The sequence below is a fragment of the Echinimonas agarilytica genome (assembly GCF_023703465.1).
Taxonomy (GTDB): Bacteria; Pseudomonadota; Gammaproteobacteria; order Enterobacterales; family Neiellaceae; genus Echinimonas; species Echinimonas agarilytica.
Window position 1 is genome coordinate 1 of record NZ_JAMQGP010000003.1, and the last position, 115,343, is coordinate 115,343.

Annotated in this window: 89 protein-coding genes, 4 tRNA genes and 1 rRNA gene (1 of these 94 running past the window's edge); 64 read left to right on the forward strand and 30 right to left on the reverse strand. The window is 45.7% G+C overall.

Translation table 11 applies throughout. The annotated features are described in order from the left end of the window. Nucleotides 1-78 (forward strand): 5S ribosomal RNA (gene rrf / locus NAF29_RS18485); the annotation flags it as partial. Between the two features lie 109 nt (nt 79-187). Here rrf and rfbB read toward each other — a convergent pair. Then, on the reverse strand, nt 188-1,252 hold the full coding sequence (rfbB, locus tag NAF29_RS07420; RefSeq protein ID WP_251260936.1) for a dTDP-glucose 4,6-dehydratase: 1,065 nt from the start codon (nt 1,250-1,252) through the stop codon (nt 188-190). A gap of 139 nt (nt 1,253-1,391) precedes the next feature. Next, nucleotides 1,392-2,813, reverse strand: coding sequence for a peptide MFS transporter (locus NAF29_RS07425; protein WP_251260938.1), 1,422 nt, complete (start codon nt 2,811-2,813; stop codon nt 1,392-1,394). 585 nt (nt 2,814-3,398) lie between these two features. On the opposite strand from NAF29_RS07425, the gene NAF29_RS07430 reads away from it, so the two are divergent. From NAF29_RS07430 to wecA, 3 genes are all read left to right on the forward strand, one after another. Further along, the gene (locus NAF29_RS07430) at nt 3,399-6,167 is read left to right on the forward strand and encodes an SLBB domain-containing protein (protein ID WP_251260939.1); all 2,769 of its coding nucleotides are present in this window, start codon (nt 3,399-3,401) and stop codon (nt 6,165-6,167) included. Nucleotides 6,168-6,172: 5 nt separating this feature from the next. Then, entirely contained in the window at nt 6,173-7,159 is a 987-nt protein-coding gene (locus tag NAF29_RS07435; protein WP_251260941.1) for a Wzz/FepE/Etk N-terminal domain-containing protein, read from the forward strand. Nucleotides 7,160-7,260: 101 nt separating this feature from the next. Beyond that, nucleotides 7,261-8,319, forward strand: coding sequence for a UDP-N-acetylglucosamine--undecaprenyl-phosphate N-acetylglucosaminephosphotransferase (gene wecA, locus NAF29_RS07440; RefSeq protein ID WP_251260943.1), 1,059 nt, complete (start codon nt 7,261-7,263; stop codon nt 8,317-8,319). A 392-nt stretch (nt 8,320-8,711) separates the two neighbouring features. Here wecA and NAF29_RS07445 read toward each other — a convergent pair whose 3' ends face one another. From NAF29_RS07445 to NAF29_RS07460, 4 genes are all read right to left on the reverse strand, one after another. Further along, nucleotides 8,712-10,148, reverse strand: a complete 1,437-nt coding sequence (locus NAF29_RS07445) for a sulfatase (RefSeq protein ID WP_251260945.1) — start codon at nt 10,146-10,148, stop codon at nt 8,712-8,714. 24 nt (nt 10,149-10,172) lie between these two features. Further along, nucleotides 10,173-11,714 carry a sulfatase gene (locus NAF29_RS07450; RefSeq protein ID WP_251260947.1) on the reverse strand — a complete coding sequence of 514 codons (1,542 nt, stop codon included), beginning with the start codon at nt 11,712-11,714 and terminating at the stop codon, nt 10,173-10,175. Nucleotides 11,715-12,034: 320 nt separating this feature from the next. After that, nucleotides 12,035-12,841, reverse strand: coding sequence for an alpha/beta hydrolase (locus NAF29_RS07455; RefSeq protein WP_251260949.1), 807 nt, complete (start codon nt 12,839-12,841; stop codon nt 12,035-12,037). A gap of 14 nt (nt 12,842-12,855) precedes the next feature. Beyond that, the gene (locus NAF29_RS07460; protein ID WP_251260951.1) at nt 12,856-13,965 is read right to left on the reverse strand and encodes a Zn-dependent alcohol dehydrogenase; all 1,110 of its coding nucleotides are present in this window, start codon (nt 13,963-13,965) and stop codon (nt 12,856-12,858) included. 199 nt (nt 13,966-14,164) lie between these two features. Between NAF29_RS07460 and NAF29_RS07465 the strand changes: the two genes are divergently transcribed. Then, entirely contained in the window at nt 14,165-15,028 is an 864-nt protein-coding gene (locus NAF29_RS07465; RefSeq protein ID WP_251260953.1) for a helix-turn-helix transcriptional regulator, read from the forward strand. A gap of 5 nt (nt 15,029-15,033) precedes the next feature. Here NAF29_RS07465 and NAF29_RS07470 read toward each other — a convergent pair whose 3' ends face one another. Then, a complete protein-coding gene (locus NAF29_RS07470) occupies nt 15,034-15,927 on the reverse strand; it encodes a LysR family transcriptional regulator (RefSeq protein WP_251260955.1) in 894 nt (297 codons plus the stop codon). 137 nt (nt 15,928-16,064) lie between these two features. Between NAF29_RS07470 and NAF29_RS07475 the strand changes: the two genes are divergently transcribed. Next, nucleotides 16,065-17,048, forward strand: coding sequence for an aldo/keto reductase (locus tag NAF29_RS07475; protein WP_251260957.1), 984 nt, complete (start codon nt 16,065-16,067; stop codon nt 17,046-17,048). Between the two features lie 120 nt (nt 17,049-17,168). Continuing rightward, on the forward strand, nt 17,169-17,765 hold the full coding sequence (locus tag NAF29_RS07480) for a DUF938 domain-containing protein (RefSeq protein ID WP_251260959.1): 597 nt from the start codon (nt 17,169-17,171) through the stop codon (nt 17,763-17,765). 11 nt (nt 17,766-17,776) lie between these two features. Here NAF29_RS07480 and NAF29_RS07485 read toward each other — a convergent pair whose 3' ends face one another. The 7 genes from NAF29_RS07485 to gloB all read right to left on the reverse strand — a co-directional run bounded on the left by NAF29_RS07485 (nt 17,777) and on the right by gloB (nt 28,289). Continuing rightward, nucleotides 17,777-19,126, reverse strand: coding sequence for a DUF4397 domain-containing protein (locus NAF29_RS07485; RefSeq protein ID WP_251260961.1), 1,350 nt, complete (start codon nt 19,124-19,126; stop codon nt 17,777-17,779). Nucleotides 19,127-19,491: 365 nt separating this feature from the next. Continuing rightward, nucleotides 19,492-20,841 carry a hypothetical protein gene (locus tag NAF29_RS07490; RefSeq protein WP_251260963.1) on the reverse strand — a complete coding sequence of 450 codons (1,350 nt, stop codon included), beginning with the start codon at nt 20,839-20,841 and terminating at the stop codon, nt 19,492-19,494. A 126-nt stretch (nt 20,842-20,967) separates the two neighbouring features. Beyond that, entirely contained in the window at nt 20,968-22,335 is a 1,368-nt protein-coding gene (locus tag NAF29_RS07495) for a YjiH family protein (protein ID WP_251260964.1), read from the reverse strand. Nucleotides 22,336-22,516: 181 nt separating this feature from the next. After that, nucleotides 22,517-23,659: a GNAT family N-acetyltransferase gene (locus NAF29_RS07500; protein WP_251260965.1), complete on the reverse strand. Its 1,143-nt coding sequence runs from the start codon at nt 23,657-23,659 to the stop codon at nt 22,517-22,519. Between the two features lie 123 nt (nt 23,660-23,782). After that, nucleotides 23,783-25,711, reverse strand: a complete 1,929-nt coding sequence (locus NAF29_RS07505) for a transglycosylase SLT domain-containing protein (protein ID WP_251261421.1) — start codon at nt 25,709-25,711, stop codon at nt 23,783-23,785. 204 nt (nt 25,712-25,915) lie between these two features. Further along, entirely contained in the window at nt 25,916-27,403 is a 1,488-nt protein-coding gene (locus tag NAF29_RS07510; RefSeq protein ID WP_251260966.1) for a lytic transglycosylase, read from the reverse strand. Between the two features lie 121 nt (nt 27,404-27,524). Then, the gene (gene gloB / locus NAF29_RS07515; RefSeq protein ID WP_251260967.1) at nt 27,525-28,289 is read right to left on the reverse strand and encodes a hydroxyacylglutathione hydrolase; all 765 of its coding nucleotides are present in this window, start codon (nt 28,287-28,289) and stop codon (nt 27,525-27,527) included. 45 nt (nt 28,290-28,334) lie between these two features. Between gloB and NAF29_RS07520 the strand changes: the two genes are divergently transcribed. Continuing rightward, nucleotides 28,335-29,087: a methyltransferase domain-containing protein gene (locus tag NAF29_RS07520; protein WP_251260968.1), complete on the forward strand. Its 753-nt coding sequence runs from the start codon at nt 28,335-28,337 to the stop codon at nt 29,085-29,087. A gap of 217 nt (nt 29,088-29,304) precedes the next feature. Continuing rightward, nucleotides 29,305-30,960, forward strand: a complete 1,656-nt coding sequence (locus NAF29_RS07525; protein ID WP_251260969.1) for a sulfatase — start codon at nt 29,305-29,307, stop codon at nt 30,958-30,960. 37 nt (nt 30,961-30,997) lie between these two features. Here the strand turns inward: NAF29_RS07525 and rnhA are convergent, their stop codons facing one another. Further along, nucleotides 30,998-31,459: a ribonuclease HI gene (gene rnhA, locus NAF29_RS07530; protein WP_251260970.1), complete on the reverse strand. Its 462-nt coding sequence runs from the start codon at nt 31,457-31,459 to the stop codon at nt 30,998-31,000. An 84-nt stretch (nt 31,460-31,543) separates the two neighbouring features. Here rnhA and dnaQ point away from each other — a divergent pair, with 84 nt between their 5' ends. The 12 genes from dnaQ (at nt 31,544) to NAF29_RS07590 (ending at nt 41,695) form a co-directional block, all read left to right on the forward strand. Next, nucleotides 31,544-32,302, forward strand: a complete 759-nt coding sequence (dnaQ, locus tag NAF29_RS07535) for a DNA polymerase III subunit epsilon (RefSeq protein WP_251260971.1) — start codon at nt 31,544-31,546, stop codon at nt 32,300-32,302. Next, nucleotides 32,295-33,629 carry a TIGR03503 family protein gene (locus tag NAF29_RS07540; RefSeq protein WP_251260972.1) on the forward strand — a complete coding sequence of 445 codons (1,335 nt, stop codon included), beginning with the start codon at nt 32,295-32,297 and terminating at the stop codon, nt 33,627-33,629. Before dnaQ ends, NAF29_RS07540 begins: the two co-directional genes overlap by 8 nt. A 97-nt stretch (nt 33,630-33,726) precedes the next feature. Beyond that, nucleotides 33,727-33,803: transfer RNA gene (locus NAF29_RS07545), tRNA-Asp, on the forward strand. Between the two features lie 97 nt (nt 33,804-33,900). Next, nucleotides 33,901-33,977, forward strand: a tRNA-Asp gene (locus tag NAF29_RS07550). Between the two features lie 32 nt (nt 33,978-34,009). Further along, a tRNA-Asp gene (locus tag NAF29_RS07555) sits at nt 34,010-34,086 on the forward strand. 47 nt (nt 34,087-34,133) lie between these two features. After that, nucleotides 34,134-34,210 (forward strand) — tRNA-Asp (locus NAF29_RS07560). Between the two features lie 227 nt (nt 34,211-34,437). Further along, a complete protein-coding gene (locus NAF29_RS07565) occupies nt 34,438-35,340 on the forward strand; it encodes a hypothetical protein (protein WP_251260973.1) in 903 nt (300 codons plus the stop codon). Nucleotides 35,341-35,774: 434 nt separating this feature from the next. Next, nucleotides 35,775-36,287, forward strand: coding sequence for a DUF192 domain-containing protein (locus tag NAF29_RS07570; protein ID WP_251260974.1), 513 nt, complete (start codon nt 35,775-35,777; stop codon nt 36,285-36,287). An 88-nt stretch (nt 36,288-36,375) separates the two neighbouring features. Further along, the gene (locus NAF29_RS07575) at nt 36,376-37,647 is read left to right on the forward strand and encodes an O-acetylhomoserine aminocarboxypropyltransferase/cysteine synthase family protein (RefSeq protein ID WP_251260975.1); all 1,272 of its coding nucleotides are present in this window, start codon (nt 36,376-36,378) and stop codon (nt 37,645-37,647) included. 219 nt (nt 37,648-37,866) lie between these two features. Next, a complete protein-coding gene (locus NAF29_RS07580; protein WP_251260976.1) occupies nt 37,867-40,017 on the forward strand; it encodes an LruC domain-containing protein in 2,151 nt (716 codons plus the stop codon). Between the two features lie 2 nt (nt 40,018-40,019). After that, nucleotides 40,020-40,661: a hypothetical protein gene (locus tag NAF29_RS07585; RefSeq protein WP_251260977.1), complete on the forward strand. Its 642-nt coding sequence runs from the start codon at nt 40,020-40,022 to the stop codon at nt 40,659-40,661. 11 nt (nt 40,662-40,672) lie between these two features. Further along, nucleotides 40,673-41,695, forward strand: a complete 1,023-nt coding sequence (locus tag NAF29_RS07590) for a glycosyltransferase family 4 protein (RefSeq protein WP_251260978.1) — start codon at nt 40,673-40,675, stop codon at nt 41,693-41,695. A gap of 50 nt (nt 41,696-41,745) precedes the next feature. Here NAF29_RS07590 and NAF29_RS07595 read toward each other — a convergent pair whose 3' ends face one another. Both NAF29_RS07595 and NAF29_RS07600 read right to left on the reverse strand, forming a co-directional pair. Beyond that, nucleotides 41,746-44,805, reverse strand: coding sequence for an efflux RND transporter permease subunit (locus tag NAF29_RS07595; RefSeq protein WP_251260979.1), 3,060 nt, complete (start codon nt 44,803-44,805; stop codon nt 41,746-41,748). Nucleotides 44,806-44,813: 8 nt separating this feature from the next. Continuing rightward, nucleotides 44,814-45,875, reverse strand: a complete 1,062-nt coding sequence (locus NAF29_RS07600; protein ID WP_251260980.1) for an efflux RND transporter periplasmic adaptor subunit — start codon at nt 45,873-45,875, stop codon at nt 44,814-44,816. 144 nt (nt 45,876-46,019) lie between these two features. On the opposite strand from NAF29_RS07600, the gene NAF29_RS07605 reads away from it, so the two are divergent. Further along, complete coding sequence (locus NAF29_RS07605) at nt 46,020-46,589, forward strand: TetR/AcrR family transcriptional regulator (protein ID WP_251260981.1); 570 nt, start codon at nt 46,020-46,022, stop codon at nt 46,587-46,589. Here the strand turns inward: NAF29_RS07605 and NAF29_RS07610 are convergent. Next, the gene (locus tag NAF29_RS07610; protein ID WP_251260982.1) at nt 46,586-47,539 is read right to left on the reverse strand and encodes a glycosyltransferase family 2 protein; all 954 of its coding nucleotides are present in this window, start codon (nt 47,537-47,539) and stop codon (nt 46,586-46,588) included. The two genes, NAF29_RS07605 and NAF29_RS07610, sit on opposite strands and share 4 nt — an antisense overlap. A gap of 75 nt (nt 47,540-47,614) precedes the next feature. Between NAF29_RS07610 and NAF29_RS07615 the strand changes: the two genes are divergently transcribed. From NAF29_RS07615 to NAF29_RS07690, 15 genes are all read left to right on the forward strand, one after another. Further along, nucleotides 47,615-49,027, forward strand: a complete 1,413-nt coding sequence (locus tag NAF29_RS07615; RefSeq protein WP_251260983.1) for an O-antigen ligase family protein — start codon at nt 47,615-47,617, stop codon at nt 49,025-49,027. Between the two features lie 97 nt (nt 49,028-49,124). After that, nucleotides 49,125-50,150: a glycosyltransferase family 2 protein gene (locus NAF29_RS07620; RefSeq protein ID WP_490393364.1), complete on the forward strand. Its 1,026-nt coding sequence runs from the start codon at nt 49,125-49,127 to the stop codon at nt 50,148-50,150. Then, nucleotides 50,147-51,118: a glycosyltransferase gene (locus NAF29_RS07625; protein WP_251260985.1), complete on the forward strand. Its 972-nt coding sequence runs from the start codon at nt 50,147-50,149 to the stop codon at nt 51,116-51,118. The genes NAF29_RS07620 and NAF29_RS07625 overlap by 4 nt, the downstream gene beginning before the upstream one ends. Continuing rightward, a complete protein-coding gene (locus NAF29_RS07630; protein ID WP_251260986.1) occupies nt 51,115-52,578 on the forward strand; it encodes an oligosaccharide flippase family protein in 1,464 nt (487 codons plus the stop codon). The genes NAF29_RS07625 and NAF29_RS07630 overlap by 4 nt, the downstream gene beginning before the upstream one ends. Before the next feature lie 206 nt (nt 52,579-52,784). Next, the gene (locus NAF29_RS07635; protein WP_251260987.1) at nt 52,785-53,516 is read left to right on the forward strand and encodes an acyltransferase; all 732 of its coding nucleotides are present in this window, start codon (nt 52,785-52,787) and stop codon (nt 53,514-53,516) included. Next, on the forward strand, nt 53,506-54,672 hold the full coding sequence (locus NAF29_RS07640) for a glycosyltransferase (RefSeq protein ID WP_251260988.1): 1,167 nt from the start codon (nt 53,506-53,508) through the stop codon (nt 54,670-54,672). Before NAF29_RS07635 ends, NAF29_RS07640 begins: the two co-directional genes overlap by 11 nt. Before the next feature lie 386 nt (nt 54,673-55,058). Then, nucleotides 55,059-56,477 (forward strand): GumC family protein, encoded by a 1,419-nt coding sequence (locus NAF29_RS07645; protein ID WP_251260989.1) that lies wholly within the window; start codon nt 55,059-55,061, stop codon nt 56,475-56,477. A 10-nt stretch (nt 56,478-56,487) separates the two neighbouring features. Beyond that, nucleotides 56,488-57,570: a glycosyltransferase gene (locus NAF29_RS07650; RefSeq protein ID WP_251260990.1), complete on the forward strand. Its 1,083-nt coding sequence runs from the start codon at nt 56,488-56,490 to the stop codon at nt 57,568-57,570. 9 nt (nt 57,571-57,579) lie between these two features. Then, the gene (locus tag NAF29_RS18235; protein WP_285817672.1) at nt 57,580-59,394 is read left to right on the forward strand and encodes a sugar transferase; all 1,815 of its coding nucleotides are present in this window, start codon (nt 57,580-57,582) and stop codon (nt 59,392-59,394) included. Between the two features lie 246 nt (nt 59,395-59,640). Then, nucleotides 59,641-60,000 (forward strand): STAS domain-containing protein, encoded by a 360-nt coding sequence (locus tag NAF29_RS07665; RefSeq protein WP_251260991.1) that lies wholly within the window; start codon nt 59,641-59,643, stop codon nt 59,998-60,000. Nucleotides 60,001-60,028: 28 nt separating this feature from the next. Beyond that, nucleotides 60,029-60,826: an OmpA family protein gene (locus tag NAF29_RS07670; protein ID WP_251260992.1), complete on the forward strand. Its 798-nt coding sequence runs from the start codon at nt 60,029-60,031 to the stop codon at nt 60,824-60,826. Continuing rightward, complete coding sequence (locus NAF29_RS07675) at nt 60,823-62,943, forward strand: SLBB domain-containing protein (protein WP_251260993.1); 2,121 nt, start codon at nt 60,823-60,825, stop codon at nt 62,941-62,943. Before NAF29_RS07670 ends, NAF29_RS07675 begins: the two co-directional genes overlap by 4 nt. Next, a complete protein-coding gene (locus NAF29_RS07680) occupies nt 62,943-63,707 on the forward strand; it encodes a tyrosine-protein kinase family protein (RefSeq protein WP_251260994.1) in 765 nt (254 codons plus the stop codon). Before NAF29_RS07675 ends, NAF29_RS07680 begins: the two co-directional genes overlap by 1 nt. Before the next feature lie 40 nt (nt 63,708-63,747). Next, on the forward strand, nt 63,748-66,819 hold the full coding sequence (locus tag NAF29_RS07685) for a PAS domain S-box protein (protein WP_251260995.1): 3,072 nt from the start codon (nt 63,748-63,750) through the stop codon (nt 66,817-66,819). A 12-nt stretch (nt 66,820-66,831) separates the two neighbouring features. Next, a complete protein-coding gene (locus tag NAF29_RS07690; RefSeq protein WP_251260996.1) occupies nt 66,832-68,286 on the forward strand; it encodes a sigma-54-dependent transcriptional regulator in 1,455 nt (484 codons plus the stop codon). A gap of 36 nt (nt 68,287-68,322) precedes the next feature. Here NAF29_RS07690 and NAF29_RS07695 read toward each other — a convergent pair whose 3' ends face one another. After that, nucleotides 68,323-68,874, reverse strand: a complete 552-nt coding sequence (locus tag NAF29_RS07695; protein ID WP_251260997.1) for a MarR family winged helix-turn-helix transcriptional regulator — start codon at nt 68,872-68,874, stop codon at nt 68,323-68,325. 103 nt (nt 68,875-68,977) lie between these two features. Between NAF29_RS07695 and NAF29_RS07700 the strand changes: the two genes are divergently transcribed. Both NAF29_RS07700 and NAF29_RS07705 read left to right on the forward strand, forming a co-directional pair. Next, nucleotides 68,978-69,211, forward strand: coding sequence for a thioredoxin family protein (locus tag NAF29_RS07700; protein ID WP_251260998.1), 234 nt, complete (start codon nt 68,978-68,980; stop codon nt 69,209-69,211). Nucleotides 69,212-69,263: 52 nt separating this feature from the next. Beyond that, complete coding sequence (locus NAF29_RS07705; RefSeq protein WP_251260999.1) at nt 69,264-69,521, forward strand: DUF2024 family protein; 258 nt, start codon at nt 69,264-69,266, stop codon at nt 69,519-69,521. An 8-nt stretch (nt 69,522-69,529) separates the two neighbouring features. Here the strand turns inward: NAF29_RS07705 and NAF29_RS07710 are convergent, their stop codons facing one another. After that, entirely contained in the window at nt 69,530-70,159 is a 630-nt protein-coding gene (locus tag NAF29_RS07710; protein ID WP_251261000.1) for a hypothetical protein, read from the reverse strand. 96 nt (nt 70,160-70,255) lie between these two features. Between NAF29_RS07710 and NAF29_RS07715 the strand changes: the two genes are divergently transcribed. The 7 genes from NAF29_RS07715 to gltS all read left to right on the forward strand — a co-directional run bounded on the left by NAF29_RS07715 (nt 70,256) and on the right by gltS (nt 77,786). Beyond that, nucleotides 70,256-70,654 carry a cytidine deaminase gene (locus NAF29_RS07715; protein ID WP_251261001.1) on the forward strand — a complete coding sequence of 133 codons (399 nt, stop codon included), beginning with the start codon at nt 70,256-70,258 and terminating at the stop codon, nt 70,652-70,654. A 115-nt stretch (nt 70,655-70,769) separates the two neighbouring features. Then, nucleotides 70,770-72,011: a NupC/NupG family nucleoside CNT transporter gene (locus NAF29_RS07720; RefSeq protein WP_251261002.1), complete on the forward strand. Its 1,242-nt coding sequence runs from the start codon at nt 70,770-70,772 to the stop codon at nt 72,009-72,011. 236 nt (nt 72,012-72,247) lie between these two features. Continuing rightward, nucleotides 72,248-73,024 carry a deoxyribose-phosphate aldolase gene (gene deoC / locus NAF29_RS07725; RefSeq protein ID WP_251261003.1) on the forward strand — a complete coding sequence of 259 codons (777 nt, stop codon included), beginning with the start codon at nt 72,248-72,250 and terminating at the stop codon, nt 73,022-73,024. A 2-nt stretch (nt 73,025-73,026) separates the two neighbouring features. Then, nucleotides 73,027-74,364, forward strand: a complete 1,338-nt coding sequence (gene deoA / locus NAF29_RS07730) for a thymidine phosphorylase (protein ID WP_251261004.1) — start codon at nt 73,027-73,029, stop codon at nt 74,362-74,364. Continuing rightward, nucleotides 74,361-75,587 (forward strand): phosphopentomutase, encoded by a 1,227-nt coding sequence (locus NAF29_RS07735; protein WP_251261005.1) that lies wholly within the window; start codon nt 74,361-74,363, stop codon nt 75,585-75,587. Before deoA ends, NAF29_RS07735 begins: the two co-directional genes overlap by 4 nt. A gap of 71 nt (nt 75,588-75,658) precedes the next feature. Next, a complete protein-coding gene (deoD, locus tag NAF29_RS07740; protein WP_251261006.1) occupies nt 75,659-76,366 on the forward strand; it encodes a purine-nucleoside phosphorylase in 708 nt (235 codons plus the stop codon). Nucleotides 76,367-76,550: 184 nt separating this feature from the next. Continuing rightward, complete coding sequence (gltS, locus tag NAF29_RS07745; RefSeq protein WP_251261007.1) at nt 76,551-77,786, forward strand: sodium/glutamate symporter; 1,236 nt, start codon at nt 76,551-76,553, stop codon at nt 77,784-77,786. A gap of 73 nt (nt 77,787-77,859) precedes the next feature. Here the strand turns inward: gltS and NAF29_RS07750 are convergent, their stop codons facing one another. Next, nucleotides 77,860-79,740 (reverse strand): diguanylate cyclase domain-containing protein, encoded by a 1,881-nt coding sequence (locus tag NAF29_RS07750; RefSeq protein WP_251261008.1) that lies wholly within the window; start codon nt 79,738-79,740, stop codon nt 77,860-77,862. Between the two features lie 322 nt (nt 79,741-80,062). Between NAF29_RS07750 and NAF29_RS07755 the strand changes: the two genes are divergently transcribed. Beyond that, on the forward strand, nt 80,063-82,369 hold the full coding sequence (locus NAF29_RS07755; protein WP_251261009.1) for a YgiQ family radical SAM protein: 2,307 nt from the start codon (nt 80,063-80,065) through the stop codon (nt 82,367-82,369). 84 nt (nt 82,370-82,453) lie between these two features. Here the strand turns inward: NAF29_RS07755 and crr are convergent, their stop codons facing one another. Then, nucleotides 82,454-82,963 (reverse strand): PTS glucose transporter subunit IIA, encoded by a 510-nt coding sequence (gene crr, locus NAF29_RS07760; RefSeq protein ID WP_251261010.1) that lies wholly within the window; start codon nt 82,961-82,963, stop codon nt 82,454-82,456. Nucleotides 82,964-83,101: 138 nt separating this feature from the next. After that, nucleotides 83,102-84,727, reverse strand: coding sequence for a cation:proton antiporter family protein (locus NAF29_RS07765; RefSeq protein ID WP_251261011.1), 1,626 nt, complete (start codon nt 84,725-84,727; stop codon nt 83,102-83,104). Between the two features lie 155 nt (nt 84,728-84,882). On the opposite strand from NAF29_RS07765, the gene NAF29_RS07770 reads away from it, so the two are divergent. The 7 genes from NAF29_RS07770 (at nt 84,883) to adk (ending at nt 93,158) form a co-directional block, all read left to right on the forward strand. After that, nucleotides 84,883-85,635, forward strand: coding sequence for a 23S rRNA (adenine(2030)-N(6))-methyltransferase RlmJ (locus NAF29_RS07770; RefSeq protein WP_251261012.1), 753 nt, complete (start codon nt 84,883-84,885; stop codon nt 85,633-85,635). 8 nt (nt 85,636-85,643) lie between these two features. Then, nucleotides 85,644-86,468 (forward strand): DUF3025 domain-containing protein, encoded by an 825-nt coding sequence (locus tag NAF29_RS07775; protein ID WP_251261013.1) that lies wholly within the window; start codon nt 85,644-85,646, stop codon nt 86,466-86,468. A gap of 185 nt (nt 86,469-86,653) precedes the next feature. After that, nucleotides 86,654-87,799, forward strand: a complete 1,146-nt coding sequence (locus NAF29_RS07780) for an enoyl-CoA hydratase/isomerase family protein (protein WP_251261014.1) — start codon at nt 86,654-86,656, stop codon at nt 87,797-87,799. Nucleotides 87,800-87,846: 47 nt separating this feature from the next. Continuing rightward, nucleotides 87,847-88,449, forward strand: coding sequence for a recombination mediator RecR (gene recR / locus NAF29_RS07785; RefSeq protein WP_251261015.1), 603 nt, complete (start codon nt 87,847-87,849; stop codon nt 88,447-88,449). A 19-nt stretch (nt 88,450-88,468) separates the two neighbouring features. Continuing rightward, a complete protein-coding gene (locus tag NAF29_RS07790; protein WP_251261016.1) occupies nt 88,469-90,328 on the forward strand; it encodes a GGDEF domain-containing protein in 1,860 nt (619 codons plus the stop codon). Between the two features lie 139 nt (nt 90,329-90,467). Continuing rightward, nucleotides 90,468-92,396: a molecular chaperone HtpG gene (gene htpG / locus NAF29_RS07795; protein ID WP_251261017.1), complete on the forward strand. Its 1,929-nt coding sequence runs from the start codon at nt 90,468-90,470 to the stop codon at nt 92,394-92,396. Nucleotides 92,397-92,513: 117 nt separating this feature from the next. Continuing rightward, entirely contained in the window at nt 92,514-93,158 is a 645-nt protein-coding gene (gene adk / locus NAF29_RS07800; RefSeq protein ID WP_251261018.1) for an adenylate kinase, read from the forward strand. A gap of 323 nt (nt 93,159-93,481) precedes the next feature. Here adk and NAF29_RS07805 read toward each other — a convergent pair whose 3' ends face one another. The 4 genes from NAF29_RS07805 to NAF29_RS07820 form a co-directional block, all read right to left on the reverse strand. Next, nucleotides 93,482-95,080, reverse strand: coding sequence for a sugar porter family MFS transporter (locus tag NAF29_RS07805; protein WP_251261019.1), 1,599 nt, complete (start codon nt 95,078-95,080; stop codon nt 93,482-93,484). A 288-nt stretch (nt 95,081-95,368) separates the two neighbouring features. After that, the gene (locus NAF29_RS07810) at nt 95,369-96,457 is read right to left on the reverse strand and encodes a 3,6-anhydro-alpha-L-galactonate cycloisomerase (RefSeq protein ID WP_251261020.1); all 1,089 of its coding nucleotides are present in this window, start codon (nt 96,455-96,457) and stop codon (nt 95,369-95,371) included. A gap of 19 nt (nt 96,458-96,476) precedes the next feature. Next, the gene (locus tag NAF29_RS07815) at nt 96,477-97,106 is read right to left on the reverse strand and encodes a bifunctional 4-hydroxy-2-oxoglutarate aldolase/2-dehydro-3-deoxy-phosphogluconate aldolase (protein WP_251261021.1); all 630 of its coding nucleotides are present in this window, start codon (nt 97,104-97,106) and stop codon (nt 96,477-96,479) included. 43 nt (nt 97,107-97,149) lie between these two features. Next, nucleotides 97,150-98,082, reverse strand: coding sequence for a sugar kinase (locus tag NAF29_RS07820; RefSeq protein ID WP_349665561.1), 933 nt, complete (start codon nt 98,080-98,082; stop codon nt 97,150-97,152). Nucleotides 98,083-98,454: 372 nt separating this feature from the next. On the opposite strand from NAF29_RS07820, the gene NAF29_RS07825 reads away from it, so the two are divergent. Genes NAF29_RS07825 through NAF29_RS07835 form a run of 3 tightly spaced genes read left to right on the forward strand, consistent with a single transcriptional unit; the run spans nt 98,455 to nt 101,974 of the window. After that, a complete protein-coding gene (locus tag NAF29_RS07825; RefSeq protein ID WP_251261023.1) occupies nt 98,455-99,936 on the forward strand; it encodes a mannitol dehydrogenase family protein in 1,482 nt (493 codons plus the stop codon). Then, nucleotides 99,936-100,955, forward strand: a complete 1,020-nt coding sequence (locus NAF29_RS07830; protein WP_251261024.1) for a zinc-binding alcohol dehydrogenase family protein — start codon at nt 99,936-99,938, stop codon at nt 100,953-100,955. The genes NAF29_RS07825 and NAF29_RS07830 overlap by 1 nt, the downstream gene beginning before the upstream one ends. An 11-nt stretch (nt 100,956-100,966) precedes the next feature. Further along, nucleotides 100,967-101,974 (forward strand): Ldh family oxidoreductase, encoded by a 1,008-nt coding sequence (locus tag NAF29_RS07835; RefSeq protein WP_251261025.1) that lies wholly within the window; start codon nt 100,967-100,969, stop codon nt 101,972-101,974. 136 nt (nt 101,975-102,110) lie between these two features. On the opposite strand, the gene NAF29_RS07840 is transcribed toward NAF29_RS07835, so the two are convergent. Continuing rightward, a complete protein-coding gene (locus NAF29_RS07840) occupies nt 102,111-102,890 on the reverse strand; it encodes an FCD domain-containing protein (protein ID WP_251261026.1) in 780 nt (259 codons plus the stop codon). A gap of 319 nt (nt 102,891-103,209) precedes the next feature. On the opposite strand from NAF29_RS07840, the gene NAF29_RS07845 reads away from it, so the two are divergent. Beyond that, entirely contained in the window at nt 103,210-104,655 is a 1,446-nt protein-coding gene (locus tag NAF29_RS07845) for an aldehyde dehydrogenase family protein (RefSeq protein WP_251261027.1), read from the forward strand. Nucleotides 104,656-104,898: 243 nt separating this feature from the next. Here the strand turns inward: NAF29_RS07845 and NAF29_RS07850 are convergent, their stop codons facing one another. Further along, nucleotides 104,899-105,984, reverse strand: coding sequence for a glycoside hydrolase family 117 protein (locus tag NAF29_RS07850; RefSeq protein ID WP_285817675.1), 1,086 nt, complete (start codon nt 105,982-105,984; stop codon nt 104,899-104,901). 783 nt (nt 105,985-106,767) lie between these two features. Here NAF29_RS07850 and NAF29_RS07855 point away from each other — a divergent pair. The 4 genes from NAF29_RS07855 to galK all read left to right on the forward strand — a co-directional run bounded on the left by NAF29_RS07855 (nt 106,768) and on the right by galK (nt 111,102). Next, on the forward strand, nt 106,768-107,616 hold the full coding sequence (locus NAF29_RS07855) for a type 2 periplasmic-binding domain-containing protein (RefSeq protein WP_251261029.1): 849 nt from the start codon (nt 106,768-106,770) through the stop codon (nt 107,614-107,616). A 227-nt stretch (nt 107,617-107,843) separates the two neighbouring features. Beyond that, a complete protein-coding gene (gene galE, locus NAF29_RS07860; protein WP_251261030.1) occupies nt 107,844-108,863 on the forward strand; it encodes a UDP-glucose 4-epimerase GalE in 1,020 nt (339 codons plus the stop codon). Between the two features lie 15 nt (nt 108,864-108,878). Continuing rightward, a complete protein-coding gene (locus tag NAF29_RS07865) occupies nt 108,879-109,946 on the forward strand; it encodes a UDP-glucose--hexose-1-phosphate uridylyltransferase (RefSeq protein WP_432763233.1) in 1,068 nt (355 codons plus the stop codon). After that, nucleotides 109,939-111,102, forward strand: coding sequence for a galactokinase (galK, locus tag NAF29_RS07870; RefSeq protein WP_251261031.1), 1,164 nt, complete (start codon nt 109,939-109,941; stop codon nt 111,100-111,102). The genes NAF29_RS07865 and galK overlap by 8 nt, the downstream gene beginning before the upstream one ends. 218 nt (nt 111,103-111,320) lie before the next feature. On the opposite strand, the gene NAF29_RS07875 is transcribed toward galK, so the two are convergent. After that, on the reverse strand, nt 111,321-111,725 hold the full coding sequence (locus NAF29_RS07875) for a VOC family protein (protein WP_251261032.1): 405 nt from the start codon (nt 111,723-111,725) through the stop codon (nt 111,321-111,323). 155 nt (nt 111,726-111,880) lie between these two features. Between NAF29_RS07875 and NAF29_RS07880 the strand changes: the two genes are divergently transcribed. Together NAF29_RS07880 and NAF29_RS07885 are read left to right on the forward strand one after the other, a co-directional pair. Beyond that, complete coding sequence (locus NAF29_RS07880) at nt 111,881-112,435, forward strand: TetR/AcrR family transcriptional regulator (RefSeq protein ID WP_251261033.1); 555 nt, start codon at nt 111,881-111,883, stop codon at nt 112,433-112,435. 180 nt (nt 112,436-112,615) lie between these two features. Continuing rightward, nucleotides 112,616-115,343 carry the 5' portion of an ATP-binding protein gene (locus NAF29_RS07885; RefSeq protein ID WP_251261034.1) on the forward strand. It continues 965 nt past the right edge of the window, so 2,728 of the gene's 3,693 nt are visible here — the first part of the coding sequence; it begins with the start codon at nt 112,616-112,618; its stop codon lies beyond the right edge, outside the window.

Genomic DNA, 115,343 nt, shown 5'->3' on the forward strand with positions numbered 1-115,343 from the left:
TCCGAACTCAGTAGTGAAACGCAATCGCGCCGATGGTAGTGTGGGGTTTCCCCATGCGAGAGTAGGTCACCGCCAGGCACCTTTTCAGAGAAAGCCCGATTCGTAAGAGTCGGGCTTTTTTGCGTTTCAGGCTATTGTGGTTGAGGGACTCGCGCATGGGTATAGGAGTTGCGCGTCGAAGGCGCGGCTACAAGGGCTTGCTCCACCAATGGGGATTGTTGATGTACCAATCTACCGTTTCTTTAAGGCCTTCATCAAACGCAATTTTGGGTGCGTAGCCCAATTCTATTTGGGCTTTGGTGTTGTCTATTGCATAGCGTTTATCATGACCCAAACGGTCTACAACGTGAGCGATAAGATCTGCACTGGAGCCGCTTATCGCACTTCGTGCTTTCGGATATTGTTGACTTAACATGGGATTTTGTTGAAAGGCTTGGTCGACCAACTTACAAATCGTTTCAACGATGTAAATATTCGTTTTTTCCGAGTTGCCGCCTATGGTGTAAGTTTCGCCAATAGAACCTTTATTTAATATTAAGTCGGTCGCGTATACATGATCGGCAACATGAAGCCAGTCTCGTGTTTGCTGGCCATCACCGTAGATCGGTAACGACTGATTATTGAGTAATTTAGTGATCACCGAGGGGATTAGCTTTTCCGGAAACTGGTAAGGTCCAAAATTGTTGGAAGTATTGCTGGTTGTGACCTTCATACCGTAAGTTTGATGAAATGCACGTATGAGGTGATCTGAGGCCGCCTTGCTGGCTGAATAAATCGAATTGGGCGCATAGCGAGATTGCTCATTGAAGGGGCGACTAGTGTCGGCTAACGAGCCAAAGACTTCGTCAGTGGATATATGATGGAAATGATGCGGCAAGCAATGGTTACCATCAAGCCATACCGCTTTCGCTGCTTTCAATAACGAGTAGGTCCCGACAATATTTGTTTCAATAAATGGGTCTGGTGAGGATATGGAGCGATCAACGTGTGATTCTGCGGCGAAATGAACAATGGTGTTGACGCTGTGCTGCTCAATCAGAGATTTGACTAATACCGTATTATTAATACTTCCTTGAATAAAAGAAAAATTAGGAGAGCTTTTCGCGAACTCTAAGTTTTTGATATTTGAGGCGTAACTTATAGAGTCAAGGACGATTAACTTATCTTTTGGGTATGTATGTAACCAGTATCGAATAAAGTTAGTCCCGATAAAACCAGCGCCCCCCGTAATCAGTAATATGCGGGTATTCATTCAGTGGGTTGACCTAACTATGCATGTGTTAGGTGTACTTTATTTCATTGGCAAGGTGTTTGGCTACATTGAGGTGGTAAAGGTTTAAAGAAGGCCGCGGGTATATTAGCGGCCTTAAATTATTTATGAAATGAAGTGGTTATTGGTGCTCTGCCGCACCCTCAAGTTCTTCTTCCAATTTGTCGTGTTGCTGGCCTTCTGCGCCGTGCATCCAATACACGAGCTTATCGGCCATCAAGAACAAGATGATCGCAGACACGACCGAGGTAATCGCAATACCTGCGAAAATTGACATTGCGTTATCAACCATATTGGATTCATCACCATGCCCAATAAATGAGCCGACAAAGCCTGCCACATAATTTGCAAGGCCCGTAAAGAAGAACCAAGTTCCCATCAATACCGACGCCAAACGAAGCGGTGCCAATTTGGTGACCATTGACAAACCGATTGGCGATAAACACAACTCACCTAATGTATGGAAAAAATATGCTGCGATGAGCCACATCATGCTGGTTTTAACCGATGTATCACCACCTTGTTGAATGGTTGCACCGATCATGAATACAAAACCAATTGCAAGCAAGATTAGGGCAAGTGCAAACTTAACGGGAGATGTCGGTTCTTTGTCGCCCATTCTTGTCCAAATCACAGCAATGATAGGTGCGCATAAAACAATAAAAAACGCGTTGACTGATTGGAACCAAGCGGTTGGAACTTCAAAGCTGCCGACCATGCGCTCTGTATATCGATCTGCGTATATGTTCATCAGACCGCCGGCTTGTTCAAATCCAGCCCAGAAAATGATGGTAAACACACCCAAAATGAAGATGACTTTAATACGATCAAATTCTTCTGAGGTTAATGGCGATTTACGTTCTTCCGTTTGCTGTTGCTTGGACAGTTTAGCTGACGGGACCTTACCGATGTCGCCCAGCAACCTTTGAGCAAATGTCATTTGGATGAGGAGCGACAACACCATGCCAACACCTGCACAGGCAAAGCCTGCTTGCCAGCTACCGCCTGCAGCAGCAACAACAGTACCGACGATAATACCCGACAGGAATGCGCCCACATTGATACCCATATAGAAAATGGTGAATGCCCCGTCGCGGCGATGATCACCCTCTTCATATAAGTCGCCAACCATGGTTGAGATATTAGGCTTGAATAAGCCGTTACCCATGACCAAAAGGCCTAAGCCAATATAAAAAACAGTTACTTCAGCGCCGGGTATCCAAGCATGTGGTGCGGCGAGCGTAAATTGCCCCGCGGCCATTAAGGTACCACCGATTAAAATAGCTTTTCGTTGTCCAATGATGTTGTCTGCTAACCAGCCACCAATGAGTGGCGTAAGGTAAACCAACATGGTGAACGTGCCGTAGAGGCTCAAAGCGTCAGCTTCAGACCAGCCGAGACCATGAGCTTTATCGACAAGATAAAGGACTAAAATGGCGCGCATTGCATAGTAACTAAATCGTTCCCACAATTCTGTGCCAAACAATAAGAACAAGCCTGCCGGATGCCCGAACATTGTCTTATTGGTAGGTAGTTGATTCATTTGTATAATTCCCGGTTTTCTTGTGTCGGTAGTTTATGATTATAGTTTTTATAGTGCTTTAGCTATTCATGAAAGTATGAGCAGCAAGAGCTCGGTTATACCTAAAGCACTGCAATAATTCAACGCGCCCGCCTCATGACCGCTGGCATCCTTGGTTTACATCAAGTTTACTGACAAGAGCTGACGACAAGTTTTTTGTTGAATTGTTTAACGATTCGGGATTCGTCACAGTTGTTATGAGAAAGTTTATGTTGCTAGACAAGTTTATCCCAACCCCGTAGGATACGCGCCAAGAATGGGGAGTTCGGAGCCTATCTAAATAGCTTAATTTCGGGATGAATTGTTGATGTAATTATGCCGATGCTCCCCTTTATTTTATAACTCAGTCGCTCAAATTATTGATTTTGAGCTACTTTAAATGCATGGAATGCAAATGCCGCTCTCACATGTTGCGGTTGTTAAAGCACGATGGCTCGTGACAGTGGTAACTTACTGTTTCTGGGTACGGTAAATACTAAAATTGCTTGTGGTAGGGATGATCCTGCTTGGCGTTTAATGAAAGCAATATAAAGACTTGTAGCTATTATGGATTTGTTGAAGAAGTATTGCCGCGGTGCGGCCTTGTTAGTGTCTCTCTCAGGTATAGTTGTGTCTTCAGCTGTGCTTGCCGCCAATCCGACTCCCGCTCAGATGGAGCAATTTAAACGACTTCCACCTGCGCAGCAGCAACAGCTGGCTAAATCCTACGGCATAGACGTATCCCAGCTTACTGGCGCTCAAAGTACTCGTATTGAAGAGCCAGAATTACCTCCTGTGCAAGCACGCGAAATTCCCCAGCCGTCCAGATCAGACATTACATCTGAGCAAGCCATAGAACCTGAACTCCAGCGTTTTGGCTATAGCTTGTTTGCGGGCACTCCTAGCACATTTGCTCAGGTGGCTAACGTACCCGTTCCTACCAATTATTTGTTAGGCCCTGGTGACATTATTAAGGTGCAGTTATTTGGCAAAACAAACGAGCAGTTGGAACTTCAGGTCGACCGAGACGGGAATATCGATTTTCCAGAATTAGGCCCTGTGTCCATTGCGGGTAGCTCCTTTAGTGAGGCGCGTCAGACCATTGCTAAACGCGTTGAAGAGCAGATGATCGGCGTGCGAAGCAGTATCACCATGGGCGAGCTTCGCTCTATCCAAGTGTTTGTGCTCGGCGATGCATATACTCCGGGGCTCTACACCGTGAGTGCCTTATCCAATATTTCACATGCGCTTTATTTGTCTGGTGGCATTGCTGAAACTGGCTCATTGCGCCGAATTCAACTCAAGCGTAATGGTCAATTGGTCAGTGAGCTGGACCTCTATGATCTGTTGCTTAAGGGCGATACAACTGATGACGCGCGCTTATTGCCTGGCGATGTGGTGTTTATTCCGCCATCAAGTGGTTCTGTGACGATTGATGGTGAAATTCGGCGCCCAGCTATTTACGAACTTAAAAACGGTGAAACCGTGGCAGATGCTGTTCGCATGGCCGGAGGGTTATTGCCAAACGCTTATCCTCGCAAAAGTGTACTCACAGGGTATGACAGCCGTAAGGTTCAGCAGGTCGTAAGCTTGGATTTGACAAAGCCGTCTGCGCTGTCGCATCAGCTCTCAGGTGGCGACTATATTGAAGTTCGCTCAGCGAAAAAAGGCCTAGAGAACGGTATTTTGCTGATGGGAGCCGCTGCCCACCCGGGCTACCATGCTTGGTCTCAAGGGATGAGAGTGTCGAACCTTTTGCCCTCATTTGAATCGAGCGTATTGCCATCCACTGACTTGGATTATGCGCTGGTTATTTCAGAGGCGGCTGACGGTGGGAAGGTGACGGTTCAAAACGTGAATCTGGCAAAAGCCATGTCGCGTCCTAATAGCGCTGATGACATCAGACTCAGCAACAAAGACCGCGTGATTTTGTTCAATCGCTTTAACCTCGGAGCATCCGATGACAGTTTTGAAGGCGTCATTCTTGCGGATGATGCTCGATTCTTACAAGCACTCCAAGCACAAGAAAAAAGTGAACGCGAGAGCTCTACACAGCATACTACACAGCATACTATGCAGGACAAAACTAGTAGTGAAGTCATCGGAGAGGCCTCGGCGGGTAAAGGAGACCGAGGCTATCGAATCGTTGAAAACGTTGTGGTTTCGGCCCGATCTTATGAGCTTTTGCAGCTTCATAACGCCAGCCCTGCAGAGCGGAGGAAGCTATTAAACGCGGCCAAGACATTTAGTCGCGGGGAGTTGCTTAGCTTAGTCATCGTGCGTTTAAAACAACAGGCTACCGCGGGTGAATTAGCCAAGTTAGTGCAGGTAGGCGGAGCGGTGAAAGCTCCAGGAATATACCCGCTTTCCGAAGGCGCCCGTTTGGTTGATATGATTGCTGCAGCGGGCGGCATGGTTGAATCTGCTGATGTGAATAAAGCAGAAATTACTCGCCTCCATTTAATCAATGGTAACGAAGTGGAGTCACTTCACTTCTCGGTCAATATTGCTGATGCCTACTTGGGGCCCAAGCAAAGTAATCCGCTAATTCAGCCTAAAGATGTGGTCAATGTCATGACCGTACCGGGTTGGCAGAGTAATCCTGTGGTGACCATCAGAGGTGAAGTGAAGTATCCAGGTACTTATACCATCAAGCGTGGTGAGACTTTAATGGATGTGATCGCGCGAGTTGGAGGGTTTACTCAGTTTGCATCCGTTGAAGGGGCTGTGTTCACCCGAGAGACGATTAAAGAACGCGAGAAACAACAGCTCGAGCAAATGGGAGAGCAGCTTCGTAAACAATTAGCGGGGATTGCACTTCGGACCCATAAAGGGTCGAATGTATCGCTTTTGAGTGACTACGAAACCATGCAACAACTCATTGCTGATATTTCAGCTACTGATCCTGTTGGACGCCTCGTACTTGATATGTCTGCTATGATTTCGGGTGACCAATCGCATAATGTCGCATTAGAGAATGGTGATGTGCTGGTTGTCCCACCAAAGCGTAATTCGGTCAGTGTGATTGGCGAAGTTCAAGTTGAAACCACTCATTTCTATAGTGCTGGCATGAGCATGAATGATTATATTCTTAGAAGTGGTGGGCTTAGAGAGCAAGCTGACGACGAACGTATTTATGTTATTAAAGCAAACGGTGAGGTATTGCTTCCTCAAAGCGGTCATTGGTTTGCGTCAACAGATGCTGATATTTCTCCGGGCGATACCGTGGTTGTGCCGTTAAATGTTGAATACATGGATAACCTAACATTGTGGAGCACTGTGACTGGCATCGTATATAATACAGCGGTTGCGATTGCTGCTATTTCGGGGATTTAATGTAGATGACCGAAAATCAAAACATGCAGAGTCAACAGCCACTGCCTCAGCAAACACTACAAGGCCAATATGCTTGGCAGGACTCGCGCGCAGAAGATGAAATTGATTTGCGTGAGCTGTGGAGTGCAATCTGGCAAGGCAAATGGTTAATTATCGCAGTTACCTTTGTCTTTGCTGCGGCTGGAGTACTTTATGCTTTAGCCCAACCTAATGAATATAAAGCTGAAGCATTGCTGGCGCCAGTGAGCGAATCTGGCGGCGGAATGGGTGGAATGGGACAATTGGGTGGCCTTGCGAGTTTAGCGGGCATTAGTTTGGGCGGTGGCGGTGGCGATAACAAAGCTCTTCTCGCTCAACAGGTGTTAAAGTCCCGTAAGTTTGTTGCAAGCTTTATTGAACGAAGAAACATTCTAGTTCCACTGATGGCCGCGAAAGGCTGGAATTTGGAAACAGACTCGTTAGTGTTAGATCCTAGTGTATATGACGAGCAATCTAAGGTTTGGCTGAGGGAAGTTCAATTACCAAAAACACCAGAACCATCAGCATGGCAAGCACATAAAGCGTTTACTTCACGATTGCAAATTTCTGAAGACAAAGCTTCTGGCTATGTGACCCTTGGTTTTGAATTTTATTCACCCACATTGGCCAAACAATGGGTTGATTGGCTTGTGGTGGATATTAACAATCATATTCGCGCGCTCGATACAGAAGAAGCAAAACGCTCTATCGATTTCTTAGCCGAAAAACTCAAAGAAACGTCTTATGCTGAAATGCAAAAAATATTCTTTCAGTTGGTTGAAGAGCAAACAAAAACGATTATGCTGGCCGAGGTTCGGGATGAATACGTGTTTAAAACGGTAGACCCAGCAGTCATTGCAGAAGAAAAGTCGAAGCCAAAACGGGCTTTAATCTGCATTTTGGCTACACTTCTAGGCGGCATGTTAGCGGTTGGTATTGTTTTAATTCGTTACGCATTTAGCGACAAAAAATGACCGCGAAAACCTGACCAATGAGCAAATGGTTTTGATGTTTTGCTTATGTTTTACTTTTGAGAACTGTCTAAAGGATTAGACAGTATAAGCTTTGGAGCTTTATGAACACTGTTTTTGTTGTGTTGATGATTGCAATTGCTGCATCGTTTGTCTGTATTCAGGCATTACGGCCTTTTGCTGTTCGTGTAGGTTTGGTTGATGTTCCTAATCAGCGTAAGCGTCATCAAGGAACCGTCCCCCTTATCGGCGGGCTTGCGCTCTATGCTTCGGTGGCAATTTGCAGTGTAATGTTACCCGCGGAAGTACAGCGTATTAAGCTATGGTTAGTGTGCTCAGGCATTTTAGTTGTCATTGGCGCATTGGATGACAAGTTTGATGTACCCGCGACGGCTCGATTATCGATTCAAACTTTGGTTTCTCTCGCGATGATGATTGGTACAGGCCTGAGCTTGAGTTACTTTGGCGATATTGTCGGCCTTGGGAACATAGAGCTCGGATTTTTAGCGGTGCCTGTGACAGTGTTAGCCATTGTGACGGCAATCAATGCGTTCAATATGGTGGATGGAATTGATGGGTTACTGGGCGTGCATTCACTGGTCGCGGTTGGCGGCATTGTAAGTTTAATGCTCTTTTCTGGCGGGCATCCATTTTTACCCGTTGCGGTGGCAATTGTTGGTGCACTGATCCCTTATCTTACCTTCAACCTGTGCTTTACAAGTGCTAGCGGTAAAAAGATATTTATGGGTGACGCGGGAAGCATGTTGATAGGTTTTGCGGTTGTGTGGTTATTGATTGAATCCACACATGGCGACAATATTAGCTTCCGGCCCATTACAGCGGTGTGGCTTATTGCATTACCATTGATGGACTCAGTTTCAACCATTATGCGTCGCATCCGAAAGAAGCAGAGCCCGTTTAAGCCAGACCGCACACATTTGCATCATTTGTTTCAACGAATGGGCTTCACCGGTCGCCAAGCGCTTGTGATTATAGGATTCATGGCACTCGCTATTGGTACTGTGGGGGTTGTTGGCGAATTGCTTGCTGTGCCTGAGTGGATCATGTTCTGTTCGTTCATTGCTTTATTTCTAGCTTATGACTACACATTTGGGCGTCATGCGTGGAAGTTAGTGCGTTACGTCAAACGTCGTCTTCATTAAATTAATTTCACGCGCTTGTTCTTATTCAAGAGCCTTGCAGTGGTACGCACTGCAAGGCTCGAATGTTCTCGTCATTTCTCATCTCTCATTTCTGTATTTATTGTATTGATGCTGTCAATCCAGAACCATTGCGCTAGCGCAATGGTCATCTAACTGTTGTTGGAAAGATTCAAGGCTTATGTGTGATGTTAGTTACCCAGTGCGGAGATGGGCAGCCCGGTTTGTTTGGAAGCTCTTGAATATTCCTCGTATAAAGGGGGGAATCTATATTTGTGCTCCAAGTGAAGGAACATATTTAAAGGTCATGCAAACGGAAAGAATTGTGCTCATACAAAAATGCCGTTCATGGTCAGAACGGCATTTAATTCGAGTTGAAATTCTAGCTGAGGTATTTAGGCTTTAGGTATCCAAGCTCTTAACTTCATGATGATATCTGTGTGCTGTTTTGCGTTACTCGTTGCAAGGTTGGTACGCTCGCCTGGATCGTTTGAAGTGTCGTACAGCTCGATACCACCTGTTTTGTATTGAATGAAATTCCACTGTTTATAACGAACTGAATTGTTGCCCTTGTTATAAGTAATAATCGCAGGCTTTTCCCATTGAGCGTTCGGGTTTTTCATGAGCTTAACAAGGCTATTGCCCTCTAGCTTTTCTGACGTTGAAAGATCCATGAGCTCCATTAACGTAGGCCACACATCAAGTAACGATACATGATCTTCCACGATCACAGGGGCGAGGCCAGGGGCCTTGATTATGAACGGTGTGTTAGTGCCTTTGCTCCAAAGAGAAAACTTCTCCCATCGGAGTTTTTGACCCCATTGCCAACCATGATCACCCCAGAGAACAACAATGGTGTTGTCATTGTGTGGGCTCGCTTCAAGCGCATCGAGCATGACGCCAATGGCAGCATCAGCAAAGCTGGTTGATGCTAAATATGCTTGTATCGCGCGTTTCCATTCCTCGGGCTGACTGATAATTTTCTCAGCCATAGGGGAAGAAAAATTGCGCTTAGCATAATTGGACAAATCTTGAATATCTTCGTGTGGATCCAATGGCAACTCAATGTCTTCAATCGGATACAAGTCAAAAAATTCACGAGGCGCTAGTTGAGGAGAGTGAGGACGAAAGATCCCGCATGATAGAAAAAATGGTTTCTCATGAGATGCGGGAGAGTTCATAAAGTTGGCACAGTACTGAGCGGTTTCAAAATCGCCAGTTTTTTCTTTGGGAGTATCAATCGGCCCCCAAACGGCAAATTGATTGAGGTAGCGGCCAAACTCTTTGCCATTGTATTGCGTTTCGCCATTTAACCATTTTGCGTTGCCTTTGGCGTCTTTATAGTCGCCGTGACCTGAAGTGCCTGTTCTTACTTTCGCTTGATGTGTCCACGAACGATCATCGGAGTATTTATTCGGTTCATCATGCTTCCCTCGAGGGTGATGAAACACTTTTCCTGCTGCAATGCTGTTGTAACCTTGTTGCTGCAAGTACGCTGGCAGTGTCACCATATCTTCGTTGCCTGCAATATTTCTAAAGTTTCCAGCATTGGTGTACTGCTTGGTCGTTTCTGGACGCTTTCCCGTTAGTATTGCCACTCGTGAAGGATTACAAGCAGGGACGACTGCGTGTCCGTTTTGAAATTGAGTGCCTTGAGCTGCCAATTTGTCGATGTTAGGCGTAATGGCTTTGCCGCCCCAAGCGCCGACTTCATTGTTTAAGTCGTCCACCGCAATCATTAATACATTGTAGGGCTTCTCGGCCGACATAGCCGAGAAGGGAGCAGTGATCAAGGCCGTTGCAACTGTTACTGCGCCGAGACTTTTTTTCATAAGGTGTTTCATACTTCTAGGCCTTTAGTCGTTAGTGTCAACCATCTTGGTTTTCTTAAATTTTGCATAAGCAGGATCGCCGCCGTATAGTTTTGATGCCTCGTTCCACTCGCGATTGTGAGTGGGTAAATAATTGCGCATCTTCGCGATATCTGCGGCGTAAGGAGCGAGCTTGGCAGGTTGGCCCGCTAAGTTTTCCCATTCGTACGGATCCACGCTATGGTCATAAAACTCTTCTGTGCCATTGGCATATTGAATGAGGCGTAACTGCTTGTATCGAACTGCGTGGTTCTTGTAACCTTGCGTCGTCAATGCTGGTGTATGCCAAGATGCATTCGCATTCTCGAGCAATGGAATTAGGTTTTCACCTTCTACGTAATTAGGTGCATCCAACCCACTAATATTCGCCATGGTTTGCCATATGCTTTGCAGATCTACAGGGGTTTCTGTGGCGCTGTTCGGAGTCGTCACTCCTGGAACAACCCATATGTAAGGCGTACGAGTCGCTTCTTCCCATAGCGCAAATTTGCGCCAGCGGTGTTTTTCTCCCAAGTGCCAGCCATGATCTCCCCACAACACAATCATGGTGTTGTCTTTATTCGGGCCATTTTCCAACGCTTCGAGTACACGCCCAACCTGAGCATCAGCATATGTCACCGACGCTAAGTAAGCTCGAATTGCACGTTTCCAGCCTCCTTCTTTTAAAATCATGGTGTGTTCGACAGCAGGCTTATTTTTTCCTTTCGGAAGGTCAGCTAAGTCATCTTCTTTGTAGGGAGGAAGCTCAATGCTTTGTTCCGGGTACATTTCGAAATACTTTTTAGGGACAGCCCATGGCAGATGCGGTCTAAAGATTCCCACAGACATGAAAAACGGTTGTTCATGTGTTTTCGACAGCTCTGCTGATGCCCAGCGAGCAACGTGGTAGTCATTGAGCACGTCATCTCCGCCAGCAAGTTCTGAAATTGGTAATTTGCCGATTTTATAGCGATTATTTTTCTCGGGGCCTCTAGCATCGACTTCCGCTTGCTCTTCAGTCGAGAGCGAAAATGTTTCTGGGTGCTTGTTTTGAAAGTAGTAGTAGTCCCATTCTTCCAGTCGAGCAACGGAATCTTTATGGAATATCTTGCCACCACCTAGCGTTTTGTAACCGTTTGCTTTGAAAAATGCTGGCAACGAGCGATGAGGCCCAACTACTGAGCGCCAATCACGTCCATTTGAGTAAACGCCAGATGTACTCGGGCGTAACCCCGTCATCATAGCTGAACGCGTAGCGTTGCAAATTGCCGCCGGCGCGTAGGCGCGTTGAAAGCTCATACCTTTCGACGCTAAGGCATCGATATTTGGCGTTTTTACTTGCTGATTGCGGTTAAGATTACCCACCCAATGGTTTAAGTCGTCCACAGCAATCATCAAGATATTCATAGGTTTCTGAGAACTTGATTGAGCTTCAGTAGCGGCATGAACTGGTGAAGAAAGCCAAGTCGAAACCAAAGTAACGCACGTGAGTGCAAGTGCTCGGTGCTTGTTCTGATGATTGAAAAGCCAGCGTTCAGTTCTTTTCATTCTTAAATTGCTCTGTCGTGTCGAAGCCCAAAAGATGGCTTAGTAGAACTCACAATACGAGATAGCTAAATGGAATAATTGGTTAGTCGATTGCGGTACTCGGCTAAGTCATCACAACTGTGCGCTGCGCCACCTGAGCTCGCAAGGTTCTTATTTGTTAAGTAACTCTATTAGAACGACAGACTCTCGTAAATAGGGGGTAAACCGTCGTTTCTTTGCTTCAGGCACTGTTGTAACGGTCATTGGCGGGACGTATAGGGGGTGGAATACTAAGTTGTTATCAAGCGAGCCGATGGACGACTCGCCAGATGCCTTGAAGGTTATCGGCGATGAGTTTGAATGTCACTAAAAAACTCAAAGGTTTGAACGATATGGGTGTGCCAATACTCCCAGCTATGTTCTCCTTCGAATGTCTCATAGATATGTGGAATACCATTTGATTTTAGCTCTTCAACGAAACGTATATTGCCTGAGTAAAGAATATCCTCTCGACCGCAATCAAAGCGTATGGGCGGAAGTTTGTTTTTGTTTTTGTTCATCCAATACACAATATTACTTTCATGGAGATTGCGGCAATCGTAAGCATCAAGTGAATGATCGACAAACTCGGTCAGTTCAAGCAAGTCTGTGATAGACGAGTGAGCTGATATGCCGCTCACTTGCTCAGCATATTTGGCGCCTAACCTTAATGCGCCGTAGCCGCCCATGGAGAGCCCACTTAGGTAAAGAGGGCTGTTTATTGTGACATTCTCAACGGTTTTTTGTACCGCTGTGATAACGTCATCCATAATCCACTGTTCATAATTGCCGTGTCCTTTGGTGGGTAAGTATGCGGAACCATCGCGCAAACCTCCGTCCGAAGGCATGACCAATACAAACTCAGAAATTTTATGTTCGGAACGCAAGCGCTCGTAGACGTGATGAATGCCACCGAGCCCCATCCAAACCCAATGATTTCCATAAACGCCGTGCATTAAAACAATGATGGGCACATTCTCTGTTTGTGCATTGACGTTGTAGATAGATACATCGTGTCTACGGTTTAAATGAGATGAATGCACGGTCACAAACTGAGTATTGTCAGGCGTGAATGCTGGATTCGAAACTTCAAGTCGGCAAATAGTCATGTCTTTTCCTGCTTCTAATCTGTAAAGAGCACGACGCCTTTCGCGATGCGGCCGTTCAGCAAGTCGTCGAAACCTTGTTCCATGGTCTCGAGAGTGTAGGTTTTAGTGACGAGCTCATCTAGTTTTAAACTACCGTTCTTATAAAGGCTCAAGATACGAGGAAAATCTCGCTCTGGATTACACATTCCATAGAGCGGATTAATGTATTTTTTATCCCACTCAAACAGCTCGCAATTAAAATCAATGCGTTGTTCGATGCCACTGACTTGAACTGCTGTTCCTGCGCTACGAATAAGTGCGAGAGGAGCAGAGCCAAGCGCAGGAATAGCGGTGCATTCAAATGCATAATCAGCACCTCTCTTACCTGTGAGAGCTTTGACTTTGGCAGCCACGCGTTGAAAATCCACATCATCCGTTTCAGCAATAATGCCATGCGTCGCACCAAATTTCATCGCTTGGTCTAGCCGCTCTTGGCTAATATCAATGGCAATGATCATGGCTGCGCCTGAGAGCTTAGCTCCTTGAATAACATTGAGTCCTACACCGCCACAACCGATGACGCAGGCAGATGTTCCCGCTTGTAGCTTGGCGGCATTCACAACCGATCCCCAACCCGTCATCACACCACAGCCTACAATCGATGCGGAGGCGAAGGGCACATCATGATCCATTTTCACCACGGCTTCTTGTTTCACCACGGTATACTCACTCATGGTGCCTAAATGAAACGAACGCTCCATCGGCGATCGCTCTTCGTGGCAAGCATCTGGATGGGCATGGCCCTCTAGATCGCATCCGCATACAGGGCTGTTGTTCTCACAGATATGCAGGTTACCTTCGTGACATTGAAAACAATTTCCGCATGGAATAGCCCAATTCAAAATGACATGATCACCCACAGCAACGTTGGTGACCTGATCACCAACGGCGGTGACAATGCCTGCACCTTCGTGACCCACTACAAACTCTTTGTTCCACGTTTGAATTGAGTCCCAATCAGTATGGCAAATACCAGAGGCTTTAATTTTGACCTGAACTTCACCAGCATTTGGTTGGCCAATGTCCAAGGTTGTTAGGCGATATTGGCCTTGTCCGTTGGACACAATTGCGCGAGATTTCAACATGAGTCTTTTCCAAATAGGGCGTTGGGGGTTATGAACGAGTTACATTGGAACACGGAATAAAAAGGAGATCTGACAGGAAAGAGTAAAAATGTGTTAGATATTTGACATTTATAAGGGGTTTTTGTGCAAATTTGAGCTAGTTCTCCGTATGTAATGTTAATATCATGCGGTACAGTTGTTTTGAGCTAGAGCAATTTTCATGAACAAATTTGAAGTTTATTGTGAGCCTTTTTGTATTCGTGAAGGGGTTCAGTTTGAAATACACCAAGTCAGTTACGATGAAAATGCAGATTACTCATGCTTTATGCATTTTCATGAAGTGCATGAAATTATTGTTTTTGACCACATAGAAGGTTCTTACTTTTATGGTCAGGGCACATCGGCTTTAGAGGATGATGATGTGGTGTTTACGCCCAGTCTTGAAACGCATGATTTTGAGCTTTCAGACAAAGCCAAGTCTTGGTCTATCATTCAGTTTTTGCCCGAATTTTTAACACAACCCGGCTTAGAAAAAGAAGCTGCCTTCCTACGCCAAGGAATGCACTTACGATTAAAAGGTGAACATCTCACTTTTTTAAAACAACAAGTGTCTTGGCTGCAATACAGCTATTTACAAAATCCGTTGAGTAATCAGAGTTTAACGCTATTGAAATTATTGATAATTTGGCTCGTGGAACATGCCATTCCCGTCACGCCACCTCATACTCAGCCTATCCATTTATCAAAGAGTTACGTCAAGTTAGAGGCTGTTATTAATCTTTTTCGGCACAGTGCTCATGTGGATATGTCGCTGGTTGAAGCCGCAGAGCTTTGTCATATTTCTACATCATATTTTTCGCGCTTATTTAAAAGCGTATTCCGGTGTAACTTTTCGGAATATACCATTCGTCACAAGCTATACAGTGCAGCACGCATGTTGAGCCAAGAGAAAGCCTCAATTACTGAAATAAGTTACGAGCTTAACTTCTCCAACCCGTCACATTTTATCGCGTTATTTAAGAAGCAATTTGGAATTACGCCGAAGAAATATCGTACTCAAATGCAGCAGAGAATTGATTCATAATAGAATTATATACCTAACCTATGTTGCTGCTGAATTAAAAATTCAATGAGTCGTTGGACTTTCAGCTGCCTAAATTTGGGCTTAGGATAGACAATGTTAATGGGGAGCTTGGCGCTATGCCAATGCTCTAATACATTCACTAATCTGCCTTTGCGAATGTCGGTTTCTACGTAGTAACCTGGAAGCCGAGCAACCCCTTTTCCACTGAGCGCAGCGGCACGTTGCACATGTCCGTTGGGGCAAATAAACTTTCCTTTGACCGTGATTTCTGCGCGCTGTTGATTTGGCCCATTAAATGCCCATCGTACAACAGAGCCATGAATGACTTGGTGTTGATTCAGTTGTTTTGGGTGGTCGATTGTACCGTGCTGCTCAATATAACTGGGTGATGCACATAAGTAGCTATTCACATGCGCTAGTGGCCGAGCGACAAGAGAGGAATCGCCTAACATGCCCATGCGAATGGCTAGATCATACTGCTCTGCAATAATGTCAACGTGATGGCTGGCAAAATCTAGGTGTACGTCAATGTGTGGGTGAAGCTCGGAGAATTGAAGTATTAACGGTGCCAGCAATTCCTCTCCAAATTTTCCTCCGACTGAGTTAATACGCAAACGCCCAGACAAGTGCTGGCTGCTTTCTACGGCTAAAAGCTGCGCCTGATGTAGCATTTCAATTGCTCTACTTGCGTGTTGGTAAAAGCGCTCACCGGCATCGGTGAGTTGCATTGAACGTGTTGTGCGCTCAATTAAACGAACCCCCATTGTTTGTTCAAGGCGGGCGATGATTTGAGAGACTCGGGGGCGTGATATGGATAAGCGTTCAGCAGCTTCGGTAAAACTTTTAACCTCTGCCACCACAATAAACTCTGAGATTCCGTTGATATTAAATTGATTCATTTAGCTTACCAATGATGTAAATTAATGGCTAATTATAACCAATGTCAGCTGCCCTATACTATGCGTGCATCATAACTTTAGGTCACCTCGGGCGTTGCTTTATCGCCTTGTTAACTAACAACCAGTGAAGGGCAGGTATGAACTATCGAATTTTGGGTAAGACGGGCTTTAAAGTTTCGGAAATAGGACTGGGTTGCTGGCAATTGGGGGGTGATTTTGGACCTGTCGCCGAGCATACAGCTTCAGATATTTTGGCTGCAGCTTCAGACGCTGGCATTAATTTTTGGGATACTGCAGATGTATATGGCGGTGGATTAAGTGAACAACGTATTGGCGATTGGACTCAGAAACAGCTTGAACAAGAGCGAGTGGTTGTCACCAAGGTCGGGCGCGATGGAGCGCTATATCCGAATCAATACAGCAAAGCGGCAGTGAAGGCGAATTTGGAGGCCTCGGCTAAACGGCTACAAGTGGAAGCGATTGACTTGGCACAATTGCATTGTGTTCCCAAAGATGTACTGATGGGCGGTGACTTGCTGGCGTGGATGGAAGACTTTCAGCAGCAAGGTCTGATACGTCATTTTGGAGCGAGCATCGAGACGATTGAAGAAGGCTTGTTTGCTATTCAGCATCCAAAGTTGGCGAGTTTGCAATTGATTTTCAATGTCTTCCGCCAAGATGCAGCGGAAAGACTGTTGCCCGAAGCGCTCAAGAATAATGTTGGGATCATTGTTCGTTTGCCTTTAGCGAGTGGTTTATTGTCGGGCAAGATGACGGCACAACAGACGTTTGATGAAGGTGATCATCGCCGTTACAACAAAGACGGGGCTTTTTTCCACGTGGGTGAAACCTTTAATGGCATTCCGTTTAATACGGGAGTTGTGCTGGCCGAACAGCTTAAATCATTGATACCTAGCAATATGACACTCCATCAGGTCGCTTTGAGATGGTTACTTGATCAACCTGCAGTGAGCAGTGTGATCGCCGGGGCAAGCAAAGTTGAACAAGTAAAGAGTAATGCTGCGGTTTCACAACTTGCGCCTCTGAGCTCTGATATGCACTTGTTGCTGACTCGTTTTTATCAACAATCAGTGCGCCAGCACATTCGGGGTGGGATTTAACTGATACTCAAAGCCACGTCTGGTGGGGATGGTTTTTTAGGCGTTGAAACGCTAGCATCAATCGCTTGTCATAGAACGACATCATATGGGCTTGAGACAAGCGATTGAGTGAGAGATATTGTGCAACTGAAACCTTATAGCCAAGCGGCCGAAAATAATAAAAATTATATTTTAGAACAGCTTAAAGTTTATCTGCCCGATCCCGTTACCGTGCTAGAAATAGGGTCTGGAACGGGTCAGCATGCTGTGTATTTTTCAGCTCAATTGCCACATTTGCAATGGCAGACTTCAGATTTAGAGTGCAATCATTCTGGCATTGCACAATGGATCGAAGAATCTAGGGCTAATAATGTTGCTCATCCGATCAACCTCAATGTGCAAGATGGTCATTGGCATGAGTTTAAGGCGGAAGCCGTGTACTCAGCCAATACCGCACACATTATGTCTTGGGATCGGGTTCAAGACATGATCAAAGGCATCAGTGCCATGCTTCCTCGAGGAGGACATTGGTTTCAATACGGACCTTTTAATGTTGCGGGTCAATATACGAGCCAGAGCAATGCTGACTTTGATGCGTGGTTAAAAGAAGATGATGCACGAAGAGGTATTCGAGACATTGAAGCGATGACAGAGTTTGCGTATCAGTATCGGATAAAATTGTTGGCAGACATGAGCATGCCTGCCAACAATCGACTACTGATCTTTAAACGATTCTAAATACTTTTAACCTATTCAGCAGCGACTACTAGGCTGTAACCGTAGGTTGCACTTGCATCTTTATAGAGTGCATATGTGTAGTTTTTATCATCATCAAGTTCAAAGATAGGTGACTGATAAACCATGATTTGAGTATTGTCATCACGATTTTCAATAATCGTGATTTGATAATCATTGGTTGGCAGCATTGAGTTTTTCACTTGTTCAAAATCTGAATTTTTGAAGTGATATGGAGTCGTGTCAATTGTGCCGCCATCAGCCACAAAGTAAACATCTACCGTCTCTAAGTCTTCAGCGAGATTGATGAAATTAATGTCGCTTTGATAAGTTAATTCACGAACCGATTCGTTAAAGGCTATTCCCTTCGCGTTGCCGTCTGAATCGCGGTAAATGGCCACAGCTTTGGTGCTGTTTTGTGGCAAGCTCAAAAGCACGTTATTCAGTAGTTGATCGCCATTGGAGTCGTCTACAGTCACACCGTAATCGCTGTATGGAACCGTTTCATAAGAAGTGAAGTCACCGGCAGCAATATTACTGTGTTTAATATTGGTTTCGCTGTTTTTAATTTCTGTAGAAATAGTTTCAGGGTATGCGTTGAGCATTCTGAATTGAGCATCACCATAATTATCTTCGTACGACACAACTAATGTAGAGCTGGTGACACGGTCAAGCGCAAATTTAGCTTGTCCTGGGCCGAAGGTATCACGCAACATCAAAAAGTAAGAGGTTCCGCTCGTCATCGACACTCTTTCAGCTGTGAAAACAATGTCGGATGTGCCAGTATCTGTAATATAAACATCGTAGGTCTCGGTACTGAAATCTCCCACTAAACCGACTTGGCCATATTGAGTCGTTGTGACTTTTTCTGCATTTGAAAAACCTTCTCCACTCGACACTAAATACATGTCGTAACCAGTGCTACCGGTTGAATAATCACCTACATACAAGCGTAAGTGGTCGTCTTCAAGATCATCTAAATCAAAGTTAATGCTGTTGAATTGAATGTCGTTGTAGTCACCTGAGACGATAAATAAATTGCGGTCATCTTTTGCAACTGAGCCGCTGGTTGAGAGCACCTCTTCATATTCATTACTTGCATCAATCCCAGAAACAACAATTTCATAATCACCATGATCAACCGTCGACGTTGATGTGGCATCTGCATACACAAGATTTGAAAACGTAATGTCTTCACCCACCTCAATTTTTAAAGCGGTGCTATTGGGAGAAACATTGTAAACCTGCAATGAGGTTTGATTTTTAGAGGAGTCGCTACCACCTCCGCCACCGCCACCGCAGGCAGATATCATCAAAGCGGTTAGCGTGACAGCTGTAAAGCCGAAAACAGATTTGTTAACCATATGTGATTACTCAATTTTTAAGGGAACACTAGTGAGCGGCTAGTCTATTGAGAGCGGTGTAAAGAAGTGTCAGCTGATTGTAAAGTTATGTAAGGATATGGGCGTTCTAAGGGTTGGATCACACTTAATTTATAGAGTCGAATAAAAAGTGTTCAATTGTTAAAAGTCGCCAGTACAGGCTGGTAACAACAAGTCTTATGTTCAGTAACAAATTACCAACTATTTAACCCAATTGTTATTGACTTTTATCTGGTTGGAGTAGGTTAAATACTCTAAATCTATTCGCCTTAGTTGCTGTGAGTGAAAATTCCCAATCTGACATGAACAGAGGTTGCCCGTCTCGAATGCCAGACTGGGAGGTTTGCCTACTCGGCTGCAAATACCATGTTGTAACCGAATGTCGCAGAATCGTCTTTGTAGAGGACAAGTGAATAGTTTTTGTCGTCATCAAATTCGATCATGTCTGATTGGTACAGCATGAACTGAGTATCATCATCATTGTCGACAACGACTGTAATTTGATAGCTATCGGTAGGAATTACCCCATTTTCGACTTCTTCAAAATCAACACTTTCAAAGCTGTAGTTGGTGGATTCTATGGTTTCACCCGGCGCCACAAAATAAACATCTACTTGTTCAATGTCATTGGCTAAATTGACGAAATTAAGGTCGCTTTGATAGGCAAGCTCGCGCACTGACTCGTCAAAGGATAAGCCCTTTGCATGACCTTCTTCATCCACATAGATCACCGCCGCTTTAGTGTCGTTTTGCGGCAAGCTCAATAGCACATTGTTAATTAGTACTTGGTCATCTAAATCTGTCACTGTGACACTGTAGTCATTGTATTCAACCACTTTATATGGCGTTGTTTCTGCGGTTTCCACGTCGTCATAGTCAAACGAAGCACTGCCGCTTTGAAGTGATATGTTGACTGTTTCTGGATAGGCACTAATGATACGGAATTGAGCGTCGCCATAGCTATCTTCATAATGATAAACGGTAGTGGAACTGGTCACTCTATCGAGTGCAATCCCCGTATCACTTGGACCAAATGTGTCTCGAAGCAGCAGAAAGTAGGCCGTTTCAGAAGACATAGAAACGCTTTCTGCGGTGAAAAGTACTTCATCGTTTGCTACATCTGTAATGTAAACATCGTAGGTATCAACAAGGTATTCACCGCTTAATTCAACGGAGCCATACTGTGTTGTAGCAACCTTTTCAGCTAAATCAAACCCGGTTCCAGACTCTCCAATGTAGATATCGTAACCAGTACTGTCTGTTGAAAAATCGCCAATGAACAGGCGCATATACTCGTCTTCAATGTCACTTACACTGAAATCAATAGTGTGCAGTTGCAAGTCGTTATATGGGCCCGAAAATACGAATAGGTTGCGGTTGTTTTTATCAACGTTTCCGGTTGTGGTGTGGACTTCTTCGTATTCGCCATTTGAATCAACCCCCGAAATTGTAATGTCGTAGGTGCCGTTATCAATGGTGCTCGTAGAGGTCGCATCTGCGAAGCTCAAGTTCGAAAAGGTGTACTCTTCATCACCCAGCTCCACCTTTAAATAGGTGCTGTTAGAAGACGCGTTGTAGATTTGAAGCGTGGTCTCGTCGGAGCCACTATCTGAACCACCACCGCCACCGCCACAAGCAGCTAAAACGGAGGTCGCTAGCCCTATGGCTACAAATTTCTGAAGGGGCATGCTGAACATATTGGACTTCTCGATCTTTTGCTAAAACTAGATCGAGTGTACGCAACGCTGCTGTAAGGTACTGTCAGGCTGATGTAAACAAATGTAAAAATTAGTCAGCCTGACGTCGGAGAAGTTTCAAATGCCTTAAAGGATGAGGTGTGCCATTAGGCAAATCACCGGAAGTGTGACCAAAGTGCGTAAAACGAAGATGACAAATAGCTCCCATAATTTAACAGGAATCTTACTTCCCAGCAGCAACGCTCCTACTTCGGACATATAAATGAGTTGCGTAACAGACATGGCTGCAATGACAAATCGAGTCAACTCGCTTTCGATACTTGATGCTAGGATTGATGGGATAAACATGTCGGCAAAACCAACCATGATGGTTTTAGAGGCCGCTTCTGCTTCTGGAATTTGCATGAGCTCCAACAAAGGCAAAAATGGCTTACCGAGGTATTCAAATATCTCAGTGTAAGTGGCAATCATCAGAGCTACTGTACCGATAGCCATGACTACAGGTAGAACGCCAAAGACCATATCAACTGCGTTTTTGAGACCTTCACCAATGACTTGGCGAACGCTTTTAATGTGTGAAGCTTTGGTTAAAGCTTGCTCCAGCCCCCATGATAAAACATGATGGTTTTGAGGGATCATTTCATGATCCGCCGTTCGAGGAGACTCATCAATGTAACAGTCTTTCTTCCAGCGCAGCGGGGGGAGTTTTGGCACAATGACCGCGGCAGCGAAGCCAGCAGCACATACCGTTAAATAGAAGGGCACAAACAAATATTCGAGCTTCACTTGAGCAATCACCACCAAACAGAATGTGATTGAAACCGCAGAGAATGTAGTGCCAATCACAGCCGCTTCGCGTTGAGTGTAAAACTTTGCCTCGTATTGCTTGCTAGTCATTAAGATGCCAACAGAGCCATCACCTAACCAAGACGCCATACAATCGATGGCAGAGCGACCCGGTAAGCCGAATATAGGGCGCATGATCTTAGTGAGTAGTGTGCCAAATAGTTCAAGTAGACCGAAGTTGAGCAATAAAGGTAAGAGCAATCCTGCGAGCATAAATACAGCGAGCAGCACAGGCATCAATTCATGCAAGACTAAAGCCCCGGTATCATCGCCATATATCTCAACGGGGCCGATCTGAAAGTAGGTCATGAGGATAAATGCAGCACCAAGTAGCCGAACCACAAACCACACGGGCGATACATTGAGCAGTGCATTGAGGAAGGGATCGCGTGTTACCCAATTCGGGGCAACTAATTTGGTAAAGACCGACGCGAGCGTGGCAATCACCACCACAGAGGTGATCACCGAGCTCATACTGTCTCCCAACAATGCCTTAATGTGCTCGGCTAAGATCGCAATCGGGATTGTGAGCCCGTCTTCGACAGGTACGGGCACCATAAAGAGCGCCACGCCAATGAAAGAAGGAATCAAAAATATTAAAATATTTCGCCAACTGCGAATCGGCCGGTTTGTTTCTGAAGCTTGCATAATTGCCTTTATTGCGGGCTAAACGTGTAAAGCCGTTCAGTCTTATATCTATTGTTATCGTCATAACAGGCTCGTTGGCCTGCCTGAATTGACTTAGTTTTAAGTGCCTAGACTCAAAATGCTAAAGCTTAACTGGGTTGCGATACAATCCCTTGACGAGGATCACTCAGCCAAGACTCTGTCAACTGGAGTTGGCGTTAAACGGTTGCTGCTGAACTAAACTTCCCATGTGTGTCGCCATGAGCTCTTTTTCTTCCTGGCAAAAACGCTCAATTGCTCGTGCGAATTCAGGGTGATTAATCTGATGAAAAGAACACGTTTGGGTCGGCTCAAAGCCCCGTGAAATTTTATGCTCGCCTTGCGTTCCCGGATCATATCGACTGAGATTTTGCTCAATGCAAAATTCAATGCCTTGGTAGTAGCAGGTTTCAAAATGCAGTCCATCCACAGCCTTTTGGCAGCCCCAGTAGCGGCCATATAACGTGGACTTGTCGAATAAACATAAAGCTGAGGCAATGCACTCATCATCATCCAACGCTCGAATAAGCAATATGTGTTCGCTCATTTGTTGGCGCAACTGCTCAAAGAATTCAGGGTTTAAATAGCCTACATGACCGTGACGCTGATACGTCAATTGATAAAACTTGTAAAATGCCTTCATATGTTCGGGCTCAATCTGGTTGCCGATTAAACGCTGAAACTGAATGTTTTTTTGCTTGAGTGCTGCTCGCTCTTTTCGTATTTGTTTTCGTTTACGGCTCTTCAGTGCAGCCAAGAAGTCGTCAAACGATTCATAATTTTTATTATGCCAATGGAACTGGCAGTCGTGTCGAGTGATTAAATTATCAAACTCATGCCACGGCTGCTGTTGCTGCTCGTTGGTGAACAATAAGTGCCAGCCCGAGGCACTCACTTGCTGACTCACTTCCTGCACCACATGATAAAGCGCCGGAATCAGAGAGTTCAGCGGGTAATCGGCATGGTGTAACACTCGAGGGCCATTCGAAGGTGTAAAAGGAATTGCAGTGATTAGCTTAGGGTAATATGAGATGCCGTGCTGGTGGTATGCATTGGCCCAGCTCCAATCAAATACATATTCGCCGTAAGAATTAGACTTTAAATACAATGGCATGAAGGCGACTGAGCGATCGTCATCTAACAATTCAATATGGTGTGGTTGCCATCCTGTTTGTGCTGTGACGCACTCATGATTTTCCAAATTACGCAAAAACTCAGGCGATATAAATGGATTGCCTGTCAGATTCCATTGGCGCATCTGAGTCGCGAGAACATCTGAAATTGAATCGATTATTCGATAGTGCATGGCCGTTCTTGATTTGAAGTGACACTGTGAATGTACTGCGTTTCTGTATTCCATGTCGAACACAAAGAAATCACGTTGCCAGTTTAGTGGTCTCCACAAACAACGTGATTCGGTGTAAGCCAACTAATATTTGGCAGCTTTTTCTTTGGAAGTAAGCATGGAGGAGGTGGTTTTACCATTAAGTTTCAAATCGTAAATCACTCGATAGGCCAACACTGCCTGCACATAAGCGCGTGTTTCTTTAAACGGAATAGTTTCAACCCAGACATCAAAGGGCAGAGTTGTATCATCATTGACCCAGCGCTTGACTCGATGCGGACCTGCATTGTAAGACGCAATGGCTAATATTTGGTTTTGATTAAACTGCCCCAGTACTTGTTTGATATAAGCCGAGCCCAAGCGAATATTCGTTTCTGATTGATAAAGGCTTTCTGTCCCTTTGTAACGCAGCCCTATTTTTTTAGCCGTTGCTTTCGCTGTTGCGGGCATGAGTTGCATTAAGCCTCGGGCGTCTTTAGGCGAGCGCGCACGCGGGTTAAATGTACTTTCCCGACGAGCAATCGCCATGAGCAACGAGATATCAACATTTCTCATTTTGGCAAACGTTTTAAAATCTTCTTCGTAGCCCAGTGGAAAGCGTAAGGTAACGTCATCCCATTCGCCTGCTTGAATCGCGCTGTTGATGGCCATATGCCACCAACCCTGGGTGAGTGCGTAGTTAGCCAGAGCCACTTTTTGCTCAGAGCTCGCTCTTCGGAGGAGATAAATCCATTCTGAGTTTGCATTATCAGGTTCATCTGCTGCAATCAGCGCTTCAACTCGTTTTAATCCTGCGTCAGATAAAATAGTGTGTGAGGCTTGCTCAGAGGTTTTCCCTGCGTTTTTATTGAGTTGGTAAGGCGTTTCCATCATATCGGCTGCTAAATAGCTGTAATAGCCTCGATTGCCGGCTATTTTAGTTAGTCGCTCATCTGCTTTTTGTGCTTCGCCACGGCTTCGTTCAATATGCGCTAACCAATATTGCCAACGTTCACTTTGCTGTTCTTTTTCACTTAAATCGTAGATGCGAGCCTCAACGGCTTGCCAATCTTGTTTGCGGAGCAATTGCCGAATGCGGCGATCGGTGAGTTGATCAACTTGTAGCGATGCCAGTTGTTGATCGGCCCACTGACTGGCTGTGCTGTCATTTCTTGAATAGGAATAAAGCACTAATTGTTTGGTGATTTCTGATGCTTGAGCACGTTCAAATTTGAATGCAGCTTGATAATGAGTCCAATGCTTAATCGCTTGTTGTGGCGACGTACGAGCAAGCTTTCGCAATGCCGAGCTCACTATGTCACGATTGCGCCCTGTATCTTTTTTAAAGTCTTTGTAGCGGCTAATACGGCGAGGATTTTGATAAAGCTCGCGTAGTTTTTCTCCGCTGGCTTTGTATTCTCCGGTTAGTTTTCGGCTCAAATAAGTCATCAATGACGATTGACGCGCATCGTATGTAAGTAACATTCGTCGCCATACATCATCATTGGAACGTTGTCCTGCTTTGGCCCATTCTGAAAACAAAGTGTCGCATGCTTTGGGTTGCGATTTACCGCTCAACCATAGGCTTTCAGCCCCAGCATAGGCCTGCTCAGCTTGGCCGCTTTGCAACAGTGCTCGGTGGTAATAACAGCGCAATTCGGTGCGCGTAGGCTCCGTTGGGCTAACCGCTAAAAAGTTCTTCCAGTTTCTTTTTTTACCTTGCAAAGCCAAGTACCGGCGCTTCAAGCGCAATGCCAATGGGGTGCCTTCTGCTCGACTCAAAAACTCGTTCACGGTGGACACTGATTGGTTGGAAATACGAGGTGAGAGATATCGGTAGTCGAGATATATGGAAAGCGGATCGTCGTTTAATGCGCGACGTAGTTGAATATATTGGTCGGTTTTGCCGGTTCGAAGTGCTTTGTTGGCCTCGAGGTAAGGGCTTACATCGGGGGCTGCATGTGCAGAAGTGGCACAGACGATACTGATCGAGAGTGCAAAAATATGTGTGCGAAAGGCGCTCGTTATAGTCATCAACACGGGTTTAGCTATTTCCCTGCACTAAGTGAATGAGTCAAGTGTATGAAGGATTAGTCTATTCGACAATGAAACTTCAGCTAAGTTTATCGATAAGTTAAGAGTTTTCCCAAGTTGAATTAATAATATTATGTAAAAACAAAGTGATGGATATAAAAAGTGCTCAGGCTAGAGCACTTTGTGTACGCGTTTTCGGTGGGCTTATCCGCGATTGATGTCGACTTTAATGGTCAGATTTTGACCCGCTCTGAGTCGGTCTGAATTCAAACCGTTCCATTGCTTTAAAGCGTTGATGGTGACATCAAATCGTTTTGCAATCACAGATAGAGAGTCACCACTGCGGACGCGATATTTGACTGTGCGCACTTCTTTTTGCGGTGTTTTGGTGTAAATATCTAAGGATTGACCGGGCCGCAGCGTCGTGGAACTCAATGCATTCCAGCGTGAAATGTCTTGATATTTGACCCCATGCTTTTTCGCAATTAGCCATAAGCTATCACCGCTTTTGACTTGGTATTTTATCGGCTTCGCTTCGCCTGCTCGAACTGGTGGTAAACGAGCGTTATCACCCAGCGGAATCATCAAATGCTGACCTTTTCGAATCAAGTGATTGTTTAGGTCATTTGAGGTCATCAACACTTTCACTGTAGTGTGATGCTGCTGAGCTATTTTGCCTAAACTATCGCCACTTTTAACCTGATAACGTTGCCAGCTAACACGCTGTTTAGTGGGTAATTGTGCCAAGCCCTCTGTGAGTTGCTGTTGGTTTTCCAGTGGAATGAGAACAGCATGTTCGCCAGTAGGAGACGTGGCCCAGCGATTGAAACCGGGGTTTAATTCAGCGATGCGCGCAGACGGTACACCGCTGAGTTCGGAGATCACTGCTAATTCAATTTGTCCGCCCACATTGGTTGGAATCACTCGGGGAGCATTGGTAAGTGAGGGTAGCTCTAAACCATAGCGTTCGGCATTGCGAACGATATCGCTGATCGCGAGCAGTCGAGGTACGTACGCCCGGGTTTCTGCAGGAAGTTTTAAACTGAAAAAATCGGCTGGTTTTCCCGCTTTTTTATTGGCTCTTACCGCACGTTGAACACGGCCTTCGCCGCTATTGTAGGCTGCAATAGCCAGCATCCAGTCGCCATCGAACATATCATTTAAGTAAGTGAGGTATTCAACCGCAGCTTGGGTTGACTGAACAATATCTCGACGCCCTTCAAACCACCAGTCTTGTTGTAAACCAAATCGTTTACCTGTGGCGGGCATGAATTGCCAAAGCCCAACGGCCCCCCCGTGACTGTATGCGTAGGGGTCGAAGCCACTTTCCACAAATGGTAGCAATGCTAGCTCAAGTGGCATGCCTTGTTGGTCCAGCGCTTCTACAATTAAATAAAGGTAGTCAGCCGAGCGACGATTAATTTCAGCAAGGACGTCTTTGTGGCGCAGGTAGCGCTTGCGCTCGTGGTTCACTGACTTTTGATCAACTTCAGGAAGCGAGAAACCGGCTCGAATACGATGCCAAAGGTAGATCTCTTCAGGGGATGGCTGATCAACAATGGCCTCAACCAGCGTTGAAGGTACAGGAGTAATGGGCTTAGCTTCGGCCATGTCGGATTGTTGTGTGGTTTGACACCCCGACAACACGACTAAGCAGACGACAACAGCTGAAATTATTTTATAAAAGCGCACAGATTCTTTTCGCTCAACTACTTACAACGGGCTTAACCTTGCTCAGCTTATGTCCGTGACGAATGTCGTCAAAGCCGAATTTGGGACAAGCGCAGCATACTAACCGTTATGGGATAATCGGTCAAAATTGGTCTTTCCATGCTCTGAGCTGAGTGAAGACCTCAACAGGTGTTTTGCATGGTTGTTGCGCCCATTGCTCGGCTTGGTGCTGGAGTGTTGGCTCTGCGCTGCGCAAAAATGGATTAATCTGACGTTGCTCTGCAATTGTGGTGGGCAATGTCGGTGTACCTTCTGTCCTAAGTTGCTGGCAACGAGCCAAGGTACGATTGATATCTGCATTGTCTGGCTCGACGGCGAGGGCAAAGGTCAGATTCGCGAGCGTGTATTCATGAGTGCAAAAGACTAACGTTTCGGCAGGCAGGGCGCCTAAACGTTCCAGTGATGCTTTCATTTGAGTAGGCGAACCTTCAAATAAGCGTCCGCAGCCTGCATGAAATAGAGTGTCACCACAAAATAGGCCGCTTGCACCGTAATACGCAATGTGCCCGAGTGTGTGCCCTGGAATGTGCATGACGTTAAATTCACAAGCTGGCGCAATAATCTTAACTTGAGCATTGTCTGTTAAAGCCACATGTCGGTTAGGAATGTTTTCTTCGGCAGGCCCATAAACAGTGATGCCGGAATAATTATCGCAGAGTGTTTGAATGCCTCCGGTATGATCATGGTGGTGGTGCGTGACCAATATAGTGGTAAGTTGTAGTTGGTGTTGTTCGATGAACGCAATGACCGGAGCCGCATCGCCGGGGTCAACCACGATTAAATGGTGATTGTCATGAATTGCCCATATATAGTTATCATTAAACGCGGGAATAGCTGCCACTTGCATGGTTAAAGTTCCGAATCGAGTCACTCAAAAGGGTAACGCTATAGTATGAGACCAGCCGTTACAAATAAAGCGCTGCGAGCGCCTTCTGATTGGCAAGCCATGACGCACGGAGATTTTCTGCAACAACAAATTTCCAGTGCTGTTGAGGAATGGTTGCCGAGGCTTATCGGCTATTACATGCTTACGCTTGGCCCGCTCGCAAAAGGACTGGACTTATCTGCAAGTTCTTGTCGGCACCAACTCACGGTGCATGACCAGAAAGATGCCGACTTAATCACCCATCTGCATCAACTGCCTTTTCAAACGGACTCTGTTGATGCGTGTGTTTTACCTTTGTGTCTCGACTTTTCTTCTGATCCGCATCAAATGCTGCGCGAAGCACATCGTATTGTGATTCCCGATGGTCATTTATTAATTGCCGGTTGTAATCCCTTAAGCTTGTTGATGCTTGGTAAGCTCAGCCCAAGCCACCGTAAAGTTGCACCGTGGAATGGACGTTTTTTTACCTCGCACCGAATGAAGGATTGGTTGCAATTATTGGGGTGTGAGGTTGTGGCTGAACAAACCACGGGTTACAGCAGCCTAATGGGAAAACACACTCGGCATGAAGGTTTTCATCAATTTGGTCAAAAGTTTGCGCCTTGGGCAGGCTCAATATATTTGATTTTGGCGAAGAAAAGAGAGGTGCCGTTGACACCCATTCGACCCAGTTGGCAAACATCACGTCAAATGAAACCTGTGAATGTTCTATCGGGCGCGGGTGTTGCCGGACGAGGATTTCGGCAGCTTCGTCGGTGAGTCTCTGCTCCATCTTTATAAGCTAAATTTTTTGCGAGTTATCTCTAGCAAATTCCCCTATAAGCCTTATCAAACTCGCATCAAAGATTATTTATCTTTGTTTCATTTTCCATATTTTGAGCCGTCATTCACGACGAGGCGCGTGATAGTTTGAAACTTCAATGATCGGCCTTCGTCGCAAGGCAACAATGTTGCGATTCGCGCATATGGAAAAAACTTGAACAGGACTAAATTACTCAACGCGTTATGCTCATTAGCGCTATTGGTTTCACATCAAAGTTTTGGGGCTAAAACGCCCCAAATCGATTCCAATTTAGGAGCCAAACCCATGGACGTATTGTTCATCGCGGTGGACGACATGAATGATTGGGTCGAACCCCTCGGAGGTCACTCTCAAGCAATAACTCCGAATATTCAAACACTCGCAGACAAAGGAATGTTGTTTACCAATGCGCATGTGTCTTCTCCTGCTTGTCATCCTTCTCGGGTTGCTTTAATGACTGGAGTGCAACCTGAAAAGTCCGGTGTAAAGCAGAATGTATTTGCGAAGGGGGAGGTGACATGGCGACGTTCTCCGGCTCTTAAAGAAGCCACGACTTTGAGCCAGCACTTTCGAGACAATGGGTATGAGGCGATTGCTGGAGGTAAGATTTATCATACGCTGCAAGGCAACCCGAGTGATGAGAATGACTACTCGACGTGGGATGCGATTATGCCGGGAGATCCAAAAAGTGGATCTCCAATAGCATTTCAGCCACGTGCCAAGAAAAGAAATGTGTCTCGCCAAGACGAAGTAGGCCTTAGTCCAAACGGCATCATGGCGTGGGCGCCGATGGATGTAGATAGCAAACAAATGGCCGACAATAAGTTGGTGAACTGGGCTATTGATGAACTGAACAAAGAGCGAGATAAACCATTGTTCATGGCCGTTGGAATATTTAGGCCGCACCTGCCTTGGGAAGTGCCGAAACAGTTTTTCGACTTGTATCCTATCGATACGGTACAAGTTCCAGAAGCCGTTCCGAACGAATTGAGTCATACCTATGATCATGGACGGCGTCATTGGCATAAATGGGTGGCCGACAACAATTTATGGCGTTCTGGTGTTCAAGCCTATTTGGCTAGTATTAGCTTTGCTGACTATGAGGTCGGACGGCTTATGGCTGCACTTGAGGCCAGTGGCAGAGCTGACAATACCATTGTGGTGTTTTGGTCAGATCACGGTATGCACATTGGTGAAAAAGAAAATTGGGAAAAATTTACTTTATTCGAAGAGTCCACGCGGATCCCCATGATTATTGTTGACCCGCGAGAAAAGCCCGGACAAACCCATGCTCCATCATCGAGTATCGATCTGTTTCCAACCCTCATTGAGCTGACGGATACGCGCGATAATACTCATCAAACGCTAGATGGAGAAAGCCTTGCTGACTTGGTTAGAGGGGGGCACACCGATGTTCAACCTGCCATTAGCTCATTTCAAAAAGTGCATTCTGTGCGTTCACTCCGATATCGATACATTTTTGATCAAGTGAACTTAATTGAGACGCTTTATGATCACAACACCGATGCTCAAGAGCGCATTAACATCGCCTATACACCGGCGATGAGAGATGTAATGCAACAGCATCGAGATTTACTGACGGCTCAAACAGGAATTGTTCCGCCCAAGGCGTTTAATGTGCCCAAAGGGTTTGAAGTGGATACAAGAGGAATGATTACGCGTCGCAACTTTAAGCCACTTCATCAAGTGATGTATCGAATTCCCGGTTGGTGGAGCGACGCCAAAAAATCGCAAGCCATCGAAAGGTTGAAAGCGCAGCAACTGCCTTACGTGCAGGAGATCCAAAAACGAAATCAGGCTATTCACTAGGGCGATTAAGACGAGAGCATTGCTCTCGTCTTTCACTCTATGTGGGCTGGTAGCCCTCGTCTTCTGAGGTTGGGCTTTCTGCCGCTGCGCGAGCAAGGTCATCCACACGTTCATTTTCAGTATGGCCAGCATGGCCTTTTACCCAACGCCACTCAACTTGATGGCGTTGAACCTCTGAGTCTAGTTGCTTCCATAAGTCGACATTTTTTACTGGCGTTCGGTTTGACGTTTTCCAACCTTTACGTTTCCAGCCTTCAATCCAGCTTTCGATGCCTTGTTTTACATATTGGCTGTCGGTTGTAATCACCACTTGGCAGGGTTGTTTCAGGGCTTTTAACGCCACAATGGTGGCAAGCATTTCCATGCGGTTATTGGTGGTTAGCGTGAATCCTGCGCTCAATTCTTTTTCATGCCCGCCGTAGCGCATCAACACGCCATAACCGCCGGGGCCTGGATTGCCTAAACATGAACCATCAGTGTAGATCTCGACCTGTTTCATTCTCACCCGTTATTAGTTGGTGTAACATTCACAAAAGTAATTACTAATTCGACTGGCTGACATGATAGCAGCCCAGAGGAACGCATGCAGCAAAGCCAAACTCGTCAAATCGTTCTCGATACGGAAACCACTGGTATGAATATGGCCGGTGGGCCGCCTCATATTGGCCACCGCATTATTGAGATAGGGTGCGTTGAACTGATTAATCGAAAACTGACCGGCAATCATTACCACGTTTACATCAATCCCGATCAAATGATTGATCCGGATGCGATTCGCGTTCACGGAATTACCGACGAACAAGTTCGAGATTGTCCGCGGTTTGCCGATATCGCCCAAGAATTTGCTGATTTTATTCGTGGGGCCGAAATCATTGCCCATAACGCGTCGTTCGATGTGGGCTTCATGGATCATGAGTTTGCCATGCTTCGTTCCAATGCAGAGATGACGACTGATATCTGCTCCGTGACGGATTCACTAAAGATTGCGAAAGACATGTATCCGGGACAGAAAAATAACCTCGACGCTTTATGTCGCCGTTTAGGTATTGATAACTCTCACCGCCAATTGCACGGTGCATTACTTGATGCCGAAATTCTCGCCGACGTTTATTTGTTGATGACCGGTGGGCAAACTGATTTACAACTGGTGAATGAGGGCGCACAAAATAGCAGCTCAGGCCTTGAGATCAGACGGGTAAAATTTGCTGCAGACGCGCTATCTGTGATCCATGCGACACCTGAAGAACTCGAAAGTCATCAAGAATCTATGGCGCGTGTCGAAAAGAAATCAGGGGCATTGCCCATCTGGCAAACACTTGGAGTATCTTCATCAAATGAGTAATCACTGGTTTTTGGGATTTGTACTCGCGCTCACCACGCTCGTTGCGCCGCTGAGTACTGCACAGGATGAGTCAGTGACTCGCAGTGCATACAAGTTACTCGACAATCGCTTTCGTCTCGACCATGGCATCGACGAAGTCAGTTTAGTGGTTTATCGCAAGCCTGGATCGGGGCCTGTTTTATTTGTACGTCCCGATGGCAGCAAGCTTTATGCGCACTCCACGCCAGAGAATGTGAAATGGTATGACGAGCAAGAATTTGATCTTATTACTATTACCAAGCCAATGCCCGGGCCATGGCAGATCGTAGGCACCTTGGACCCGCGGAATAGCATCGAGATCTTGAGCGATATCCAGCTCACAATGGACGAAGCACCCCGTTCAATTTATCAATTTGAACGACTTAAAGTGACTGCCGAATTACGGAATTACGGTACGCGTATTACCAATGAGGCGTTTTACAAAAGCACGTCATTGGAAATGTTTTTATTGCGGCGAGGAATTGCAACATCAGACGACGAACTCACCACGACGACAAAGATTGGTCAGTTTTATGATAACGGCACGCTGTTAGATGAATACCCAAGGGACGGTGTTTACACCGGCGAGTTGGACTTCCGTGCTGATCCTGGTCGCTATCAACTTTTCTCTCGGGTAAAAAACAAAACCTTCTCACGTACCTTTGTACAAGATGTTGAGCTGAAGAAAATCCCCATTCAGGCGAAGGTTATTCGGGTGAGTGAGAGCGCTAAACGCATTCATTACAGTATTAATCCGATTGAAGTGCAGCTTGAAACAGTGGCCATTAATTTAATGATCGAAGGCCCTAATGACTTTCAATATCCATTCAGCATGGTTGCGCCTGAAAAAGCACAAATGGATGTTGAGTTGGATTTTATTGATCGCACCGGAGACTACCGGATCGGTGGTTGGATGTTCGCAACGACCTCGGACGGTCGCGAAGTTGCATTGGAGATCCCCAAAGAACGTTTCAGCGTGATTATCGACTCTCAACAAGAAGTGGCAGTGCCAGAGTTGTCTACCGGACGAGTTGTTGCATCAGACTCGGGGGCAGAAACAGCTTTGCCAGAAATCACAGAACCGATGATGCAACCGCCTATAGATGTCGTTGAGCCGCCGAAAGAGGAAGAGTCGGGGAGTTTACTTTGGTTGTGGATCACCATTTCAATGGGGGTTGTTTTAGCCATCATTGGTGGCGTTGTATTTATTTTGCTGAGAAAGCGCAAAAAATCATCAGAAAACGGTGAAGATTCAGACAATGACGCAGAGGCAGGCGGAATTGACTTAAATAGGCCTGAAGACAGGTAAAAAATTGGTTGACTCACTTTTGGGTAATCCGTATTATTCCGCCCGCACTGACGACAGCAGTAACACAAAATTCATGTTACTCAGTTAGTGATGGTGCGGAGTGGTAGTTCAGTTGGTTAGAATACCGGCCTGTCACGCCGGGGGTCGCGGGTTCGAGTCCCGTCCACTCCGCCATTATTTTAAGAAATTTGCCTTGGCGAGTTTCTCGTGTTTTAAAGCATCGCATAACTTTAAAACACACAGCATGAGTGCTGACAACAGGTTTAAGTGCGGAGTGGTAGTTCAGTTGGTTAGAATACCGGCCTGTCACGCCGGGGGTCGCGGGTTCGAGTCCCGTCCACTCCGCCATTTATTAAACCTACGCAACGAGTTTCAAGTGCGGAGTGGTAGTTCAGTTGGTTAGAATACCGGCCTGTCACGCCGGGGGTCGCGGGTTCGAGTCCCGTCCACTCCGCCATCTTGACTCTTGCATCCTCAGCTCATCATCAAAACCAGTTTAAGTGCGGAGTGGTAGTTCAGTTGGTTAGAATACCGGCCTGTCACGCCGGGGGTCGCGGGTTCGAGTCCCGTCCACTCCGCCATTTATCAGTACCAAAAAGAGACCTTCGGGTCTCTTTTTGCGTTTCAGGGTTTTTCTCCAAATTTAAATCTATCGATTTATAACAGTATGTGGCACTTCTCACCTTTTATTTTGCGTTGAGCGACTCAGCTCACTGTTTGCTTAAAATGTGTTTACCTCAGAGCCAAGACTATTTAACATTGTAATGGTCATTATGACTATATAATTGAGTTTAGCTGTGAGGTCTCAATGCAACATACAAGTACGAATGGATTACGTAAATTTTCGGTGGTGACGGTACGCGCTAAACAAGTGTTGCTGTTGTTAGTGTCATTTTGGCTATGTTGGGCTCCTCAGGTTGCTCATGCTGCAATGAAAGTGCGGTATTACGAACCCATGAATGAGAAAGACGAATACCCAATCGATCTTTTAAAGTTCATATTGGACAGTGCGGACGCAGACTATGAACTTGAGCCTGTTCCTACAGCAGACATGACGGAAATTCGTCAAATTGCCGATGTGAATGCAGGGCATGTGTCATTTGTTCCGCTGGCAGCTAACAAACGAGCAAACGACGCGCTGGCACCCGTTCCATATCCTATTTTTAGAGGGCTGTTGGGGCATCGAGTGCTCCTTATCCGCGAGCATGAACAATCTCGATTTGATCAAATTGACAGTATTTCGGAACTGCAGCAACTCAAAGGTGGGCAGGGCCGGTTCTGGCCAGACACACAAGTGCTATTGAGCGCTGGGTTAGATATTGAAACTCCGGTGAAATACGAAGGTTTATTTCATATGCTCGAAGGCGGGCGCTTTGATTTTTTTCCGCGAGGCTTGCAAGAACCGGTATCAGAGCTCAATGCCAGACCAGAGCTTGAATTATCGATTGAAGAAAGTTTGTTGATGGTTTATCCAATGCCCATGTTCTTCTATGCTTCCAAGGGTAACCAAGAGTTTGTGAAAACTCTGAGCCAAGGTTTTGAAAATGCTACGAAGGACGGCAGTTTTGAAAAGTGGTTTGTAAAACACCCATTGATTGCAGAGACTTTGTCTAAAATCGACTTGAAGGGCCGCACCATATTGCGATTAGAAAACCCTCATTTACCGACTTTAGTTCCGGTTGAACGCGAAGAGCTATGGCTTAAGTTGTAACTCCCCACACACAGCAAGAGTGGGGCGAAAACTAATTTCCCCCTACTCGTAATTTTTGTTACTCGCTTGTAAAATTTTCTAAAAATTAAGGGCTGTCCTTTGGGTCAGCGCGTTTTTGATATTCATAAGTTTTAGGTCATTTCCATTGTTAACGTTATTTTTGTAAAAATTGACTATTTCTGTCTATTAAATTGTCCAAGCCGACATTGTCTACCGAACGAGTTCTTCACTCAAAACTAGGAGGAGCCTTTCGAGCCATGTTGAGTTATCGTTCGGAGCGTCTTTCAACTGACAAAACAATTCGCCCATCCCCGAGTAAAAGCGCCATAGAGCAATTCGTGTAGTTATTAATTTTGAAGCCAAAACGTTGTCACGTTATTCAACAAAGAAACTCATATATAATCTTTTTTGTTCAACATTTTATGGAGAAAACCGTGCCCTATAGAAACACCAAAGGCTTTATTTGGTTTGGGTTCTATTCAGTCGTTGTGTGGTTATGTTCTAGCCTGTGGACGGCTCAGGCCGTGCCACACATGATAGCGCCTGTTGTGGAAATGACCATTTCAAACCAAATATTCAAGATGGAAGTGGCACACACACCAACGCTTCGTTTTGATGGCTTGTCGAGGCGCAGCGCAATACCTCCTCACACAGGTATGCTTTTCACATATCCTGATATCCGAGTTAGGCGTTATGTGATGCGACATTGTTGGGTGCCCATTGATGTGGTGTTTTTAGATTCACAGGGCACCATCATTGCTCTGCACTCAATGCCCGTGGAAGACCCCGATGGTGTGGTCCCTGAAAATAAGTTAACACGATATTCTTCAGGTAAGCCGGCGCAATATGCATTGGAATTTGCTCAAGGCAGCATCAACATGTTGGAACTTAAGCAGGGGCAAAGAATAACTGTGCCTTCATCAGCTATATTACCGGTTGCACAATAGTGACGACTGATGGCTAAAACAGCTACATTGCAGCATGCAATATCGAGCGGAAACGACAAATTTTAAATACAACTTAGGTGGACGATTCATGAAAAAGGAAACGATTGCCCTTCACGGCGGTTATGAAACAGACCCAACAACCAAATCTGTGGCTGTTCCTATTTATCAAACTGCGGCCTATGAATTTGATAGCGCTCAGCATGGCGCAGATTTATTTGATTTAGCGGTACCCGGTAATATCTATACGCGCATCATGAATCCTACCAATGACGTGTTAGAGCAACGCATGGCAGCCATGGAAGGTGGCTTAGCTGCGCTGGTTGTGAGTTCAGGTATGGCGGCCATTAACTATGCCATTCAAACCCTTGCCAAAATGGGCGATAACATTGTTACAACGCCTCAACTGTATGGCGGAACTTACACTTTGTTTGCCCATATGTTGCCGAGCATGGGCATTGAAGTGAGGTTTGCTGCCAGCGATGCTGCGGCTGATCTCGAAGCGCTGATTGATGGCAAAACCAAAGCCGTTTTCTGTGAGACCATTGGCAATCCAGCCGGTAATATTGCCGATATCGAAGCCATCGCCAACGCGGCTCACCGTCATGGTGTCGCCGTCATTGTTGATAATACAGTTGCCACGCCTATGATCTGCTGCCCCATCGAATACGGAGCAGACATTGTGGTGCATTCGTTGACTAAATATGTGGGCGGTCATGGCACTTCCATTGGTGGCGTGATCGTTGATTCTGGCAAGTTCCCTTGGGTTGAACATAAAACTCGTTACCCAGAATTTAATGAACCAGAACCTTCTTACCACGGTGTTGTGTATACCGAAGCTTTTGCTGAGGCAGCCTATATTGGTCGCGCTCGAACGGTGCCATTGCGAAATACCGGTTCAGCTTTGTCACCTATGAATGCGTTTTTGATCATGCAAGGTTTAGAGACGCTCCCGTTGCGGATGGAACGACATTGTGAAAATGCGCAAGCCGTGGCGGAATACCTGCAACAACACGATAAAGTAGAGTGGGTCAGTTACGGTGGATTGGAATCAGATGCAAATCACGCGATGGCCACTAAGTATTGTGATGGCAAGCCTGCATCATTGCTCACTTTTGGTATTAAAGGCGGTTTCGATGCGGGTGTTAAGTTTTATGATCAGTTAGCGGTGATTAAACGTTTGGTGAATATTGGCGATGCGAAGTCGTTGGCCTGTCACCCTGCATCTACCACTCACCGCCAGTTGTCTGAAGAAGAGCAACTAAAAGCTGGTGTTAAACCTGAGTCGTTACGTATTTGTGTGGGCATCGAACATATCGATGACATCATTGCAGATTTAGAGCAGTCTTTTAACGCGGTATAAGTGTCATCACCGTGCACCTAAAAGCCTCGAAGTAACCCTTCGGGGCTTTTTGCATTGTGCCATTAGCATGATGCGAAATGCATGGCTTTAAGCTCGTTCGCAAATTGCAATTGGGCTAATTTTTGCGGTAAAAATTCAATGTTTTTTCATTAAAAACAGACGATTAAAAAATGGGTCTAGTCCTTGCTTTGTCTATTGTAGGCAGACATTGGAGGCCCTATGACTCACTCACTCAAACTTCTTGCAGCGCTGGTCGCAGCGCAGTGCGCCACCGTAGCAATACCTGCGCATGCCGCCCCATTTTCATCGTGTCCGACTCAGGCATTTTTAATCCAAAAAACAGAAGCCGAGCTGTTTGGCGTAAACTTAGCGACGGGCTTCTATTCAAGCTTATCAAATGATTTAGGAACCAGCGGCAAGCTCAATGCCATGGGATTCAATTTTCATGATGATTACCTTTATGCGTGGTCCAATGAGTTTGGCACTTTGGCGCGTATTGGTGCCGACTTTCAAATAGAGCCGTTGGCTTTAACAGGCACAGCACCAGCCGCCTCGTTTTATGTGGGCGATGTGGCAGTGTCTCACAATACGTATTACGCCTACCGCAAGGGCAGCGGATATTTAGGGCTATTCAGTATTAATCTGGACCCCACGTCTGCTGACTACCTTCAATGGCATCAAGTGATTGATGGCGTATCGCTCAACCTGAACATCTTCGATTTTGCCTTTCATCCAGACAATGAACTGCTTTACAGCGTGGACAATAAAGGCGTTCTTTGGCAGATCGACTGGCAATCTGGAGCGGCTATATCGAAAGGGAACGTCGGTCAGACGGGTACCTTTGGCGCAGTTTATTTTGATGTGGATGGATTTTTGTACATCAGCCGAAATTCAGATGGTTTAATTTTCAAAATCGATCCTACTTCTAATAGCCCTGCGGCTGAGCAATATGCGCAGGGCCCAGCTTCGGGCAATAACGACGGTGCGCGTTGCGCCATTGCGCCAGTCGTGGATGTCAATGACACCACTATTGACTACGGAGATGCGCCAGAAAGCTTTGGTACCTCACTGCTCACCAATGGCGCTCGTCATCAGTTAGTTACCGGTGGAATCCGCTTGGGACGTAAGGTTGATGGCGAGATCGATGGTCAACCTTACCCGCTTAGTGATGATACCGGCCGCCCAACAGATGATGAAGACGGCATTTCATTTGTGACGGGTTTGCAAACCGGAATGGATTTCATTGTGTCAGCAGAATCTTCAGCAAACGGCCTGCTAAACGCGTGGATTGATTTTAATGGCAATGGCCAATTCGATGCCAACGAACAAGTGTTGAATGATGCAGATGTGGTGACCGGTGATAATGTCTTCTTACTCAGCGTTCCAGAATCAGCGGTCACCGGCGATGTTTGGTCTCGTTTTAGGATTTCCACCGATGGCCAAAACCAAGCCATCGGGGGGGCTCCAGACGGTGAGGTGGAAGATTATGAAATTCTTATATCCGATCAAGGTACTCAAGTGAGCTACTACCCATCACCTGAAGGTCGGGCAACAGTCGCATTTGAAGATAACTGGCCAGCAGCCGGAGATTACGATCTCAATGATTTAATTGTGCAATTGCAAACACGAGTAGTGAGTTATGCCGACGGCACCACCGCTAGAGTCGAGCTGATCGGTGATGTAGTAGCGATGGGAGCAAGCTATCACAATGGCTTAGCTATTCGTTTGCCGGGCATCAGTCCGAGTCAAATCGACACCGATCTTATTCGCTTCGAGATCAATGGCGAACTTCAAACTCAGCCTTTGCTTGAAACCGGAACCGATGAAGTCATTGCGATTATTGCCCCTGATGTACGCACATATCTAAATATAGATGGCACGTGTGACTTTTACCGTACGCAAAGTGACTGTGCAGGTTCGGGGCAATTGCAATTTAGAGTGTATTTACCGTTTGAGGATGGCTCTAATGCGCCTGTTACCCAAGTGTCGAGCTTGCCTCAAGCGCCGTTTGACCCTTTTATTTTCGCGACTTCAAATGCCCGTTTACCGTTGTTTAGCGAATCTCCGGGGCGTGGTTTAGAAATTCATTTGAAAAACCAAGTCGCTACAGATTTTGCCAATACCGCATTGTGGAGCACTGAGGATGACGCATCGGACGCGGCTCAACAACTGTTCTACCAAAATGTCAGCGGCATGCCTTGGGCGATATTGATCCCATACAGCTGGCAACACCCTTTTGAGCGCATTGATGTGAGCTCAGCATACCCTCAATTTGTCGGTTACGCCCAAAGTTCAGGCACCGAAAATGTGAGTTGGTATTTGCCCGAAAATGCTCGCACCGAGCTGCTTTACAACGAATCAGGAGAGTAATCATGAAATCACTTATTTGGATGGGCCCACTTACTCTGTCTGTTTTAGTCGGATGTGGTGGAGGTGGTGGCGGATCAAGTTCGAGTTCAGCGCCAGTGACTCCCGCCGCGGCATCCACTACCGCTGAAACTCCGTCATCGACTTCACCTGAACCCGCAGCAGTTGCCGCCGAAGCCGAAATCGAAACCGAAGCTAGCGCTGTCACAGTAATAGAAACTGAGATTGAAACGAGTGCTCAAGAGGAAATATCTGATGAAAATGAGAATGAAATTGAAGTGGTTGCAGCAACAGAACAAACCGAAAGTACCGAAGCCGTCGATATTACAAATTTACAAGTAGAGCCTGACTTTAACTTCACGAATGAGCAAAGCGTTCAAGTTCAAGTCGCTTACCCAATCGCATCGCAATCGAGTTATTACCTCAATTTGTGCAGTGAGTGGAAAGACCAAGCGCAAACACAATTGAATTACGGCAGCTGCATGTGGCGCGGATTTATGGGGAGCGAGCAGTTATCGATGGCAATGAATGTACCGGCGCATCAGCAGCAGATCATTGCTGAGCTTTGGGAAATCCAAAACGGCAGTTATACCGTGATGCGCCAATCGTATGATATTTCTTCCTCGACCATCAGCTTTAATTTCTAAGGGGGTGAGCCATGTGTGGAAAAGCAATTTGGTTAATGTTGGATAGCCGAAGTAATGGTGGAATCGAATCTCATGTGTGCGAGCTGGCAACAGCACTTCATCAACGAGGCCATCAAGTGTCGGTGGTCTTCTGGAAGCGTTACCACAAAGCGCACCCATTGGAAGTTACGCTACAGGAACGAGAGATCAACTGCGTGGTGCTCAAAGGCTCTATCCACTCTTATATGAAGGCGCTGCAAACACATCAACCGGATATTGTACACACGCATGGTTACAAGGCGGGTATAGCGGCAAGGCTGTGTGCCAAATTTTATCACTATGCCGTTGTATCTAGTTTTCATGCAGGAGAGCCAGGGCAGGGCAAGGTTAGAATTTACGATTGGCTAGACCGAGCTAGCGCGTCTTTTTCGGATCACCGCATTGCCGTCAGTCAAGGCGTAGCCGAACGGTTACCAGCAGCGACGGAGGTGATCCAAAATTTTGTAACTTTGCCCAATGACATCGAACGAACTCAAGATTACCTAGGAGAAGTGGCTTTTGTCGGACGGTTAAGCCATGAAAAAGCACCCGACCGTTTTATTGCTTTGGCGATGGTGCACCCTGAATTGAAATTCGTTGTTTATGGAGACGGCCCTATGGCAGATCAACTAAGGCAATCTGCGCCTTCAAATGTGTACTTTAAAGGCATGGTTGAGGACATGTCTCGGCATTGGAAACACATTGGATTACTGTGTATGCCGAGCCGGTTTGAGGGGCTTCCATTGGCTGCTCTGGAAGCATTATCACATGGTATTCCTGTATTGGCAGCGCCAGTGGGAGGGTTGAAGTCATTGATTTGTGATGACGTGAATGGCTGGTTGGTGGATGGAACCGACCAAGAGCGTTGGCACTCGCACATCGATCACTGGACGAGCATAAGCGCAGGTCAGCGAAGCGCCATGTCGTTGCGATCTCGGTTGCTGATCGCTAAACACTATTCACCTGATGCGATACTTCCTAAATTTGAGTCCATATATGGACAAGTGGCGGGCTAGTGCGGCCATGCAGACAGCAGAATAGTTCATTGCTGCCTGCATGAGGGGACTTACTGATGGTCTGCCTTACCAAGTTTACGGAAACTCACCTTGAAGAAGATGCTGTATAGCACCGGCACGGCGATTAACGTCAAAATCGTAGCAAAGGTCAAACCGCCCATAATCGTCACTGACATGTCTGCAAAAAATGCATCAGACAACAACGGTGCCATTCCCAAAATGGTGGTGATGGCTGCCAATGATACAGGTCTCAAACGGCTCAAGCTGGCTTCAACAATGGCCACATGCTTGGCTTTGCCTTCTTCAATTTGAAGGTCGATCTCTTCGATTAACACAATCGCATTTTTGATCATCATGCCGAACAAACTCAAGAAACCGAGCAGCGACATGAAGCCGAATGGCATGTCTGTCAGTAGTAAACCGCTGACAACTCCCACCACTGCCATAGGCACGATGAGCCAAATAATGAGTGGTTGCCGTACTTTGCCAAACAGCAATACGGTGACTAGAAACATCACTAGGAAGCTTAGAGGTAAGCCGCCTCCAAGCGCTTTTTGAGCATCTCGAGAGGACTCATACTCGCCACCCCATTCGAGGTGATAGCCGTTCGGTAGCTCAATGGCTTCTATGGCATTTTGAACTTTCGCTTGTGCCGCAGCGGCGGTATAGCTGCCACTGGGCTCGGCAAAGACACTGATGGTGCGAATGCGATTTCGGCGCTGAATCAATACATCTTCACTGTTCAAGTCGATGGTCGACATGACTTGCGACATCGGAATATAGCGGCGTTGCTGCGCGCTCCAAACTTGTGTGTCTCGCAGTGTATCAATAGTTGCATTGTTGGCATTGGGTACTTTGGCAACAATTTGATAATCGTAGTCCCCGTCGCGCAGTGTGCCAAGCTGCAAGCCGCTGGTGGCATATTGAATGGCGTCTGCAAAATCAGCTCGGGTGACACCGGCAACGCTGGCATTGTATTCATCATACTGAGGAACCAGTGTAATGGCCTTTTCGCGCCAGTTATGGCGAATATCTTGAATGCTCGATTCGCTATTCATGATGGCCATAGCTTGGTCTGCTGCATTTCTTAATATTTCATCATCAGGGCCTGAGAATCGGGCTTCAATTTTTGCGCTTGTGCCTGGGCCAAAAATAATTCTTTTGATGAAGAAATCAGCGCCCGGATCAATCGAATTGAGCTGCGGTTCAAGCGCCTTAGCGTAAGCATTGATGTCACTCTCTTGATGCATTCTGACCAAAAATAACCCGTAACTTTCGTTAGGCGATTCTGGCGCATAGGTAAGGGTGAAACGGTCTGCACCTCGGCCAATGAAGGTACTTACATTCTTCACTTTCTCACTGGACATAATGAGTGCTTCAACGTCTTTCATATAGTCTTCGGTGGTGCGAATATCGCGGTTTTGCGGTCCCCAATAATGAATGTAGAAAATAGGCGTGTTAGAAGGTGGGAAAAAGCCTTTTTTCACGTTACCGAAGTTGGCATAGGCGACAACTGTAATCACGATAAGCACAAAGATCGTGAGCCAGCGAAAGTGCAAAGCCCCCCTTAGTGCTTTGAGATAAGTGCGGTGAAATACCGAGTTTTCAGTGTCGTCTGATGGGGTGCTCGATTGCTGATAGAAGTACGATCCAAACAGCGGTGTTGCCGTGACGGCTAAGATCCAGCTCAGCATCAGCGAAATCAGCACAACGGCAAACAGAGAAAACAAGAATTCGCCGGTTTGGTCGTCCGACAAACCAATGCCAGAGAATGCAGCAATACCAATCACGGTGGCGCCAAGCAAAGGCCATTGAGTGCGTTTAACAATGAATGTGGCGGCTTCTCGCGCCGATTTGCCCTGTTGCATGCGCAGCATCATGCCTTCTGCCACCACAATGGCGTTGTCCACGAGCATTCCCATGGCGATCACCATTGCGCCTAATGAAATACGTTGCAGTTGCAGCGAAAACAACCACATGATCAAGATGGTGCCCATTACCGTGAGCAACAACACTGAGCCTACAACAATCCCAGAACGCCAACCCATGAATAAACAAAGTGTGAGTGTCACAACAATGACCGAGAGTTCGAGGTTATAGATAAACCCATCGACGGATTCGTCTACCACTTTGGCTTGATCATAAATAGCATCGAGCGTGATGCCAGCAGGTAGACGTGTCAGTAGTTCATTGACTTTGTGTTGAACGGCTGTTCCGACCTCGACGATATTTACGTCATTATTCGCCGCAACAGCTAAAGTGACTGCCGAATGGCCTTGGTAACGGACTAAATTCGGCTGTACTTCCGTTGGCTCGATACTGAGTTTGGCGAAATCTTGAATGCGGATGGTGGCATTACTGCCGGGAACGGCCAGCATTAAGTTACCAATTTCCTGCAAATGATTGGAAGCTGACTCAATTGGAATACGAATTTTGCTACCGTCAACAATCATACGTCCGCTATTGAACGGTCGGAGATTGTATTGCAGTAGCGCGGCTACATCAGGGAACGATAGACCTAAGCCTGCAATATGATTGGGATCCATTTCAGCCACGATTTGCTCTTGAATGACGCCATTCACTTCAACTTTGGCAACACCCGGTACCATCAATAGATCGCGCCGAATGATGCGCGAGAATTCACGTAACTGATACGGAGTAAAGTCAGGTGCAGTCAGGGCATAGTAGAGCCCAAACACTTCTCCAAAATCATCAATAACTTGTGGCGACTGGGCGCCATTGGGTAACGATGGAGCCATATCGCTGAGACGTTTTCTAAGTTCATCCCAAATTTGGGGTAGCTCATCAGCATCGAAATTGGTTTTAATTTCAACGGTGATTTCAGACTGTCCGGGTTTCGATTTTGATGTGACACGCCGAAGTTGCGGCATTTGCTGAATCGCAATCTCGACCGGTTCTGTGATTTCTTGTTCAACTTGTTCGGCATTCGCGCCGGGGTAGTTGGTGAGTACCTTGGCTTGTTTAATGGTAAATGCGGGATCTTCCAAGCGGCCAATGTTGCTTAGTCCTACCATGCCACCAATAAGGCAAATTAGAATTAAAAGCCAAGTGTTGACCGGTGTATTAATTGAATAGCGTGCAATGTCCATAACGGCTGTTACTCCGTTACGTAAGGTTGGACGAGCATCGACTCAGACATTTGTGCAACGCCTGCGGATACGACTTGATCGCCCAATTCAATGCCGGAGCGAATCACCACAAGGTTGCCACTGGCCATGGCAATGTCTACTGGAGCTTGGTGAACCTGATGAGTTGTTTCATCGAATCGCCACACGTAAAAGCTCTTATCGGCAGCGGCCACTACAGCATTAATGGGGACCACAACACCACCATGGTGCTTAAGGTTAGTGACGTTCACTTCTACATAGGCGCGTAAGCCAGGAGTGAGATGTTCGTCTTGCGGTGCTTGCATCTCAAATAGAACTTTATAGGTTTGCGTGACAGGATCTGGTTCGGTGGTGTGTTCGATGTATTCAATGTCGTAGGTTTTGTTAATCGAGCCATTGATAATGGCTTTCGCGCTATTGATTTTATTACTGATATTGGCCGATAGAATGCGTTCAGGCACATTCAATTCGAAGCGAATACGCGATACATCTTGCAGCCTTACCACAGCCGTTCCTGCGCTGATATATCGGTCGTTTTCAAGCAGTCGTTGGCTTATCAATGCATCAAAGGGGGCAACCAGTTTGGTGTAGCTTAAATCTTGTTTGCTGTTTTCCAGATCAATTTGAGTGATATCAAATTGAGTTTGCGCATTGTCGAGATCGCGTTTAGCGGCGAGCTTCTTGCCATACAAAGACTTTATTCGTTCTAGCTCTAGTGTTGCTTGTTTGTGGAGTGCTTTGTTCTCGCGTACTTTTCGTTCAAATGGCGTGCTGTCCATGGTGGCCAATAGATGGCCTTTTTTAACCATTTTTCCTTGTTTTAAATCGACAAAATTTAATCGCCCCGACACCTCAAAATTTAGTTCCACTGTTTTAACCGGCTGGACGGTCGCAGGAAATTGATAAGAGTGGTCGGAGTTCGCTGGAATAACGGTGGTGAGTTGGACTACTCGAGGTGTCGTTTGAACATCTTCATTGCTACTTTCAGCCTCATCAGAGCAGCCGAACAGTAGAGTTAAAACAAAAAACAGAGGAAACAAGTAAAGCTTCACGAAGCACGCTCGCAGATTGATGTGTATAAGAAGGAAGTGTTGTGAAGTTAACATATTTACAAAAAGTGTAAATATGAAAATTGCGAAGTGTGAGTGGAGTCGCTACCCTACATAAAATTTTTAGCCAAATACGTTGTTTTAACTATGCCGTTATCGACCGATATCATTTTGAGCACTGCCCGAGATTGTTTTTTTCGGCATGGCTACAGTGCCTCCAATATTTCGATGATCAGTCGCTATGCTGGAATTTCGCGCGTCACCATTCACAAGCAATTTGGATCTAAAGAAGAGTTATTCAGAGCTGTTTGTTTGGCACATCAACAATCGATTCAAGCACTATTGCCGCAATATCAATTGAAGCATGACGAAGTTTGGGTTCAAATCGAAACCATGCTACTCGATTGGGGGCGACCGCTATTCGAAGAAATTAAAGACGAACTGGTGGCGAAAGATCTGATGCAAGCCGCGAGTCATTACTGCGAGAAAGAAATGTCAGAACACGTGAACATTCTCATCGCTCATGTTGAAAAAATGCTCCAAACGGCGCAGCAACAGAGGCAATTGTCATTCGCTAATTCTGACATGAATGCCGCACAACTCAGCCGTTGCTTAGTATGGTCGGTCCGTGGGCTGTATATGACAGCAAGCAGTACCGATGCCTCTGAGTCTATGCTGGCATTAGTGAAGCTCTATAAAGCCGCATTGCGCAATTAGTTCACACCTTTAAATAGAAGCCGTATATCAACCAATGTTTCGATAAACCGCCGTTGCGTGGGTGCCAAGCATAAGGCTTTCGCGTGAAACAGCATGGCACGAGCCGGGTCATTGTGACTCAACCAGTTTTCTGCTTCAGCGGTGGCAATGCGTGCTTTTGCATACCTTAATGCATCGGTTCCTGAATTGGAGATAGCGTGCTGGTAACGTTGATAAATTTGCTGCATGGCTCGAATTCGCAACTCTGTTTTACTGCTTTCAGACTCAGGTCGCATTAGATACAGAGTATCGCAGTAGTTACCAATTGCAACGGGGCCATCAAGTGCTAATTTGAGCCATAAATCCCAGTCTTCAGCCGAGGGAAGTCTTTCATCAAAGCCTTTCACATCATCGAGAGCAGAGCGTTTTACCATGGCGGTTGATGTGCCCACAATATTCTGAGCAAATAATCGAGAAGCGCTGCCTTGAAGCCGAGAATAGCATTTTTTCTGAGCGCCTAGGTTGTCATAGCCAGACCAAAATTCAAAACAAGTGCCTAAATCTTCGCCGTTTTCTCCTATATGCCGATAGTCACTAAAGCTAAAAAGTACATCCGGATGACTGTTGTGAAACTCTACTTGGTGCACAAGCTTTTGGGGGAGCCAGGTATCATCCGCATCGAGAAATGCAATCAGCTCGCCTCGAGCGACTGTGATTGCTGCGTTGCGAGCTTTGGCTGGACTATGAACACTCACGCGAAGCGGTCGGATCCGAGGGTCTTGTTTTTGCTGCATTTGCAGCCACTCCCAAGTGAGATCTTTGGAATCATCATCCACTACGATAATTTCTAAATTCATAAAGCTTTGAGCTTGAACGCTCGCGACCGCCTGTTGCAAATATTCCAAGCTGTTATGCGTAGGAATGATCACTGAACATTTAGGTTGCTGTAGAGGTTTGGATACGATTTGCATGAGCGCCTCCCGGCATTGTTATTGCTTACTCTCTTGATATGTACCAAAGCAGAACTTGTGCCAAGCGAGAAAATAATGATTGAAAACCCTGTATCTCAGCGCTATCAGAGCATGCTTTCTATTGCCGCAGCATTACTATTCTGTGGGCTGATTGGTGCGGCATGGTTGGGTGTAAGTCATCCGGTGGTGGCACTCGTATTTGGGATGTTACCGTTTGTTATTTATGGTGTTTTTAAATATCCCTTCATCATGGTATTAGGCTTTGTACTGTTTTCTTTTTTTCGAATACACGAAGCCTATCCACAACTATATTCGTTCCGAATTCCTCAATTGCTTGCATTGGCCTCGCTGGCATCGTTGGCATGGCACTTGGTCATCACTCGCAAAATGCAAATCTATTGGAGTAATGAATTGAGCTGGCTGCTTGGTTTTTTTGCGTTGTGCATGTTAGGTGTTTTGGTGGCGAGCAATCGCGGCGTTGCGATGGCCTATTTTAATGGTGTATTTAGCAAAATAGCGCTGATGACATTCGCAATTGCATGGTTGATGCGTCGTCCGCAAGATTTCTTACAAGCCGGTTTTTCTTTTGTTCTGGCGGGTACGGCCGTTGCGTCGGTTGCTCTGCAAAATTCGGCGGCCGGTCTTGAAATGGTGGAGGGCACACGCGTCACCATTGGTCGGTCATTTGGTTCTACGTTGGGGGACCCAAATGATCTCGCTCTGGTGTTGCTGTTTCCTTTGGGTTTTGCGGTGTCTTTTTTGCTGAATCGGAGCTCTCGGTTGAAGCAGTGGGTGGGATTGGCTGCAACAGTAATGCTTGTTGCGGCAATTTTAGCAACGCAAAGCCGAGGTGGGTTATTAGGCATTTTAACCGTGTCAGCGGTTTTTGCTTGGAATCGCATTGAGAACAAGGTGATGTTGATCAGTCTTGCGGGTTTAGCGGCGCCTATTTTGTTTGTGGTCGCAGGCGTTTCCGAAAGAGCATCGGGCGGGGCCGCTGAGTCAGGCATTGATGAGTCGGCCATGGGGCGGATTTATGCTTGGGAAGCCGCAATTAAAATGGCTTTTCATCATCCATTGACAGGTGTCGGGTTAGATAATTTCTATGCGAACTACTACTTCTACAGCGCTCATTGGGACGGAAAGAATCATGCAGTGCATAGCACTTGGTTTGGAATCTTAGCCGAAACGGGTTTTTTGGGCATAGCGGTGTTTAGCGTCATGTTGGTGAAGGTTGTGAAAACCGCATGGAATAATTTAGCGGATTTTAGGGCGATTAATGAACCGTCGGCCGATGTGCGTCATATGGCGTTGGTGGCTGAGGCCTCACTGTCAGGTTTATTAGGAACCATCGTGTCAGGGACGTTTTTAACGCAAGGGTTTACGTGGCCATTTTATATCTTTACGGCTTTAATCGTTGCGATTTCTCAATATGCTAAAACCCAGCATCAAACAGCCCTTTTGCAAAATGCGAACAAACCTATCTAACCCGGTTTTAGGGTTTTTAATCTATTGTAAGTTATAACTTTTGTTTGGTTGGCATAGCCTCTGCAATATCTTCAGCAAAGCATCATTCAAAGACTTGTTGGAGAATCAAATGAAGTCTAAATCCCCTCTGGTTTCTGTCATTGTTCCAGTATACAACGCTGAAAAATGGATTGATGAATGCCTGTCATCGTTGCTGAATCAGTCGATGATCCAGTTGGAAGTGATCCTTGTACTGGACGCACCAACTGACAGTAGTGTTGAGCACGTGGCCCGTTTTTGCCAGCGAGACCCGCAGCGCTTTAGGATGATTGAACTTGCGAGCAATATGGGCGTGTCTGCCGCTCGCAATATCGGAATGAAAGCAGCAAAAGGTCAATACATCGGTTTTGTTGATAGTGACGATTGGGTTCAGCCGAATATGTTTGAGTCCATGTATCTGGCGGCTGTCGAAAAGGAATCAGATATCGTCAGCTGTCAGATTAAAACATTTGAACTGTGCCAGTCAGGTTGGGTGTTTAAAGCAATGCCGTTGCATGCTCAATATGAAAATACATTTGTCACCAACAAGCTCTTCCGTCGAGCATTTCTTATCGCAGAGGGTATTTGTTTCTACACTAATGTGATTTTCGAGGATGAGCCATTTGTATACACGGCTCGTTTTAGTGGCCAAAACTATGTGGAGCTTGAGCAACACTTTTACAACTACCGCATGAACCCCGAAGGGCAGTGTCGAAATGCCAACAAAAGTCGCTTCAATCTATATGACAAAGAGCTAATGCTGGCTCGCTTTATGGCGGATATTGAAAGTCGAGGCAACTTAGATGAGCACTCATCAGAAATGATGGAGTGTTTAGCCAATCATGCTCTGAGCGCATTGTATTACGATATCACTCTGATTGATTTGGTCGGCTATTTTCGCTTCATTGATCACTTGGTGACGCGACATAGGCTGGTGGAGCGCAAAGGGTTCGACGACAACGATTACCGCATTAGTCGATTTCTTAGGTTTCGCCGCAAACCATTGCTCATCGCCGCACTCGCGTTGTGGGCAAGAGGTAAATATCGTTGGGAACGTTTGAGCCTCTCGTTCAAGCCTCAAAAGCCTGTTGAGGTGATCGCATGAAGCACTGCAAAACCCCAATGGTGAGTGTGATTGTACCTGTGTACAACACACAGGATTACATTGCAGAGTGTTTGAATAGTTTGGTGGCACAAACACTGATTGAGCAAGATCCTGAAACGCTTGAAATTATCGTCGTGAATGACGCCTCTGCCGACCATTCCATGAGTATCGTGAAGGCCTTTGAGGCGCAATATCCACACCTCATTACAGTGCTTCAACACGATCAAAATAGGGGGCTCGGTGTTACTCGAAATCGCGGAATTGAGGCCGCATCAGGCACATATATAGGCTTTGTCGATAGCGATGATTATGTGTCGCACGATATGTTTGAACAGCTGCTGATAGAAGCCGTGCGTCAAAATGCTGATCAAGCGGCTTGTGGCATGATTCAATTTGATGGATTGACGCAGCGCTCCCTTTCAACCCATGTCTCTGCCGAGCGCACATCGGTGTGTAATAAGTTGTTTCGGCGAGAGTTTATTTTAAAACACAGTATTCGATTTGCGGAAGGACAGCTGTTCGAAGATGAAATTTTTAGCTACATGGTCGACTTAATAGCGACTCGAACAGCCGATGTTGACGACGTTTGGTATTTCTACCGAGTGAACCCTGAAGGCATTTGTCGCAAAGCAGGGGCTGACCAAAAGCGTTTGTATGCTCGCATGAATAGCGTGACAGATTTCATGGAAACCATGAAACAGCGTGGCCTGCTTGAGTCATCGAAAGCACTGTGCCTAAAAATGTTGTGCCGTCACGCCATGCTTCAGATCCAGACAGACGTGGGCTGGATTGATTTAATGTGTTATTGGCGCTTTACCGCACATATCATCGAGCGCTATCGACTCACAGCTTTTGTGTTACCCAATGCTGACGACTATTTTGTCCGAAAATTTGTTCAACTCAGTGAGCATCAGTGGCGCTTATGGCTGACTCGTGTGATTTCTCGTCGCGCGTTGGGAGCGGCATGAATATGCAATGGAGCCAAACACTTCAGCAATCCTTACGCTCAAAACATGTTCAAGACATGGCATGTTACGGCGGCTTAACGCTCATGCAAAAAGGCGCTGGATTTTTCATGCTGCCTTTTACCACTCGATACTTATCACTTGAACAATATGGCTTATTAGAGAGTTTGATGGTCATTTTAGTGTTTTGCTCGTTATTGGAGATTAGTGCGGGTGCATTGCCAAAAATGTTCGCTGACTGCCAGCAGCAGAGCTGTCCTGATGAGTCTCAAAAAACACTGTTAAGCTCGGCGCTACGTTTGAGCATTGGCTACGGCTTTGTACTGTTTTTATTGATTTCGTTGGCGTTGAAACATGCACCACTCGCAGTGTTTGAAATGCTCGAAAAGCGCCAGATCATGATGGTCTCCATTACTGTTTGGATGATGGTCGTGCTACAGCCCTTGCAAATTTGGTTGAGAATTCAACAGCGCGCTCGCTCCTATTGTGTTCTGGTGGCTACACAAACTGTGTTGCAGATCGGCATTTCCTTTTGGGGGCTGAGTCAGGGCTGGGGTATGGATGCCATTCTCATTGCCAGCCTTGTGTCTCATTCGATATCGGTCATATTAGGGGCGGCAATGACGCATCAGCATTGGCGCGCCAAAATCGACACATCTATTATGAAGCGCACTGTGCAGTATCAGGTATGCCTAATTTCAGCGTCGTTGGCCTTGTTTGTGATGCATGGGCTAGACCGACTGTTATTGGGCAACTGGCTTGGGCATGAAGCCTTGGCCCGTTACGGCGTCATGATCAAAATGGTTGAAGTAGTGGCCGTTGTGTTTGGTGTGATGGAAACATGGTGGTTGCCTAAGCGTTATCAAGTGCTGGCCCAGCCTGAAGGAGCCCGCAAAGTGGTTCAGGTTCATCAAGCCATGTTGCTGGTTTTGCTCTGTTTGTTGCTTGGTGCGTCTGTGTTTTCGCCCAGTGTTTTAAGGTACTTACTACCGCCAGAATACCATCTGGCATTGCAATGGCTGCCGCTCATGTTGACGGCGCTGGGCTTTAAACTTGCGACTTCTATTTTCGACATTGGCTGCTATCTACCGAATCGTCCGGTTTGGTTGGGGCGCATCAATCTGATCTGTGCGTTTAGTGCGTTGGTGCTGTATTACTTATTGATCCCCAAATGGGGAGTTTGGGGGCTTATTGTTGCCTCAAACCTCGTTTACTTTTCGAGGTTCATGGCATTCGCCTACATCAGCCAGCGAACCCGCTCGTTACCTTATCGTGTGAAAAAGCTGATATGGATGAGTGTGCCTGTACTGATGTGTTTAATGGCATGCTCGGCGTTAAATTCCCAAGTCTTCAGTCATTTCATCTCCGCCGTGACTTTGATGTTGCTCTGTGTGTTGGCCGTTCAATTTTATAAGTGTCAAACCTCGCATCAACCGAATAGAAACGCGATTAGAACGTCTTAATCAATAAGCAATGAAATATCAGTCAATCGCCACGTTATAACGTGGCGTTTTTGTGGATTATTAATCGCGAATAACCCTTAGCGCTATTCATTTGCATTTTGCAAAGAAACGAGTTTTTCCATTTTAAGGTGTTGTTTTTAATTCGAATTCTAAGTTGGCAGGCTTCATGCAAATCTCAATCAGGTTCATTGAATAAAGGCTTTACTATGACCACTGTATTGATGTATCGAACACGCCTCTGGCTGAAGCAGGGTAACACTCCTTTAGCTCGAAATTTGTTTCGCTTGTTGAAGTCGTGTCGTCAGCTTCAACTGCCGCGCATTCCGTTGTTGTTTTCACTTTTCTATCGCATATATTTACTGGTGACAAATAGCTTCAGCAGTATGATAAGAGTGCTGTGGTGGACGCCATTGTTTCGCAGTCAAGTCATAGGAACAAGTCGAGCGCTCTACCTCTATGGTGGTCTGCCGCTGTTGTCAGATGGCTTGCAGATTCATGTTGGGGACCGTTGCCGGATTTCTGGACACACCACTTTTTCTGCGCGTGCTCACGCGCTTACTCAACCCCTACTTTTCATTGGGGATAATGTTGATGTGGGCTGGCAAACGACCATTGCGGTCGGGCAAAGAGTGATGATCCACGACAATGTTCGAATGGCCGGAGGATGCTTTTTAGCGGGGTATCCGGGTCATCCCTTGGATGCTAAACGTCGGGCATTGGGCGAGCCTGAAGATGAATCTCAAGTGGGCGACATTGTACTTGAAGAAGATGTTTGGTTAGCCACAGGCGTTAAGGTCATGGCCGGCGTTACGATCGGACGCGGCTCTATCGTCGCTGCAGGTAGTGTGGTCACCACTGACTTGCCTGCGGGAGTGCTTGCTGGTGGCGTTCCTGCTCGTGTGATTCGGCATTTGGAGGGGACGAATCATGAAGCATGATTTGATTGTTTTTGGTGAAGACTGGAATCGTCATCCAAGTAGCACGCAGCATTTAATCAAAGAGTTGGGCCGAGATCGGAAGTTAATTTGGGTTAATTCTATTGGGTTACGCCGTCCGCGCTTAACCATTCGTGATGCGGTACGAGTGCTTGAAAAAGTGAAGTCTTGGTTTGGAATGGGCAACTTTGCAAATAATGAAGGTTCCAGCGTGGATGATGTTGAACACCGGTTTAGTCAGTTTCAGGTCATTTCGCCTTGGGTGTTTCCTGCGGCTAGAAGCCGTTTGGTTCGGGCATTGAATCGGGGCATTTTGTCTTGGCAAATTCGACGAGTGGCGAAGCGCATGTGTATGAGGCGCCGAGATTTATGGGTTTCTTTGCCCACTGCAGTGGATTGGGTAGGGCACTTAAATGAATCGAAAGTGTTGTATTACTGCGGGGATGACTTCAGTGCTTTGGCGGGGGTTGATCATGCGCATGTGGCTCAGTGTGAACGCGAACTGGCACACAAATCAACGCACATTCTGGTGGCCAGTGCGACTTTGCATCATAAATTTAACGCAATTTCAAATTGGAAAAATAAAACCATGCTAGTGGAGCATGGCGTTGATACCGCGTTATTTTCTACTCCTGCACCTTGTGCGCAAGTTTTAGAAGGTCAGCGTCCAGTGGCTGGCTTTTACGGCAGTATTGCCGATTGGTTGGACTTATCTATGTTGGCCCAAGTTGCACGGGCATTACCCAACTGGCGGTTTGTATTGATGGGGCGAGTCGAGACCGACTTATCGGCCATTAAGACTGTTGAGAATATTGAGTTGTTACCGCCAGTGGCGCATCATTTGTTGCCTCGTTATGCGCAGCACTGGCAGGCTTCACTTTTGCCATTTCGAGATTGCGAGCAGATTCATGCGTGTAACCCGTTAAAGCTTCGAGAGTATCTAGCGGTTGGCAAGCCCGTTGTGAGTACGCCGTTTCCAGCGCTTGAACCGTATCGGTCCGTGGTTAATGAAGTGACTTCAGCAGAGCAAATGGTGAACGCGTTGCTTGCAATTGAGAATTCGTACTCAAGCTTTCATCATGAGCGGCGTGCCTGCGTTAAGCACGAGTCTTGGTTAGCCAGAGCGCAGCAGCTTCAAACTGTGTTGTCATCATCATGAATACCAATTATTTCTCACTTTAGCTCAGCAATTCAGGTGCGTTTTGCTGAGCTGTCACATCCTCAATTTAAATCCCATGGCACGTATCTCTTCAATAACTCCATTGATCATCATCGCAACTTGGCAGTTTGGGCGTATTTCATATGGAAATTAAAGCGAAATTTCAAATGCCTTTTTTATTACTAAACGATGCCATATTTACGCTTTGCATTTTGAGAATGGGAGCAGGATAGTTTAATTATTTAAAGTTAAGCGATTGATTAATATTGATTAATTTTCATTGGCACATATCTGGCTATGTTCGCTATAAGTTTGTGACGAGTTGATGCTCAGCAAGACCAGATGTGCTGCATCAAAACTCGCAGTTCCTCATATTGGAGGCTCCCATGGGAGAATTACTACCGCGTCTTTACATGATTCTCGATGCCGCCTGGCGGCGGCGCTGGTTGATCGTGGTGCCTATTCTTGTGCTTCCAATATTGGGCATTGTGGTGGCGAAAGTGTCGCCCCGTTTGTATCAATCGCACACCAGTATGTTGGTACAGGAAACCGCCAAGCTCAATCCATTTTTAGAGGATTTAGCCGTGTCATCTAATCTCGAAGGGCGAATGAGTGCACTGACAACATTGCTGCACAGTCGCCACATTCTGACTCAGGTGGCTGACGATGTAGGGCTCATCAATGACGATTCCGAACCTGCGCAACGCGACGCGGTGATTTCTGAATTGTCCAATGCTCTGACGGTATCAAAAGTAGGCAAAGATCTTATTCGGATTGACTACAAGTCGAATTCTCCTCAAGGAATGAGTGAAATACTGCAATGCATTAGCGATTACTTTATCGAAGAACTTTTAGCTCCGGAGCGTTCATCCATCCGTGAATCTGAACGTTTCTTACAGACTCACTTGCTCAGAAGTCGTGAGCAATTGGAGTTGGCAGAAATTGCGCTTGCTAATTTCCGCTCAGAAAATGCCGATGGCCTGCCTGAACTTCATTCAGCCAATACAGAGCGCTTATCTCGTATTCGCCAAAAACTATTAGAACGCCAAGCGGAATTAGCGGGTGCAAAGCAAGGCTTAGGAACGCTTGACCAACAAATGACACGCACTGACCCCGTGGTGGCTAGACTTGAAGAGCAGATCATTAACCAGCGTGCAGAATTAGTCAATTTGATGTCACGTTACACCAATGGTCATTCTCAAGTGCAAGCCGTAGAGCGCAACTTGAGACGTTTAGAGCAAGAGCGAAATAGTGCACTTGAACATGCTACTTCGGGCCACCAGCAAACCAAAAAACAACCTTCTTTGCCCACCACATTGTCGTTAGCAAATGCGGGTACCACCATGATGATTGTGCAATACGAAGCGCTTCAAACCGCGCATCAGCGAGTTAATGCGTTGCAAGAGGAAGTCACTCAATTGCAAGCCATGGCTGAAGATTTGAGCGCTCAAATTGGGTCCGTCGGAGAGCAGGAACGTCAGTTACTCGCTCTGCAACGCGATTTACGGGTAAAGCGCACGCTATATGAAGATTTGTTGACGCGGTATGAAATGGCGCAGGTGACAGGAGCGCTGGGAGTATTCGAGCAATCTGAACGTATCAAAATTATTGATCGTCCGTTTACCCCTAGTGGCGCTTCAAACTTACCGTGGTGGATGTTCATGATTACAGGTTTATTCGGTGGCGTTTTAGCTGGATCTGGGTTGGCATTATTCGCTGAGCTGAGCGATTCGAGTTTACGCAGTTCATCCGACGTCGAGAAATTACTCGGTGTCAGTGTACTGAGCCGAATTCCCCCTCTTTAGGAGAATATATATGAGTGTTTGGGTTCAAGTTGTACAGCACCTTCGCCCCGGTGGTATCGAAACCATGGCGTTAGATTTACAACGAATTGAGAATGGTGATGACGATGCATACATCATTTCGCTAGAGGGCGATAAACAAGCCGCGTTAAACGCATGGCCTCGCTTAAAAGCGTGTTCTGACCGGTTGATTTTTATGAATAAAAAGACTGGATTATCGTTGCTGTTGCTTATTAGATTGCGTCGACTTTTGAAGTCTCTAAACGCCAATGCAGTACATACGCATCATATTGGGCCGTTGATTTATGGAGGCTTGGCTGCGCGCTTAGCCGGTATCAAAACTGTGATTCACACTGAACATGACGCATGGCATTTACGCGATTCAAAGCGCCGTCTATTACAGCAATGGATCATCGCTCGAGTGAATCCGATGTTGGTGGCTGACGCCGATCTCGTGGCGCGCGATATGCAACAATCGCTGGGATTAAATCGAGAGCAAATCCGCATTATCAAAAATGGTGTAAATACCCACCAATTTGTCACAGGAGATAAAGCCGATGCACGCAAGTGTCTGAAATTGCCTGAAAACGTGCCACTCATTGGTTGCGCAGGACGTTTGGAACTTGAAAAAGGCCACAAGGTGTTGCTTGAAGCGATGGCCATTCTAGACCCGAAAATACATCTTGTACTTGCCGGTGACGGATCACAACGAGCGGCCCTTGAGCAGCAAGCTCAGGCAGCGAATATATCTCATCGTGTTCACTTTTTAGGGGCGATTGAAACCATGCCAACCTTCTATCAATCATTGGACTTGTTCTGCTTGCCGTCTTTCTTTGAAGGCTTGTCGCTGGTGATTTTAGAAGCGCAAGCTTGTGGTATCCCAGCAGTGGTGACCCATGTTGGCGCCAGTCATGAGGCGCTTTGCCCACGCACAGGAAAGCTGGTTGAGCCGGGCTCGCCATTTGCTCTGGCTCAAGCTTTAGAAACTGAAATAGGTCGTACTCATCAAGAAAGTCCTCGCCATTTCGTCAAGCAAAGCGGTGATTTACGCGCCACAGTGCGTCATTACGCTGCCCTTAGAAATCATTGTGCATAGGTGATTATTATGACTACATCCATCGCGGTTATCACACTGTTGGCCATGTTTTTGGTGGTATACCATCATGCGCTTTATCCTATCGTACTTCGACTTTGGAGCGCTAAACCGAAGGCTGCTTCTAAGTCCAACTCGGCGCCCATAGTGCGCCACTTTAGCCAAACCGAGAACGATCAAGATCTACCGTTCATTGATTTGATTATTCCAGCCTATAACGAAGCTGAATTTGTGGCGGCCAAGTTGATGATGATCTCTGCACTGGACTACCCGTCTAACAAAATAAGAGTGCGCTTGGTGTGCGATGGTTGCACTGATGATACCGCTGAGATTGCCCGTCAAACATTACAGAGCATGCACTTTTGTGATGTTGATATTCAAGTGGTTGAGCACCTTAAAAATCGTGGCAAAGTGGCGGTGCTGAACGAAGCTATTGGTCAAAGTGAAGCTGATGTGGTGGCTTTATCGGATGTGTCAGCACTCATTTCAGTGGATGCCATGCTAATTGCTGCGTCGCACTTTGAGAATCACTCAGTGGGTGTGGTCTGTGGGCATTACCAACTGTTAAATCCCGGTTCGGAAGGTGAGCAAAAGTATTGGCAATATCAGCGAAAAGTGCGTGAAAATGAAGCCAACTTAGGCGCTTTGCTTGGCGCACATGGCGCGTTTTACTTGATTCGACGCCAAGCCTTTGTGCCGTTGCGTGAAGATACCATTAATGACGACTTTGTACTGCCGATGAACATCATGGCGAACGGGTATAGGGCTGTGCATGAACCGGATATTTGTGCGGTTGAGTTAGAACAGGCGAATGATGATTTAGACCGCGCGCGACGCAAACGAATAGGGGCCGGAAACCTTCAGCAAGTGGTGCGCTTGCGTCACATGATGTTGCCGCGCTTTAAAGGACAAGCGTTTGCCTTCTTTAGTGGCAAAGCGTTGCGTGTTGCTGTACCGCTACTGCTCATAGTGAGCGCATTCGGCAGTGCTTATTTGGCGTTTGAATCCTTGATGTTTGGTGTCCTTTTGGGGCTCCAATTGGCTGGGTATTCGCTAGCTCTGCTGCCTCGTGTGTTCCCTAGTATTTCATTTCCCAATGTGATGAAAACTTTGAATTACCTGATTGAAGGGCATGCGGCCTGTTTTTATGGGAGCCTTGAGTATGTGGTATATCGGTTTAAACGTGAGTACTTTGATGGCTATCGTGATCCGCTAATCACTCTCAGCAAGCGGATCCAAGACATTATCCTTTCATTGGTGATGCTCATAGTCACAGCTCCGGTGATGATTTTGGTTGCAATTGCTATCCGAGTCGACTCGTCGGGGCCCGTGTTTTATCGACAATTACGTGTGGGAAAAATGACGCATCAGCGAACAGAGCTGATTTATGTGATTAAGTTTAGATCCATGCAGCAACATGCAGAATTGAACAGTGGCGCCGTGTGGGCAACGCACAACGATCCTAGGATCACGCGTGTTGGACGCTTTCTCCGTTGCACTCGACTCGATGAACTGCCACAGTTTTTTAATGTACTCAGAGGCGACATGAGTGTGGTGGGACCTCGGCCTGAGCGTCCAGAGTTTTATGGCAAACTTGAGCGTGCCATTCCATTTTTTAAGGAGCGCACATTTGGCCTTAAACCTGGCATCACAGGCCTAGCGCAGGTCTCGCAGGGGTATGATGGCTGCATTGAAGATGTGCGGAACAAAGCGGCATTCGATCATAGCTATGCATTGTCGTTGTCGCGCTATTCGTACTGGATATTTTTAGAGTGGTCGATATTGTTCAAAACCGCAGCGGTGGTCTTTCTTAGAAAAGGCCAATAGGTTCAGCTTCGATTTTGCCTTCTGAGCGCCAGTTTCTGGCGCTTCAATGAGTACTCTTTTCATTCCCATCTTTCTCTTTGAATTGCCGAATCGCAAAATGCAAAAGTTGTTATTTTGTTTCTATTTATCCTATCTAAAATTCTGATTTTATTGAAATAAAAATTCATGGCATGACTTTAGCTTTATCACTGGTAAGCAAGCACTGAGTGGCAGTGTTTATCAGAATCAAAAAGGTTGGAGATGCTCATGTTGTCATCATTTCATACGACTCCCCAAGGCGACTTAACACTTGAGTTGCATGGCGCTTTTAACGCAGATGCGTGTACTTCAATGAATCAGCGTTTCGAAAATATTTGTCATCAGTACGCCGGCCACAACGTGGTGGTTGATATGAACGATGTGGATGCTTTAGATGCATCTGGAATCGGCGCATTGGTGTTTATGTTTAAGCGTTTACGCGCATCAGGTGGCGCGCTTTATTTGTGCGGAGTGAAAGGCGCTCCACGAAAACTACTTGAAATGCTCCATGTGCATCGTGCGATTCCAATGTACGAAGACAAAACGGCCATGGTCGGTGAAACCGGCATTGTTGGCGTAGCAGCTTAATTGTTGCATTGAGATTCAGGAGAACACCATGCGTACACTCATTTGCTCATTATTGGCCTTGTCAGCGGTAGGATGTGCTTCTACGCCTTGGCCGCAAGAAGGGCGCGGAGGAATGGCTGAGCACGAATCCAACTTGTTGGGATGGTTAGACAGCTCAAGTGACACCCCAATGGGGCCTGAACATGGTTTGAAGTTTGAAATGACCATCGTCAAACATCACTTGGATCTTCTTGTGCTTGAAGGTGCAGAGCTTTGTTTTCCTGCATCAGTCGCTCAGGCGCGTTTACGAGAGCAGCGCATGATGCGTGAACTGCAAGGCGGTTTGGCGCTCGACGCGGCAAACGATATTGAAATTCAACAACATTTTTTACACACATTAGAAGAGCGATTAGATCACGTGAAACGCGGGGGGGCATGTAAACCAACAGGGATTGCAGGCATGAGCTCGTCACAATTGATCGACGGCTTACACCCTTTGCTCAATAGCAACAATCAGTTTGCGTTTGACTCAAGCGAACTGACTCCAGCATACCGCGATCAACTCAATCGAGTGGTGCCGCTGCTTCAGTCGGCCGAGCTTGCCATGGTGATCACGGGGCATACAGATATTCAAGGCTCAGGCAACAAACAATTGTCTCAACAGCGCGCGCAAACGGTTGCAAGTTACTTGCAATCTCAGGGCGTATCTCAACAACGAATGCTTGTTCGTGCTCAAGGCTCCAGTGCGCCCTATGAGGATGGAAATTCTGTCGAGCATTTTCACTCTAATCGCCGCGTGACGATTAGTTTGATTGAACCTGCGATGCTTCCTGGAGGTCGCCAATGAACAACTTACGTTTAGTCTTCAGCATTATCTTTTTATCCATTGCAATTGTGGGCGTCAGTTCGGCGTCAGAATCAACCCATCCTGTGGCGGTGCAAGCAGGTGATTTAGTGCGAATTATTTTACCGGGAGAATCAACGCTAGACCGAGCATTTGAAGTGGATCGCCAAGGTCGATTGCTATTGCCAGAAGTGGGCACCGTTGAAGTGGCGGGGCTTACAGAGCCACAAATGCAAGACAGAGTTGCGCAGCGTTTAGGTCAAGCATTTCGAGATTTAAGCGGTCTGAAAGTGATGATTCAAGAGCGCAGAATTCGCATTAATGTGCTGGGTTTTGTAGAGCAACCTGGTGAAATTGTATTGCCTGCTGGCGCCAGTGTTCAGATGGCACTGAGGGAAGCGGGTGGTTTGCGTTCCGGTGCACAGATCAACAGAATGCAGCTGCGCCGTGCAGGAGAACGTTCCGTATTTGACTACAAAGCCTACTTAGATTCAGGTGACATGGAGAAACTACCGAGCCTTAATTCACTCGATACCTTATTCGTTCCTGCGTCTCCTAAAATTGGCAACGTGGCTGTTAAATTCGACCCTAAGGCGTTAAATGATAAAGGCGATGCCGCTGAAGATAGAACGGCGGTGAAGGTCTTTGGCGAGGTCTACAACCCTGGCAGCTTTTCATTCAAAGAAAACGCAACGCTTGTTGATATGTTAATGCGTGCCGGCGGTGTCACACGCTATGCGAGTGTGGAACAAATCCGTGTGATTATTAACAGCAAACCACAAGTATTCAACCTGACTCGGTATTTAGACAGTGGTGATGCGTCAACATTGCCGGTGTTGAAAGCAGGCACTACAATCTTTGTGCCCAAGCAGCAAGAAGAGATTAAGTCAGGAGCGAATACTGTTTATGTGATGGGCGAAGTGTTTAAACCCGGAGCGTATGAAGGCAACAAAAATGCAGGTTTCTTAGATGTGCTTGCCAATGCAGGTGGCCCTACGCGCTTTGCAGAAACGCGTCAAATTCGGGTGATTCGAAGAGACGGTCGTGTTGAGCGTTTTGATTTGTTGTCATTCACCGAAGGCATGGGAGCAACCACTCCAGAGCTTATGGCGGGTGACGCGATTTTTGTTCCCGAGAAAACAGACTTAAATGAAAAGTCTTGGACCAAGGTAGCTCCTGATCGCGCTGTGAAAGTCATCGGAGAGGTGAATCGTCCCGGGCGTTTTGAATGGTCAGACGAAATGTCACTGATGGACTTATTAGCGCATGCCGGTGGTCCAAAGCCCAATGCCGACACCGCCAAAATTCGCATTGTGCTCCCTGCATCAAATGGTGCCACTGATACACGTATTTTCGACTTGAATGATTTTTTGAACGGTCATTTGAGCCAACAAGATTTACCCCGTATTACGGCTGGGACCGTGGTAATGGTTCCCGATCTTCCAGACGATCCAAGCGACAATAAGTCACAGTGGGTACGTCAAGCGTCAGACGATTCGATTTACTTATTTGGCCAAGTTGGGGCTCCGGGACGTTACCGCTTCGATCCGAAATTACATTTCCTCGATATTTTAGCAGCAGCCGATGGCCCGACTCGTAACGCAGACATTAGCAATGTGCGAATTAGCCACCGCAATGGAACAACTGCCAAAGTGACTAAATTGGATTTGGCGATGTACTTTGAGACAGGTGATGAGTCGTTATTGCCTCATGTTCGCCCGGGCGATTCAATTTATGTTCCTGAGAAAGACCGAAATTGGTTGGCTGAAACCAAAGACACTACTATTCGTGTATTGGGAGCGGTGAATAAGCCGGGCCGCTATCGCTTTAATGACGACATGACATTGCTTGATTTGTTGGCTGAAGCGGGTGGACTGAACAATGACGGTTATCCCGAAAAAATTACCGTAGTGAACTTGTCGTGTTGTCGCGATCAAGCCCGCACATTCGACCTAAATGAATTTTCTAAAACCGGTAATTTTTCGATGCTGCCTGTACTCAGAGCGGGCGATACAGTTTATGTTCCCTCTGAAAAAGACAGCGATTGGTCAAAGGCACGCCAAGGCTTGGAAGATGTATTTCGCGTACTCACCGTGAGCGCTTTGTTGGGGTTTATCTAATGATTTTTCCTTCAAATTATCAAGAGCTTGAACGTATTTATCAGCGGCTTCAACTGTCTTCATCAAGTTGCATTGCGGTCACATCCGCAATGCCAGGAGAAGGCGTGAGTTTACTGGTAGATGCGTTGGCGAATCGGGCATTAAAAGCCCACAAAAAAGTACTCGTAGTCGATTTCAACCTATTTCACCCAAGAGATGTCGCACCTGTCCAAAGCGGCTCGGAAGAGCACATATTGCAATGGCGCAAAGGTGTGCCGCACTCGGCCAATACCAACCGTAAAGCTCAATTGGGTTGCAGTGATAAATTAACAGACTCATCGGTTTTGGAGCCAAAAGGTCAGATGACCATTATGCCGACTCCTATGGATAAAGAATCGATTGTAGCTCTGCGGGAGCCCGGAGCACTTGAGGCGTGTATCCAGCAATGGAAAAAGGACTATCAGTTGATTATCTTTGATTGTGCTGCGGTGAATTTGAACAACCGAGGTAATTTACCTGCTTCTCGCGTGGTTGCCGCAAGCGATGGTGTAATCATGTGCTATATGGCCGGTATAACTGCAGCCATTCATCTGCGGCAAGCGCACGAAGAATTACAGCGCGAAGAGGCATTATTGTTGGGCGTGGTAATTAATGATCAGTACAACCCACTACTGAAACAAGAATTGCTTCGCAAATTGCGAAAATGGTCTGCTAAGCTTCCACGTTTAAATGCTTGGCTTCACAGAAAAATACAGAATTCTCAACTACTTTCAATACGTACCTAATTTGTTCGCTGGGCTCAAAATTTAAGGGGATACTGGAATCATGAAGGTAGGGTTTCGGGTCAAAACGATTATTGGCATTGCCGTAATCGAAAGTATTTTATTAGGCGTTTTGGTGTTTGGCGGTCTGCAATGGCTCAGAGAGTCTAATGAGCAGCAGCTAATTCGCTACGGCCATATGATGGTTAAAACGTTGGCCGTCACCAGCAAAGATGTCTTGGAGGAAAATGATCGCTTGCGCGTCAATGCAATGGTGCAAGAGGTGATTGGCAGTGGCGATATTTCCTATATTCGTTTCATTGACAGTAAAGGCAGTGTTTGGGCGCAAGCTGGGGTTGGAAATCAATTTGAATTACCTCCTGCTCGTTTCATGCTGACTCCCACTCAGTCCGAGGATGGTATGTTCCATGTGACTAATGACATTAAGGTTGATGGTTCCGTTGTTGGTCGCATTGAGCTGGGCATTAACGTTCAATCGTTTCGTGATCTGATGGGGAATGCGCGTTCTTATGGCGCCAGTATTGCCATTCTGGAAGTGGTTCTAGTCGCGTTATTTTCATTTTTATTAGGAACATTCTTAACGCTCAGGTTAAGACGTCTTAGAAATGCTGCCCGTCAGATTTCAGAGGCAGGCCCCGGTGTGCAGGTCGAAGTAAAAGGGCATGATGAGCTGTCGGAAGTGACGCAGGCATTTAATCAGATGTCGCTGTCACTTGAAGCTTCTCACAAAGAATTTAAGTCATCGCTGGAAGTGCAACTGCGTTTGTCTGAATTGCTCGAAACTCACCGCGCCATGCTCCGCGCGACCATTTCTTCAGCACTCGATGCGGTGATCACAATCGATCATAACGGTAGGGTGGTGGAATATAACGAAAGCGCCGAACGTATTTTTGGGTTTACTCGCAATGAAATGATTGGCGTTGAGTTGGCCGATAAGATTATCCCCGAGGCTATGCGAGAAGCGCATAAGTCGGGCATGAAACGCTTTCGACAAACCGGAAAGTCGAATGTATTGGGGCAGCGTTTAGAGCTTACTGCACTGAACAAAAAAGGCCATGAGTTTCCATGTGAATTAGCGATTCGCCATGTTGAAGTGGGCGATGAAACATTGTTCACTGCGTTTATGCGCGATATTAGCGAACGTCGCCGATTTGAACAAGAATTGAGCTTGGCAGCTCATGCATTCGATGCCAACGAAGCCATTTTTATCACCGACAAAGATGCCAACATTGTGAGGGTAAATAACGCGTTTACGCGCATTACAGGATACGAGTCTGACGAGGTGTTAGGACAGAACCCTCGAATTTTGGCATCGGGAGAATTGGATGACGACTTTTACGACGTGATGTGGGCCAAGCTTCATGAAGACGGGCGCTGGTCAGGTGAAGTGGTTAATCGGCGCAAAAATGGTGAGTTGCTTCCCGAGTTACTGAGTATTTCATCGGTCAAAACAGCCGCGGGCGACATCACGCACTATGTGGCGCATTTTACCGATTTAAGTGAGCAGAAAGCCGTTGAAGTTTCGCTTCGACAAGCACGCTCGGACGCCGAAGCCGCCAGCGAAGCCAAAAGCCGGTTTTTGGCGACCATGAGCCATGAGATTCGTACTCCTTTAAATGCCATTCTCAATATGAATCAATTACTGGGGGAAACATCTCTCAGTCATCAACAACATCATTTGGTCAAAACAGCGGGAGAAGCTGGGCATACATTGATGGCTTTAGTGAACAATGTATTGGATTTTTCACGCATTGAGGCCGGAAAAATAGAGCTGGTTCCAGAATGGTTTTCAGTATCTGAAACAACTCAATCCTTAGTGGACTTATTTGAAGCCACAGCGAGCCAAAAGCGTTTAATTCTCACCTTGTCACTTGAGCATGATATGCCGGTGGAATTTTATGGAGACGCGTTAAGGTATCGTCAAATTGTGCTGAACTTGCTGGGTAATGCGGTGAAATTTACTCAAAGAGGATTTGTTGAGGTGTCACTTTATTTTGGTGTGGAATCCGGTTTAACCTTGCAAGTTAAAGACTCCGGCCCTGGGATTGATAAAGCTGCGCAAAAACGTCTGTTCGATGAGTTTTATCAAGTGGATGATAGTAAAACGCGCCACCATTCAGGAACAGGACTTGGTTTAGCCATCACACGTCAGTTGGTCAGTATGATGGACGGCACCATTGAGCTACACAGCCAACTCGGGCAAGGCACCACTTTTGTGATTAATCTACCGCTGCCTTCTCGACAAAAAGAGGCCGACATTGAACGACCGAAGGAGCCAGCACCGGTTGCAACTGGGCAATGGAAGCCACATGTGTTGCTGGTGGAAGATAGCGCATCCAATCGAGCCGTGGCCGCTGAGGTGCTCGGCAATTATGTGGAAACCATCGAGTTTGCGGAGAATGGGCATATTGCGGTGGAGAAGGCCCAGATCTTGAAATATGACCTGATTTTGATGGATGTGGCGATGCCGATCATGGATGGTCTAGAAGCCACATTTATGATTCGCTGTAACGAAGGGCCAAATCAACAAACTCCTATTTTAGCGATGACCGCCAACGCCTTTGAAGAGGATAAACAAGCGTGCCTTAGTGCTGGGATGGATGATTTTTTAACAAAACCTTTGGATATCAATCTTATCCGCCAGAAAGTGGTTGAATGGGGGCGCGTGGTTTCTGATAAATATCTGGAAGTATTGAATATTGAACCTCAAGAGAAAGACAAAGAGATCGCCGTACTTGCCACAGATAGCAATAGCGAAGAACCGCCATTACTTGATGTCGCGGTACTTGACCGATTGATTCATGATGCATCTCATTCTGTGGTATTGACGATTTTGTCCACACTAACAGATGAAGCACAGGGGCGCGTTAAATGTATTATCAATGCGTTAGAACAAGACTTTTTTGAGCAAATTACGCTTGAGTCACATACGCTTAAAAGTAGCTTGGGCAGCTTCGGAGCAAAGCGCTTACAGGATCTTGCTCTGCAAATCGAAAAGGCATCGAAAGAAGAAAATATGATGCAATTAAGTGAGCTTGTGCCACAGTTACAGCCTTTACTAGAGCAGTCTATTGCTGCGATTGGCACACATATGGAAAACGTGGCGAGCGCTTAAAGGAGGTATGGAATGACTTCAAAAGCGTCATTGTTATTGGTTGAAGATAGTGACTCTTTGGCCGCTATTTATGAAGCCTACTTGGTGAACGAGAGCGTCACCGTTGAACGTGTAAGCACAGGCGAAGCGGCTATTCGGCAGCTAATGAAAACGCCACCCATGGTGATGTTACTTGATTTAAAGCTGCCTGATATGAGTGGCATGGATGTATTGCAGTGGATGAGCACACAGCATCTGAACACCTTGGTGATCATCATTACAGCTCACGGCTCGGTGGACGTAGCCGTAGATTCAATGCGCTTAGGTGTGTTTGATTTTCTGGAAAAGCCCTTTGATGCTGGCCGCCTGCAAGTGACTGTGAAAAATGCCCTTCGCATGAATAACTTGCAGTCTTTAGTGGATGATTATCAAGCGGATGTTGAACGGACTAGTTACCACGGCTTTATCGGCAGTAGCCTTCCCATGCAGCAAGTTTACAAAATGATTGATGCCGTTGCCCCAAGTAAAGCCACTGTATTTATTACCGGAGAAAGCGGAACAGGCAAAGAGGTGTGTGCCGAAGCCATCCATAAACAAGGGCCGCGCGTGGGCAAGCCTTTTATTGCGCTCAATTGCGGTGCCATTCCAAAAGATCTGATGGAAAGTGAGATTTTTGGCCACGTTAAAGGGGCGTTTACAGGCGCTAACACGGATCGCAAAGGAGCCGCAGCGCAAGCGGACAGCGGGACCTTATTTCTGGATGAAATTGGAGAAATGGACTTAGATCTGCAAACCAAGTTGTTGCGTTTCGTACAAACAGGACGTTATCAAAAAGTTGGAGGAAGCAAAGAGGAAAAGGTAGATGTGCGGTTCTTGTGCGCAACCAATCGAGATCCATGGAAAGAGGTGCAGGAGGGGCGTTTTCGCGAAGACTTATACTATCGGCTATTTGTTGTACCCATTCACTTACCACCACTTCGCGATCGCGGTCGAGACATGCTTTCAATCGCCAGTTCTTTATTGCGACATTACTCAAAAGAGGAAGGCAAGCAATTTAAGCGCTTCTCAGCCGCAACGGCTGCGGTACTCGCCAGTTATGATTGGCCTGGCAATGTGCGTGAATTGCAGAATGTTATTCGCAATATTTGCGTATTGCACGATGGTGATGAGGTGATTGCAAATCAATTGCCGGCTCCGCTAAACAAGCAGATGCCGGATGAATCATTTGAGCTTGAACTCACCGAAAATGATTCTGAAGTGCATGAAAAATCAGCGCCAGAGCATTTTGAAGCCGTCGAAATGAGTGTGGTGGAAACTGAGGAAGTTGTGCCATTGCAGCCGCTTTGGATCACTGAAAAGCAAGCTATTGAACGCGCAATAGAGCATTGTGGCGGCAATATTCCCAAGGCTGCTGAATTGTTAGAAGTAAGCCCGTCTACCATTTACCGTAAAAAACAGAGCTGGGAAGAACAAGAGCTGAGTTCTTAACAGCACCAAGGGCTCAACCCTTTGAGCCCTTAACGATTATTTAAACTCACGACATATGAGCGTAGCGTCGTGTTCCGACAACACATCTTCAGTCAGGCCGCATTGAAAGCCATGCGATGTTGAGCGGTTATAGTGACACTGCTGACATACACCAAAGCCTTCTCGTCCAGCTTGGCTTTGATAGCTAGCCAGTATTTGCTTGAGCTGTTTATTGAGTGCGGTCGCCGCTGTTTCATCGAATTCTTCGAGTACCTTTCCAAAGCCTTCAGGCGGGTAGCAGTTGTCAATGCAATGCTGACCATCAACTGTTAATTTTAAATGCACCACTCTTTTGTCATCAGGATCTTTAACCTTTTCAATCAGGTGCTTAGATTCCAAAATTTTCAGTGTTTGCGAGACGGTGCCTTTAGTACTGCCCAAATAATCGGTCACGGCTTGAGGTGTGTCTGAATATCGATTGCAAATGTTTAAGTAGCTAAGCGCTTCTAAGTGTACTGGCTGTAAACCTAATTGCCCCATCGCCTCTTTTGACTCACTTCGGAACAGATTTGCAAGGCGTTCTAATGTGTAAAATAGATCATTTTTCATGGAAATATAGTATCGACTCAAAACCAACTTGACAAGCTTAAAATCATACGCCAACCTAACATGGTATCGATTCGATACTATTTTTTGGAGCATGGAGAGAATTATGAAACAAGCTACGTTTTATCATGCAGGTTGCCCAGTGTGTGTGAGTGCAGAAGTTGAATTTGCAAAAGCGCTGAACCCGTCGGAATTTCGGGTCAGTACAGTGCATCTTGGTGAAGACTCAGCGCAAATATCAACGGCAGAACGAAACGGCGTAAAATCGGTGCCAGCGATGGTCATTGATGGCAACGTATTCCATATCAATTTTGGTGCATCTATTGCTGATTTAAAATAGAGATTGATTGGGCGAGCTGCGTAGTGGCTGGCCCAATACTAAGGAGTTTGAAATGGAAGTGTTTGTTTTTGATACGCATGTAAAGTCGAGTTGTGGAAAATACCTGCACTTTGACGTGTTTCTCCACGAGCGATCAGATCAAAAGGCACGTGATGTGGCGAACGAGTTCATTACCAGTCAAGGCATTGAGGCCTCTGAGTTAGCCTTAAATCAATGTGATTTTTGCCATAGGGAGATGGCAAACCCAGCGGTGGCGTCGCATATCCTTCAACATGGGTCTTACATATTGCCCATGGAAGGGTGTCGTTAGCTCGGTGACTACTGTGTGCATTGAATGGTTAGAACAAAGTCGTCTTGCTGTTGTTGGAAGCCTAATTGATTTAAGTAGCGTTGATGCTGTTTCACAGCGCTTTTGGCAGAAATACGTTTAAGGTTTGGGCTTTTAAGTTGTGAAATTCCTTTGTAAAAAAGGAATTTTGCATTTTTCATGTCTCTTACATCTGGGGTTACATAGTCCACCAAGATCGTTATTTCTTCGTCGCTGATAGGGCGGTAAATAAACAACCCTACCGGTTTTAAGTTGCGTAATGTAATAATGGTCTGATGTTCATCCCAAGTGTCATTGTAATTGGGGAAAAACTTCAAAATATCGGCTTTATATTCTTCCAGCATTAAGGTTTTAAGCTGAGCATTAGAGGGCGTGCTGTGCACCACCGAAAATGAGTCTTTAAAGCTGTAAATTTTCCATAAGTAATACATATTCGTGAGGCAAATCCAACCATTCAGTAGCATCACTGGGTACGCTTCAATCACGGCTCCGTAGATTGTAAAAATAACCGCACCAAGCAGGTTTATCCAACGAAGCTTCTTAATATTTGCCATCATCAAAGAGACTGCAACAAATACAGAACCCACATAGCCAAAAGCTTCGATTGTCGCCAAATCCATGATTAAAACGTCCTAAAGTAATTAATTGTGCGGCATTATAGTGACAATTGGCTCAATGATGTATGGTCATATATTCATTTTCTGGAGATTGCTCTCATGACAACGTTACCTATTGAAAAACTGATAGAAGTGGCACGGGCGTCTAGCAAAAATGCGCACTGCTGTTACTCAGACTTTCCTGTGGGTGCAGGATTGTTGACAGACTCGGGGGAGGTTTTACCGGGCTGTAACGTTGAGAACATGTCCTACGGTCTGACAAACTGTGCAGAACGAACGGCATTGTTTGCAGCGATAAGCCAAGGATACAAACCGCACAGCTTTCCAGCCATCGCAATTTATACACCCACGCAAACAATTGTGACGCCTTGCGGCGCATGTCGGCAGGTGATGTCTGAATTGATGGACAAGGATGCGGTTGTGGTTAGCCAATGTGCAAGTGGGCTTCAACAACAATGGACAGTGGGCGAATTATTGCCAGATAGTTTTGTGTTTTAGCAGGCCTCTTCACCGGAGAGCCACGAAAACGACTGATATTGTAATGATGAGTCGGTGAAAAATTTTTATTTTACTATCCTAAGAAAATATGCCGATTTGGCAGGAGTAATTGTGTATGTCAGTGATGATGAGTCTGATCGGTATTGTCAGTTTACTTGCAGTTGGATACCTGCTGTCAGATAACCGTTCGGCGGTGCGTTGGAGAACGGTGGGAGGGGCATTTCTTATTCAAGCCAGTATTGCAGCGTTGGTGATCTACGTTCCGTTTGGGCAGCAAATTTTGCTGTCGATTACGAATGCGGTACAAAGCGTCATTGATAGCGCTCAAGTCGGTATATCGTTTTTATTCGGCGGGCTGGGCACCGATGCCATGTTTGCCAATGGAGTTGGCTTCGTGTTTGCCGTTCGGGTATTGCCGATTATCGTATTTTTCTCCTCGCTGATCGCGGTGTTGTATTACCTAGGAGTGATGCAATGGGTGATTCGAGTGATTGGTGGCGCGCTGCAAAAGCTACTGAACATTAGCCGTCCTGAATCCATGTCGGCCACGGCTAACATTTTTGTGGGGCAAACCGAAGCGCCACTCGTAGTGAGACCGTTTATCCCCACTATGACCCAATCTGAACTATTTGCAATTATGGTGGGGGGGTTAGCATCGGTTGCTGGCTCTGTGTTGGCAGGCTATGCCGGCATGGGCGTAGAACTTAAATATCTGATTGCGGCCTGCTTTATGGCTGCACCAGGTGGCCTAATGATGGCAAAGCTCATGAAACCGGAAGTGGACGCTCCGCGCCAAGACATTCAAGAACTCGAAAATGAAGCGCAAGAAGATGCTCCGGCCAATGTCTTGGATGCTGCGGCTCAAGGCGCAAGCTCTGGTTTGAAATTAGCGTTAAATGTCGGGGCAATGTTACTGGCCTTTATCGCATTGATTGCTTTACTTAACAGTATGGTTGGTGGTGTTGCAAGTTGGTTTGGCCAAGACGGCGTGAGTATTGAGTTATTGTTAGGGTATGTTTTTTCGCCACTCGCCTTTCTCATTGGTGTGCCTTGGTCTGAAGCCTTGCAAGCAGGCAGTTATATTGGCCAAAAGTTGGTGCTCAATGAGTTTATTGCCTACGCCGACTTTGTGGAAAATCGAGACGCGCTTTCTATTCACTCTCAACTTATTGTGACGTTCGCTTTGTGTGGTTTTGCAAACTTATCGTCCATCGCCATTTTGCTCGGGGGCATCGGTGGCATGGCTCCAAATCGACGCAGCGATATTGCCCGAATGGGCATCAAAGCGGTCGTGGCTGCGTCCATGGCTAATTTTATGAGTGCGGCATTAGCCGGGTTATTTTTCTCTTTGAGCTAAGGGCACCTCGTTTCATTGAACGGGTGATTTTAAATATATAAAGGGTAAAACCAGATCACTGAAGTTGTGGCTAAGCTGATGTTGTCACTGACTTTGTTAAAATCCTGTCTATTAAGACAGGGTTTGGTGTAGCATAGCGCATCAGTGAAAGTTTCGAAGCCTCGCACTTAGGGCAAACTGCTCGTTCATAGTGCTGTGTTTTAGTTTTAATCGAAATGAAATGCGAAGGAATTACAATGTCTTATTCACAGTCTGTCGCTCGCCAAGCCATTGCTTTGATGGATTTAACATCTCTGAATGATGACGATTCGGAAGCCGTTATTGCTGCACTTTGCGAAAAAGCGCACACCTCCTATGGTGATACGGCGGCTGTTTGTGTTTACCCCCAGTTTGTTGCCTTTGCCCTGAAGAGTCTGGCAAGTTTGGGTTTGTCGCATGTCAAAGTCGCTACGGTGACCAACTTTCCATCCGGTAGCTCTGATATCCAAAACGCTGTGGAACAAACTCAATTAGCGGTTGCTGCAGGTGCTCATGAAGTGGATGTGGTTTATCCATACCACGCGCTTTTAGCAGGTGACCGAGACGTGGGCCTTGAGCTGGTAAAGCAATGTAAAGCAGCGTGTGGCCAGCATGCCCAACTGAAAGTGATCTTAGAAACTGGGGCGCTCGATAATCCCGAATTGATTCGTCAAGCGTCCATTGATGCGATTGAATCCGGTGCCGATTTCATCAAAACCAGTACTGGCAAAGTGGCGGTGAATGCCACGCTATCGGCGGCCCGAATTATGCTCACTACAATTGCAGAACTAAAGCCTTCTGTGGGCTTCAAACCTGCAGGCGGCATTCGCACTACAGAAGACGCCGCTCAATATATAGAATTGGCATCGGACATCTTGGGGCCAGATTATGTTACAGCAGCGCGCTTTCGTTTGGGCGCTTCAAGCTTATTGACTCATTTACTGACGACTTTGGGTGACAACAGCGCACCTAAACCGAAAGCAGGAGACTATTAACTATGTGGCTGGCGCAAGAAGTTATTCGACAAAAACGTGATGGCTCTGCTTTAGCAGAATCAGATATTTTAAGGTTTGTTCAGGGTATTACTGATGAATCGGTGAGCGAAGGACAAATTGCCGCAATGGCCATGGCTATTTATCTAAATGGCATGAATTTGAGTGAAAGAACAAAGCTGACTAAAGCGCTCAGAGATAGCGGCTCTGTCATGGAATGGATGGTTGATGGTCCCGTGGTCGACAAGCATTCGTCAGGCGGTGTGGGTGACTTTGTGAGCTTGGTGCTAGGGCCCATTCTTGCTGCTTGTGGTTGCTATGTGCCGATGATTTCAGGACGAGGCCTGGGGCATACGGGCGGTACACTCGATAAATTTGACAGTATTGCAGGCTACAACACTCACCCTGATTTAGGCACATTTCGCCGCGTGGTGAAAGAGTGTGGTGTTGCTATTGTAGGGCAAACTGCAGAGCTTGCGCCGGCGGATGGCCGTTTATATTCAATTCGAGATGTGACCGGTACAGTTGAGTCGGTTGATTTGATCACCGCATCCATTCTTGCAAAGAAGCTCGCCGAAGGGCTTGATGTGCTGGTGATGGATGTGAAAGTCGGAAATGGGGCTTTCATGCAATCAATTGATGAAGGTTTAAAACTTGCCACTAGCATCGTGAATGTTGCAAATAACGCTGGTACCAATACCACTGCGCTTATTACCGACATGTCGCAGCCTTTGGCTCGCACCGCGGGCAACGCTCTTGAAATGAAAGAAGCCATTGCCTTGCTCAAAGGTGAAGTGAGAAGCCAACGGCTTTGGACGGTTACATTAGAGCTGGCGAAAACGGGTTTATGCGCTGCAGGCTTAGCAACATCGGATGCCGATGCAGAAGCAAAAGTGATGCATGCATGGAAGTCTGGTAAAGCGGCCGAGCACTTCGAAAAAATGGTCTCGGAGTTGGGTGGTCCTAGCCATATTTTGACTTCTTACGAACAGCATATGCCGAAAGCGATGATCACTAAGCCCGTATTGGCGTTACGAGACGGCTATGTTTATAGCACTCAAACCCGAGACATTGGTTTGGAACTGATCCCGTTGGGCGGAGCACGTAAGGTGCCATCAGACGACATTAACCATGCAGTTGGTCTTTCTGATCTGAAGTTCCCCGGAGAATATGTGAGCAAAGGACAACCGCTTGCAGTGATTCATGCAGAATCAGAAGAGGTTGCCAATCAAGTCTCTATTAACCTTCAGAATGCCTATCATTTATCCACACAAGCGCCCGAAGAGAACATTTTAATTCATCGGGTAATACCTGCATCTTCAGAACCTGGGAGCTCGTCGTGAAACGCGCATTGATTTTAGTGATGGATTCTTTTGGGGTCGGAGCTACCGAAGACGCTCATAAGTTTGGTGATGAAGGTTCAAACACTCTACTTCATATCGCTGAGCAATGTGCTGCAGGAAATGCAGAAGAAGGACGAACAGGGCCGCTAACGTTGCCCAACCTCAGTCGACTTGGGCTTGGTATTGCATGTAAGGAGAGTGGTGGAATTTTTCCTCCAGGGTTAGAACAAACGGCTTCAATTATTGGTGCGCATGGCTTCGCTGAAGAAATTTCGACTGGCAAAGATACGCCGAGTGGGCACTGGGAGTTAGCGGGTGTTCCTGTGACATTTGAATGGGGCTACTTCAAGCAGCCCACAAATAGTTTTCCACCTGAATTAGTTGAAGAATTTTGTAAAAGAGCAGGCGTGGATGGCATTTTGGGAAATTGCCATGCTTCAGGAACAGAGATACTCGAACGTTTGGGCGAAGAACATTTGGCAACTCAGTTGCCCATTTGCTACACCTCTGCCGACAGTGTATTTCAAATTGCAGTTCATGAAGAGGTGTTTGGCCTCGGTCGGTTGTATGAAATTTGTAATATCGCCAGAGATTTGTGTGACGAATATAATATTGGCCGTGTGATCGCTCGGCCATTTTTAGGCACGGCAGCTCATAACTTTGAACGCACTGGAAATCGCCGCGATTACTCTGTACTGCCACCTGCGCCAACGCTACTCGATAAATTACTTGCCGATGGCGGCCAAGTCTTTAGCGTGGGCAAGATAGGCGATATTTTTGCGCACCAAGGAATTAGCCAGTACTACAAAGCAAATGGCAATGATGCATTATTCGATAGCACCTTACAGGCATTGAATGATGCAGGAGATAGAACTTTAATTTTCTCCAATTTTGTAGATTTTGACATGTTGTACGGGCATCGCCGAAACGTTGCTGGCTACGCTGCGGCACTTGAACATTTTGATCAGCGTTTACCAGAGTTGCTGGCACAGCTAGGAGATGAAGACATTGTGATCTTAACGGCTGACCATGGCTGCGATCCAACATGGGAAGGCACTGATCATACCCGTGAACATGTTCCCGTTTTGGCCTTCGGTCAATCAATTCCACCTGAGAACTTAGGATTACGAACCAGCTTTGCAGATGTAGGGCAATCGCTCACATCATTCTTTGGTTTAACTCCTATGGCCTATGGCAAAAGCTTTATTCATTCCGAACGTTAGCCGTTCGACACAACAATAACGAGCTGAAAAATTATTTCGGCGACCACCGATAAGAAGTAACAGGACAACTTATGAGTACTCCACATATTCACGCGAAAGCCGGGGATTTTGCCGACACAGTATTAATGCCGGGCGATCCGCTTCGAGCTAAATACATTGCAGACACTTATCTAACCAATGTAAAGCAAGTTAATAGTGTACGAAATATGCTTGGTTTTACCGGCGAATTTAAAGGCCAGCGGGTTTCTGTGATGGGCTCGGGAATGGGCATTCCATCCATCTCTATCTATGCTAAAGAACTGTATACGGAATATGGTGTTAAAAACATTATTCGGGTAGGAAGCTGTGGTGCGGTTCAAGAAGATGTCAAACTCAGAGATGTGATTTTAGCGCAAGGCGCTTGTACTGATTCAGGCGCCAACCGTACTCGCTTTAAAGGGTATGACTTTGCTGCGATTGCTGACTTTGGGTTGCTTTCTTCTGCGTCACAAGCTGCCAGCAAACGTGGTCTTAAAGTACATGTGGGTAATGTGTTTTCTGCGGACTTGTTTTACACGCCCGACACTGAGATGTTTGGTGTTATGACCAAACACCAAATCTTAGCGGTGGAAATGGAAGCGGCTGGCTTGTACGGTGTTGCAGCTGAGTTTGGTGGCAAAGCGCTGTCGGTTCTGACCGTTAGTGATCATATTTTAACCGGTGAACAGACAACAGCAGGTGAACGTGAAACCACGTTTAACGATATGATGGAGCTAACGCTCGACGCAGTGGCAGAATAATAATGAAGAAGCGTTAAGCATGTTAACGCTTCTTCTTATTCTCGTCTTCATTTTCTTCCGTTTTCCCTTCGTTCTGCAAACTCATACCGCAATTAAATCAACTTCAACCTCTTTTATTTCTGCGCTGTCACAATTTAGAGCTAGGCTATACACTATTGGTAATAGTTATAGGTGGAGTTCTTCAATGGAAGGCTGGGTATTTGAAAATGGAGTTTTAAGCTTTAACTCCTTTTTTACGGTAACAATGGGTATCGTTGTTTTATTTTTAGGGCGAAGACTAAATCAGAGCGTTGGTTTTCTTCGTGAATTTAGTATTCCTGAGCCCGTTACGGGCGGAATTGTGTTTTCAATTCTTTTTGCGCTTATCTATGCCACAACATCGGTTGAGATCGAGTTTGACCTTACCGCGCGTGATGTATTGCTTGTTTATTTCTTCACCACAATCGGTATTAACTCCAGCTTAAAAGACTTGTTAAAAGGTGGAATGCCTTTAGTTATCTTGCTCGGGCTGACCATCGGCTACATGGTCATTCAGAACTTAACCGGTATTACCATTGCTTCGTTATTCGACCTTCAACCCGCGGTGGGCCTATTGGGTGGTTCGGTATCGCTTATTGGGGGACATGGTACTGCCATTGCGTGGGCTCCGCGTATTGGTGAAGAGTACGGCGTTGTGAGTGCCATGGAAATTGGTATTGCCAGTGCAACCTTTGGCCTGATTTTGGCGTCACTGATGGGCGGGCCGATCGCTAAGTTCCTTATTAATCGCCATGGACTTACGCCCGCCAAAAAAGAGCAATTAGATGTTGGTCTAAATGAGCCTGCGAATGCTAAACCCATCACAGGGTATGACTTTTTGGATGCGGTCTTCTCCATTCACATTTGTGTAGTGGTGGGATTGGTTTTGAATGAGGTTGTTGCTCAAGCAGGGTTGCAATTGCCCTTGTTTGTGACGTGTTTGTTCGCGGGTATTATCATCACCAATATCATTCCAGATAATTATCCTCGCTTGTCGGGCACTAAATGGCCTTCAAGACAGCCTGCTATCGCGCTGATTGCCGATATTTCATTGGGTACGTTTTTAGCCATGTCGTTAATGAGCATGCAGCTTTGGACTCTAATTGACTTAGCGGGCCCCATCTTCACGATTTTGGCGGCGCAATTTGTCGTGGCAATTTTGGTGAATATATTAATTGTGTTCCCAGCGATGGGTAAAAACTACGACGCTGCGGTAGTTTGCTCTGGTTTCGGGGGGATTTCATTGGGCTCAACACCCACGGCAATGGCGAATATGTCGGCAGTATCTCAGCGTTACGGGGCATCTCATTTAGCCTTTATTATCGTTCCACTGGTATGCGCATTCTTCATTGATTTAGTGAATGCATTGATGATTCCATTCTTCTTAGCCAACTTTGGTTAAGACTTACATCACTAAAAAAAGCGCGGTTTTCAACCGCGCTTTTTTATTACAAGATTAAGATCAGAAGCTTTTATTACTGAAAGGCATCTAGCCGATATTTTTTCTTACTTTCTGTTTTGTTTTCATAGAGGCGTTTGTCCGCCTCATCCAAAGCGATTTTAAGTCGTTCTTTGCCTCCGCCGTGATATGCTGCAAAACCAATAGCTGCGGATATCTCAAACGGCATGCCAGAGGCTTTATTGTACTTCTTTAGTGCAGATGCAAAGCGCTGGATGAGTGTATCGATATCCGATTCATCGCAACGTTTTGCACAAATGATAAATTCATCTCCGCCGATTCTGCCAATAATATCTTCCTCCCTGAAGCTTTCCCTTAACACATTCGCGATCAAACAAATCGCCTGATCGCCGGTTTGATGGCCGTAGGTGTCATTGATCATTTTCAGGTAGTTAATATCGGTATAAAAAATTAAACAGTCTCGTGGCTCTCTACTGGATACAGCATAGCTTTCCACCAGTTCGAAAAAACCACGCCGGTTGTACAGCTGAGTGAGTTCATCCCGAATGGATATGCTCTCGAGCTTCTTATTGAGTGCGTGAAGCTCGGAGTTGGCTGATTTAAGCGCCAGTAAAGTCGACTTCATTTTAACCGTAGCGGCAGCCTTTGCCTCAAATAGCAAGGCGGCATTGAGTGCTTGAGCCACTAAGCAGCGAATGTTTTCCATATCTTCAAGGCGCCCAACCGATGCATCGAAGACAATAAAGCCAAAATGATTATCATTGAAAAATAAAGGTTTTAGAATAAGATCTTGTTGGCGTTCCGAACTCCAGAATGGGTTGGGAAACAGCTCTTTTGTGCTAAACGGAGTTGGGGTTGCAAGCGGCACACGCTGATTATCTTGATATGCAAAAATCAATGAAGAATGTTCAGCGAGTGCTTGTTGATTACTTTCATCATCTTTGTCATACAGTGCGATATAGCAGCTTTTGATTTTAAAATGCGGCAAGGTGATCGCGAGCTGCTCTAGCAGTTCGTCTACTTTATAGCTTTGAATCATCTCCTGAACTTTATAAGCAATAGAGAAGAATTGAGTTTGCGTGCTGCTTTCCACATCATCCAATGGTTTACAGCCGCAGCTGCGACGATAAACCGGCTTGGTGGTCAACAATATGTCCATTGGCGGTTGACGTTCTTTGGCCTGCAATTTGAGCTCTTCGAAGCTTTGCCGTGCGATTTCATCAAAAGGTTGGCCCACAGTAGTGAGCGATGGCCTTACAAAAAAACTATTGGGAGAGTTATCAAAACCGGTAATCGCAATAGAGTTGCCTATTTCAGGTGCGTGTCGATGAAGATAGTCAATTGCCGCGATGGCCATGTCGTCATTTGAGAATACAGCGGCGTCAATTGCCTCGTTGTTGTGTAGCTCGATGAGTGTTTTGGCTGCACGAATACCTGATGCTGGGGTAAAGTCACCTTCAATGATGTGGTGCTTTACGTCTCTTTCATGCACAACGCTGTTAAATGCTTTTAAGCGCGCTTTTGCTTCAGGGCTTGAATGAGCACCACTGATAAATGCCAAATTTTTAAAGTGATGGAGCCGGATTAAATGATCGACAACCTCAACCATGCCGACCGAGTCATCTAGCAGAATGTTGGTTGCACCATCAAATCTAAGATTGAGACTGACTACAGGAATATGGAAGCGATTTAAAAACCAACGGTTTCGGTCTTCTTCGTTCATAAAACCAAGCAATGAACCGGAACATACAATAAGCCCATCTAAGCGATCTTCGTCAATGAACTCAAAAGCTAGGTTGTGTTGTTTGTCTTGATAGAGCGTGCTGTCGATACAACGCCCTTCAAAAACCACAAGGTCTATATCAAAGATGCGAGCTTGTTCTTTAAGCGCATTAAATAATGGCCATTGATAGTTGCCACATATCTCATTTGACATGAGCCCGATTCTGAGACGATTCATTTGACTGCCTTTATTTCACTCTAAAACGTTCCGGCCTGCGACAATATTACATGATTGTTAACGAGAAACATGCATATAAAATGCCGCGTTTTCCTATCCAATTCTATAATAAATCATGCTATTTGAGAGCCGACACATGACTTACATGCAGCTTAAGTGATAGCGGGCACATATTTATTGTCATTTGGTTCGTCATAAATTCGGTGAGTCGCTGGGGTATATGTATCATTGCGCTGAATTAGTCAGCAGACTTCGCGGTGTGTATAATCCGCAGCCAAATAACTAAGGTACACCACACATGCGTCTTCACACCAATGTTACAGCCATTAATGACTACCCCAAATATTGGGCAGAGTGTTATGGAACGGCACCATTCTTACCCACCTCACGACAAGAGATGGATGAGCTCGGTTGGGATAGCTGCGACATTGTTTTAGTGACCGGTGATGCATACGTGGATCACCCTAGTTTTGGTATGGCCGTTGTGGGACGTCTACTGGAATCGCAAGGCTTCCGAGTTGGAATTATTGCTCAACCGAAATGGGACAGCAAAGACGCCTTTATGGCTCTGGGTAAGCCAAACCTATTTTTTGGTATCACAGCCGGTAATATGGACTCAATGATTAACCGGTACACGGCTGATCGAAAATTACGACATGACGATGCTTACACGCCTAATAATGAAGGTGGAAAGCGTCCCGACCGTGCCGTGCTGGTGTACTCTCAACGTTGCCGTGAAGCATACAAAGGCGTTCCGCTGATTCTGGGTGGCATTGAGGCAAGCTTGCGCCGTATTGCCCATTATGATTATTGGTCTGATAAAGTTCGTCGTTCGGTTTTGTTTGATGCCAAAGGCGATATTTTACTGTTTGGCAATGCCGAACGAGCATTAGTCGAAGTGGCGCACCGCTTGGCTAATGGCGAAGATATCAAAAGCATGACCAATATTCGTGGTACCGCTGTGAACCTTGCAGAGGCGCCCGAACACTACAAGGTCATTGACTCCAGTCGTATTGAAAAACCGGGAAAAGCCTATGTGCCGGTCAATCCATATGAATACGAAACAAAATGCGAAACCAACAAAGTCGACACCGCAGCGCCACAAGAAGTAGAAGCGCAAGTAGTGACTGTGCGGCCATCTCGGCATGATGCTAAAACAACCGCAGTGCGTTTGCCGCCGTTTGAGAAGCTTAAAAATGATCGGGTGTTGTACGCACACGCGAGCCGGATCATGCATTTGGAAACCAATCCCTATTCAGGGCGAGCGTTGTTACAGCGTCATGGTGATCGTGAATTGTGGGTGAATCAAGCGCCCATACCTCTGAGTACAGAAGAGATGGATTTTGTGTTTGGTTTGCCATATGCACGGGTGCCGCACCCAATGTATGGCAAAGCTAAGATTCCCGCTTACGACATGATTAAAACGTCGGTGAACATCATGCGAGGCTGTTTTGGCGGGTGTTCATTCTGCTCTATTACCGAACACGAAGGCCGTATTATTCAAAACCGTTCGAAAGAGTCGATTTTGAATGAAATGGAAGAAATTCGTGACAAAGTTCCTGGTTTTACAGGCGTTATCTCCGATTTAGGTGGCCCTACCGCAAACATGTACCGATTGGGGTGTATGGACCCGAAGGCAGAAGTGAATTGTCGCCGTCCGTCGTGTGTGTTTCCAGAAATTTGTAAGAAGCTCGACACTGACCACCAACACACAATCGACCTCTACAAAAGTGCGCGTAAAGTGCCTGGTATCAAGAAGGTGATGATTGCGTCGGGTGTGCGTTATGACTTAGCCATTGAGTCGCCTGAATATGTTAAGGAATTGGTGACGCATCATGTGGGTGGATACTTAAAAATTGCCCCAGAACATACCGAAAAAGCACCTTTAGATTTGATGATGAAACCGGGCATGGGCACTTATGATAAATTTAAAGAAATGTTTGAGAAGTACAGTGCTGAAGCGGGTAAAAAACAGTATCTCATCCCCTATTTTATTTCCGCACATCCCGGAACGACTGACGATGACATGGTGAATCTTGCCTTGTGGTTAAAAAATAATGACTTCCAAACAGACCAAGTACAGAACTTTTATCCTTCGCCTATGTGTAATGCAACATCGATGTATTACTCCGAAACAAACCCGCTGAAACGTGTGAAATATAAGAAACGGCAAGAAGTTGTGATCCCAAAAGGAGACCGGCAGCGTCGTTTGCATAAAGCCTTTTTGCGATACCACGATCCGGCCAATTGGAAAGTGATTCGTGAGGCGCTCACAGCCATGGGTAAAAAGCATCTGATTGGTGATAAACCCAGTTGTTTGGTTCCGGCTGAAGACTTTTCAGCACAAACACCTGCTGAGCGCAGGCGTTCGGGGCGTCATGGCTCCAACCGATTTGCCACCAAGCATACCAAAGGCCAGCCTGATATCCGAACAGATGGTTCAGCAACTGGTCCACATAGTGGCAAACCTAAACCGACTGCAGGGCAGGGACGTCCGGGCCAAAAATCGACTTCGAATCAAGGCGGAAAATCGTCGGCAAGCCCTCATGGTGGCGTAGCCGCCAAGCGAGGTAAGGGCAAATCCAAGAGTAGAGCGGGTCGCTGATTTGCAACTAGGCGCTTAGGCAGATACAAAAAAGCCCTGTTCCGAATGGTCGGAACAGGGCTTTTAAGTTATTGAGTCATCGTACTATTTGACGATAGTGATGATGACATTTTCGGCCATCGCCACTTTACCATTGTGCTTATTCAGCTGTTTAATTTCATCCATGTTCGAAATCACGACCGGCGTTAGAATAGACTTCGCTTTACTTTCAAGAAGCGCCAAGTCGAATTCCACAACAACATCGCCAACTTTCACACGCTGACCTTCTTGCGCAATGCGCTTGAACCCTTCGCCTTTGAGTTCGACGGTATCAACACCAAAGTGAACAAATAATTCAATGCCGCTATCAGATTCAATGCTGAACGCATGATTAGTTTCGAAGATTTTGCGAATTGTGCCGTCACAAGGAGCCACCATTCGGTTGCCTGTTGGATGGATGGCAATGCCGTCACCAACAATTTTTTCGGCAAAAACAACGTCTGGGACATCTTCGATATTGACGATTTCGCCGCTTACAGGCGCGAAAATTTCAATGCCGTTATTGTCTTCGCCATCATCGCTGACGAGTTTCTTGAGTTTATTAAAAAAACCCATGGTACAGGCTCCTATTTGCTTACCCGCAATGCATGTATCTCACTAGTTTAACACTAGACTGAGAAATTCAAAAAAAATTGCTGATAAACAGGTGGTTAAATTTAATATTTGAACAATTTATAAGCTTTGCACTGAATACTAGTTGTTAGAGTCAGTAAGTTCTAGTTCTGTTTGGGGGTTATCATAGTTAATTAACCCTAAACGGTCGCAGCTATCTTGGGCAAAACCTTTGCCCGCTTCTCGGTATACGTTAAAAACACTGGTCACACCCAGGTTTGCCATTTGCTTTTCTTCATCGAAATAGCGAACAATTGCCGCGACATCTCCGGCAAAATCTGTTTTGGAAAGTTGAATTGCCGCGTAGTAGTTACCGGTGTGTTCAGGCATTGCTAGGAATACGGCTCTGAGTGAACCTGATAATTCAACTTTGTGCCAAAAGTCGGGGTCAGTGGCATCGGCATTAATGACGTTTCGGTTTTGGCGTTCATGATGCTCAATTCGAGTTGAGTCGCTATCAACACCTGCGACGTTGCCGAATTGCTTGTCTAAATACTCGTATGTTCCTGTACCAATACGGCCCATACCCACCACTAAAAATTGGGTTTGACCTAAAGCGATAGGGCGATCGAGCGCGTTTAATTGGCGAGGCTGCAACCAACCTAAACGCGGACGTAATGACACATACCACTTACCAATCTGTTGATTGAGCGGGGCCGAAATAATAAAGCTCAAGGCTAGCGTTAATGCCATTACGGTCAGCCATTCCTCTTGCAAGGCTCCCGAACTTACCGCAATTGCACAGACGATCAAGCCAAATTCACTGAAGTTTGTTAATGATGCAGAGGCTTGTAGCGTGGTTCTAATTCGTAAATTAAAGATGCGAATGGCAAATGCAAAAATAATTGATTTCAGCGGCAGAAGTGCGAGTAAGCATACCGCGATCAGAATTTCATTTTGATCGGGCAGTTGGCGCAAGCCGATGTCTAAAAAGAACCCAACTAAAAACAATTCTTTAAGGCTGTATAGTGATTTGGATAGCTCATTTGATTTGGCGTGTGGCGCAAGCATGATTCCAATCATTAAAGCGCCTAAATCGCCTTTGATACCTACCAAAGAAAACAGCCCATAGCCTAAACCAAGAGCCATGCACAAGCCGTAAAGGAGTAGCATTTCTCCGTGACCAGAGCGTTTGAGTAAGCTAAACCAAAATGGCCTAAATACGGGGATCAAAAATAAGCCAAGGGCCCAGATACTCGGCCACTCACCTTTTGAGACCGTTAAATAAATAACAGCGAATAAATCCTGAATGATCAAAATTGCAATAGCAAGTTGTCCGTAAAGGCTTTGGCCTTCGCCTTTTTCTTGCAATATTTTGATGACAAATACGGTACTTGAAAAACTCAAAGCAAACGCCAACAAGATCGCTGTGCGCCAATCAATCTCATCTAGCATGGGGAGGCCCATGGCGCCAGCCATCATCAGTGTGGGAGCAAAAAGAGCCAGTGTTAAAACCAGTTGAATAAGGGCACTACCCCAAAATGGCTTTTGGGCAATAGATTTAATATCGAGTTTTAAGCCGATGGTAAATAACAAAAGAGTAACGCCCAAATCGGCAAACAGGTGTATACCAGTGGAGGTGTCTACACCGGCCATATTGAGCGAGAACCCTGCAATCAAAAAACCGACCAAAGGCGGAAGACCTATTCGGCTGACAAGCATGCCAAGGGTAAATGCGAATGCAACGCCTAAAACTGCAGATTCCATAAATTACTTTTTATACTCCAATACTATTCTTTAACCTTATCACTTGATCTAGTTTTGACCAATCAGACTTGTTATCTTATGCACTTCTTTTTGCGCTTTATTCATAACCCTAAATGCCATACGAACATAAATCTAAAGCAGGAAATCTCGGCGATGTGTTTAAGCATTTAGCGTTGATTCAACTACTCGACTCGCAACTGACCCGCCATTCGAATAAAACATTTTGTTTTGCCGATACCTATGCGGGGCTGCCCGGGTATCCTTTATCCCAGAGCAAAGGTTGGAAGAAAGGTGTCGGCAAGTTAACTCAGATTGATGTCCCTAAAGTGCCGTCAGCGCGTTTCTGGCGACAGCACGTAGCTCTTTGTAACCAAACGTCGACCCCAGCAATGTATCCTGGCTCAGTCACCTTAGCTGAGCGCTTAATTACAGAGCACGGTAAAAAGCCTCAGTTGTTACTTTGGGATTCGTCTACCGAAAACTGCGCAATTCTGACTGCAACGTTCAAAAGTGCGCGTATGGTGCATGAAGGAAAGACCAAAGCTGACGATTTATTACTTGAACAAGCTGACTTTTTACTGATCGATCCGCCTGGCTTAAGCTCTAAAATTCATCCCGATTATCCGAAGTGGGCCTACATATGTAGCTTTTTGGCCCTCCCGAATCACATGTTAGTGTGGTTGCCGCTGTACGACAAAAAGAATGGTCGTCGAGCGGTTTCACATCGTCAGGTTAGAAAACTTGCCATGGCACTAGATATGGGGGTAAGTGAAGTGACTTGGGGTGAGTCGGGCATGATTGGGTGCCAACTCTTATATCGATGTGATGAAGATGCAAAACTGCCGCTGCAACAGGTGTTGAGTTGGATGGCTGAAGAAATCGTCAACTGTCGCATTCGTCACTTTTAAATATAAACATGTCAGATTCTAGTATTGATACAGCATCGACTTCGATGTCTGAACGCAACATTCCTTGGTATCAGCATTCGCCATTATTCAAAGATATGGGTGATATTGGTCATGCTCTGCCGGTCATTTCTAACAATGAATGGCCGTCGCACGACGATTTGATGCGAGTCTTGTCTTTAAAAGACGTGCGTTTGACATCGCAGAAGGCTCTTGATGACAGCGGTATGGGCTATGAAGCCTACATCGCAAAGTACAATGCGGTGCCAACACGCCCCAATTGGCATGACTTATTTAATGCCATTATCTGGCACCAATTCCCTTTAACGAAACGCACGTTCAATCACTTACACCAACAAGATTTAGAACTGACCGACCGTCACCGAAGTACTCGACGTGATGCGCTCACACTGTTGGATGAATGTGGTGTCATCCTTGCTATTTCAGAGAAAAAATGGCGAGCAATGCTTACTCAGCATCAGTGGCATGAGTTTTTCTGGCAACATCGCAGAGAGTGGGGGCAAACCATCAAACCCTTTGTAGTGGGGCATGCGTTATACGAGCAAGCTTTTAAACCTTTTATAGGCTGGTGTGCCAAGGCTGTTTTTATTGACGTGGAAGATGATTTCTTTTTGGCTGACCGCGCGATTCAATATCAGGTGTTGGATCAGCGTTTATCATCAAAATTAAATACATTATTGAAGCCAAAGCAATTGTTGCCTTTGCCAATATTAGCCGTGCCAGAATGGAATGAAACCCCAATAGAGCCATCGTACTTGGCGCAGGAAAATTATTTTCGACCCGCCAGAAAGCAATCACCGTATATCGCATTTTAAAGTACGAAAACTGACTTGTTTGTGGTGTTAGCTCAATACTTGATAATTTGAACATCCGAAATTATTGCATTTATGCCATGCTGTGGCAGCATCAGGCGCCTTTATTGATATTTGAATAGCCATCTTCGGTCGTGAGTTGCTCGGAGCGCTATTTTGTTTGTGAGTTTGGAGTGTTAAAACAGCTTATGACGCAATCTGTATTATGTTCAGAGTTGCCCACATCAAATGGTTTGGTTATTGGGTTATTGACGCTCAATCAAGCCGACAACCTGAACGCATTAAACCTTGAAAAAGTGAAGGTGATGCTCGACCAACTGACCCGTTGGGAAGCAGATGAATCAGTTGTTGCCGTGTGTATTCAAAGCAGTTGTGAGCGCGCCTTTTGTGCAGGTGGTGACATTATTTCGATGCATCAGCTGATCACTCAGAACCCAAATCAAATTCAGCCTGATCTGGTTGACTTTTTTGCCGCCGAGTATCGACTCGATCATTTTATTCATGGCTACTCAAAGCCTATCGTGGTTTGGGCTGACAGTATTGTTATGGGGGGAGGAGTCGGCTTATTGGTCGGTGCCAGCCATCGGGTTGTGACTGAGCGGTCGCGTTTGGCCATGCCAGAAATTGCCATCGGTTTATTTCCTGATGTAGGCTCAACTTGGTTTTTGAATCGAGTGGGGCGGCAAATTGCCCGTTTCTTAATGTTAACGGGGAGTCAAATGAACGGCGCTGATGCGGTGTCGTTAGATTTAGCTGACGTACAAATTCCCAATACAGAGCGTCCCAATGTAATGGCCAGATTAGCCAGTGCAGCTTGGGCGGACGCTACCAATCATCACGAGTTAGTATCAGATGTATTGAAGGAAAGTAGCCTTGATACGTCTGGGCGAGGGTGGATTGAACCCCGCTATAATGCCATTCATGCACTCTGTCTCGGCGACTCATTAGAAGATGTTGCGGCACAATTTGCAGCATACGATGGCAATGATGGTTGGATTAAAAAAGCGGTGTCCAATTTCCAATATGGTAGTCCAATTACAGCTCACATTATCTGGCGCCAACTTCAGTATGGTGGCATGCCCTTAGCTGATTGTTTTCGATTAGAGCTTTGCATTGCTGCTCACTGTGGTTCTATGGGCGATTTGTCAGAAGGCATACGCGCCTTATTGATCGATAAAGATCGTCAGCCCAACTGGCGATTCAAGAGTGTCTCAGAAGTACCTGCGAGCCTTATTGATGAGATGTTGGCATGCCCTTGGCCTGCGCCACTTCATCCGTTGGCTGACCTCGATACCCTTCATCAATCCTTGGCGCTAGTTGGGACTGGCGAATGAATGTGGCACAATGTCGATGTTTTTATCTAACTCATTGATAATTGGTTATGGAATTTAGTCCGTTACTTGAAAAAATGATTGAGTCACTGCGCTGTTTACCCGGTGTGGGGCGAAAGTCGGCGCAACGTGCCGCCTTTCATTTGTTGGAAAGAGATCGGCGTGGTGCAGAAGACCTCGCTAAAGCGCTCATAGCGGCTATTGAGCATGTAGGGCACTGCCAACATTGTCGGAATTACACCGAGCAAGATCTCTGTTCGATCTGTGCTCACCCCAAACGCAGTCAGTCGAAATTGATGTGTATTGTTGAATCGCCAGCGGATTTGTTGGCACTTGAGCAAAGTGGCCAATTTAAAGGGCGTTATTTCGTGTTGTTCGGGCACCTTTCTCCGCTAGACGGCATTGGCCCTGAACAATTGGGCTTAAGTGTGTTGGAACAACAATTCCAAAACAGCGTTGTTGATGAGGTCGTACTCGCTACAAACCCTACAGTAGAAGGCGATGCGACAGCGCACTATATTGCTGACTTATGTAAGAAATATTCCATCAATGCCACACGAATTGCACATGGCGTTCCTGTGGGGGGAGAGCTGGAATATGTTGATGGAACAACCCTAGCTCGCTCGTTTGCGGGTCGGACACAAATGCCATAAAGCGGCATGAGACAAGATATTGAATACGTACCTCAACTTTATCGCAGCACTATTTTGGCTAGCTACTTTTGGCAGCGCAGCACAAAATCAATTGGAACATTGCCCCAAGCAAGGTTGGGAAGAGCTGTCGCTGCAAGCCACCCATTCAAGCTACATTGATGCGGTACAAAACTGGCTATCTAATAATGACCTCAAAGAGTGTAATCGCGCCAAGGCATGGGTATGGATCGCCAATCAGCATATAGAGTCCGGTAATATTGATGCGACAATTGAAACACTTAAGGCTCAAATTGCTGATATTTCAGATATCCAGTCTTCGCTTGACCTGAGAGTTATACTTGCTCGAGCATTTCATATTTCAAAAGATTATCAAGCTGAACAAGCTCTGTATCACGAGATCTTAACAGAAGAAATTCCAGCCGAATTAGCGGAGTATCGTCGTCGTTCACACGTCACTTTGGCATTGTCTTACGCCGCTGATCATAAAACGATAAAAGCCATTGAATGGATTGAATTGTCGTTAAATGAATATCGCGCAATTAATCAACCTGAAACGTTAGTCGGTATTTTAGCGTTAGCCTCAAACTTTTATTTTCAAGAATTTTGGCATCGCCAAGCGCATGATTTACTCATTGAAGCGACTAAATATGAAGATGTGATTGATGATATGCCGGACTACTGGGCTCGGATATATGCCAAATTAGCGCAAATAGCAGTGTATCGTCGCGACTTTGAAGATACGCTTAAATACACTGCAAAGTCAGCAGCTTACTGTGAAGAATTTGACTCTGATGTATGCCGATATTTTGTACATCGACGCAGTGCATCAGCCTATATTTCAATGAACCGTTTAGCCGAAGCGGAAAAACAAATCGACCAAGCCAAGCACCTGCTTGGACACATTGACGATAATGTCGAGTTACAAAAGTTTTATTTGCAATATGCGCGATTAGCAGCCCGAAAAGGTCAAACTGAAATTGCATTGAAGTCGATTCAACAAGCGGCTTATTTCATGCCTCTTGAGTATGAAACGGATTCATTTGCCACCGCACATAACCAATACGCGTTGAGTGATATCCATAGAGCCCTTGGCAATTATCGAGAAGCGCTGAGCTGGCAGCAAGCCTTAACCAATACACTGTACAAATGGATCAGCCGAAGTAGTCACTTGGCCATGGGCGATATCTTCTCGGAACTCACTGTGATTCGACAACAATCTGAATTGAAACGCCTTGAACATGAAGCTGAGATTAATGCGCGTAAATTGCAAATTGCGGATCAGCAGAGCCAAGTTAACGATGATCTGTTGATGTACCAATCTGTTGCGATGGTATTGCTGGTCGTGTTGGGCGGATATGCTTTCTACAATCATAGAAAATGGCGGAAGCTTGCGCGTATTGATGCGCTGACAAAAGTGCTCAGTCGAGGTGCCTTGATGAGCGCTGCCAAAGACGTATTAGCACGAGAACTTGACCCTTATGCCGTCCTCCTATTCGACTTAGACCACTTTAAAGTGGTGAATGATAAATACGGTCACCCAGCAGGAGATACCGTATTACAAACCGTGAGCGAGCGTGTTCGAGCAAACATTAAATCTGAAGATTTATTTGGCCGTATGGGGGGCGAAGAATTCATGGTGCTGGCTCGATTTGAGCACCCAGATGATGTGCATAGCTTAGCCAAGCGTTTATTAGAAACGGTGCGTCATGATCCGATTGTGAGCGAAGGTGTGTCGATTCCCGTGACCATTAGTATTGGCGTGTCGATGATTCTTGATGAAGACGACGATCTACCCAATGCATACGCCCGGGCTGATAAGGCGCTTTATCAAGCCAAACAAAGTGGCCGTGATCAAGTGGCGTTCTCCGTCATTGACTAACAAATTTTAGACTTATTGCCGCTTTATCCCCCCCAAATGAAGGGCTGAATATATTTAGCCCTTGAAAACTATTTTGTTGCCCTCATATCCCAATTCAATGAATGCTCTGCCTGATTAGATTGATGAAAGAGGAAGCACAATGAGCGAGACAGTCAAAACAGAAAAGCACGGTTTCCAAACCGAAGTTGGCAAATTATTGCATTTGGTAACGCATAGTCTTTATTCCAATAAAGAAATCTTTTTACGCGAACTAGTATCGAACGCTGCCGATGCAGCCGACAAACTGCGCTTTAAAGCTTTGTCTGACAATAGTCTTTATGAGTCTGACGGTGAATTGCGCGTGCGCATCAGCGTTGACAAAGAGCAGGGAACCATCACCATTTCTGATAATGGTATTGGTATGACCCGCGAACAAGCTATTGAACATTTAGGCACCATTGCAAAGTCAGGTACCTCTGAGTTTTTTGGTCAGTTAACGGGTGACGAGTCAAAAGACTCACAGTTGATTGGCCAATTTGGTGTAGGTTTCTATTCTGCATTTATTGTCGCAGACCGGGTCACCGTGTTGTCGCGAGCAGCCGGACATGACGCAACCACTGGTGTGCAATGGGAATCTGCTGGCGAAGGTGACTTCGAAGTCACAGACATCGAAAAGTCCACTCGTGGTACAGACATTATTTTGCACTTGCGTGACGACGAAAAAGAATTCCTCGATGAGTGGAAATTACGCAGCATCGTCAACAAGTATTCGGATCATATTTCAATTGCCGTTGAAATGTGGAAAGAAGAAGTACCAGAGCGCGATGGTCCTGATGGCCCAGAAGGCGACAAAATTCCAGCAGAGCCAGCTCATTGGGAACAAGTCAATGCAGCGAAAGCGCTTTGGACTCGCGAAAAGTCAGATATTTCTGATGAAGAGTACAACGAATTCTACAAGCACATCTCACATGACTTTGAAGATGCACTGACATGGGGTCACAACCGTGTTGAAGGAACTCACGACTACACAAGCTTACTGTACGTGCCGAAGCGTGCACCTTGGGATATGTGGAATCGCGAAACTAAGCACGGCTTAAAACTTTATGTACAACGCGTATTCATTATGGATGATGCTGAGCAATTCATGCCGACTTACTTGCGCTTTGTAAAGGGTGTTTTGGACTCGAATGATTTGCCACTGAACGTATCACGCGAGTTGTTACAAGACAGCAAAGTGACTGACGCAATGCGTAAAGCGTGCACCAAACGTGTGCTGCAAATGCTGGAAAAAACAGCCAAGAAAGATCCAGAAGCGTACCAAGCGTTCTGGAAAGAATTCGGTAATGCTCTTAAAGAAGGGCCGGCTGAAGACGCATCAAACAAAGAAAAAATCGCTGGCTTGTTGCGCTTCGCATCAACACACAACGACAACAGTGAGCAAACCGTTGCTTTGGCTGACTACATTGAGCGCATGAAAGAAGGTCAAGATAAGATCTACTACATTGTTGCAGACAGCTATAACGCAGCGAAAAATAGTCCTCACTTAGAAGTATTTCGCAAGAAAGGTGTTGAAGTGTTGCTCATGTCTGAGCGTGTTGATGAGTGGTTGATTAGCCACTTAAACGAGTTTGACGCAAAGCAGCTGGTTTCTGTCACACGCGGTTCTCTTGATCTAGGTGATCTGGATGACGACGCAGACAAAGAAGCTCAAAAAGCCATTGAAGAAGCGGCAGAAGGCCTCGTGTCACGCGTGAAAGCATCTTTGGGCGACAGCGTTAAAGATGTGCGTGTGACGCATCGTTTAACGGATTCACCAGCATGTATCGTAACTGACGAAAATGACATGTCTAGCCAAATGGTGAAACTGATGAAGGCGGCAGGCCAACCTGTGCCAGAGCAGAAGTTCATTTTGGAAGTGAATCCAGAGCACGATCTTGTGAAGCATATGGATGCTGAGCAAGCCGAAGACACATTTGCTGAGTGGAGCCAATTGCTTCTCGACCAAGCAACTTTGTCAGAACAAGGTGCTTTGGATAACCCAGCAGAATTTGTGGCTCGCTTAAATAAATTGCTGTTAGCTGCTAAATAAACGGCCCAAGGCTTGAATTAGCCGTATGTCTAACCCCGTTGAGATTCATATTAGCTGTTGAAGCTGTTAGAATCCGCGGGGTTAAATTTTAAGAAATAATAAGAGAAGAGGCCGTTTATGCGCATTATCCTTTTGGGTGCTCCCGGTGCCGGCAAAGGAACCCAAGCTCAAGTCATGATGGACAAGTTTGGTATTCCGCAAATTTCCACTGGAGATATGTTACGTGCTGCCATTAAAGCAGGAACACCACTTGGACTAGAAGCCAAGAAAGTGATGGATGCTGGACAACTTGTTTCAGATGACATCATCATCGGCTTAGTGAAAGAGCGTGTTGCTCAACCGGATTGTGAGCAAGGTTTCTTACTCGACGGTTTCCCGCGTACCATTCCACAAGCGGATGCTATGAAAGATGCGGGTGTAGTCATTGATTACGTTGTTGAAATCGATGTGCCAGATGAAGAGATCGTTAAGCGAATGGGCGGACGCCGTGTGCACCCTGGATCAGGTCGTACTTACCACATCATATACAATCCACCGCAAGTGGAAGGCAAGGATGACGTGACAGGCGATAACTTAGTGATTCGTGAAGATGATCACGAAGATACCGTTCGTAAGCGTTTAGGCATTTATCATGATCAAACCAAACCTTTGGTGGGTTATTACGGTGCAGAAGCGGAAGCAGGTAATACCAAATACCTCAAGTTTGACGGCACTCAAACTGTTGAAGCGGTTTCCTCTGAACTGTTAAGTGCATTAAGCTAAAAACGAAACAAACCCCATATCTGTAGGTTCTCAAGCACTGTCTGGCTGCTGTTTGCTCTACTTTGGTTGGGGTTTTTTTGTGCCTAAATTTTGCATTTTGAATGCCCAGTCTATCTTCTTTCCTTCAAGCTTTTCCCACGGTTTAGATTGTTCTGATTCTTAGCAAAGTTAGCTCGTTTCATTACACTGCGACTCAAAACGCTTGTTTGGCAGCGAAGCCCATAAAGGTCTACAGGATTAAACAATTAGAGAAGATAAACAAATTTGAGGGGGTGTCGCCCAGAACGCAATGCACTCTGAGCGACAGGGGGGTGATACGTTTTTTACTTCTGTACTGCTACAGGAGTGTCTGAAGGACCCTTAAGCGGCTGCGTACCTACCAGCGTATGTTCTAAATCCTCAATACTTTGCCCTTTGGTTTCCGGTAGGAACTTATAAAGAACAACAAGCCCCAGAGCGCCGAAACCTGCGTATATCAAAAACGTATTTGCCGCGCCAAAGTTAGCCAACTGCCACGGAAAGAACTGTTGAATGAAATAGCTTGAGGTACTGGTGATCAATGCAAAGAATGGAATTGCAATAGTTCGGACTGAGTTTGGAAATATCTCGGAAAATAGAACCCACATAATTGGCCCAATCGAGATATTGAACGCGGCAATAAATGCCAGAATACCAATCAGAATCATGAGTGCATTAACTGAAATCGCAGCTTCAATGATGTGCCCTTGCGCTAATCGCAAGGTGTTAGAGTCATAAATTGAAGACAGCATGTTCTTAAATTCAATGTCGCTTTCGAACGTTTGTCCAATATAAGGCGCTAACGGCTCAATATCGACGTACTCAGCGATTTTAGCAACACTGGCTTGATCAAGCTGATAAGTTGCATCTTGGAATCCGTACCAGCACGTTGTGTGGCTTACAACAACAGCAATGAGACCAAAGATAAGCAGTGGCCTACGGCCGAGTCGATCGATTAAAACGATGGCAATCGAAGTGAAGACTACGCTGGTGATACCAATATAAATGGCTTGCAAAAATGATGCGTTTACGCCCGAGCCTAATTGCTCGAATACGGTTGGTGCGTAAAACAAAATGGCATTCATGCCGGTCACGCCTTGAATCATTGCAATCGAAAAGCCAATGATAAAGATGGTGCGCATGCGTGATGAAAACAGGTTTTTTAACTGATGCATGATGCTCAGGTCGCTGTCATCACTCTTCAAGTAAGCTTCTGTTTCATCAACGATTTTCTTACCTTCTTCAGGTTCAGAAATCAAATTAATAACACGCAGAGCTTCTTCTTTCTTACCTTTTAGCATTAACCAACGAGGAGACTCAGGCACTCTAAATAATAAAACTGTCCAAATCAGCGCTGGAATAATTTCAGAGCCTAACATTGTGCGCCATACATTCTGCGTGGAAAACAATACAGAAGACTCAGACACGTTCATCACAAGGTAGTAGTTAATGAAATAAGCAGCAGACAGACCCACAACGATATTCAGTTGGTTTGCAGCGACCAACTTACCTCGAATTTTCGGTGGGGCAATCTCGCCAATGTACATTGATGCCAATGACAGTGAAATAAACGCTAAACCGCCAAGGAATCGAGCAGCAGTGAGCATGATGAAGTTGGTTGCAAGAGCCGACGCGATTGCTGAGACCACATAAAGCAAGGCAATGATAATGAGAGTTTTTTTCCGCCCCAGGACATCGGCAGCTTTACCCGCGATAAATAGTGCGATGATAGCCCCCAAACTTGGAGCGCCCACAACCATACCAATCTCAAGATCAGATAAAGAAAATTCAGATGCGATGTACCTAATTGTGCCGGAAATAATGGCCGCATCTAAGCCAAAAACGAATCCGCCAATCGATACGATTAGAGCGAATTTATAGGCATTCCATGTTGTAGTATTCATCTAAGTTCTTCGAAGTGACTTTGTGTGAGCTTAAATTAACATTTTTGGACAACCAATATGGCGATTTAGATCACGTTTGGGTACCAATTTAAATTTTGGTTAACAAGTGGCGTTGGCCGCCTAACATCATTTAACTGCTAGAATATAAGGTTTGGTTTGGCGAGAAGCCTATGGCGAAGTTAAAACTGGTAGCGCTGGACTTAAAAGGTGGGGGGCTTACTATATATTTGGTTAACCATTTGGCATGGGTGACTCAAATGATTGAGAAACCCATGCCGAGAACAGTGATTAAACTTCGTATTGTTTAATTTTTTCCCAGTTAAACGAGACACCTACCCCTGGTTCATCAGAAGCAATGGCTCGGTGATTTTCAACCACTAGAGGGCGGTGAGTGTACTCGTCAATTGGAAAGCTATGAACTTCAAGCCAACCAGAATTCGGTTGTGAAGATACCAAGCTTACATGCAATTCTTGCATCCCATGCGAACATGCTGGAATGCCATGTTTATTCGCCAATTGCGCTGCTCGCAGCCAGCCTGTCACGCCACCACAGTTTGACGCATCTGGCTGAGCGAACGACAATTTAGATTGTTCGAATGCGTATCCAAACTCATGAATGGTGTGTAAGTTTTCACCCATAGCCAACGGTATTGCCGTGGCGTCGGCAATTTTTGCGTAGCCTTGGTAATCGTCAGGAATGGTAGGCTCTTCAAACCAAGTGATGTCGCAATCTGTGACTGCGTTAGATAGTTCAATTGCTTGATCGACAGTCAACGAATAATTGGCATCAATCATGAACGTTACATCAGGGCCAATTAACTCCCGCACGGCACGAATACGGTCAATGTCTTCTTGCATGTTTTCGCGACCAATTTTGATTTTAACCGCGTTATATCCACTGGCCAGATAGCCGCGAATATTATTGAGCAATTTCTCAGTGCTAAATTGTAAATCAATACCGCCACAATAAGCCTTACAGCTATTGTTTTCGCCGCCAGCCATTTTCCATAAAGGCTGTTTTAGACGCTTGCCTTTTAAATCCCAAAGGGCAATGTCAATTGCAGACATGGCGAAAGAAGAGATACCACCGCGGCCAACGTAATGAATGTGCCATTCCATGAAATCATAAATTTCATCGATTTCAGTGGCGTCTTTACCAATTAGAACAGGGCTAAGGTCATGCTCGAGCATGGCTTTAATGGCGTAGCCGCCTTTGCCGCCGGTGTAGGTATATCCTGTGCCGACTGAGCCGTCTTCAAGAGTAATCGTGCTGGTGATTAACTCAAAGTGGTCGTGATCCCCATGCTTGGCATCAGACAAAATTTCAGCCAACGGTATTTTAAAAAGTTGGTTTTTTATTGATTTTATCGTGGTCATCTGGCTAGTCCTCAGGGTACTACTGTGCTAACTGCTCAACAACTTGTCGCGTCAGCTCACCAATTTTGTCCCACTCGCCGTTATTCACGAGTTTCTTATCCACCATCCAAGAGCCACCGCAGGCCAAAACACCTGGTAATTTGAGGTAACTTTCAATGTTGTTTTGATTAATACCACCGGTCGGCATTACCTGGATTTGTGGGTAAGGCGCAAGCAGTGATTTTAACATGTTGAGACCGCCGGAAGCTTCAGCAGGGAAGAATTTCACAGCCGTTAAACCAAGCTCTAACGCTAGTTCAACTGATGAAGGGTTGTTAATACCAGGGACAATTGGAATCCCATGTTTTTGGCAAGCTTTCACTGTGTTTGGGTTTAATCCCGGTGAGACGATAAAGCTTGCGCCAGCATTCTTTGCTGCCACAACTTGTGCTTCGTTCAATACCGTACCTGCGCCAATCAGCATATCAGGCTGCGCTTCTCTAAGGAGTCGAATTGCTTCTTCTGCTGCATCTGAACGAAATGTAATTTCAGCAACAGGTAAGCCGTTGTCGCATAGCTGTTGGCCTAAAGGGATGATGTCTTGAGCTTTATCGACTGCAATGACAGGGACAACTTTATATTTTTTTAAATCAGCGATTAAAGTTTGCATGGTTCTTCCGTCTAAAAATAGAATTCTGTTGTATCGGGTTTAACTAGCGCTGGGCTAAGCGCTCTCTAACCTGCTCAATCGTAGGGAGAGGCGCTACCGCCCCGTATCCAGTGATTGTGATTGATGCTGTGGCGTTCGCGTATTCCAAGCATTCTTGCAACGACGCACCGCGCACGTAATGGGTACAAAAAGAGCCAGCGAACGAATCACCCGCCGCTGTCGCATCAACTGCGGTTACTTTGTGTGGCTTTACACTAATACGTTCATCGGATGTCGCGACAGTCGCTCCTAGAGAGCCCTGCTTGAGTACAACCGTTTTAGCGCCAAGTTTTAGATAGTGGTCTAGGATGTCATCTGAATGCTCTAAACCCGTCAACAATTGCGCTTCATCAAGACTAGGGAAACAAATATCAACACTTGAAATTGTTTCGTTGATCACCGCTTTTGCACGTTTCAAAGACCAAAGCTTCAGACGTAAGTTGGTGTCGTAAGAAACGAGAGTATCGTTTTTATGGCAAATATCGATGGCTTCAAAAACAGCATCACAGCAGTTTGTGCTAATTGCCTGTGTAATTGCAGTAGTGTGAAAAAGTTTAGCGTTTGCAATCGCTTCAACAGGAAGTTGGCGATTGGAGATTAAACTTGCAGCAGAACCTTTACGAAGAAATGAAAAGTGGTGGCCTTCCTCATTATGAGTAATGAAGTAAACACCAGTGTGAGCTTCGGGATTATTGACAACAAGACTGTCGCTGACCGATTCGCGTTTCCACAAATCAATAAATTCTTGGCCGAAAGCGTCACAGCCTAAATGCGTCAGAATTCCAATATCGGCACCTTGTCGTGCAGCAGCAATGGCAAAGTTTGATACGTCTCCACCAAATCCACTCAAAAAGTCAGGGGCCAAAGGTTCATCGGTTTTGATTTGGCTGAACTCAAACATAGGTTCGCCAAAACTTAGTATTTCACTAAACATCATCTGTCCTATTAACGAATGGTTTTGCGCTTAGTCGATTCAGTGTTGGACTGATTTAGGAGATACAACTAGAGCTACAACATGCGGAAGATAGTAGGACTATTTATTGTGGTGGTCAACCAAAATAAGCGCGTTTATAATAAGGTTTAAAGTTGTCAACAAATTCAAATTAACTTATAACTCATTGTTATTATTGGTTTTGATGTGTATTTTTGTGATTTAGATCTTGTTATTTGAGCATTGTTTACAATGTGCAATTCATTATTAGTGTACCTTTTTCACTTATTGGTTTACCATTTGGTGATAGTTGTCACGGAATGAAACGTGGTTTATGCGTATAAATCACATCATTGGTTAACGAATTTGGCGGAAGCAATGAATAACAGTAAAGCAAGACTGAATCCTGAAGGGTTTAAATTTGTCACTACCTATAACCGAGATCAGTTAAGCACTGACATTGTGCATATCGGATTTGGCGCTTTTCACAGAGGACATCAAGCGGTCTATAACGATCTAACGAATGACTTAACAAGTGCTCCTTGGGGGATTTGTGAAGTGAATATGTTTGGTAGCCCAGATCTGGTTAATGACTTAAAAGCGCAAGACCACTTATTCAGCGTTGTTGAAAAATCGGCAACCAGCATGGACTCTCGTCTAGTGCGTACCGTGTGTGAAGCGATTCATACGCCTGTTGATGGAATTGAAGTTGCCATTGAAAAAATAGCAGAGCCGCAAGTGAAAATTGTGTCGCTCACTATTACCGAGAAAGGCTATTGCGCCGACCCTCAGTCTGGCACTTTAGATTTGACCAACGCACTTATTCAAAATGATCTGGCTAATCCGAAGCAACCTAAATCTGCATTGGGGCTTATTACTGAAGCTCTTCGAGTGCGTCGTGAACGCGGTTTGAACCCTATCAGCATTTTATCTTGTGACAATATTCCTGAGAATGGATTGTTGACCAAAAATGCAATCGTAAGTTTCGCCACTCAAATTGATGCGGACTTAGCGAAGTGGATTGAAGAAAACGTCACGTTCCCAAGCACCATGGTTGACCGCATTGTTCCAGCCATGACTGCAGATGAGTTTGAGGTAATTGAAGCTCTTACTGGTTACGCCGACCCATGTGGAGTGGTGTGTGAAGATTTTCGTCAGTGGGTGATTGAAGACAATTTCGTAGCAGGACGTCCCGATTGGAGTGTCGCGGGGGCTAAGTTCGTTTCGGACGTCCTGCCTTACGAAGAAATGAAATTGCGCATGCTAAACGGCAGCCACTCATTTCTTGCGTATAACGGCAGCCTTGCTGGTTTTGAATATATCTATCAATGCATGCAAGACGCATCTTTTAGAACCGCAACGTTGCGACTCATGAAGCAAGAGCAAGCTAAATCACTGAGCCCAGATTTGGATGTTGATTTAGACCAATATGCCGAATTGCTCGTGGGTCGATTCAGTAATGCCAACATCAAACACAAGACTGCACAAATCGCGATGGACGGTTCGCAAAAACTGCCACAACGCGCAGTAGATCCGTTGACTCATTTGCAAGCAGCCGGCGTATCTGCCACTTGTTTGCCAACATTAGTGGCGGGTTGGTTGCATTTCACAATCAATGCTGTTGAGCAGGACAAAGAAATCTTTGATCCCATGGCTGAACAGTTCAAACAGGCTGTTAAGGCCGCTTCAACTCCGGCAGAGAAAGCGAGAGCGCTGTTATCTGTCGATAAAATCTTTGGTGCCAATGGCGCGGCTGGAACTGACTTTTCCAAAGCTGTGGAAGCTGCCTTTACATCAATCCAACAATCAGGAATTGAATCTTATATTGAGTCAATTGCTGCGAATAAGGAACTTGCGTAATGAAAACTTTAATTTGTAACGAACCGTTTTCGATTGAATACATTGAGCGTGACAAGCCTGTTTGCGAATCCAATGAAGTCCTTTTGAAAGTCAAAGCGGTTGGTATCTGTGGCACTGATATTCACGCCTTTGCCGGCCGTCAACCATTTTTCAGCTACCCACGCGTGTTGGGACATGAAATCAGCGGCGTGATTGAAAGCGTTGGTGCAGATTGCAAATCGTCAAAAGTCGGCGAGCGTTGCGCAGTGATTCCATGTATCCCATGTGGCGTTTGCCCTGCATGTGAAGACGATAAAACTAACTGTTGTGAAAACGTCTCTTTGTACGGTGTTCACCAGGACGGTGGTTTCTCAGAGTATTTAAGCGTCCTTGAATCTAATTTGGTTAAGTTGCCTGATTCGATCAGCGATAGCCAAGGCTCGCTCATCGAGTGTTTCTCTATCAGCGCCCACGCAGTCCGTCGTGCTGAAGTGAAAAAAGGTCAACGCGTATTGCAGATTGGTGCGGGACCAATTGGTCTTGCTGCGGCAGCAATCGCTAAAGCTGAAGGTGCAGAACTGGTCGTTGCAGATGTGAGCGAAGAGCGTCGTCTACACGTTGAGAAAGTATTAGGTATCAAAACGTTAAACCCATTGGTTGAAACTTATGTTGAAGACCTGAAAGAAGCATTTGGTGGTCGTTTACCGTGCACTGTGATGGACGCGACAGGTAATAAGGGTTCAATGAGCCGTTCCGTAGATTTGATTCGTCACGGCGGAAAAATTGTATTCATCGGTTTGTATATTGGCGACTTGGTGCTTGACGATCCAACGTTCCACAAAAAAGAAACAACCTTGTTGAGCAGCAGAAATGCAACACGCCAAGACTTCGAGCGAGTTATTGAACTGATGAGTTCAGGCGCGATTAGCGAAGACATTATGAAAAACAAAGATTACGACTTCGCAACCGTTGGTAATGCTTACCAAACAGATGTCGTCGAGAACAAAACGCTTATCAAAGGCGTTATCAACTTTCACTAAACGGGTGCGGTATGACCACTAAAAAAGTAGTAGAAGCTGAGCTAAAAGAGCTCGCATTAAAAAAATTATTAAACGCAGGGTTGGACGCAAAAACTGCCGGTGAAGTTGTTGATGTGTTGGTACATGCAGATGCAACAGGCGTTCATTCTCATGGAGTGATGCGTGTTGAACATTATTGCGAGCGCTTATCGCGAGGCGGTTTGAATGCCAATGCGAAGTTCTCTATTGAACAAGTATCTCCGTCGGTTGCAGTCTTGGACTCAGACGATGGCATGGGCCATTCAGCGTTAATTGCTGCAACAAACCATGCGATCGAACTTGCCACAGAAACAGGACTTGGCTTCGTAAGCGTGAAAAACACATCGCACTGTGGTGCCTTGTCTTACTTCATGGAACAAGCAACTGCTGCGGGTAAAATTGCAATCTCGATGACGCAAACAGATACGTGTGTAGCGCCTCATGGTGGAGCTACAAAGTTCTTGGGTACAAACCCAATTGCATTTGGTTTCCCTGTTGAGGGAAGCACCCCTGTGATTGTTGACATGGCCACAAGTGCAACAGCTTACGGCAAGCTTCTTCATGCTCGTGAAACGGGTCAACCCATTGGCAAAGGCTTAGCACTGGATAAAGATGGTCACGAGACCACTGATCCAAATGATGCTGTGACATTGCTACCATTTGGCGGACATAAAGGTTCAGGTATTGCGTTGGCAATTGACGCGCTAACCGGCATTTTGATGGGAGCTAACTTCGGTAATCACATTGTAAAAATGTATGGTGATTACGAGAAAATGCGCAAGCTTGCCAGTTTAGTGATTGTGATTGATCCTGCAAAACTTGGAAACCCACTGTTTGCAATGACCATGGCGACCTTAGTGAATGAGTTACATCAAGTCACTCCTGCACCTGGTGTTGATAAAGTATTGGCGCCGAATGATTTACAAGTGGCTTACCGTGCGGAATGTGACCGCAGCGGTATCCCAGTTGCTGAGGGTGTGTATAACTATTTGATAAGCTAATCTTGCTTGTTGGCGGCTTAGCGATGTTGGGATCGCTAAGCCGTCTTTTTTATGTGCTGCATCAACACAAAAATAGGCCATAAAAAAGCACTCGTTTTAGAGTGCCTTTTCAATTCAACTGATTTGTCTTCAACTTCTAGTGATTTTCAATGTAGTCCGCGTCGTATTCAAGAGCAAAGAAATAATCGTCTGAGTCTTGCTCTGCATTATCTGAATTCACAATCTTGAGTAATTCTTGCTTACTGTTCTCAATGTGTTGCCAAACGGCTTCTTTTGCATCTTCTGGTGAACGCTTTTGTAGTGCGATTAAAATACGTTTGTGATCGCTAATCCACATCGACTGCAACCGCTCTTCGTGTAAAAACTGATGATTCAGCTCATTCCACAGCGGGTTTTGGGTACGAACAGTGCTCCACATGTCTGATGCTTGGCTGATCAGAACTCTATTCTGGGTTGATTCAGAGATAAGCCTATGGAATTGTTGGTCCAACTCCTCAAACTTTTCACTGTTGCCATTGATTTCGTTTTCTTGCATTTGCAAAACTTGCTTAAGCTCTCTTAATTCATTGAACTTAATTTGAGTTGCCGCAAATGCTGCAATATTACTTTCAATGATCTGTCGTGCTTGCAATAGCTCAAACGGCCCAACATCACTCTTTGGTGTAATTGAGCGTTGATTAACACTTTCAGGAGAGTTGATAAAGAAGATTCCCGCACCTTGACGCACGGTCACTAACCCTTTTAATTCGAGCATGATGATTGCTTCTCGAATGGTTGCTCGACTGGTTTCAAAGCGCTCACTTAATTCACGTTCTGATGGAAGCCTTTCCCCGGCTTTAAAGACACCTGAATACAGCAACTCTTCAATTTGGAGTCCAATGTCGTAATAGCGTCTCTTGGTGTCTGTTAAGGCCATTTTTCTTTATCCTGCAATCTATGAACTGTGGAGAGTTCTAATTTGGTCAATCAATCTTTCAAAGAATCTCCAAAAGGCATACTCGATATTACATTTTTTTAACCAAAACGTGTAGCCATTAGGGACAAAATCATATTTCAATACTGGCTATTTTAGAAGATGTTGACCACGTAACCAACTGGCATTCAGCTGTAAATAACACCTTTCGTCATACTCTGTGATTGGAATCACTTTGGTGGTTGATCTATTTGGCGTATGATTAGATAATTGGTTCACCAAAATGTTTTTGACATTCATTCATGTGTTTCGAGGAAGTTAGATGAGCAATATCACGCAGAAGTTATATTTGAACGGCGAGTTTGTCGATTCTTCAAATAGCGAGTTAATTGAAGTGATTAGTCCAACAACTGAAGAAGTTGTTGGTTATGCGCCGAAAGGCACGCGTGAAGATGCAATTTCAGCTTTGAAATCGTCGCAGGATGCTCAAAAAGCATGGGCAAAATTACCTGCACAATCTCGAGCCGAATTAGTCATTGAACTCGCTGACCTACTTGAGAGTCATGCCGACGAATATGCCCGTCTTATCACGCTAGAGCAGGGTAAACTGTTTAAAGATGCGCTAGGCGAAGTTGCAGGTTCAGTGGGCTTTTTACGCTACGCAGCAGAGTCCGCTCGCCGCATTGAAGGCGAAATTTTGACCAGTGAAAACCAAGATGAGCAAATCTGGATTCAGCGTGTTCCATTTGGTGTCACAGTGGGGCTTCTTGCATGGAATTATCCGTTAGCGCTTGCTGCGCGTAAGCTCGGTAATGCTCTGGTTACAGGCAATACCATGGTTGTGATGCCGCCAGCAGACACTCCATTGACGGTTCTTAAGTTCGCTGAATTGATTGACCAATCTAACATTCCAAACGGTGTGATTAACATTGTATCGGGTGATGGAGCTGTTGTTGGAGATGAATTAGTACGCAATTCAATGACCAAGCTTGTCACTTTGACAGGTAGTTCTGAGGTGGGTTCAATACTCTATCGTTCGGCCTCAGAGAATATCACGGCCTTGAATCTTGAGCTTGGCGGAAAAGCTCCATTCATCGTACTCGATGATGCAAATGTTGATGAAGTGGTAGATATCGCGATTCAATCTGGCTTTGGTAATTGTGGCCAAATCTGTACTTCGAACGAGCGTATGTATATTCAAGAAAGTATCTACGCCGAGTTCATGGAAAAATTCGTAGCGAAAGCAAAAGCGCTGAAAGTAGGCGACCCCATGCTGGATACTACAGACGTTGGGCCTAAGGTTAACGCTCGTGAAATCGCCGGTTTGGTTGAAAAAGTAACCAGAGCCAAAGAGCAGGGCGCAACGATCGCTTGTGGTGGGGGGAAACCCGAAGGTGCTGAATTTGAATCTGGATTTTGGTTTGAGCCAACGGTCATCATGAACACCACCAATGATATGGCCATTATGAAAGAAGAAGTATTTGGTCCGGTTGTTGCCGCAATGCCTGTGAAAGATCTTGAAGAAGCTTTGAGCTTTGCCAATGACATTGATTTGGGGTTGTCTGGTTATGTTTATACCAATGACATGCGCAAGATAATGAAGGCGGTGAATGAGCTCGAAGTGGGCGAAATTTACGTCAACCGTCCGAATGGTGAATTGTTTAACGGCTACCACACCGGCTTTAAGCGCAGTGGTATTGGTGGCGAAGATGGCCGCTATGGTCTTGAAGGTTACCTCCAGAAAAAGACCGTTTACGTTAAGTTCTAATTAACCTCGTTTTCCTGCAATTCTTTCTCCGCAATTGCATTGACCTTGGCTCTAAGCAGGCCAAGGTCCTTTTTACTCCCCAGCAATTTACTTCTTACCTTTCTTTTGTTTGTTTCTCGTTTATCCCTTAAGTGTGGCTATATTCGTTGGGCTTTAAAAACATACTGGCTTTGTGTGCAGTCAACTGACACAAAAAAGCCTGCACTTTAGGCAGGCCTTTGGGGATGACTATTGAGTCATTGTTTAGTTCGTGTTCTGGTAGGTATCATGATCTAACGTTTGCGGTTTGACCTTGTACTTACAGATATAATTCCAGTTCCAAGAGGCATCATACTTATGGCATAAACCCCACTGCAGGCCAGGTTCTTCTATCGCAACATTGTCGTTGCTACGAAATATGCCTAGCGCTTCAGGAGCCCCTTTAATGTGAGTCATGATTTCAAAATTAATACCATCTTCAGCCCACTGAATCGTATTCTTTTCAGGGCCATCCGTTGTAATTAATGATGCAATACCACCGTTTTGGTGCCACACCGCAACTTCATGTCCACTGTTTGAAATCGGGTTGTATTCAGACTTGGTGTAAGGCCCTAAGATATTGTCGGCAATGGCAACACCGTGTTTAATTTCACGGCCTCCAAAGTTCTTTTCTTCGCCCATTGTTTCGCCTTTGTAATAAAGGTAAAACTTGCCTTTAAAGTACATAAGACATGGATCGTGAACCTTATGACTGTCAAAGCTTCCTTTTGATTTTACGTGAAAACGGTTGTCCTCATCTCCGAGCCACTCGCCATCTTTTGAAGGGCTAACAATAGGGGCGTCGGACTTATTCCACGGACCAAATGGAGAATCAGCCCAAGCAATGGCGATTTCTTCATATTGACGATTTGTGTAGGGCGCTTGAACGGTTTGATATACCAAATAGTATTTGCCTTCATGGGCTAATACTTCAGGGGTAAACACGGCTCGGTCATCAAAGCTGCCGGGTTCGCCAGCTGCAATTGCACAACCTTGTTCTTTCCAAGTCATGCTGTCTGTTGATGTGGCATGCCATACCTCGGTTAAATCCCAAGGAAACACTTTGTCATTTGGATTGCTTGAGTTAAAGCCAACAGTTTCGCCTTCGCCTTTGGTGTACCAGCAGTGATACGTGCCATCTACCTCAATCACAGCGGTAGGGTCTCTGCGGATCACACCTTCTTCGTATTCAAAGTCACCTTTTAGATCTTCAACTTCAAATTCAATAAACCATTCTGGGCCCTTTGAATCATACCCGCGCTCGATTGCGCGTTTTGATGCAAGGCTAAGTTTCTTTTCCATACCTTTCATGTGTACCTCATATACGTCAAAAATCGTTAGGTTTTTCGAAAACAGGTAAACCAATTGTCGGTATGGTACATGATTGGGGGGATTGGCTATAGATCAAATCACTAAAAAAGTGAGCGTGAGCATAGTTATGATCGTTTAAACTTATTATTCTCAGTATTTATGGGCTTTACGTTGGTTTTTGTTACGTAGCGTTGGGCCTTGATAATTTGATCATAAGGAGCTCGTAAATACGCTTTAAGCAATGGTTTTGTTATCAATGGTTAATCTTTTTTAGGGCTGTTTGCGTGTGGGTATTACTTTTGGTTTACCTATTTGGGGTGGTCGAATTTCAAGATCATGAATCGGCCGGTTTTGGCGCTTTTTTTCGATCCTATTGTTAAGAAGTATTCGGTTGATAGGTGTTGTTCGAACATGTTTTCAGACATTTTTAAAGAGCAATGAACTCAACAATGCCCTTGTTGTTGGTCAAGCCCTGTCGAATCCACTTAATTCATTATTTTTCTTTCGTTTTTTGAGTCAATTACTCACTTTATCTTGATTTAGTCTGTATTTTCGTCGTTTTTCATCGTGATGAATGACACAAATAGACCTTATAATTATTGCTGTTTTGTATTGTTTTACGTTAACTTTGATGAACGTTAACAATTTAATGTTGCGTATTTTGGTTGTCTGAAGTGCGTTAGTTAGAATCTGCAGGCCAGAAAAACACGAAACTTAAATTGGTTGATGTGTTGCCAGTAGACCCCTTGCTTAGAAGTGCGATGTTGAACGAGGTAGAACGATATGAATCTTAAAATGGTCACTGGCTTGATGATTGCTGCGAGTGTTGTGTTTTCGCCCCTAGTGATGGCGCAGATCAGCACGCCTCAAATCACCGGCCCTAGAGATGAATTAGTGGTCGAGATCATGGAACTCGCTTTCGCAAAAAGTAACTTTAACACCACCATTTCTCACCGTAAAAAAGCTGAAAACTCCGCTCGATTAGTCGAAGAAGTCAAAGGTGGGAACTTAAGCGTCATGTGGGCTGGTGCGACGCAACAAATGCAGCAAGATTTGCAAGCGATTAAAATTCCTTTATTTAAAGGATTGTTGGGCCACCGTATCTTCATCATCGAGGATTCTCAACACGCTGAATTTTCGACTATTAGCGATTTTACAGACCTCAAAAATTACAAAGCTGGACTAGGGCGTTTTTGGGGCGATACTGAAATTTTAGAAAATGCAGGTATTGATGTCGTTAAGCCCGTTAAGGCAGAAAGCTTGTTTTACATGGTTGATGGTCGACGCTTTGATTATCTACCTTTAGCCGTTCATGAAGTTTGGGAAGTGGTGGATAGCTATCCTCAATTGAACATTTCGGTGGATTCAAATGTGCTACTGATCTATCCCATGGCCATGTATCTGTACGTAGAAAAAGGCAACGATGCCTTATACCAAGCTTTAAACGACGGCCTTGAAGCGGCAATTTCGGATGGAAGTTTCGATGAAATGTTCTACAACTCAGAGCTGATCTCGAAGTCATTCGATTTGGCCAAGATTCAGCAGCGTAAGGTGATTCATATTCCAAACCCAATGCTGCCAGCCGATGTACCTCTGGATCGTCAAGAACTTTGGATTAATACAGATTTATAAACATGAGTTGGCTGCTGATTGTGAGCAGCCCTTTAACGTCAACACCTTGGTTTCTCGATGATTCCGACTTTTCTGTACTGAAAAATATTATGTTCGCTTGATTTTAATCTGGTTATTGATGACTAAGAGGTGTTTATTTTTGCTAAATCTATGGTATTTTATTAAAAAGGGTAAACGTTTACCCTACTGTAGATTGTAATCATCTAAATGGTTTATGGAGCAATGACGTGAAAGTATTGGTGACTGGCGGATTAGGGTATATCGGAAGCCACACAGCGGTGCTATTGATTGAAGCAGGTATGACTCCAATTATTTTGGACAACCTCCACAATAGTAAAGAAACTGTGTTGGTTCGTATTGAAGCGCTGACAGGTACGCAGCCTATTTTTTATCAGGGTGATGTTCGTGACAACGAGATGTTACGAACCATCTTTAGCGAGCATAAAATTGAGTCTGTCATCCACTTTGCCGGCTTAAAAGCTGTAGGTGAATCAGTAGCTAAGCCGCTGGAATACTACGACAACAACGTCAATGGTTCGCTTGTTCTTGCTGCCGAGATGAAACGTGCAGGGGTTAAAAGTATTATTTTTAGCTCATCAGCAACGGTCTACGGCGACCCGACTGAAATTCCAATTAAAGAAACTACGCCAGTTGGTGCTACTACCAATCCATATGGGCGCAGCAAATACATTGTGGAAGAATGCTTTCGTGACTTTCAAGCCGCTGAGCCCGACTTCAGCATTACCCTGTTGCGATATTTCAACCCTGTTGGATCTCACCCATCAGGTGACTTAGGGGAAGATCCTCAAGGGATTCCAAACAACCTCATGCCATTTATTGCGCAAGTGGCCGTAGGGCGACGCGATTCACTGTCAGTGTTCGGCGATGATTACGATACGCCTGATGGCACCGGTGTTCGAGACTACATCCACGTGATGGACTTGGCACAAGGCCACTTGGCTGCATTACAACATGTTGGACCAAAAGCAGGTTTACACATTTTCAATTTGGGAACCGGCCAAGGCAGCAGCGTATTAGAAATGGTTGCTGCATTTGCAAAAGCTTCTGGCAAAGACGTGCCCTATAACATTTGTCCTCGCCGTCCGGGGGATATCGCGGAATGTTGGGCTGATCCGCAAAAAGCAAAACAAGAGCTGCAATGGATAGCGACTCGAAGCGTGGAAGACATGGCCGCCGATACATGGCGTTGGCAGTCTAAAAATCCACAAGGTTATCCTGAAAAATAGTGAATAAGCAGAATAATGATGACGACTAAAATAGAGTTTGATGCCGTAGAGCATCCGCACCGCCGCTTTAACCCGCTGACCGGACAATGGATCTTAGTCTCGCCGCATCGTGCTAAACGTCCGTGGCAAGGCCAAGATGAACAAGTCGACGACTCTGTGGGCGAAGCGCACGATCCCGATTGTTTCTTGTGTGCCGGCAATACGCGCATTTCAGGTGATGTAAACCCTGATTATAAAGGTACATTTGTATTCAACAATGATTTCGCGGCATTGACCATTGATTCGCCCGATGCACCAGAAAGCACAGATCCATTATTTGTCTGTGAAGGCGCACGAGGTTTGAGCCGTGTGATTTGTTTCTCACCCGATCACAGTAAAACACTGCCTGAACTCTCGCCGAACGCAATCCGCGGTGTAATCGACACATGGGACAGCCAAATCACTGAGCTAGGTAACGATTACGTTTGGGTTCAAGCCTTTGAAAACAAAGGGGCTGTAATGGGGTGTTCACAACCTCATCCACATGGCCAAATTTGGGCAAACAGCTTTTTACCGAATGAGATTTTCCGCAAAGACGACAATTTACGTGCGTATTATGAAAAGCATGGTTCAAGCTTGTTGCTCGACTATGCATTACGTGAGTCACAGTCAAAAGAACGCACCGTGGTAGAAACCGAGTATTGGATCGCGGTTGTTCCATATTGGGCGGCATGGCCATTCGAAACCATGCTGATGCCAAAACAAAAAGCACGCCGTATGTCTGAACTCAATGAAGCTCAAAAAGACGACTTGGCGTTGGCGCTTAAAAAGCTAACCAGCCGCTATGATAATTTGTTCAAATGTTCATTCCCATATTCAATGGGTTGGCATTACGCGCCGTTCTTCGAAGAAGGTGAGAACATCGATCATTGGCAGCTTCACGCATTGTTTTACCCGCCTTTATTGCGTTCAGCATCAGTTCGCAAATTTATGGTGGGTTACGAAATGTTAGCCGAATCACAACGAGATTTAACCGCAGAACAAGCCGCAGAAAAATTGCGTGCAGTGAGCGATATTCATTACAGAGAGCAGTCAAATGGATAAACAACAGCAACTAATTGAGAAAGTGTCACAGGCGTTTCAAAAGAGTTTTGGACAGGCTGCGACACATATTGTTCAAGCTCCTGGCCGAGTCAACTTAATTGGCGAGCACACAGACTACAACGATGGTTTTGTATTGCCTTGTGCAATTGATTACCAAGCCGTTGTTGCAGCGTCGCGACGTGATGACAATTTAGTGCGTGTTGAAGCGGTTGATTACGGTTATAAAGTTGACGAGTTTAGCCTCGATGACGACATCGTATTTTCTGATCATGAAATGTGGGTGAACTATGTACGTGGCGTAGTCAAATACTTGCAAATTCGTGGTTATAAATTTGGCGGCGCAGATATTTCAATTAGCGGAAACGTGCCACAAGGTGCAGGTTTAAGCTCTTCAGCTGCGTTAGAAGTTGTGATTGGTCAAACCTTTAAAGTTCTGTATGACTTGACAATTTCACAGCAAGAAATTGCCTTAAACGGACAGCAAGCAGAAAACGAATTTGTCGGTTGTGCATGCGGCATTATGGACCAATTGATTTCAGCCGAGGGTGAAGAGCAGCACGCTCTGATGATTGACTGCCGTTCACTCGAAACCAAAGCGGTATCTATGCCTGCTGACTTGTCTGTGGTGATTATCAACTCCAACAAGAAACGCGGCTTGGTAGACAGTGAGTACAATACTCGCCGTGAACAATGTGAAGCCGCCGCCGCTCACTTTGGCAAGCAAAAGTTACGTGACGTCACGTTTGAAGAGTTGATGGCTCAACGCGAAGCGCTTGATCCTGTGGTATTTCGTCGTGCGCGTCACGTGTTAACTGAAAATCAACGCGTATTAGAAGCAGCTGATGCGCTTGCATCTCACGATGTATTGAAGTTGGGTGAGTTGATGGAACAGTCGCACGTTTCTATGCGCGATGACTTCGAGATCACCGCAGAAGCAATCGACAGCTTAGTTGATATTGTGAAGGTTGTGATTGGTGATAAAGGTGGTGTACGCATGACAGGCGGTGGATTTGGTGGCTGTATTGTTGCCCTCATGCCACACGACTTGGTAGACCCAGTTCGCAAAGCCGTTGCTGAGCAATATGAAGCGAAAACAGGCTTAAAAGAAACCTTTTACGTCTGTAAAGCTATGAACGGTGCAGGCCACGTAGCTTAGTGCTATCAGACGACGTAGCCATTAAATACGCTAAATTTAAGCCCGCACTCGCGGGCTTTTTTTGTGCAGAGGATTGAGGGATTTCACCTATTCAATTGGTTCAATACAGGTTTTTCAACATCAATAAGGCAAGTCAGTCCCTTGAATTACCGCTGGTCAGCACCGGCACACAGACGAAGCAACATAAAAGCACAAAGCCGGCTTGGTAGCGCTAAACCTCACCCCGCTGCGAAAAACTCCACTCGAACACCTCCAGGAATTAAACACATCAAATGGTAGTTGTTAGATTGCCCAATTTGTTCAGGTAGAAATTCAATATCAACCGAATCAAGTTGACTGAATTTTTGGCTCAGTTGGTGCAGACTTTCTAAGTTTTTAACTTGGAGTGCCACATGATGAAGGCCAATGTTTGAATGGCGGTTAAAAGCATTAAAATCATCAGCCTGCACCTGCCAAAGTGTCAGCATGACTGTGCCGTCAGAAACGAAAATAGCAGGGTACTCCGGCTTTTCTCCAACTTGAGCAAAATGCAGCTGTTCAATAAAAAAGTCTGCGGTATGGCGAATGTCTGGCACGGTTAAGCCCAAATGATGGATGCCTTGAGTGATGGCGCTCTGACTCATAATTGTCTCCATTAAATTCTAAATTCTTTTTTCGATACACTTTTAACTGGCATGGGTGAACAGGTCTGTTCATTTTTTGTAGGTTAGTGAACAGATCTGTTCATGTCAAGCGAGTGCGTTATAATCAGTGAGCATTAAAAATTGAGGAAAGTTGCATGGCGGATCAGGGTAAAAAGCAAGTGCTGATTGAAACAGCATTCGCATTGTTTAATGAGTTTGGTTTTCATGCTACCGGTATCGACACCATCATGCGCGAATCAGGTGTGTCTAAAACCACGCTCTATAAATATTTTAGAACCAAAGATGAATTGATTTTAGCCGTACTCAAATATCGTCATGCTCAGCTTGAGCAGTCTTTACAGGGCGCCATAGACGATGCAATCAGCCAGCAGCCTAATGCAGACTCGAGCGTTCACGCGCTGAGCGTATTCGACGGCTTAGCCGAATGGTTCAACAGTCCTCAGTTTTATGGTTGCAATTTCATCAATGCCAGCGCGGAATTTAGCCAACATAATCACCCGATTCATCAATATGCTGACTTTCACAAAAGATGGATTATGTCTTTTGTCGCTAAGGTGCTCGGCAAGGGACATGAATCGTTAGCGCAACAACTCTCGCTTCTCATGGACGGGGCTATCGTGGCTGCGCATGTGCGAGGAGATAAAAGCGCAGCTGAGACCGCTAAGGCAATTGCGCAAAAGTTGATTTAATTTTACATCTGATATGGCTTCATCTTTATCCTGAACGCTGTTGTTTTAGCCATATTTTGAACTCAAAATAAACACTTGTTGAATGACTCTGCACGCCAATGATATTGCGGTTTACGCGTTGCTTAAGAGTTATGATATAAGATAGCCACATACTCCAAAACACGGATGAAATAGGTCGCCATGACAGGTTTGCTTCGCATTATATTAATTGATACCCACCTTCCGGGTGTGGTGGAACTAAAACTCAAAGGGCACACCAATATATGCGGCACCAATGCTTCTGGTAAAACCACCTTACAGCGTTTACTTCCCGTGTTTTATGGCGAAGCGCCCAGTCGAGTGGTGCCCTCCACACGAGACAGCTTTCAGGCGTGGTACTTACCGCGAACATCGAGTTTCATTATTTATGAATACCAGCGTGCTGACGGCCAAATGTGCATGGCGGTGCTCACCAGTTCATCCACAGGGGTTGTTTACCGACTCATTCATAAAACTTTTGAAATGGATGACTTTGTTCGTGTAGATCTCACCGGAGAATCCAGCAGCATCCCTTTAGTTGAAATCATTCGCAATTGTAAAAATGCGGGGGTGATGACAAGTAAAAAGCTTAACACCAAAGAGTTCAGGGCAGTGATTCAAAATGACCGAGTGGTCATGAACAGCAGCAGTGAGAAGCGCAACCTAATTTCAGATGCTCGCTTTTTTAGTGTTTGCGAGTCTGGCCACAACCTGCGGCATATCGAAAAGTTAATTAAGGCGGTGCACTCCAAAGAAGGCAAAATGGAAACCATTAAAGCCATGATTGCCGCGATCTTAGAAGAAGAAGGCGTCAGCACTCCCAATTCTCGTATCAGCCGCGCGAAAGTCGATGAATGGATTAAAGAATGTCAGCTCATTGCTGAATTCGATGGTTTACGTCCTCAGTTTAAGGCTCTGCAGCAATCTGATATTCAACTGCAGCAGACCGAACAACGTCTGTCTGATTTGGCATTTTCATTAAATTTGGATGTAAGCCAATTGAACCAAATGCTGACCCAAGATGAAGACGCTTTATCAACCCTAAAAGCCACATTGCAGCAAGTCACAGAAGACTGGGAACAGGCGCGAGAGCAGTTACAAGAGGCGTTGTCGAGTGCACAAGGTGACGTTCAAAGCAGCGAGCAGCGACTCGACCAAATTGAATTGGAATTCGATGACTGGATGGACAAAGACATTGAAACCCACCGAGACAACATTGAAAAGCTCCCGCAATGGCAGAGCGATGTGGATGCAGCGCAACAAACACACGCTTTGTTAACAGAGCAACACCAAGATATTGAAGCCGCTTACAACCGTCAGTTGGCTGAAATAGAAGAGCGTCACAACAAAGAGCAATCGGCGCAAAATAAGCAACGCAGCACGCTTAATGATGCGTTGCACCGCAACCAACTCAATGCAAAGTCGGATCTGCAAGAGCTGCAGCAACAACAACAACTCGACCGACAACAAGTGCAAGACGATTTTGCCCGCCAAGCACAAGATATTCAGCTTCAACTGTCGGAGCTGACCACCAAGTTGAGTCACGCGAGCTTTACTGAGCAAGAGCTAGGTGCTCAGAACTTGATTGAAGCAGCGCTGGATGAAGCCGTACAGCAAGAAGACTACAGTCGCGAAGCATTGCATCAGCAACAAAAGCTGCAGGCAGAACTAAAACGTGAACAAGACCAGCTCAATGAACAGCTCACATCTGCGCGTCAGCGAGTGGCCAAATGTGTTCAGCACGTAGAGAATATTGAGACGCTATTGTATCCCGCTGAAAATACCTTGCTCGGTTTTTTACGGACCCAACATCAAGGTTGGGAGCACTATGTGGGCAAGGTCATTCATCCCGATTTGCTGATTCGTACTGATCTTAATCCGCGTGTCATTGAAGACGCTTCCACAACGCCATCATTGTATGGATTGCGGCTCGATACTGATGCCATTGAAGTACCTGAGATGGTGCAAACAGAAGCTCAATTGCAGCTTCGACTAACCCAAGCGCACGATGATCATCAAGCAGAGCTCAATGCGCAGCAGCAACTAGAAGCTGAGCTGGGTAGATTCAATCAGCAACTCAGAGACAAAGAGAAACTGCTCACATCATTGCAATCACAATTAGCAATTGCCGGTCAGTCTCGTCAACGCATGCTAGATGAAAAACGTCAGCTCATTGCTGAGCATCGGCAGGCGCTGAGTGCACGAAAAACAGAGCAACAAAAGCGAGTGGATGAAGCCAAACAAGCGTTGCAAAAGCTCGCCAGTCGTAAAGCTGATGCATTAGAACAGGTTGATGATCAGGCGCAGGATGCATTGATTGAGAAAAAAGCGCATTGGGAACAAATTACCGGTGATTATGAGGCGCAAATTGAAACGCTTGATGAGCAAATTAAACAAGCTCATACAGCCTACCGACAAAGTCGCAAAGAATCTGAAAAATGGCTCAAGGATCAGTTAGCTGAGCGAGACGTTGATGTTGATAAAATTAGTGAGCTGAAACAGAAGATTAGAGACTTAAAGTCTCGTATTGAGGTGACTCATCGTCATCGAGATGCGGTGTTGGATTACAAGCGTTGGCATCAGTTGGTATTCACTAACGAGAAGAACCAGTTTCAGCAGAAACTTACCGATGCACGTCAAAAAAGCGGAACCACCCAGCGTGCATTGGATGAAAAACGGCAACAATTTAAGCAGCATCAACAGGCGCACAAAGAACAGATCAGCTCTCTGGACAGAAGCATTGGAGTAACCAAAGAAGTTGTGCGGAATATTCAGTCACAGTTAAAGCAACTTGCCTTGTTGGATTTAGCCAAAAGTACGGGCTCTGAAATTCAAGGTTCGCCGGCTCAGCGCGCAAGTGAGTGCCAACAATTAATTGAGCAGCAAGCCA

What these genes read in the sequence shown, in the direction of transcription:
- NAF29_RS07805 (WP_251261019.1), bottom strand. Translation starts at nt 95,080, where the DNA reads ATGAATACTACAACATGGAATGCCTATAAATTCGCTCTAATCGTATCG.
- NAF29_RS07615 (WP_251260983.1), top strand. Translation starts at nt 47,615, where the DNA reads ATGATTGAAAACCCTGTATCTCAGCGCTATCAGAGCATGCTTTCTATT.
- NAF29_RS07875 (WP_251261032.1), bottom strand. Translation starts at nt 111,725, where the DNA reads ATGAGTCAGAGCGCCATCACTCAAGGCATCCATCATTTGGGCTTAACC.
- NAF29_RS07645 (WP_251260989.1), top strand. Translation starts at nt 55,059, where the DNA reads ATGGGAGAATTACTACCGCGTCTTTACATGATTCTCGATGCCGCCTGG.
- NAF29_RS07580 (WP_251260976.1), top strand. Translation starts at nt 37,867, where the DNA reads ATGACTCACTCACTCAAACTTCTTGCAGCGCTGGTCGCAGCGCAGTGC.
- NAF29_RS07690 (WP_251260996.1), top strand. Translation starts at nt 66,832, where the DNA reads ATGACTTCAAAAGCGTCATTGTTATTGGTTGAAGATAGTGACTCTTTG.
- NAF29_RS07695 (WP_251260997.1), bottom strand. Translation starts at nt 68,874, where the DNA reads ATGAAAAATGATCTATTTTACACATTAGAACGCCTTGCAAATCTGTTC.
- NAF29_RS07475 (WP_251260957.1), top strand. Translation starts at nt 16,065, where the DNA reads ATGAACTATCGAATTTTGGGTAAGACGGGCTTTAAAGTTTCGGAAATA.
- NAF29_RS07830 (WP_251261024.1), top strand. Translation starts at nt 99,936, where the DNA reads ATGAAAACTTTAATTTGTAACGAACCGTTTTCGATTGAATACATTGAG.
- NAF29_RS07430 (WP_251260939.1), top strand. Translation starts at nt 3,399, where the DNA reads ATGGATTTGTTGAAGAAGTATTGCCGCGGTGCGGCCTTGTTAGTGTCT.
- NAF29_RS07880 (WP_251261033.1), top strand. Translation starts at nt 111,881, where the DNA reads ATGGCGGATCAGGGTAAAAAGCAAGTGCTGATTGAAACAGCATTCGCA.
- NAF29_RS07460 (WP_251260951.1), bottom strand. Translation starts at nt 13,965, where the DNA reads ATGTTGAAATCTCGCGCAATTGTGTCCAACGGACAAGGCCAATATCGC.
- NAF29_RS18235 (WP_285817672.1), top strand. Translation starts at nt 57,580, where the DNA reads ATGACTACATCCATCGCGGTTATCACACTGTTGGCCATGTTTTTGGTG.
- NAF29_RS07465 (WP_251260953.1), top strand. Translation starts at nt 14,165, where the DNA reads ATGAACAAATTTGAAGTTTATTGTGAGCCTTTTTGTATTCGTGAAGGG.
- NAF29_RS07720 (WP_251261002.1), top strand. Translation starts at nt 70,770, where the DNA reads ATGTCAGTGATGATGAGTCTGATCGGTATTGTCAGTTTACTTGCAGTT.
- NAF29_RS07765 (WP_251261011.1), bottom strand. Translation starts at nt 84,727, where the DNA reads ATGGAATCTGCAGTTTTAGGCGTTGCATTCGCATTTACCCTTGGCATG.
- NAF29_RS07540 (WP_251260972.1), top strand. Translation starts at nt 32,295, where the DNA reads ATGAGTAATCACTGGTTTTTGGGATTTGTACTCGCGCTCACCACGCTC.
- gloB (WP_251260967.1), bottom strand. Translation starts at nt 28,289, where the DNA reads ATGCAAGTGGCAGCTATTCCCGCGTTTAATGATAACTATATATGGGCA.
- adk (WP_251261018.1), top strand. Translation starts at nt 92,514, where the DNA reads ATGCGCATTATCCTTTTGGGTGCTCCCGGTGCCGGCAAAGGAACCCAA.
- NAF29_RS07865 (WP_432763233.1), top strand. Translation starts at nt 108,879, where the DNA reads ATGATGACGACTAAAATAGAGTTTGATGCCGTAGAGCATCCGCACCGC.
- NAF29_RS07630 (WP_251260986.1), top strand. Translation starts at nt 51,115, where the DNA reads ATGAATATGCAATGGAGCCAAACACTTCAGCAATCCTTACGCTCAAAA.
- NAF29_RS07565 (WP_251260973.1), top strand. Translation starts at nt 34,438, where the DNA reads ATGCAACATACAAGTACGAATGGATTACGTAAATTTTCGGTGGTGACG.
- NAF29_RS07435 (WP_251260941.1), top strand. Translation starts at nt 6,173, where the DNA reads ATGACCGAAAATCAAAACATGCAGAGTCAACAGCCACTGCCTCAGCAA.
- NAF29_RS07700 (WP_251260998.1), top strand. Translation starts at nt 68,978, where the DNA reads ATGAAACAAGCTACGTTTTATCATGCAGGTTGCCCAGTGTGTGTGAGT.
- NAF29_RS07495 (WP_251260964.1), bottom strand. Translation starts at nt 22,335, where the DNA reads ATGCAAGCTTCAGAAACAAACCGGCCGATTCGCAGTTGGCGAAATATT.
- NAF29_RS07675 (WP_251260993.1), top strand. Translation starts at nt 60,823, where the DNA reads ATGAACAACTTACGTTTAGTCTTCAGCATTATCTTTTTATCCATTGCA.
- NAF29_RS07610 (WP_251260982.1), bottom strand. Translation starts at nt 47,539, where the DNA reads ATGCAAATCGTATCCAAACCTCTACAGCAACCTAAATGTTCAGTGATC.
- NAF29_RS07425 (WP_251260938.1), bottom strand. Translation starts at nt 2,813, where the DNA reads ATGAATCAACTACCTACCAATAAGACAATGTTCGGGCATCCGGCAGGC.
- rnhA (WP_251260970.1), bottom strand. Translation starts at nt 31,459, where the DNA reads ATGAAACAGGTCGAGATCTACACTGATGGTTCATGTTTAGGCAATCCA.
- NAF29_RS07820 (WP_349665561.1), bottom strand. Translation starts at nt 98,082, where the DNA reads ATGATGTTTAGTGAAATACTAAGTTTTGGCGAACCTATGTTTGAGTTC.
- NAF29_RS07665 (WP_251260991.1), top strand. Translation starts at nt 59,641, where the DNA reads ATGTTGTCATCATTTCATACGACTCCCCAAGGCGACTTAACACTTGAG.
- recR (WP_251261015.1), top strand. Translation starts at nt 87,847, where the DNA reads ATGGAATTTAGTCCGTTACTTGAAAAAATGATTGAGTCACTGCGCTGT.
- deoD (WP_251261006.1), top strand. Translation starts at nt 75,659, where the DNA reads ATGAGTACTCCACATATTCACGCGAAAGCCGGGGATTTTGCCGACACA.
- NAF29_RS07450 (WP_251260947.1), bottom strand. Translation starts at nt 11,714, where the DNA reads ATGAAAAGAACTGAACGCTGGCTTTTCAATCATCAGAACAAGCACCGA.
- NAF29_RS07575 (WP_251260975.1), top strand. Translation starts at nt 36,376, where the DNA reads ATGAAAAAGGAAACGATTGCCCTTCACGGCGGTTATGAAACAGACCCA.
- NAF29_RS07505 (WP_251261421.1), bottom strand. Translation starts at nt 25,711, where the DNA reads ATGACTATAACGAGCGCCTTTCGCACACATATTTTTGCACTCTCGATC.
- NAF29_RS07590 (WP_251260978.1), top strand. Translation starts at nt 40,673, where the DNA reads ATGTGTGGAAAAGCAATTTGGTTAATGTTGGATAGCCGAAGTAATGGT.
- NAF29_RS07775 (WP_251261013.1), top strand. Translation starts at nt 85,644, where the DNA reads ATGTCAGATTCTAGTATTGATACAGCATCGACTTCGATGTCTGAACGC.
- NAF29_RS07605 (WP_251260981.1), top strand. Translation starts at nt 46,020, where the DNA reads ATGCCGTTATCGACCGATATCATTTTGAGCACTGCCCGAGATTGTTTT.
- NAF29_RS07520 (WP_251260968.1), top strand. Translation starts at nt 28,335, where the DNA reads ATGAGACCAGCCGTTACAAATAAAGCGCTGCGAGCGCCTTCTGATTGG.
- NAF29_RS07445 (WP_251260945.1), bottom strand. Translation starts at nt 10,148, where the DNA reads ATGAAAAAAAGTCTCGGCGCAGTAACAGTTGCAACGGCCTTGATCACT.
- galK (WP_251261031.1), top strand. Translation starts at nt 109,939, where the DNA reads ATGGATAAACAACAGCAACTAATTGAGAAAGTGTCACAGGCGTTTCAA.
- NAF29_RS07705 (WP_251260999.1), top strand. Translation starts at nt 69,264, where the DNA reads ATGGAAGTGTTTGTTTTTGATACGCATGTAAAGTCGAGTTGTGGAAAA.
- gltS (WP_251261007.1), top strand. Translation starts at nt 76,551, where the DNA reads ATGGAAGGCTGGGTATTTGAAAATGGAGTTTTAAGCTTTAACTCCTTT.
- NAF29_RS07715 (WP_251261001.1), top strand. Translation starts at nt 70,256, where the DNA reads ATGACAACGTTACCTATTGAAAAACTGATAGAAGTGGCACGGGCGTCT.
- NAF29_RS07810 (WP_251261020.1), bottom strand. Translation starts at nt 96,457, where the DNA reads ATGACCACGATAAAATCAATAAAAAACCAACTTTTTAAAATACCGTTG.
- deoC (WP_251261003.1), top strand. Translation starts at nt 72,248, where the DNA reads ATGTCTTATTCACAGTCTGTCGCTCGCCAAGCCATTGCTTTGATGGAT.
- htpG (WP_251261017.1), top strand. Translation starts at nt 90,468, where the DNA reads ATGAGCGAGACAGTCAAAACAGAAAAGCACGGTTTCCAAACCGAAGTT.
- NAF29_RS07835 (WP_251261025.1), top strand. Translation starts at nt 100,967, where the DNA reads ATGACCACTAAAAAAGTAGTAGAAGCTGAGCTAAAAGAGCTCGCATTA.
- NAF29_RS07470 (WP_251260955.1), bottom strand. Translation starts at nt 15,927, where the DNA reads ATGAATCAATTTAATATCAACGGAATCTCAGAGTTTATTGTGGTGGCA.
- deoA (WP_251261004.1), top strand. Translation starts at nt 73,027, where the DNA reads ATGTGGCTGGCGCAAGAAGTTATTCGACAAAAACGTGATGGCTCTGCT.
- NAF29_RS07490 (WP_251260963.1), bottom strand. Translation starts at nt 20,841, where the DNA reads ATGTTCAGCATGCCCCTTCAGAAATTTGTAGCCATAGGGCTAGCGACC.
- wecA (WP_251260943.1), top strand. Translation starts at nt 7,261, where the DNA reads ATGAACACTGTTTTTGTTGTGTTGATGATTGCAATTGCTGCATCGTTT.
- rfbB (WP_251260936.1), bottom strand. Translation starts at nt 1,252, where the DNA reads ATGAATACCCGCATATTACTGATTACGGGGGGCGCTGGTTTTATCGGG.
- dnaQ (WP_251260971.1), top strand. Translation starts at nt 31,544, where the DNA reads ATGCAGCAAAGCCAAACTCGTCAAATCGTTCTCGATACGGAAACCACT.
- NAF29_RS07815 (WP_251261021.1), bottom strand. Translation starts at nt 97,106, where the DNA reads ATGCAAACTTTAATCGCTGATTTAAAAAAATATAAAGTTGTCCCTGTC.
- NAF29_RS07850 (WP_285817675.1), bottom strand. Translation starts at nt 105,984, where the DNA reads ATGAAAGGTATGGAAAAGAAACTTAGCCTTGCATCAAAACGCGCAATC.
- NAF29_RS07845 (WP_251261027.1), top strand. Translation starts at nt 103,210, where the DNA reads ATGAGCAATATCACGCAGAAGTTATATTTGAACGGCGAGTTTGTCGAT.
- NAF29_RS07650 (WP_251260990.1), top strand. Translation starts at nt 56,488, where the DNA reads ATGAGTGTTTGGGTTCAAGTTGTACAGCACCTTCGCCCCGGTGGTATC.
- NAF29_RS07755 (WP_251261009.1), top strand. Translation starts at nt 80,063, where the DNA reads ATGCGTCTTCACACCAATGTTACAGCCATTAATGACTACCCCAAATAT.
- NAF29_RS07640 (WP_251260988.1), top strand. Translation starts at nt 53,506, where the DNA reads ATGAAGCATGATTTGATTGTTTTTGGTGAAGACTGGAATCGTCATCCA.
- NAF29_RS07710 (WP_251261000.1), bottom strand. Translation starts at nt 70,159, where the DNA reads ATGGATTTGGCGACAATCGAAGCTTTTGGCTATGTGGGTTCTGTATTT.
- NAF29_RS07685 (WP_251260995.1), top strand. Translation starts at nt 63,748, where the DNA reads ATGAAGGTAGGGTTTCGGGTCAAAACGATTATTGGCATTGCCGTAATC.
- NAF29_RS07635 (WP_251260987.1), top strand. Translation starts at nt 52,785, where the DNA reads ATGACCACTGTATTGATGTATCGAACACGCCTCTGGCTGAAGCAGGGT.
- NAF29_RS07500 (WP_251260965.1), bottom strand. Translation starts at nt 23,659, where the DNA reads ATGCACTATCGAATAATCGATTCAATTTCAGATGTTCTCGCGACTCAG.
- NAF29_RS07780 (WP_251261014.1), top strand. Translation starts at nt 86,654, where the DNA reads ATGACGCAATCTGTATTATGTTCAGAGTTGCCCACATCAAATGGTTTG.
- crr (WP_251261010.1), bottom strand. Translation starts at nt 82,963, where the DNA reads ATGGGTTTTTTTAATAAACTCAAGAAACTCGTCAGCGATGATGGCGAA.
- NAF29_RS07855 (WP_251261029.1), top strand. Translation starts at nt 106,768, where the DNA reads ATGAATCTTAAAATGGTCACTGGCTTGATGATTGCTGCGAGTGTTGTG.
- NAF29_RS07595 (WP_251260979.1), bottom strand. Translation starts at nt 44,805, where the DNA reads ATGGACATTGCACGCTATTCAATTAATACACCGGTCAACACTTGGCTT.
- NAF29_RS07485 (WP_251260961.1), bottom strand. Translation starts at nt 19,126, where the DNA reads ATGGTTAACAAATCTGTTTTCGGCTTTACAGCTGTCACGCTAACCGCT.
- NAF29_RS07625 (WP_251260985.1), top strand. Translation starts at nt 50,147, where the DNA reads ATGAAGCACTGCAAAACCCCAATGGTGAGTGTGATTGTACCTGTGTAC.
- NAF29_RS07455 (WP_251260949.1), bottom strand. Translation starts at nt 12,841, where the DNA reads ATGACTATTTGCCGACTTGAAGTTTCGAATCCAGCATTCACGCCTGAC.
- NAF29_RS07825 (WP_251261023.1), top strand. Translation starts at nt 98,455, where the DNA reads ATGAATAACAGTAAAGCAAGACTGAATCCTGAAGGGTTTAAATTTGTC.
- NAF29_RS07750 (WP_251261008.1), bottom strand. Translation starts at nt 79,740, where the DNA reads ATGTCAAATGAGATATGTGGCAACTATCAATGGCCATTATTTAATGCG.
- NAF29_RS07670 (WP_251260992.1), top strand. Translation starts at nt 60,029, where the DNA reads ATGCGTACACTCATTTGCTCATTATTGGCCTTGTCAGCGGTAGGATGT.
- NAF29_RS07840 (WP_251261026.1), bottom strand. Translation starts at nt 102,890, where the DNA reads ATGGCCTTAACAGACACCAAGAGACGCTATTACGACATTGGACTCCAA.
- NAF29_RS07680 (WP_251260994.1), top strand. Translation starts at nt 62,943, where the DNA reads ATGATTTTTCCTTCAAATTATCAAGAGCTTGAACGTATTTATCAGCGG.
- NAF29_RS07585 (WP_251260977.1), top strand. Translation starts at nt 40,020, where the DNA reads ATGAAATCACTTATTTGGATGGGCCCACTTACTCTGTCTGTTTTAGTC.